Annotated in this window: 110 protein-coding genes, 3 tRNA genes and 1 riboswitch (2 of these 114 cut by a window edge); of the genes, 64 read left to right on the forward strand and 49 right to left on the reverse strand. The window is 61.1% G+C overall.

Going from position 1 to position 112576, the window contains the following annotated elements:
* Nucleotides 1-660, reverse strand: partial view of a signal peptide peptidase SppA gene (sppA, locus tag A6U87_RS00530; RefSeq protein ID WP_065689302.1) — the 5' portion only. It extends 291 nt beyond the left edge of the window; the window shows 660 of its 951 coding nt (coding positions 1-660); its start codon is at nucleotides 658-660; the stop codon falls past the left edge of the window.
* Nucleotides 661-872: 212 nt separating this feature from the next.
* Between sppA and lptC the strand changes: the two genes are divergently transcribed.
* The 6 genes from lptC to ptsN all read left to right on the forward strand — a co-directional run bounded on the left by lptC (nucleotide 873) and on the right by ptsN (nucleotide 6118).
* The gene (gene lptC, locus A6U87_RS00535) at nucleotides 873-1538 is read left to right on the forward strand and encodes an LPS export ABC transporter periplasmic protein LptC (RefSeq protein WP_065689303.1); all 666 of its coding nucleotides are present in this window, start codon (nucleotides 873-875) and stop codon (nucleotides 1536-1538) included.
* A 14-nt stretch (nucleotides 1539-1552) separates the two neighbouring features.
* Nucleotides 1553-2221 carry an LptA/OstA family protein gene (locus tag A6U87_RS00540; protein ID WP_065689304.1) on the forward strand — a complete coding sequence of 223 codons (669 nt, stop codon included), beginning with the start codon at nucleotides 1553-1555 and terminating at the stop codon, nucleotides 2219-2221.
* A 39-nt stretch (nucleotides 2222-2260) separates the two neighbouring features.
* Nucleotides 2261-3046 (forward strand): LPS export ABC transporter ATP-binding protein, encoded by a 786-nt coding sequence (gene lptB / locus A6U87_RS00545; RefSeq protein WP_065689305.1) that lies wholly within the window; start codon nucleotides 2261-2263, stop codon nucleotides 3044-3046.
* Between the two features lie 156 nt (nucleotides 3047-3202).
* The gene (rpoN, locus tag A6U87_RS00550; RefSeq protein WP_065689306.1) at nucleotides 3203-4765 is read left to right on the forward strand and encodes an RNA polymerase factor sigma-54; all 1563 of its coding nucleotides are present in this window, start codon (nucleotides 3203-3205) and stop codon (nucleotides 4763-4765) included.
* 249 nt (nucleotides 4766-5014) lie between these two features.
* Nucleotides 5015-5590, forward strand: coding sequence for a ribosome-associated translation inhibitor RaiA (gene raiA / locus A6U87_RS00555; protein ID WP_065689307.1), 576 nt, complete (start codon nucleotides 5015-5017; stop codon nucleotides 5588-5590).
* Between the two features lie 63 nt (nucleotides 5591-5653).
* Nucleotides 5654-6118, forward strand: a complete 465-nt coding sequence (gene ptsN / locus A6U87_RS00560) for a PTS IIA-like nitrogen regulatory protein PtsN (RefSeq protein WP_065689308.1) — start codon at nucleotides 5654-5656, stop codon at nucleotides 6116-6118.
* A 75-nt stretch (nucleotides 6119-6193) separates the two neighbouring features.
* On the opposite strand, the gene A6U87_RS00565 is transcribed toward ptsN, so the two are convergent.
* The 3 genes from A6U87_RS00565 to A6U87_RS00575 form a co-directional block, all read right to left on the reverse strand.
* Nucleotides 6194-8533 (reverse strand): methyl-accepting chemotaxis protein, encoded by a 2340-nt coding sequence (locus tag A6U87_RS00565; protein ID WP_065689309.1) that lies wholly within the window; start codon nucleotides 8531-8533, stop codon nucleotides 6194-6196.
* Nucleotides 8534-8753: 220 nt separating this feature from the next.
* Nucleotides 8754-9653: a ribokinase gene (locus A6U87_RS00570; RefSeq protein WP_065689310.1), complete on the reverse strand. Its 900-nt coding sequence runs from the start codon at nucleotides 9651-9653 to the stop codon at nucleotides 8754-8756.
* A 49-nt stretch (nucleotides 9654-9702) separates the two neighbouring features.
* Nucleotides 9703-10926, reverse strand: a complete 1224-nt coding sequence (locus A6U87_RS00575) for a DNA recombination protein RmuC (RefSeq protein ID WP_065689311.1) — start codon at nucleotides 10924-10926, stop codon at nucleotides 9703-9705.
* A 195-nt stretch (nucleotides 10927-11121) separates the two neighbouring features.
* On the opposite strand from A6U87_RS00575, the gene A6U87_RS00580 reads away from it, so the two are divergent.
* The 7 genes from A6U87_RS00580 (at nucleotide 11122) to arsC (ending at nucleotide 16177) form a co-directional block, all read left to right on the forward strand.
* Nucleotides 11122-12618: a globin-coupled sensor protein gene (locus tag A6U87_RS00580; protein ID WP_065689312.1), complete on the forward strand. Its 1497-nt coding sequence runs from the start codon at nucleotides 11122-11124 to the stop codon at nucleotides 12616-12618.
* Between the two features lie 98 nt (nucleotides 12619-12716).
* Nucleotides 12717-13235 (forward strand): peptide deformylase, encoded by a 519-nt coding sequence (def, locus tag A6U87_RS00585; RefSeq protein ID WP_065690186.1) that lies wholly within the window; start codon nucleotides 12717-12719, stop codon nucleotides 13233-13235.
* A gap of 65 nt (nucleotides 13236-13300) precedes the next feature.
* Nucleotides 13301-13597: a plasmid stabilization protein gene (locus tag A6U87_RS00590; RefSeq protein ID WP_065689313.1), complete on the forward strand. Its 297-nt coding sequence runs from the start codon at nucleotides 13301-13303 to the stop codon at nucleotides 13595-13597.
* Entirely contained in the window at nucleotides 13594-14013 is a 420-nt protein-coding gene (locus A6U87_RS00595; protein WP_065689314.1) for a type II toxin-antitoxin system VapC family toxin, read from the forward strand. Before A6U87_RS00590 ends, A6U87_RS00595 begins: the two co-directional genes overlap by 4 nt.
* Before the next feature lie 40 nt (nucleotides 14014-14053).
* Complete coding sequence (gene fmt, locus A6U87_RS00600; RefSeq protein WP_065689315.1) at nucleotides 14054-14989, forward strand: methionyl-tRNA formyltransferase; 936 nt, start codon at nucleotides 14054-14056, stop codon at nucleotides 14987-14989.
* Nucleotides 14989-15795 carry a tRNA pseudouridine(38-40) synthase TruA gene (truA, locus tag A6U87_RS00605; RefSeq protein ID WP_065689316.1) on the forward strand — a complete coding sequence of 269 codons (807 nt, stop codon included), beginning with the start codon at nucleotides 14989-14991 and terminating at the stop codon, nucleotides 15793-15795. The genes fmt and truA overlap by 1 nt, the downstream gene beginning before the upstream one ends.
* Nucleotides 15773-16177, forward strand: a complete 405-nt coding sequence (arsC, locus tag A6U87_RS00610) for an arsenate reductase (glutaredoxin) (protein ID WP_065689317.1) — start codon at nucleotides 15773-15775, stop codon at nucleotides 16175-16177. The genes truA and arsC overlap by 23 nt, the downstream gene beginning before the upstream one ends.
* An 11-nt stretch (nucleotides 16178-16188) precedes the next feature.
* Here arsC and A6U87_RS00615 read toward each other — a convergent pair whose 3' ends face one another.
* From A6U87_RS00615 to dapD, 3 genes are all read right to left on the reverse strand, one after another.
* A complete protein-coding gene (locus A6U87_RS00615; protein ID WP_065689318.1) occupies nucleotides 16189-16785 on the reverse strand; it encodes a hypothetical protein in 597 nt (198 codons plus the stop codon).
* On the reverse strand, nucleotides 16772-17965 hold the full coding sequence (gene dapE / locus A6U87_RS00620) for a succinyl-diaminopimelate desuccinylase (protein ID WP_065689319.1): 1194 nt from the start codon (nucleotides 17963-17965) through the stop codon (nucleotides 16772-16774). Before dapE ends, A6U87_RS00615 begins: the two co-directional genes overlap by 14 nt.
* A gap of 156 nt (nucleotides 17966-18121) precedes the next feature.
* Nucleotides 18122-18982: a 2,3,4,5-tetrahydropyridine-2,6-dicarboxylate N-succinyltransferase gene (gene dapD / locus A6U87_RS00625; RefSeq protein WP_065689320.1), complete on the reverse strand. Its 861-nt coding sequence runs from the start codon at nucleotides 18980-18982 to the stop codon at nucleotides 18122-18124.
* A 193-nt stretch (nucleotides 18983-19175) separates the two neighbouring features.
* Here dapD and A6U87_RS00630 point away from each other — a divergent pair, with 193 nt between their 5' ends.
* Nucleotides 19176-20042 (forward strand): LOG family protein, encoded by an 867-nt coding sequence (locus A6U87_RS00630; RefSeq protein ID WP_065689321.1) that lies wholly within the window; start codon nucleotides 19176-19178, stop codon nucleotides 20040-20042.
* Nucleotides 20043-20094: 52 nt separating this feature from the next.
* On the opposite strand, the gene A6U87_RS00635 is transcribed toward A6U87_RS00630, so the two are convergent.
* Both A6U87_RS00635 and A6U87_RS00640 read right to left on the reverse strand, forming a co-directional pair.
* Nucleotides 20095-20736 (reverse strand): EF-hand domain-containing protein, encoded by a 642-nt coding sequence (locus A6U87_RS00635; RefSeq protein WP_065689322.1) that lies wholly within the window; start codon nucleotides 20734-20736, stop codon nucleotides 20095-20097.
* A gap of 109 nt (nucleotides 20737-20845) precedes the next feature.
* Nucleotides 20846-21553, reverse strand: coding sequence for a pyrimidine 5'-nucleotidase (locus tag A6U87_RS00640; protein ID WP_065689323.1), 708 nt, complete (start codon nucleotides 21551-21553; stop codon nucleotides 20846-20848).
* 101 nt (nucleotides 21554-21654) lie between these two features.
* Between A6U87_RS00640 and A6U87_RS00645 the strand changes: the two genes are divergently transcribed.
* On the forward strand, nucleotides 21655-22734 hold the full coding sequence (locus A6U87_RS00645; protein WP_065690187.1) for a bifunctional transcriptional activator/DNA repair enzyme AdaA: 1080 nt from the start codon (nucleotides 21655-21657) through the stop codon (nucleotides 22732-22734).
* Entirely contained in the window at nucleotides 22731-23501 is a 771-nt protein-coding gene (locus A6U87_RS00650) for an isocitrate lyase/phosphoenolpyruvate mutase family protein (protein WP_065689324.1), read from the forward strand. Before A6U87_RS00645 ends, A6U87_RS00650 begins: the two co-directional genes overlap by 4 nt.
* Nucleotides 23502-23696: 195 nt before the next feature.
* On the opposite strand, the gene argB is transcribed toward A6U87_RS00650, so the two are convergent.
* Complete coding sequence (gene argB, locus A6U87_RS00655; RefSeq protein WP_056816975.1) at nucleotides 23697-24584, reverse strand: acetylglutamate kinase; 888 nt, start codon at nucleotides 24582-24584, stop codon at nucleotides 23697-23699.
* 159 nt (nucleotides 24585-24743) lie between these two features.
* Here argB and A6U87_RS00660 point away from each other — a divergent pair, with 159 nt between their 5' ends.
* From A6U87_RS00660 to A6U87_RS00670, 3 genes are all read left to right on the forward strand, one after another.
* Nucleotides 24744-25283: a sigma-70 family RNA polymerase sigma factor gene (locus tag A6U87_RS00660; protein WP_065689325.1), complete on the forward strand. Its 540-nt coding sequence runs from the start codon at nucleotides 24744-24746 to the stop codon at nucleotides 25281-25283.
* Nucleotides 25280-25999 (forward strand): anti-sigma factor, encoded by a 720-nt coding sequence (locus A6U87_RS00665; RefSeq protein WP_065689326.1) that lies wholly within the window; start codon nucleotides 25280-25282, stop codon nucleotides 25997-25999. Before A6U87_RS00660 ends, A6U87_RS00665 begins: the two co-directional genes overlap by 4 nt.
* Before the next feature lie 101 nt (nucleotides 26000-26100).
* A complete protein-coding gene (locus A6U87_RS00670; protein WP_065689327.1) occupies nucleotides 26101-26658 on the forward strand; it encodes a fasciclin domain-containing protein in 558 nt (185 codons plus the stop codon).
* Nucleotides 26659-26708: 50 nt separating this feature from the next.
* Here the strand turns inward: A6U87_RS00670 and yihA are convergent, their stop codons facing one another.
* The 4 genes from yihA to rpmH form a co-directional block, all read right to left on the reverse strand.
* Complete coding sequence (yihA, locus tag A6U87_RS00675; protein ID WP_065689328.1) at nucleotides 26709-27365, reverse strand: ribosome biogenesis GTP-binding protein YihA/YsxC; 657 nt, start codon at nucleotides 27363-27365, stop codon at nucleotides 26709-26711.
* A 153-nt stretch (nucleotides 27366-27518) separates the two neighbouring features.
* A complete protein-coding gene (gene yidC, locus A6U87_RS00680; RefSeq protein WP_065689329.1) occupies nucleotides 27519-29312 on the reverse strand; it encodes a membrane protein insertase YidC in 1794 nt (597 codons plus the stop codon).
* Nucleotides 29312-29713 (reverse strand): ribonuclease P protein component, encoded by a 402-nt coding sequence (rnpA, locus tag A6U87_RS00685; RefSeq protein ID WP_065689330.1) that lies wholly within the window; start codon nucleotides 29711-29713, stop codon nucleotides 29312-29314. Before rnpA ends, yidC begins: the two co-directional genes overlap by 1 nt.
* Nucleotides 29714-29735: 22 nt before the next feature.
* Nucleotides 29736-29870: a 50S ribosomal protein L34 gene (gene rpmH, locus A6U87_RS00690; protein ID WP_065689331.1), complete on the reverse strand. Its 135-nt coding sequence runs from the start codon at nucleotides 29868-29870 to the stop codon at nucleotides 29736-29738.
* 443 nt (nucleotides 29871-30313) lie between these two features.
* Between rpmH and A6U87_RS00695 the strand changes: the two genes are divergently transcribed.
* The 9 genes from A6U87_RS00695 (at nucleotide 30314) to A6U87_RS00735 (ending at nucleotide 42145) form a co-directional block, all read left to right on the forward strand.
* The gene (locus A6U87_RS00695; RefSeq protein WP_065689332.1) at nucleotides 30314-32314 is read left to right on the forward strand and encodes a methyl-accepting chemotaxis protein; all 2001 of its coding nucleotides are present in this window, start codon (nucleotides 30314-30316) and stop codon (nucleotides 32312-32314) included.
* Between the two features lie 161 nt (nucleotides 32315-32475).
* Entirely contained in the window at nucleotides 32476-33996 is a 1521-nt protein-coding gene (locus A6U87_RS00700) for a HAMP domain-containing sensor histidine kinase (RefSeq protein WP_065690188.1), read from the forward strand.
* Nucleotides 33997-34117: 121 nt separating this feature from the next.
* A tRNA-Arg gene (locus A6U87_RS00705) sits at nucleotides 34118-34194 on the forward strand.
* A 571-nt stretch (nucleotides 34195-34765) separates the two neighbouring features.
* Nucleotides 34766-36814 (forward strand): acyltransferase family protein, encoded by a 2049-nt coding sequence (locus A6U87_RS00710; protein ID WP_065689333.1) that lies wholly within the window; start codon nucleotides 34766-34768, stop codon nucleotides 36812-36814.
* A 97-nt stretch (nucleotides 36815-36911) separates the two neighbouring features.
* Nucleotides 36912-38135, forward strand: coding sequence for an exopolysaccharide biosynthesis GT4 family glycosyltransferase EpsE (epsE, locus tag A6U87_RS00715; RefSeq protein ID WP_065689334.1), 1224 nt, complete (start codon nucleotides 36912-36914; stop codon nucleotides 38133-38135).
* Nucleotides 38136-38342: 207 nt separating this feature from the next.
* Nucleotides 38343-38591 carry a hypothetical protein gene (locus A6U87_RS00720; protein ID WP_244499421.1) on the forward strand — a complete coding sequence of 83 codons (249 nt, stop codon included), beginning with the start codon at nucleotides 38343-38345 and terminating at the stop codon, nucleotides 38589-38591.
* Nucleotides 38592-38788: 197 nt separating this feature from the next.
* On the forward strand, nucleotides 38789-39160 hold the full coding sequence (locus tag A6U87_RS00725) for a surface protein (protein WP_065690190.1): 372 nt from the start codon (nucleotides 38789-38791) through the stop codon (nucleotides 39158-39160).
* 653 nt (nucleotides 39161-39813) lie between these two features.
* Complete coding sequence (locus tag A6U87_RS00730) at nucleotides 39814-41061, forward strand: FAD-binding oxidoreductase (protein ID WP_065690191.1); 1248 nt, start codon at nucleotides 39814-39816, stop codon at nucleotides 41059-41061.
* Nucleotides 41062-41107: 46 nt separating this feature from the next.
* Nucleotides 41108-42145, forward strand: a complete 1038-nt coding sequence (locus A6U87_RS00735; protein WP_065689335.1) for a 4-hydroxyproline epimerase — start codon at nucleotides 41108-41110, stop codon at nucleotides 42143-42145.
* Nucleotides 42146-42148: 3 nt separating this feature from the next.
* On the opposite strand, the gene A6U87_RS00740 is transcribed toward A6U87_RS00735, so the two are convergent.
* The gene (locus A6U87_RS00740; protein ID WP_065689336.1) at nucleotides 42149-42631 is read right to left on the reverse strand and encodes an RbsD/FucU family protein; all 483 of its coding nucleotides are present in this window, start codon (nucleotides 42629-42631) and stop codon (nucleotides 42149-42151) included.
* On the reverse strand, nucleotides 42615-43862 hold the full coding sequence (locus A6U87_RS00745) for an ROK family transcriptional regulator (protein WP_065689337.1): 1248 nt from the start codon (nucleotides 43860-43862) through the stop codon (nucleotides 42615-42617). Before A6U87_RS00745 ends, A6U87_RS00740 begins: the two co-directional genes overlap by 17 nt.
* A 234-nt stretch (nucleotides 43863-44096) precedes the next feature.
* On the opposite strand from A6U87_RS00745, the gene A6U87_RS00750 reads away from it, so the two are divergent.
* The 7 genes from A6U87_RS00750 to A6U87_RS00780 all read left to right on the forward strand — a co-directional run bounded on the left by A6U87_RS00750 (nucleotide 44097) and on the right by A6U87_RS00780 (nucleotide 50673).
* On the forward strand, nucleotides 44097-45122 hold the full coding sequence (locus A6U87_RS00750) for a sugar ABC transporter substrate-binding protein (RefSeq protein ID WP_065689338.1): 1026 nt from the start codon (nucleotides 44097-44099) through the stop codon (nucleotides 45120-45122).
* Nucleotides 45123-45277: 155 nt separating this feature from the next.
* On the forward strand, nucleotides 45278-46342 hold the full coding sequence (locus tag A6U87_RS00755) for an ABC transporter permease (RefSeq protein WP_065689339.1): 1065 nt from the start codon (nucleotides 45278-45280) through the stop codon (nucleotides 46340-46342).
* A 2-nt stretch (nucleotides 46343-46344) separates the two neighbouring features.
* The gene (locus A6U87_RS00760) at nucleotides 46345-47127 is read left to right on the forward strand and encodes an ATP-binding cassette domain-containing protein (protein ID WP_065689340.1); all 783 of its coding nucleotides are present in this window, start codon (nucleotides 46345-46347) and stop codon (nucleotides 47125-47127) included.
* Nucleotides 47124-47750, forward strand: coding sequence for a nucleoside triphosphate hydrolase (locus A6U87_RS00765; RefSeq protein ID WP_065689341.1), 627 nt, complete (start codon nucleotides 47124-47126; stop codon nucleotides 47748-47750). The genes A6U87_RS00760 and A6U87_RS00765 overlap by 4 nt, the downstream gene beginning before the upstream one ends.
* Nucleotides 47751-47834: 84 nt before the next feature.
* A complete protein-coding gene (locus A6U87_RS00770; protein ID WP_065689342.1) occupies nucleotides 47835-48182 on the forward strand; it encodes a DUF805 domain-containing protein in 348 nt (115 codons plus the stop codon).
* 91 nt (nucleotides 48183-48273) lie between these two features.
* Nucleotides 48274-49314, forward strand: coding sequence for a dihydroorotase (pyrC, locus tag A6U87_RS00775; protein WP_065689343.1), 1041 nt, complete (start codon nucleotides 48274-48276; stop codon nucleotides 49312-49314).
* Between the two features lie 180 nt (nucleotides 49315-49494).
* Entirely contained in the window at nucleotides 49495-50673 is a 1179-nt protein-coding gene (locus A6U87_RS00780) for a GGDEF domain-containing protein (RefSeq protein WP_065689344.1), read from the forward strand.
* Nucleotides 50674-50698: 25 nt separating this feature from the next.
* Here A6U87_RS00780 and A6U87_RS00785 read toward each other — a convergent pair whose 3' ends face one another.
* Nucleotides 50699-51181, reverse strand: coding sequence for a DUF1772 domain-containing protein (locus A6U87_RS00785; protein WP_065689345.1), 483 nt, complete (start codon nucleotides 51179-51181; stop codon nucleotides 50699-50701).
* A 102-nt stretch (nucleotides 51182-51283) separates the two neighbouring features.
* Between A6U87_RS00785 and A6U87_RS00790 the strand changes: the two genes are divergently transcribed.
* A complete protein-coding gene (locus tag A6U87_RS00790) occupies nucleotides 51284-51940 on the forward strand; it encodes a TetR/AcrR family transcriptional regulator (RefSeq protein WP_065689346.1) in 657 nt (218 codons plus the stop codon).
* Here the strand turns inward: A6U87_RS00790 and A6U87_RS00795 are convergent, their stop codons facing one another.
* Nucleotides 51941-52843 carry a GGDEF domain-containing protein gene (locus A6U87_RS00795; RefSeq protein ID WP_065689347.1) on the reverse strand — a complete coding sequence of 301 codons (903 nt, stop codon included), beginning with the start codon at nucleotides 52841-52843 and terminating at the stop codon, nucleotides 51941-51943.
* Nucleotides 52844-53142: 299 nt separating this feature from the next.
* Between A6U87_RS00795 and A6U87_RS00800 the strand changes: the two genes are divergently transcribed.
* Nucleotides 53143-54276: an NAD(P)/FAD-dependent oxidoreductase gene (locus tag A6U87_RS00800; RefSeq protein ID WP_065689348.1), complete on the forward strand. Its 1134-nt coding sequence runs from the start codon at nucleotides 53143-53145 to the stop codon at nucleotides 54274-54276.
* Here A6U87_RS00800 and A6U87_RS00805 read toward each other — a convergent pair.
* Complete coding sequence (locus tag A6U87_RS00805; RefSeq protein ID WP_065689349.1) at nucleotides 54263-55534, reverse strand: MgtC/SapB family protein; 1272 nt, start codon at nucleotides 55532-55534, stop codon at nucleotides 54263-54265. The two genes, A6U87_RS00800 and A6U87_RS00805, sit on opposite strands and share 14 nt — an antisense overlap.
* Before the next feature lie 229 nt (nucleotides 55535-55763).
* Here A6U87_RS00805 and A6U87_RS00810 point away from each other — a divergent pair, with 229 nt between their 5' ends.
* On the forward strand, nucleotides 55764-56453 hold the full coding sequence (locus tag A6U87_RS00810) for an orotate phosphoribosyltransferase (protein ID WP_065689350.1): 690 nt from the start codon (nucleotides 55764-55766) through the stop codon (nucleotides 56451-56453).
* Nucleotides 56454-56543: 90 nt separating this feature from the next.
* Nucleotides 56544-57470 carry a carbohydrate kinase gene (locus A6U87_RS00815; protein WP_065689351.1) on the forward strand — a complete coding sequence of 309 codons (927 nt, stop codon included), beginning with the start codon at nucleotides 56544-56546 and terminating at the stop codon, nucleotides 57468-57470.
* 3 nt (nucleotides 57471-57473) lie between these two features.
* Here the strand turns inward: A6U87_RS00815 and A6U87_RS00820 are convergent, their stop codons facing one another.
* On the reverse strand, nucleotides 57474-58274 hold the full coding sequence (locus A6U87_RS00820) for an alpha/beta fold hydrolase (protein WP_065689352.1): 801 nt from the start codon (nucleotides 58272-58274) through the stop codon (nucleotides 57474-57476).
* A 149-nt stretch (nucleotides 58275-58423) separates the two neighbouring features.
* Between A6U87_RS00820 and A6U87_RS00825 the strand changes: the two genes are divergently transcribed.
* The 6 genes from A6U87_RS00825 to A6U87_RS00850 all read left to right on the forward strand — a co-directional run bounded on the left by A6U87_RS00825 (nucleotide 58424) and on the right by A6U87_RS00850 (nucleotide 62747).
* Nucleotides 58424-58753 (forward strand): helix-turn-helix transcriptional regulator, encoded by a 330-nt coding sequence (locus A6U87_RS00825; RefSeq protein ID WP_065689353.1) that lies wholly within the window; start codon nucleotides 58424-58426, stop codon nucleotides 58751-58753.
* A complete protein-coding gene (locus A6U87_RS00830; protein ID WP_065689354.1) occupies nucleotides 58750-59208 on the forward strand; it encodes an SRPBCC domain-containing protein in 459 nt (152 codons plus the stop codon). Before A6U87_RS00825 ends, A6U87_RS00830 begins: the two co-directional genes overlap by 4 nt.
* Nucleotides 59209-59251: 43 nt before the next feature.
* Nucleotides 59252-59662, forward strand: a complete 411-nt coding sequence (locus A6U87_RS00835; protein ID WP_065689355.1) for a GFA family protein — start codon at nucleotides 59252-59254, stop codon at nucleotides 59660-59662.
* Between the two features lie 93 nt (nucleotides 59663-59755).
* The gene (locus A6U87_RS00840) at nucleotides 59756-60097 is read left to right on the forward strand and encodes a YciI family protein (RefSeq protein WP_065689356.1); all 342 of its coding nucleotides are present in this window, start codon (nucleotides 59756-59758) and stop codon (nucleotides 60095-60097) included.
* A 150-nt stretch (nucleotides 60098-60247) separates the two neighbouring features.
* Nucleotides 60248-61288: a DUF1254 domain-containing protein gene (locus A6U87_RS00845; protein ID WP_083199242.1), complete on the forward strand. Its 1041-nt coding sequence runs from the start codon at nucleotides 60248-60250 to the stop codon at nucleotides 61286-61288.
* Nucleotides 61289-61334: 46 nt separating this feature from the next.
* Complete coding sequence (locus A6U87_RS00850; RefSeq protein ID WP_065689357.1) at nucleotides 61335-62747, forward strand: DUF1254 domain-containing protein; 1413 nt, start codon at nucleotides 61335-61337, stop codon at nucleotides 62745-62747.
* Between the two features lie 67 nt (nucleotides 62748-62814).
* Here A6U87_RS00850 and A6U87_RS00855 read toward each other — a convergent pair whose 3' ends face one another.
* The 4 genes from A6U87_RS00855 to A6U87_RS00870 all read right to left on the reverse strand — a co-directional run bounded on the left by A6U87_RS00855 (nucleotide 62815) and on the right by A6U87_RS00870 (nucleotide 67305).
* Nucleotides 62815-63084, reverse strand: coding sequence for a hypothetical protein (locus tag A6U87_RS00855; RefSeq protein ID WP_065689358.1), 270 nt, complete (start codon nucleotides 63082-63084; stop codon nucleotides 62815-62817).
* 51 nt (nucleotides 63085-63135) lie between these two features.
* Complete coding sequence (locus A6U87_RS00860) at nucleotides 63136-63771, reverse strand: trans-aconitate 2-methyltransferase (RefSeq protein ID WP_065689359.1); 636 nt, start codon at nucleotides 63769-63771, stop codon at nucleotides 63136-63138.
* 69 nt (nucleotides 63772-63840) lie between these two features.
* Nucleotides 63841-65466: a glucose-6-phosphate isomerase gene (pgi, locus tag A6U87_RS00865; RefSeq protein ID WP_065689360.1), complete on the reverse strand. Its 1626-nt coding sequence runs from the start codon at nucleotides 65464-65466 to the stop codon at nucleotides 63841-63843.
* Between the two features lie 138 nt (nucleotides 65467-65604).
* Nucleotides 65605-67305, reverse strand: coding sequence for a long-chain fatty acid--CoA ligase (locus A6U87_RS00870; RefSeq protein ID WP_065689361.1), 1701 nt, complete (start codon nucleotides 67303-67305; stop codon nucleotides 65605-65607).
* A 252-nt stretch (nucleotides 67306-67557) separates the two neighbouring features.
* Between A6U87_RS00870 and A6U87_RS00875 the strand changes: the two genes are divergently transcribed.
* Complete coding sequence (locus tag A6U87_RS00875) at nucleotides 67558-67950, forward strand: PRC-barrel domain-containing protein (protein WP_065689362.1); 393 nt, start codon at nucleotides 67558-67560, stop codon at nucleotides 67948-67950.
* A 127-nt stretch (nucleotides 67951-68077) separates the two neighbouring features.
* Here the strand turns inward: A6U87_RS00875 and A6U87_RS00880 are convergent, their stop codons facing one another.
* The 7 genes from A6U87_RS00880 to A6U87_RS00910 all read right to left on the reverse strand — a co-directional run bounded on the left by A6U87_RS00880 (nucleotide 68078) and on the right by A6U87_RS00910 (nucleotide 75156).
* Nucleotides 68078-68299: a DUF4189 domain-containing protein gene (locus A6U87_RS00880; protein ID WP_083199243.1), complete on the reverse strand. Its 222-nt coding sequence runs from the start codon at nucleotides 68297-68299 to the stop codon at nucleotides 68078-68080.
* A gap of 126 nt (nucleotides 68300-68425) precedes the next feature.
* The gene (locus tag A6U87_RS00885) at nucleotides 68426-70876 is read right to left on the reverse strand and encodes a glycoside hydrolase family 2 protein (protein ID WP_065689364.1); all 2451 of its coding nucleotides are present in this window, start codon (nucleotides 70874-70876) and stop codon (nucleotides 68426-68428) included.
* Nucleotides 70877-70888: 12 nt separating this feature from the next.
* Nucleotides 70889-71284: a VOC family protein gene (locus tag A6U87_RS00890; RefSeq protein ID WP_065689365.1), complete on the reverse strand. Its 396-nt coding sequence runs from the start codon at nucleotides 71282-71284 to the stop codon at nucleotides 70889-70891.
* 47 nt (nucleotides 71285-71331) lie between these two features.
* Complete coding sequence (locus A6U87_RS00895; RefSeq protein ID WP_065689366.1) at nucleotides 71332-72081, reverse strand: ABC transporter permease; 750 nt, start codon at nucleotides 72079-72081, stop codon at nucleotides 71332-71334.
* Entirely contained in the window at nucleotides 72078-73022 is a 945-nt protein-coding gene (locus tag A6U87_RS00900) for an ABC transporter ATP-binding protein (protein ID WP_065689367.1), read from the reverse strand. The genes A6U87_RS00895 and A6U87_RS00900 overlap by 4 nt, the downstream gene beginning before the upstream one ends.
* Complete coding sequence (locus tag A6U87_RS00905; RefSeq protein WP_065689368.1) at nucleotides 73019-74185, reverse strand: ABC transporter permease; 1167 nt, start codon at nucleotides 74183-74185, stop codon at nucleotides 73019-73021. Before A6U87_RS00905 ends, A6U87_RS00900 begins: the two co-directional genes overlap by 4 nt.
* Before the next feature lie 62 nt (nucleotides 74186-74247).
* Nucleotides 74248-75156, reverse strand: coding sequence for an ABC transporter substrate-binding protein (locus tag A6U87_RS00910; protein WP_065689369.1), 909 nt, complete (start codon nucleotides 75154-75156; stop codon nucleotides 74248-74250).
* A gap of 420 nt (nucleotides 75157-75576) precedes the next feature.
* On the opposite strand from A6U87_RS00910, the gene A6U87_RS00915 reads away from it, so the two are divergent.
* On the forward strand, nucleotides 75577-76776 hold the full coding sequence (locus A6U87_RS00915; protein WP_065689370.1) for a LysR family transcriptional regulator: 1200 nt from the start codon (nucleotides 75577-75579) through the stop codon (nucleotides 76774-76776).
* A gap of 32 nt (nucleotides 76777-76808) precedes the next feature.
* On the forward strand, nucleotides 76809-77531 hold the full coding sequence (locus A6U87_RS00920) for a copper homeostasis protein CutC (protein ID WP_065689371.1): 723 nt from the start codon (nucleotides 76809-76811) through the stop codon (nucleotides 77529-77531).
* On the opposite strand, the gene A6U87_RS00925 is transcribed toward A6U87_RS00920, so the two are convergent.
* The 7 genes from A6U87_RS00925 to A6U87_RS00955 form a co-directional block, all read right to left on the reverse strand.
* A complete protein-coding gene (locus A6U87_RS00925) occupies nucleotides 77528-78544 on the reverse strand; it encodes a zinc-binding alcohol dehydrogenase family protein (protein WP_065689372.1) in 1017 nt (338 codons plus the stop codon). The two genes, A6U87_RS00920 and A6U87_RS00925, sit on opposite strands and share 4 nt — an antisense overlap.
* A gap of 61 nt (nucleotides 78545-78605) precedes the next feature.
* Nucleotides 78606-79580: an ABC transporter permease gene (locus A6U87_RS00930; protein ID WP_065689373.1), complete on the reverse strand. Its 975-nt coding sequence runs from the start codon at nucleotides 79578-79580 to the stop codon at nucleotides 78606-78608.
* 24 nt (nucleotides 79581-79604) lie between these two features.
* Complete coding sequence (locus tag A6U87_RS00935; protein ID WP_065689374.1) at nucleotides 79605-81155, reverse strand: sugar ABC transporter ATP-binding protein; 1551 nt, start codon at nucleotides 81153-81155, stop codon at nucleotides 79605-79607.
* Nucleotides 81156-81274: 119 nt separating this feature from the next.
* A complete protein-coding gene (locus A6U87_RS00940) occupies nucleotides 81275-82261 on the reverse strand; it encodes an ABC transporter substrate-binding protein (RefSeq protein ID WP_065689375.1) in 987 nt (328 codons plus the stop codon).
* 348 nt (nucleotides 82262-82609) lie between these two features.
* Nucleotides 82610-83056, reverse strand: a complete 447-nt coding sequence (locus tag A6U87_RS00945; RefSeq protein ID WP_065689376.1) for an RbsD/FucU family protein — start codon at nucleotides 83054-83056, stop codon at nucleotides 82610-82612.
* A gap of 11 nt (nucleotides 83057-83067) precedes the next feature.
* Nucleotides 83068-84087 (reverse strand): aldo/keto reductase, encoded by a 1020-nt coding sequence (locus A6U87_RS00950; protein WP_065689377.1) that lies wholly within the window; start codon nucleotides 84085-84087, stop codon nucleotides 83068-83070.
* Nucleotides 84088-84120: 33 nt separating this feature from the next.
* Nucleotides 84121-85623: a UxaA family hydrolase gene (locus A6U87_RS00955; protein ID WP_065689378.1), complete on the reverse strand. Its 1503-nt coding sequence runs from the start codon at nucleotides 85621-85623 to the stop codon at nucleotides 84121-84123.
* 240 nt (nucleotides 85624-85863) lie between these two features.
* Between A6U87_RS00955 and A6U87_RS00960 the strand changes: the two genes are divergently transcribed.
* Nucleotides 85864-86766, forward strand: a complete 903-nt coding sequence (locus A6U87_RS00960) for a GntR family transcriptional regulator (protein ID WP_065689379.1) — start codon at nucleotides 85864-85866, stop codon at nucleotides 86764-86766.
* A 6-nt stretch (nucleotides 86767-86772) separates the two neighbouring features.
* Here the strand turns inward: A6U87_RS00960 and A6U87_RS00965 are convergent, their stop codons facing one another.
* Both A6U87_RS00965 and A6U87_RS00970 read right to left on the reverse strand, forming a co-directional pair.
* A complete protein-coding gene (locus tag A6U87_RS00965; RefSeq protein WP_065689380.1) occupies nucleotides 86773-89913 on the reverse strand; it encodes an efflux RND transporter permease subunit in 3141 nt (1046 codons plus the stop codon).
* 3 nt (nucleotides 89914-89916) lie between these two features.
* The gene (locus A6U87_RS00970) at nucleotides 89917-91152 is read right to left on the reverse strand and encodes an efflux RND transporter periplasmic adaptor subunit (protein ID WP_198928646.1); all 1236 of its coding nucleotides are present in this window, start codon (nucleotides 91150-91152) and stop codon (nucleotides 89917-89919) included.
* A 233-nt stretch (nucleotides 91153-91385) separates the two neighbouring features.
* Between A6U87_RS00970 and A6U87_RS30020 the strand changes: the two genes are divergently transcribed.
* Entirely contained in the window at nucleotides 91386-91526 is a 141-nt protein-coding gene (locus A6U87_RS30020; protein ID WP_198928647.1) for a hypothetical protein, read from the forward strand.
* A gap of 88 nt (nucleotides 91527-91614) precedes the next feature.
* On the opposite strand, the gene A6U87_RS00975 is transcribed toward A6U87_RS30020, so the two are convergent.
* Nucleotides 91615-91690 (reverse strand) — tRNA-Thr (locus A6U87_RS00975).
* A 131-nt stretch (nucleotides 91691-91821) separates the two neighbouring features.
* Nucleotides 91822-92781: a nitronate monooxygenase family protein gene (locus tag A6U87_RS00980; RefSeq protein WP_065689382.1), complete on the reverse strand. Its 960-nt coding sequence runs from the start codon at nucleotides 92779-92781 to the stop codon at nucleotides 91822-91824.
* Between the two features lie 246 nt (nucleotides 92782-93027).
* On the opposite strand from A6U87_RS00980, the gene A6U87_RS00985 reads away from it, so the two are divergent.
* Complete coding sequence (locus A6U87_RS00985; protein WP_065689383.1) at nucleotides 93028-94215, forward strand: hypothetical protein; 1188 nt, start codon at nucleotides 93028-93030, stop codon at nucleotides 94213-94215.
* Between the two features lies 1 nt (nucleotide 94216).
* Here A6U87_RS00985 and ppk2 read toward each other — a convergent pair whose 3' ends face one another.
* On the reverse strand, nucleotides 94217-95098 hold the full coding sequence (gene ppk2 / locus A6U87_RS00990; protein ID WP_065689384.1) for a polyphosphate kinase 2: 882 nt from the start codon (nucleotides 95096-95098) through the stop codon (nucleotides 94217-94219).
* Nucleotides 95099-95331: 233 nt separating this feature from the next.
* On the opposite strand from ppk2, the gene phoR reads away from it, so the two are divergent.
* The 7 genes from phoR to phoB all read left to right on the forward strand — a co-directional run bounded on the left by phoR (nucleotide 95332) and on the right by phoB (nucleotide 103043).
* Nucleotides 95332-96555 (forward strand): phosphate regulon sensor histidine kinase PhoR, encoded by a 1224-nt coding sequence (phoR, locus tag A6U87_RS00995; RefSeq protein WP_065690193.1) that lies wholly within the window; start codon nucleotides 95332-95334, stop codon nucleotides 96553-96555.
* Nucleotides 96556-96755: 200 nt separating this feature from the next.
* A complete protein-coding gene (locus tag A6U87_RS01000; protein WP_065689385.1) occupies nucleotides 96756-97790 on the forward strand; it encodes a substrate-binding domain-containing protein in 1035 nt (344 codons plus the stop codon).
* Nucleotides 97791-97938: 148 nt separating this feature from the next.
* Nucleotides 97939-99420, forward strand: coding sequence for a phosphate ABC transporter permease subunit PstC (pstC, locus tag A6U87_RS01005; RefSeq protein ID WP_065689386.1), 1482 nt, complete (start codon nucleotides 97939-97941; stop codon nucleotides 99418-99420).
* Complete coding sequence (gene pstA, locus A6U87_RS01010) at nucleotides 99417-100736, forward strand: phosphate ABC transporter permease PstA (protein ID WP_065689387.1); 1320 nt, start codon at nucleotides 99417-99419, stop codon at nucleotides 100734-100736. The genes pstC and pstA overlap by 4 nt, the downstream gene beginning before the upstream one ends.
* A gap of 14 nt (nucleotides 100737-100750) precedes the next feature.
* Nucleotides 100751-101566, forward strand: a complete 816-nt coding sequence (pstB, locus tag A6U87_RS01015) for a phosphate ABC transporter ATP-binding protein PstB (protein WP_065689388.1) — start codon at nucleotides 100751-100753, stop codon at nucleotides 101564-101566.
* 43 nt (nucleotides 101567-101609) lie between these two features.
* Entirely contained in the window at nucleotides 101610-102323 is a 714-nt protein-coding gene (phoU, locus tag A6U87_RS01020; RefSeq protein WP_065689389.1) for a phosphate signaling complex protein PhoU, read from the forward strand.
* 36 nt (nucleotides 102324-102359) lie between these two features.
* Nucleotides 102360-103043, forward strand: a complete 684-nt coding sequence (gene phoB / locus A6U87_RS01025; RefSeq protein ID WP_065689390.1) for a phosphate regulon transcriptional regulator PhoB — start codon at nucleotides 102360-102362, stop codon at nucleotides 103041-103043.
* A 65-nt stretch (nucleotides 103044-103108) separates the two neighbouring features.
* On the opposite strand, the gene A6U87_RS01030 is transcribed toward phoB, so the two are convergent.
* Together A6U87_RS01030 and A6U87_RS01035 are read right to left on the reverse strand one after the other, a co-directional pair.
* On the reverse strand, nucleotides 103109-103759 hold the full coding sequence (locus tag A6U87_RS01030; protein ID WP_065689391.1) for an aspartate/glutamate racemase family protein: 651 nt from the start codon (nucleotides 103757-103759) through the stop codon (nucleotides 103109-103111).
* A gap of 147 nt (nucleotides 103760-103906) precedes the next feature.
* Nucleotides 103907-104443 carry a GcrA family cell cycle regulator gene (locus A6U87_RS01035; protein WP_065689392.1) on the reverse strand — a complete coding sequence of 179 codons (537 nt, stop codon included), beginning with the start codon at nucleotides 104441-104443 and terminating at the stop codon, nucleotides 103907-103909.
* A gap of 421 nt (nucleotides 104444-104864) precedes the next feature.
* Between A6U87_RS01035 and A6U87_RS01040 the strand changes: the two genes are divergently transcribed.
* From A6U87_RS01040 to A6U87_RS01050, 3 genes are all read left to right on the forward strand, one after another.
* A complete protein-coding gene (locus A6U87_RS01040; protein ID WP_065689393.1) occupies nucleotides 104865-106064 on the forward strand; it encodes an aspartate aminotransferase family protein in 1200 nt (399 codons plus the stop codon).
* Nucleotides 106065-106109: 45 nt separating this feature from the next.
* Nucleotides 106110-107027: an ornithine carbamoyltransferase gene (gene argF / locus A6U87_RS01045; protein ID WP_065689394.1), complete on the forward strand. Its 918-nt coding sequence runs from the start codon at nucleotides 106110-106112 to the stop codon at nucleotides 107025-107027.
* Between the two features lie 92 nt (nucleotides 107028-107119).
* A complete protein-coding gene (locus A6U87_RS01050; RefSeq protein WP_065689395.1) occupies nucleotides 107120-108115 on the forward strand; it encodes an Hsp33 family molecular chaperone in 996 nt (331 codons plus the stop codon).
* On the opposite strand, the gene apaG is transcribed toward A6U87_RS01050, so the two are convergent.
* Together apaG and A6U87_RS01060 are read right to left on the reverse strand one after the other, a co-directional pair.
* Complete coding sequence (gene apaG / locus A6U87_RS01055) at nucleotides 108116-108508, reverse strand: Co2+/Mg2+ efflux protein ApaG (RefSeq protein ID WP_065689396.1); 393 nt, start codon at nucleotides 108506-108508, stop codon at nucleotides 108116-108118.
* Nucleotides 108509-108727: 219 nt separating this feature from the next.
* Nucleotides 108728-109912, reverse strand: coding sequence for an O-succinylhomoserine sulfhydrylase (locus tag A6U87_RS01060; protein WP_065689397.1), 1185 nt, complete (start codon nucleotides 109910-109912; stop codon nucleotides 108728-108730).
* Nucleotides 109913-109956: 44 nt separating this feature from the next.
* Nucleotides 109957-110035, reverse strand: a riboswitch (SAM riboswitch).
* Nucleotides 110036-110108: 73 nt separating this feature from the next.
* Here A6U87_RS01060 and A6U87_RS01065 point away from each other — a divergent pair.
* Together A6U87_RS01065 and A6U87_RS01070 are read left to right on the forward strand one after the other, a co-directional pair.
* Nucleotides 110109-111203 (forward strand): 2'-deoxycytidine 5'-triphosphate deaminase, encoded by a 1095-nt coding sequence (locus tag A6U87_RS01065; RefSeq protein ID WP_065689398.1) that lies wholly within the window; start codon nucleotides 110109-110111, stop codon nucleotides 111201-111203.
* Between the two features lie 55 nt (nucleotides 111204-111258).
* A tRNA-Gly gene (locus A6U87_RS01070) sits at nucleotides 111259-111332 on the forward strand.
* 96 nt (nucleotides 111333-111428) lie between these two features.
* Here the strand turns inward: A6U87_RS01070 and A6U87_RS01075 are convergent.
* Nucleotides 111429-111842, reverse strand: a complete 414-nt coding sequence (locus A6U87_RS01075) for a hypothetical protein (RefSeq protein ID WP_065689399.1) — start codon at nucleotides 111840-111842, stop codon at nucleotides 111429-111431.
* A gap of 369 nt (nucleotides 111843-112211) precedes the next feature.
* Between A6U87_RS01075 and A6U87_RS01080 the strand changes: the two genes are divergently transcribed.
* Nucleotides 112212-112397, forward strand: coding sequence for a hypothetical protein (locus tag A6U87_RS01080; protein WP_065689400.1), 186 nt, complete (start codon nucleotides 112212-112214; stop codon nucleotides 112395-112397).
* Nucleotides 112398-112562: 165 nt separating this feature from the next.
* Here the strand turns inward: A6U87_RS01080 and A6U87_RS01085 are convergent, their stop codons facing one another.
* On the reverse strand, nucleotides 112563-112576 hold the end of the coding sequence (locus tag A6U87_RS01085) for a methyl-accepting chemotaxis protein (RefSeq protein WP_065689401.1). It continues 1996 nt past the right edge of the window; the window shows 14 of its 2010 coding nt (coding positions 1997-2010); its start codon lies off the right edge, out of view; it ends in the stop codon at nucleotides 112563-112565.

The raw sequence follows: 112576 nt of genomic DNA on the forward strand, positions 1-112576 counted from the left end.
GTCGGCCAGCTTCAGCACCTCGTCGCGCGGCAGTTTGCGACGGTCTGCGACGAGATCGACGAACCAGCCATAGCTGTCGATGATCATGGTGTTGATCATCGCCTTTGCTTCTTCGCTGGCGGGATGGAAGGGCGATGGTTCGGCCTTCAGCGGCGACGACTTGATCTCTTCCATCGATACGCCGAGCTTGTCGAGCAGCGGCTTGATCTGCGGATACTGGAAGATGACGCCGATCGAGCCGGTGATCGAGCTGTCCCCGGCAATGATCATGTCGCCCGCGGTGGCGATCATGTAGCCGGCGGACGCCGCAAGCGTGCGCACATCGGACACGACAGGCTTCTTGGCGGAGATCGCGCGGATGGCCTGGAAGATCCGCTCGCCGCCGTATGTCGTTCCACCCGGGGAGGAAATGGAGACGATGACCGCCTTGACTGCATCATCCTTCTCGATCTTGCCGAGGCGCTCGAGAAGTTCGTCGTCGTCGGTAATCAGCCCCGAGATTGTCACATGGGCCACATGCGGCCGGCGGGTTCCGGCGTCGCCGAGAAGGAAATAATAAGCCGCCAGCCCCAGCGCCACGATCAGCAAAACGGCGACGATGCGCCAGAAGCCGAGCTTGCGGCGCAGCCGGCGGCGATCCGCGATGATCGAACTATCCATTCATTCCTCCAGGGTCGGCAAGCTTCGTGCAACTGTTTCCATGTAGGATTTCAACGGCGCGCGGAAATGCTGCTAGGGGCCAGTTTGTACGTTTCTTGCTTGTTGCAGAAAAATTTCCATATTGGCAAGCTAGTGTAATAATGCGACATGAACTGTGATCGGGCGAGGCAGTGCCTATATACGCGTACCGATCATCGCTACGGACTTGATTTATGCTCAACACATTGAACGACGGTGGACAGGCTGCCTATGCACGGCATGCGCGGAGCGCCTACGGCGACGCGCAGCACCATTCCGTGCGCGTGCGCCGGCTGAAAGTGCTTCTGCCCGTCGCGGCTGTGGTTGTTTCGCTGATCTTCATTGGCGTGTCGGTGATACGAACCTACCTGCCTGAAAACATCAAGATCGCCGGCGCCAAGATTGAAAACGGCAAGGTCGTGATGGAAAAGCCCGCGATCTCCGGCCGCAATTCCGATGGCATCAACTACTCGATGCTTGCCGAACGCGCGTTGCAGGATATCAAGAATCCGAACCTCATCACGCTGGAAACCATCAAGGCGGCGGTTCCGATCAAGGACGATCTGATCGCCCGCGTGGACGCCACTTCCGCCGATTATGACCGCGCGACGGATAATCTGACGGTCAAGTCACCGTTCAATCTGCTCTTGAGCAATGGCATCACGGCCAAGTTCCAGAGCGCCAAGGTCGACATCAAGGGCGGCAAGCTCGTGACGGACGATCCGGTGACGATTGAAAAAGAAGGCGCTTCGGTTGTTGCGCGCTCGCTCAAGATGACGGATAAGGGGCGAACGATCACATTCGAGGGGAATGTTCGAATGAATGTTGATCCATCCGTTATTCGCAAACAGGGCACTTAACAAGCCGGGTTACTATGACAAACGATTGTCGCATTTCAGCCCGCAAGCCGGGCGCAGTATTTTTCAACGGTGCGCTGGCACTTCTGCTTCTGGCGGGAGGTGCGTTCGCGCAGGCGACGACCAGCCAGATGAGTGGTCTGAAGCTGAACAAGGACGAGCCGATCCAGATCGAAAGCGACAAGCTGGAAATCCACGATCAGGAGCATACGGCCGACTTCACCGGCAACGTCAAGGTAGTTCAGGGGACGACGACCCTGCAGGCCGGTCACATGACCGTCTACTACAAGCCAAAGGCTGGCGCCGCAGATGCTGCCGCGACACCGGCGGCGGACAAGCCAGCGACCGACAAACCAGCGACTGAAAAGCCGGCAACGGACAAGAAGGCGGCCGACGCCGGCTCTACCTCGTTCGGCTCCGGCAATGCCGATATTGATCACATCATCGTGACCGGCAAGGTGTTCCTGAGCTCCGGCACGCAGACAGCGACGGCCGACAACGGCTCCTTCGACATGGCGCAACAGCTGTTCATCCTCAAGGGTGACAAGGTTGTGCTGTCCGACGGACCGAACGTCTTCACCGGCTGCCAGCTGACTGTGCACATGGCAACGGGACAGGCGCAACTGGACAGCTGCGGGGGGCGCGTCCAGATCCAGCTCGATCCACAATCCCAGAAAAAGAACTGACCCCGGCCTGACCACGTGAAATTATTCTCGCTAACGACAATGTTCGGCAAGGCCGGGCCGCAGGCTGCGGCCGATGCTGGGGCCGTGGACAAGACCCGCTATCAGGGCACCCTGATCGCGCGCGGTCTGACCAAGACCTACAGCACCCGACGGGTGGTGAACGGTGTTTCGCTGGTCGTGCGGCGTGGCGAGGCTGTCGGCCTGCTCGGGCCGAACGGCGCCGGCAAGACGACCTGCTTTTATATGATCACGGGTCTCGTGCCGGTCGACGAAGGCACCATCGAGATCGACGGCAACGACGTGACGACGATGCCGATGTATCGCCGCTCGCGCCTGGGCGTTGGCTACCTCCCGCAGGAAGCGTCGATTTTCCGCGGCCTGACGGTCGAAGAGAATATCCGCGCTGTACTGGAAGTGCATGTGAAGGACAAAGCGGCGCGCGAGAAGAAGCTCGACGAGCTGCTTGACGAGTTCCACATCCGCAAGCTCCGCAAGAGTGCTGCGGTATCGCTGTCGGGTGGTGAACGCCGCCGCCTGGAAATCGCGCGCGCCCTAGCCACCGATCCGACCTTCATGCTTCTCGACGAGCCTTTCGCGGGTGTCGACCCTATTTCGGTCGCCGACATTCAGAACCTGGTGCATCACCTGACGGCACGCGGCATCGGTGTTCTGATCACCGATCACAATGTCCGCGAGACGCTCGGCCTGATCGACCGCGCCTATATCATCCATGCGGGCGAAGTGCTGACCCATGGTCGGGCGAATGACATCGTCAACAACCCCGAAGTGCGCAGGCTTTATCTCGGCGACAACTTCAGTCTCTGACGGGCAGCGGATCCGACGGAAATTCACCTTCCTGTCATCTACCGCTTGACCAAATTCAATAAAAAAGCAATTTTTGGGCCAACTTGGATTTCCGTGGCCTGAGCCCGTTATAGGATGCGGTTTCCTGGAGGAATTAACGGGAGTTTCGCGTCCATCATGGCACTGTCGGCCAATCTTTACCTGCGCCAGAGCCAATCACTGGTGATGACACCGCAACTGATGCAATCCATCCAGTTGCTGCAGATGACGCACTTCGAGCTCAATCAGTTCATCGCGCAGGAAGTCGAGAAGAACCCGCTGCTGGAATTTCCGTCAGGTGATGCCGAAACGGGCAGCGAGCGCGGCGCCGACGAGGACGATGGTTACGCGCGCCAGACGGAAGACGCGAAATCCGACGACGATTACGACAGCGGCACGGAAGTCATGTCCGGCGACTGGTCCGATCGCTCCGACGGCGCCGGCGCCAATCGCATGAACGATGAGCTGGACGCCAACTACGCCAACGTCTTTCCCGATGACGGCGTGCCGCCGCGGGCCGATGCGCCGGAGCTGATCAGCCAGTGGAAGTCGATGCCCGGAGGCGGCGAGGGGGCCGAGGCCTATGACCTTGATGATTTCGTTGCCGGGCAGGTGTCGCTTCGCGACTACCTCACGCAGCAGCTGCCTTTCGTCCTGCCCGACGTTGCCGATAGCCTGATCGCACAAAACCTTGTCGACCAACTCGACGAGGCTGGCTACCTGCACGCCGACCTTGGCGAGGTGGCGGAGCGCCTCGGCGCCGATCCGGCGGACATGGAGCGGGTGCTTTCGGCACTGCAGACCCTTGATCCGCCCGGCGTCTTTGCCCGCAATCTTGCGGAATGTCTTGCCATCCAGCTGCGCCAGAAGGATCGCTACGATCCGGCAATGCAGGCACTGGTCGGCAACCTGGAACTGCTTGCGCGGCGCGATTTCGCGACACTGAAGCGCCTTTGCGGTGTCGACGAGGAAGATCTTCTCGATATGCTCGGCGAGATCCGCCAGCTCAACCCGAAGCCCGGCAGCGGCTTCGAGGCGGGGATTTCGGAAGCGATCATGCCCGATGTGGTCGTCAGGGCCGCGTCCGATGGAAGCTGGCTTGTCGAACTCAATCCGGACACGCTGCCGCGCGTGCTCGTCAATCAGTCTTACTTCGCCAACGTGGCAAAGAATGGCGAGGATCACTCCTTCCTGTCGGAGTGCCTGCAGAATGCCAACTGGTTGACGCGCAGCCTCGATCAGCGCGCCAAGACGATCATGAAGGTGGCGACCGAGATCGTGCGCCAACAGGATGCATTTCTGATGCACGGCGTCGATCACCTGCGCCCGCTCAACCTGAAGACCGTGGCCGACGCCATCAAGATGCATGAATCCACCGTCAGCCGCGTCACCTCGAACAAGTACATGCTGACGCCGCGCGGGCTGTTCGAGCTCAAGTACTTCTTCACCGTCTCCATCGGCGCCGTGGAGGGTGGCGACAGCCATTCCGCGGAGGCGGTGCGTCACAAGATCCGGACTCTCATCATGCAGGAGAGCCCCGAGGCCGTGCTGTCGGATGACGATATCGTGGATATCCTCAAGAAGTCGGGCATCGAGCTTGCTCGTCGCACGGTTGCGAAGTATCGTGAGGCCATGAACATTGCTTCGTCCGTGCAGCGCCGGCGGGAGAAGCGGGCCTTGGCGAAAGTCGCCGGCTTTTGAGTTCGGTCACATGTGACCTGTGCGTGTATTCCCGCGTGAAATAGACTGCCTGTTGACTTTTTGGTAACTTCTGGCTAGAAGCCGCCGAAATCGGCGCTGTGGATAGCGTCGGAGGTTATCCCCATCATCCTCAGGGCGCACGCAGCCGAGAACTTCGGTCGATCTTGCTTGGGATCGCGCGAAGTGCTTGGATGCGGATGAGCCTTGGCGTAAACTGGTACTCGCAAACCACATAAGAAGGGAAACTCCATGAGTGTGCGTGTATCCGGTAAACATATGGAAATTGGTGACTCGTTCCGTCAGCGGATCGAGGACCAAATTGGTGTGGCCGTCACGAAATACTTCGACGGAGGGTATTCTAGTCAGGTCATCGTGCAGAAGGCCAACGCCCGCTTTTCCGCCGATTGCAAGGTTCATCTCGACAGCGGCGTGGTTTTGCACGCAGCCGGAGAAGCGATGGATCCGCAGTTGGCCTTCGATGCCGCTTCCGCACGTATTGAGAAGCGACTTCGCCGCTACAAGCGCAAGCTGAAGGATCATCACGCCGGGAATCATCTGAATGGTTTTGCCGAAGTCGCCTACACCGTCATGGACGGTATGCCGGATCACGACGATGAAATTCCCGACGATTTCGCGCCGGCCATCGTCGCAGAAAGTACCAAGCAGTTGAAGACCATGTCTGTTGCGACCGCCGTGATGGCGCTCGATATGACGGACGAACCGTTGCTGGTGTTCCGCAGCCCCGGCAAAGAACAATTGAACATCGTTTACCGTCGGCAAGACGGCAACATTGGCTGGATAGACGCAGCCAACATCAAAAGCTGAGATGAAAGCGAGGAGCGGCGGAACCCGCCGCTCCTCCGAGTCTTGGCGCAGAAGGAAGAAGAAATGGCATTGGCAGATTTGCTGCAGCAAAATGCGATCATTCCCGCCCTCAGGGTAAGTTCCAAGAAACAGCTCCTCCAGGAATTGGCGTCCAAGGCGTCCAAGGTCACCGGGCTGTCCGAGCGGGAAATTTTCGACGTCGTTCTGCAACGTGAGCGCCTTGGTTCCACCGGCGTAGGCAACGGCATCGCCATTCCCCACGGCAAGCTCGCAAGCATCCATTCCATTGTCGGCATCTTTGCGCGCCTCGACCAGCCGGTCGATTTCGAAGCGTTGGACGATCAGCCGGTCGATCTCGTGTTTCTGCTCCTGGCGCCTGAAGGGGCCGGTGCGGACCACCTCAAGGCTCTGTCGCGCATCGCGCGCGTGCTGCGTGATCACGATCTCGTCGCCAAGCTGCGCGCGACGGATTCGGCTTCGGCGATCTATGCATTCCTGAACGAAGAGCAGACCTCGAACGCGGCCTGATTTCGATAGAACTAATTAAAAAGAGGCGCCTGATTGCTCAGGCGCCTCTTTTTTCGTTTAGAGCCGTGCCTTGGCTCAGAACTCTTCCCAGCTGTCCTGGGCAAGGGCTGCCGAGCCACGCGACTGTGCGACGGCGCGGCGCGGCGCCGGTGCCGGCGCGACCGGGCGATATGCCGGCGCAGCCGGTGCGCGCATCTGCTGCGCGGTCGAACGCAGGGCTGCGGCATTGCTGGAGCCGCCGACGCGGAAGCGCGTGACGAGCTGCTGCAGCGTCTGGGCTTCGTCGTTCAGCGCCACGCTGGCGGCTGTCGTCTCTTCGACCATTGCCGCATTCTGCTGGGTCACCTGGTCCATCTGGTTCATGGCCTGGTTGACTTCCTTCAGGCCGATCGCCTGTTCGCTGGCCGATGCCGAAATCTCGCGGATCAGGTTGTTGATACCCATCACCTGTTCGGAGATCTTGTGCAGCGTATCGCCTGCGCGGCCGACGAGATCGACGCCTTCCTTGACCTGGACGGCCGAGGTGTTGATGAGCGTCTTGATCTCCTTGGCGGCGTTTGCGGAGCGCTGGGCCAGTTCGCGGACTTCCTGAGCGACGACGGCAAAGCCCTTGCCGGCTTCACCGGCGCGCGCGGCTTCGACGCCGGCGTTGAGCGCCAGCAGGTTCGTCTGGAAGGCGATCTCGTCGATCACGCCGATGATGCGCGACACTTCCGTCGACGACTGCTCGATACCATGCATCGAGGCGATCGCCTTGCGGACGACTTCGCCGGACTTTTCAGCGTCGGCGCAGGCGTGGTTGACGTTGTCGGCTGCCGTGCGGGCGTTCTCGGCGCTGGAGTTGACCTGTGCCGTGAGCTCGTTGAGCGCGGCGGCGGTTTCCTCCAGGCTGGCGGCCTGCTGTTCGGTGCGCTTGGCGAGATCGGAAGCGCTGCCGCTGATTTCGCTCGTACCGGAACCGATGTTCACGACACTCAGGTTCATCGTCTTGATGGTTTCTTCCAGGCTCTCGAGCGCGGCATTGAAGTCCTGCTTCAGCTTGCCGTACTCGCCCGGGAAGTCGTCGGTGATGCGGTGGCCGAGGTTGCCCTGGGACAGCTCCGACAGGCCCGCACCGACGATCGAGACGATATGGCGCTGCAACGTGACCGACTGCTGGCGTTCGGACTCCGAACGGCCGCGTTCGGCTTCGGCGGCATCACGCTGGCTGTTGGCCTCGGCTTCGAGGCGCTGGGTATCGGCCAGTGCGAAGCGGAAGCCTTCCAGCGCCTTGGCGACGGAACCGATTTCGTCGGCACGATCCTGGCCGGCGACGGCCTGTTCGTAGCTACCGTCGCTAAGCGCCTTCACGCTGGCGACAAGGCCGCTGAGCGGACGCTGTACGAACGAGCGAACCGCTGCATAGAGAGCGATCATGACGGCGATCAGGACGAGGATACCGGCGATGACCATCATCAGCGTCTGGTCCTGGACCGGTGCGTTGATGGCGCTGTGCGGAACGTCGACGAGGATCACCCAGCTGGTGTTTACGTCAGGCAGGGCGAACGGATAGACCACGCGGTCGAAGGGCTCGAAGCCGTCGAACGTCAGGTCCTTGACGACAGCAGGCTGCAGCGAGGTCAGCGCGCTCTTGACCGCATCGAGACCGACGCCGTCGTATGGCTTCATGGACAGCTCAGCCTTCGGCGCGACGATCCAATCGGCGCTCTGCGAAAGCAGCGTCACGCGACCGTTGCCGAAGGGGTGCAGGGACGAAAGCTTGTCCCGCAGCGACTTGAGCGAGATGTCGACGCCGCTGACGCCGATCAGCTTGCCACCCGACATGACCGGGTAGGCGATCGAGGTCATGGCCGTGTTTTCGCCGGTGGTGGTTTCGGCGTAAGGCGGCGACAGCGCGCCCTTCTTGCTTGCCGCAGCCAGCGCGTACCAGCCGGCCTTGTAGTCGGAATCGAAGGTAGAGAAGGTGAAGCCACCATCCTTCTTCTTCGTCCAGTAGGGGTTGAAGGTTCCATCCTTGGACGAGCCGAAATCGACCTTGCCTGCCATCGTGGGCGACTGGCCGTCGAAGGCGTTCGGCTCTTCGGCAAACCAGCTGCCGAATGCGAACTGGTTATGCTCGACGTTTGCCTTGAGCATATCGACGACCGATTTGCGGTCGAGATACTTGCCTTCTTGGCCACGGCTGATTGTGCCGGCCATCGAGCGGGCTGCGCCTGCGAGTTCGCCGACGGAGGAGGCAACTTCATTCGCGATCGACTTCGCCTCGAGGTTGGCCTGATCCATCGTGAGCGTCTGAACGCGGCTGCGCGTCTCACCGATCAGGAAAAAGTTCGAAACGAGGAGGACGAATGCGATGGAAATGCCGGTAATGAGGATAAGTTTGGCCGCAAGCGATTTCATGCGAAAGATAAACATGGGTTCCTCGGGGGAAGGATGTGTCGGATAATGCATTCATCGACACAGACACGAAGGCGTGGCCCCTTCATGGGGCAGCCATTACGAATGCCCGATCCTCGGAGGAAGGTCTGGCGATCAATCGGAAGATCGCCAGAAATCTCTTAAATTTGAATGAAATGCCGTCAAATTTCAGTGGCGACTGGCAGGCGGCATTCAAAATGTCGCAGGCTAGAAGCCGTTAGAGCGCTTTTGCGACATCGCCGCTAAGCGGGATCGACGGCTGAGCTCCCTGCTTCAGGCAGGCAAGCGAACCGGCAACCGCTGCCCGGCGAAGCGCAGCCTCGAATTCCAGTCCTTCGTCCAGGCTCGCGGCAAAGTAGCCGCAGAAGGTATCGCCGGCGCCGACGGTGTCGACCGGCTCGATTTTCAGGCCTTTGGCGCGTGACAGGTGGCCGTCGCGGATGGCGATGACGCCGTCCGCCCCGAGCGTGACGATCAGCGTCTGGCCAGTTTCGCCATTCAGGCGCTTCAGGGCCGCCTCTCTTTCGTCCGCGCTCATGTTCTCCTGGCCGGCCAGTCGTTCGAACTCCGTCTCGTTGGCGATGACGATATCCGCGAGCCGGCCGAGGCGCGCCGCGTCGTCGATCAGCGGCGCGAGGTTGAGAACCGATCGGACGCCTTTCGCCCTGGCCGCAGCGAGCGCCCGCTCGACCGCCGCAACCGGAACCTCCAGCTGCAGCATCAGGATATCGCCGTCGCTCATCGCGCCGACAGCTCTGTCGGCGTCGTCAGCCGTCACGGTGCCGTTCGCGCCCGGCACGACCGCGATCATGTTCTCGCCGTCGCCGCCGACGAGGATCAGGGCCGTCCCCGTGGGTTCATCGACTGTCTTGACGGTTTCAAGCTCAGTGCCTGCATCCTTCAACAGCGCGAGCGCCGGGACCGCGAAGCTGTCCTTGCCGACCGCGCCGGCCATGCGGACACCGCATCCCGCGCGGCGAGCGGCGAGCGCCTGGTTGGCGCCCTTGCCGCCTGCGGCCGTCGAGAAGCCATTTCCCGCGACCGTCTCGCCGGGCTTCGGCAGCCGTTCGGTGGTGGCAATGAGGTCCATGTTGATGGAGCCGAAAACTGTGATCATGAAGGTGTCCCGTCCGATGCTTCTTTGGCGGCGACACTGCCCGAAGGGCTCACTCGTCGTCAACTACCCTGAGCTTGAGGAGCCCGGTGCGGCTTTCGACGGATTTCGTCGCCGTGTCGCTGTCGCGATCGGGTTTGCCGCCGTCGCCGCCCTCGAATTCCAGCGCCTCGATCTTGGCGCCGCGCTTGTTGAGCTTGTCGGCCGAGGTGACGATCATGTCGACATCCTTCTGCGCCATGGCGAAATGGCCCTGCAGCTTGCGCACCCGCTCATCGAGCCTGCCCAGATCGTCCATCAGATTGGCGACTTCACCCTGGATCACGTGCGCCTGCGCCCGCATGCGCTGATCCTTCAGCACCGCCTGTATGACCTGGATCGACAGCATCAACAGCGATGGCGAGACGATGACGATCCGCGCACGGTGTGCCTTCTGCACGATCGCTTCGAAGTTTTCGTGAATTTCGGCGAAGATCGATTCCGACGGGACAAACATGAATGCCGTGTCCTGCGTCTCGCCCTGGATCAGGTATTTCTCCGAGATATCGCGGATATGCGTTTCCATGTCGCGGCGGAACTGCTGCGCGGCAACTTTCGTCAGGTCGGGACCGCCGGCGTCGCGAATGGCATTCCATGCCTCCAGGGGGAATTTCGCATCGATGACCAGAGGCGGCGCGCCATTCGGCATGCGAATGGTGCAGTCCGGGCGTGATCCATTGGAAAGCGTGTGCTGGAAGGTATAGGCCCCCATCGGCAGGCCGTCCGCGACGATCGTTTCCATGCGCGACTGGCCGAAGGCGCCGCGCGTCTGCTTGTTCGACAAGATGGCCTGCAGACCGACCACGTCCTTGGCCAGCGTCTGGATGTTGTTTTGCGCGGCATCGATAACCGCCAGCCGCTCCTGCAGCCGCTGCAGGTTCTCGTGTGTCGACCTCGTCTGTTCGGTGATCGTCGTGCTGACCCGCTGCGACATTCCGTCCAGGCGCTGGTTGATCGCCTGATTGAGTTCCGCCTGGCGAGAGCCGAACACCTCCGCCATCGTCGACATGCGGCCGTGCATCTCGGCCTGGATCTTTAGAAGCTCGGCCATGCGGGCATCGGCCTCCATGGCGCGCTGGCTCGCTTCGTCAGCCTGCTCCCGCCGCAACTGGCTGCTGCGCATGAGGAAAACGAGCATCAGCACGATCACGGCGGCAATTGCGCCGCCAGCCAGCGCCAGCATGACAGGATTGATCTCTGAGAGGATGGCTGAAAACGAGTCGGGGGTAGCGTTCATGGCGTCAGCATAGCAAACTCGCCAGACTTGGCTAGATCAAAACGTGAACATTGAGCTGGTCCGATGATGGAAATCGTGAACCGAAGCAATCCACTAGTCGAAAATTCGGATGCTTATTTAACGTTTGCGAAACTATATTCGGCAAAAGCTCTGCTCAAATTTCTCTTTCAGCACCAATCATAAAGCAGAGATATCATGAGCAGCCAGCCAGCCGACAACGCCCTCAAGCAACGCCTCGATTTCATCGAGCTGGATGATGGGGCCCGGGCGTCGCTGCGCGAAATGCGCCCGACGATCTCCGATCTGCTCAGCGGTGCCCTCGACAAGTTCTACGGCAAGCTGGCAAAGACGCCGGCCGTCGCCAGCTTCTTCGCTGACAAGGCGCATATGAACCACGCCAAGAAGCGCCAGGAAGATCACTGGGCCAATCTGGCCGGTGGCAATTTCGATGAAGCCTATGTCAAGGGCGTCATGGCCGTCGGCCGCACGCATGCGCGCATCGGCCTCGAGCCGCGCTGGTATATCGGCGGTTATGCCCTGCTGATGAGTGATCTCATCAAGGGTTTGATGGAAAAGCAGTGGCCGTCGATGTTCGCGCGCCAGCAGGGCAAGATCCTTGCGGAAAAGCTCTCCGCCGTGGTCAAGGCCGCCATGCTCGACATGGATTACTCCATCTCCGTCTACCTCGAAACGCTGGAAGAAAAGCGCCTGAAGCTCGAGGAAGAGCGTGCGAAGGCGGAAGCGGACCAGGCACTGGCGCTGACGCATCTTCGTCGCGGCCTCGAGGCTCTGTCGAACGGTGATCTGGAGGCAACGCTGCCGGATCTGCCGGGCAACTTCAAGGACATGGCCGACGACTATAACCGCGCCGTTGCCGCATTGCGCACGTCGTTTGCCTCGGTTCGGGCAACGTCCGGTGAAATCCTGCAGGGAACCGACGCAATCGCCAAGGGATCGGACGATCTCGCCCTGCGTACGGCGCAGCAGGCGGCTGGCGTCGAGCAAAGCTCGGCTGCCCTGCAGCAGCTCTCCGTCAGCGTCGGCCAGACGGCCGCCAATGCCGAGAAGGCATCCGGCGCCGTGCGCGAGACGCAGCAGAAGGCCAAGAACTCCGGCGAACTCGTGACCAGCGCCGTCTCCGCGATGGCCGGTATCGAAAAGTCCTCGACCGAGATCGCCAAGATCATTGGCGTGATCGATGAAATCGCCTTCCAGACGAACCTGCTTGCCCTGAATGCCGGCGTCGAAGCAGCGCGCGCCGGGGAAGCCGGCAAAGGCTTTGCCGTTGTCGCGCAGGAAGTCCGCCAGCTGGCGCAGCGCACCGCCGACGCAGCCAAGGAGATCAAGAACCTGATCTCGGAAAGCTCGACCCAGGTCAACGAGGGCGTTGATATCGTCAGCAGCACCGGCGAGGCGCTGAACGACATGATCACACGCATCGATATCATCAACAGCTTCGTGGCCGATATCGCTGCCGCCGCCCGCGATCAGGCAACCGGTGTCAACGAAGTCAGCGTTGCCATCCGCAACATGGACACCATCACCCAGCAGAACTCCGGCATGGTCGAGCGCACCTCCGCCGAAACCCGCCGCCTGAGAAGCGAGGTGGAAAGCCTTGTCGGTCTGCTGCAGCGTTTCCGCACCGGCGACAGCACTCGTATGGGATCGGCACCCGCTCGCCGGGCCGCCTGATATAAAATGCGGTGAAATTCGGGAGGCAGCGCAAAAAAGCGCCGCCTCCTGCTTCCGGATAATTCCATCGGGCAAAAAGATGGGTTATGGGGAACGCCATGACCATCAAGCCACTCATCATTCTTCCCGACCCGCTGCTCCGTCAGGTTTCCAAGCCGATCGAACGCGTCGACAGCGATCTCCAGCGTCTTGCCGACGACATGCTTGAGACGATGTACGATGCCCCAGGCATCGGCCTTGCCGCGATCCAGATCGGCGTACCGCGCCGCATGCTGGTTATCGATGTCGCGCGCGAAGGCGAAGAGAAGCAGCCGCTCGTTTTCATCAATCCCGAGATCGTCAATTCGTCCGACGAGCGCTCGGTCTACGAAGAGGGTTGCCTCTCGATCCCGGACTACTATGCCGAAGTCGAGCGCCCAGCGACGGTGACCGTCAACTATCTCGATCGCGACGGCAAGGAGCAGACGGTCGAAGCCGACAGCCTCCTCGCCACCTGCCTGCAGCACGAGATCGACCACCTGAACGGCGTGCTCTTCATTGACCACATCTCGCGGCTCAAGCGAGAGATGGTAATCAAGAAGTTCACCAAGGCGGCGAAGTCCACCAAGGCTCTCTGAGCGGCCGGTTGAAAACACCCCATCGGCCATTCTATGATATCAGTGATATCAAATAGGAGGTGCCAATGGGTGATCTTCTGATCCGCAACATCTCGGACGCGATGAAGCGCGATATCGCGCTGCGCGCCGAGAAAAACGGCAACAGCCTTTCCGACGAGGCGAAGAGCCTCTTGCAGAAAGCGATATTCGATACGCCAGGCGCGGACGCGCCGGCTCGGTCGGCATGGGACGCCATGCGCGAAATCCTTGCACCGAAGAACGAGGCGGAAGCACGCGAAGCCGAGGAATACGCGAAAATCATGGACGAGATCGAAGCGGAGCGAAAGAAGAATTTCGGACGCCCGTTCGAAGGTCTCGAATGATTGTTCTGGATACGAACGTCATATCCGAGACGACCAAACCAAAGCCAAGCCTCTTCGTCGAAGCTTGGTTCGCGGCGCAAAGCGTGTCGTATCTCTACCTGACCGACGTGACCATCATGGAGCAATCCTTCGGCGCCGAGCGCTTTTGGCTTCGGTCCGGGTCATTGCGATATAAGAACATGCTCGACGAGTTGTTGGCCGCCTACAGCGGACGTACCCTTGCGCTCGAGCGGCAGATGATAATTGAAATAGGCAAACTCCTCGCCCGCCGGGAATCCGTCGGGCGGCCGATATCGGTGCAGGACGCCATGATCGCCGCGATCTGCCTCGCGCATGGCGCCACGCTTGCCACGCGCAACACAAAAGACTTCGAAGGGCTTGATCTCAAGCTCGTAAACCCGTTTGAAGGCGGCTGATCTTCAAGGTTGGCCTCGAGCCAGGAATTGGCGGCATACAATGTCTCTTCGCATCATCTTCATGGGCACGCCCGAGTTCTCCGTTCCGACGCTGCGCATGCTCGCAGACGCCGGCCACACGATTCTGGCGGTCTATACCCAGCCACCGCGCCCGGGTGGGCGTCGGGGTCTCGATCTGCAGAAATCGCCGGTGCATCAGGCCGCCGAGCTTATGGGCATTCCTGTCTTCACCCCGGTCAACTTCAAGGATCCGGAAGAACGCGAGCGTTTTGCCGCGCACAAGGCCGATGTCGCCGTCGTCGTTGCCTACGGTCTACTCCTGCCCGAAACAGTCCTGAACGGTACCCGTTATGGCTGCTACAACGGTCATGCCTCGCTGCTGCCGCGTTGGCGCGGCGCCGCTCCCATCCAGCGGGCGATCATGGCGGGCGATGACAAGAGCGGCATCATGGTCATGAAGATGGACAAGGGGCTGGATACCGGCGCCGTCGCGCTGACTCGCGAAGTCGAGATCGCTCCGAACATGACGGGCGGCGAACTGCACGACAAGCTCATGCACACCGGCGCCAAGGCCATGGCCGAAGCGATGGTCGAGCTGGAAATGGGCACTCTCACGCTGACGCCCCAGCCGGACGAAGGCGCGCTCTACGCAGCCAAGATCGACAAGGGCGAGACGCGTATCGATTTTTCCAGGGATGCGGCCGCGGTTCACAATCATATCCGCGCACTAGCCCCATTCCCCGGCGCCTGGTTCGAGGTGGCCATCGGTGGCAAGCCGGAGCGCGTGAAGGTGCTCGGCTCCGAGCGGGCGGAAGGGACCGGTGTATCCGGTGAATTGCTGACGGATGATCTCGTGGTCGCCTGCGGCTCAGGCGCCGTTCGGCTGACGAAGCTGCAGAAGGCCGGCGGCAAGCCGTTGCCGGCAGCTGATTTCCTGCGTGGCACGCCGCTGCCGGCAGGCACGAGGCTGTCCTGATGCATCGCTATCGCATGATCGTCGAGTATGACGGCGGGCCCTATGTCGGTTGGCAGCGTCAGGACAATGGCGCCTCTGTCCAGGGGGCGATCGAGAAGGCCATCCTTGCGGCGAGCGGTGAAACCGTCTCGATCCGTGGCGCCGGACGAACCGATTCCGGCGTGCATGCGATGGGGCAGGTGATCCACGCCGACCTCGCCAAATCATGGGCGCCCTTCAAGCTGCAGAATGCGCTGAACGCGCATCTGAGGATGGCGCATGAGCGCGTATCGATCATCGATGTCGAGAGCGTCAGCGAGTTCTTCGATGCGCGCTTTTCCGCGCAGCGTCGCCACTATCTCTATCGGATCATCAGCCGCCGCGCGCCGCTGGCGCTGGAGGCCGGCAAGGCATGGTGGGTTCCAAAGCCCCTGGATCATGAGGCGATGCACGCCGCCGCGCAGACGCTGGTCGGCAATCATGACTTTACGACGTTCCGCTCCGCTCATTGCCAAGCCAACAGCCCCGTGCGCACGCTCGACCGGCTGGACGTCAGCCGCAGCGGCGAACTCATCGAAATCCGTGCCACGGCGCAGAGCTTCCTGCACAACCAGATCCGCTCGTTTGCCGGGACGCTGAAGCTCGCAGGCGAGGGCAAGTGGACGCCCGCTGATGTGCGCGCCGCGCTGGAAGCTCGCGACCGAAAGGCGTGCGGCCCTGTCGCGCCGCCCGACGGGCTCTATTTCATGCAGGTCGATTATCCCGAGGTGATCACCGATCGCCGCAGGGACGCGGAGGCACGCAATGACGACGACGATCTATCATAACCCCGCCTGTGGCACCTCGCGCAACACGCTTGCCATGATCCGCCAATCCGGCGAGGAGCCCGAGGTCATCGAGTACCTGAAGACCCCGCCGACACGCGAACGCTTGGTCGAGCTGGTCGCGGCGATGAATATCCCGGTCCGCGCGCTGCTCCGCCAGAAGGGTACGCCTTATGAGGAGCTCGGACTGGGCGATCCATCGCTCAGCGACGACGAACTGCTGGACGCGATGATCGCGCACCCGATCCTTATCAATCGCCCGATCGTCGTCACGGAAAAGGGCGTCCGGCTTTGCCGGCCATCGGAGGCGGTGCTGGATATCCTGCCGAATGCCACCATCGGCATCTTCACCAAGGAAGACGGCGAAATCGTCCACGGCAAATAGCTGGCAGAGGCTCAGACCGGATAGATGCCGAGGAAGCGCTGAAGATATTCCGAAAGCATCAGCGACGGCACCAGCAGCACCAGCGTCAGGGCGCCGACCATCAGGCCGTTGCCGAAGAAGATCATCCGCAGGATGCGGGCGATCGCAAAGACCTGGGCGAGCATGAAGGCAAGCAGCAGCAGCGAGACGAGGCCGACGAGGCCGGGCAGGAAGAACACCAGCGCCAGCAGCAGCCCGTTGATATAGGCGAGTGGTACACCGAGCCAGTTGACGCTGACGATGACCGGCGCGAAGCGCTCCCCCTTCTTGAAGGCAAGCAGCAGTAATCCCGCAAGGATCAGCGGCACGACCCAGTTGACACCCTCGACAAGCCCAAGGCGGAAGTAGAAGAGCAGACCGACGTCGGTATTCGGCGGCATGGTCTGCAGGAAGGCCTGGCGCCACCAGAGCCACGAGATCCCCATCGGCGGCAGGCACCAGAAGATCGCCCAGAAGGAGCGATTGGCGCCGCGCTCGGACATGTCGAGAAAGCGGAAACCGCGCGGATCCATGCGGATCAGCAGCCAGATCCCGGCCAGATAATATTGTACTTCCCTAAAGCCCGGCATTCGCAAACCAGCGCTCGATGAACGTTTCGTAGATCACCGTCAGCCGCTCGAGATCGGATACGGCGACACGTTCGTCCACCATGTGCATGGTCTGGCCGACAAGGCCGAATTCCACGACGGGGCAGTAGTCCTTGATGAAACGCGCGTCGGAGGTCCCGCCCGTGGTGGAAAGCTTCGGCGACTGGCCCGTCACGCCCTCGATTGCCGAAGAGAGCGAAGCGATCAGCGCATTGTTGCGCGTCAGGAAGACATGGCTTGGACGCTCGGCCCAGACCATGTCGTATTTGAGCGGCGCGCGACCGGGTCTCAGCGCGCCGTCGGCGGCTGCGGCATCGAGGCGGCGCAGGATCTCCTGCTGCACGCTGTCGGCCGTCCAGGTGTCGTTGAATCGGATGTTGAAGCTCGCCATCGCCTTCGCGGGTACGACGTTCGTCGCCGGATTGCCGACGTCGATGGTCGTCACTTCGAGATTGGACGGCTGGAAATTGTCGGTGCCGGTGTCGAATGGCGGGTCCATCAACGCCTGGGTCAGTTGCAGGATGCCGCGCACGGCATTGTCGGCGAGATGCGGATAGGCGGCATGTCCCTGCACACCGTGCACGGTGATCTTGCCAGACACCGAGCCGCGACGGCCGATCTTGATCATGTCGCCGAGCTTGTCGGGATTGGTCGGCTCGCCAACGAGGCAGGCATCCCAGCGCTCGCCGCGCTCGGCGGCCCACTTGAGCAGCTTGATGGTGCCGTTGACTGCAGGACCTTCCTCGTCACCGGTGATCAGGAACGAAATGGAGCCTTTGGGCGCGCCGTGCTTTTCGATGTGGCGCGCGACCGCCGCAACAAAGCAGGCAACGCCACCCTTCATGTCGACAGCACCGCGGCCGAACAGTTCGCCACCAGCGATCTCGGCGGCAAAGGGAGGATGGGTCCAGGCGGCTTCGTCGCCAACCGGAACCACGTCCGTATGCCCGGCAAACATCAGGTGCGGTCCGTCATTGCCGAGCCGGGCGTAAAGGTTTTCGATATCGGGGGTTCCCGCCTCCGTTTCCGTCACCTTGTCGACCTTAAAGCCGAGCGGCGACAGCATCGCGTCGAGCGCCGAAAGCGCGCCGCCTTCGGCTGGCGTGACGGACGGGCAGCGAATCAGGGTCTGCAGATTGGCGACGGGATCGGTAGCGGTCATGGCAGTGGAATTATCCGGCGGTAGTGGCAAAGAAAAGGCAAGGCGGCGCGGCCGCCCTGTTGGAATGTGCCGTCGATTTTGCCGGCACGTCGTCCGGCTGTCAGCGACCGGCGACGCACATCTGTTGATGCGTCATCGCCGACCGTTCAAGCAGTATCAGTCACGCAGCAGTTCGTTGATGCCGGTCTTCGAGCGGGTCTTCTCATCGACCGTCTTGACGATTACGGCGCAGTAGAGATGCGGCGCGGCAAGACCGTTCGGCATGGTGGCATTGCCCGACGGCATGGAGCCGGCGACGACGACCGAGTAAGGCGGTACTTCGCCGTAGAAGACTTCGCCGGTGGCGCGGTTGACGATCTTGGTCGACTTGCCGATGTAGACGCCCATGCCAAGGACCGAGCCCTCGCGGATGATGCAGCCTTCCACGACTTCCGAGCGAGCACCGATAAAGCAGTTGTCTTCGATGATCGTCGGGCCGGCCTGCATCGGCTCAAGCACGCCGCCGATGCCGACGCCGCCCGAAAGATGCACATGCTTGCCGATCTGCGCGCAGGAGCCGACCGTCGCCCAGGTATCGACCATCGTGCCCTCGTCGACGAAGGCGCCGAGGTTGACGAAGGACGGCATCAGCACGACATTCTTGGCGATGTAGGCGGAGCGGCGGACGACGCAGTTCGGCACGGCACGGAAGCCGGCGGCGCGATACTCGCTCTCGCCCCAGTTCTCGAACTTTGACGGCACCTTGTCCCACCAGGTCGAGTTGCCCGAACCGCCCTTGACGACTTCCATGTCGTTCAGGCGGAAGGACAGGAGAACGGCCTTCTTCAGCCACTGATTGACCTTCCATGCGCCGTCGCTGCCGCGCTCGGCAACGCGCGCCTTGCCACCGTCGAGAAGTTCGAGCGCTGCTTCAACGGCATCGCGAACTTCGCCCTTGGTGGAGATGTTCACGTTGTCGCGGTTGTCGAAGGCGGCTTCGATGGTCTTTTCGAGGGAGGTAAGGTCGGTGGCGCTCATGGGAATTCCTTAAACTTCGATCTTTATCGTGGAGACCGAAGCCTCCGGGAATTGTGATAGGCGGGGTGCGATCTGCTCTATCGCATGCACGGGTAAAATGGAATGATTTTTCGGGACAGGATCACTCTCCCGATCAACGGCATGAAACGACATACCGGCAAATGCTGCCGGCGGTACTGAAAGGCATTTCGACATGGCAAAGGGAAGAAACGGCAGGCTGAGGCGCAAGGATGGCGTCTGGGATCCGTTGAAGACGAGCGAAACCGACAGGCAGCGCGCCGAGGCGGTGCCGAAGACGCCGCAGACGCTGTCGCCGGCCTATCGCCTTGCATATGCCGACGAAGATTTCCTCTGCCGGGAGGAGCTGCGCCCGATCCGCCTGCAGCTTGAATTGATGAAGACCGAAATGATGCTGACGGAACGCGGCATCAAATCAACAGTCGTCATGTTCGGCGGTGCCCGCATCCCGGCGCCCGGCCAGAGCGCCTGGGCCGCGCGCAACGAGACGCAGCGCGCCAATCTGGAGGCCGCATCGGTCTATTACGACGAGGCGCGCAAGTTTGCGCGGCTCTGCTCGAAATACTCGGCCGGCTTCGATTTCCATGAATATGTCGTCGTCACCGGCGGCGGCCCGGGCGTCATGGAGGCGGGCAACCGCGGCGCCGCTGACGAGGGCGCGCCCTCGATCGGTCTCAACATCGTGCTGCCGCACGAGCAGGCGCCGAACGTCTATGTGACGCCGGAGCTCAGCTTCAATTTCCACTACTTCGCCATCCGCAAGATGCACTTCATGGTGCGCGCCAAGGCGATTGCCGTCTTTCCCGGTGGCTTCGGCACGCTCGACGAGTTCTTCGAGTGCCTGACGCTGATCCAGACGGGCCGCATGGAGAAGATGCCGCTCATTCTCTTCGGGGAAAAATTCTGGCGCAGCATCATCAATTTCGAGGCGCTGGCCGAGTTCGGCACGATCGCGCCCGATGATGTCAATCTCATCAGCTTCGTCGATACGGCCGATGCAGCCTGGAAGATCATCCAGGACTTCTACGAGCATCACGAATAAGAAAAGCCCGCCGCGCTGGTCGCGGCGGGCTCCGTTTTCGGTAAGCGATTGCTTACGGGAACGGGCGATCGGGCATGTCGGCGATCGAAATCACGCCGTCCTTGTTGCGATCCATCCACGTAAAGAACTTCTCGAAGGCGGCTTCGACTTCCTGCTTGGAAATCTGGCCGTTTTCGTCGGTATCGATGCGCTGCATCATCATCATTTCGCGCATCATGCCACCGCCGCGCATGCCGTGGCGGCCGGGGCCACCATCAGGTCCACCCGGAGGCGGGGCAGGCTGGGCAGTGTCGGCGTCGGCCGGCGGCGGCGCGGGTGCTCCGTCATCCGACGTCATGTCATCGTCCGGCGCCTTGGCCTTGGCCATCTGCGCTTCACGATACTTGCGGATTTCGCCGGGGGTCAGTGACCCGTCATTGTTGGTGTCGATCGCGGCAAAGATTGCTTCCATGCCGGTCTTTGCTTCGTCCTTGGTAATCTGGCCGTCCTTGTTCGTGTCGAACTGCTGAAGCATGCGGACGAACACGACTTCACGGATCATGGGCATGGACGGTCCGCCGCCCATCATTCTCATGTGATGCGGCTTCGGCGGATGCTTGTGCTTGTCGCCGGCCGCGGCAAAACTGCTGCCGGCTGCAGCACCGACAATCAAGACGGAGGAAAGTGCGGCCAGTATCAGCTTGTTCCGAGACATCTGAGTTCCTTTCAGTGTGCAATCTCGTTGGGATCACAGACGAAAAGGTAGGGCCGATATCTTATTTTGCCCAATTAAAGATCGGTAAGCTGGGTGAACTTTCTGTAACTTAGCCGATAATCTTTCCAAGGAAATCAGCGAGATCGTCGGTGACGTAGTCGACATGGTCGTCTTCGCCACTGGTCTTCTCCCACCATTCGACAACGGTTTCTTCGAGGTTGTTCGGCACCAGCAGAACCGTCTGCATGCCGAGCGCCTTCGGAACCTTGAGGTTGCGTGGCAGGTCCTCGAACATCGCCGCCTTGCCCGTTTCGACGCGCTTCAAGGCTGCGAACTTGTCATAGGTCGCCTGTGCCGGCTTCGGCACGAAATCGGCGGCAACGATATCGAAGATGTCGTCGAAGTGGTCGAGAATGCCAAGCGCACCGGCCGTCATTTCAGCATGCTTGACGCTGCCGTTGGTGAAGATGAACTTGCGGCCGGGAAGGGCCTTGATCGCAGCACCGAGTTCCGGCTGAGCCGTCAGGCTCGAATAGTCGATCGCATGGGCCTTCTCGAGGAAGTCGTTGGGGTCGATGCCGTGATGGATCATCAGCCCCTGCAGCGTCGTTCCATGGTCGAGGTAATACTGCTTCTGCAGCTTGCGCGCCTCGTCTCGCTCCATCCGCAACAGCGTCGAGACATAGCTCGTCATGTTCTTGTCGATCTGCGCGAACAGATTGACGTGATGCGGGTAGAGCGTGTTGTCGAGATCGAAAACCCACTCGGTCACGTGCGAGAAATCTGTCTTGGATGGGGTGCGCTCAATCTTTGTCATGGCCGCGTTATGCCACGGCTTGCCACGCAAGGAAATCGGCAAGAAAAAATAGACGCCCGATTTGCGGCGGACGCAGTCGGGAAGGGATGGTAGAACGCTTCATGCTCTTCGATCTGCCCAATGACGACGCGCTCTACGATGCGCTGATTGCCCGCAGCGCGGCCTATGAGGGTCGCGCCTATGTCTGCGTCAAGACAACAGGCATCTTCTGCCGGCTGACCAGCCCGGCCCGCAAGCCGAAGCGTGAGAATACGCTGTTCTACGATTCCATCTCTACCTGCATGCAGTCGGGATTTCGGCCCTGCCAACGGTGCCGGCCATTGGAAGAGGCGGGCAGGGAGCCGATCGTCGACCAGCTGCTCTCGGCGCTTGACGGCGATCCAGCGGCGCGATGGACGGAAGATGATCTGATCGCGCAGGGCTACGATCCCTCGACCGTGCGACGGGCTTTCAAGCGATCCCTTGGCATGACCTTTCTCGATATCGCCCGCTATCGGCGTCTCGGCGAGGCGGCCAAGCAACTGGCGAACGGCGCGCGCGTCATCGACGCGCAGATCGAGGCGGGCTACGAATCGGGCAGTGGCTTTCGGGCCGCGTTCCAGCGGTCGATCGGCAAGGCCCCTGCCATGTCCCAGAATCGCAATCTTCTGTTCGCCGATTGGTTCGAAACGCCGCTTGGCCCGATGGTCGCCGTGGCCGATCAGACGCATCTGCATCTTCTTGAATTTCACGACCGCAAGGCGCTGCCTGCGGAACTGGAGAAGCTGCAGCGCAAGACGCGCTCCTCGGTCGCAGCCGGCCGCACGCCGGCGATCGATCAGATCGAAGCCGAGTTGACGGCCTATTTCGCGGGCAAATCGGCGATCTTCGGGACACCGCTTGCGCTCGGTTTCGGCACGTCGTTCGAACGCGAGGTCTGGTCCAAGCTGGTGGACATACCGGTTGGTGAGACGCGAGCCTATGGCGACATTGCACGCGGCATGAACAACCCGCAGACGGTGCGCGCCGTCGGTCGCGCCAATGGTGCAAACCAGATGGCGATCATCATCCCTTGTCACCGGCTGATAGGCGCCGACGGGTCGGTGACCGGCTACGGTGGCGGCCTCTGGCGCAAGCAATGGCTTCTGCGACACGAAAATGAGATGAAAACCAGAGCATTGTCTATGGAGGAGATCCAATGAATCAGGCTGAAAAGGCGAGTGCGTTCGGCGCGCTGCACCAGAAGGGCAATCCTGTCGTTCTTTACAATGTGTGGGACGCCGGAACGGCAAAGGCCGTGACGGAGGCCGGTGCTAAAGCTCTGGCGACGGGAAGCTGGTCGGTCGCCGCGGCGCAGGGCTATGGCGATGGTGAGAAGATCCCGATGGCGGCGTTGGTCGCCACGACCTGCCAGATCACCGCGGTCAACGATCTGCCGCTCTCCGTCGATTTCGAAGGCGCCTATTCCACCGATCCGGCGGGCGCTGCCGCCAATGTCGAAAAGCTGATCGACGCCGGCGCTATCGGTATCAATTTCGAAGATCAGGTGGTTGGCGGCGAAGGCCTGCATCCGGTTGAGAAGCAGGTCGCCCGCATCCGCGCCATCCGCGAGATGGCCGACCGTCGCGGCGTGGCATTCTTCATCAACGCACGCACCGACCTGTTCTTGCGTGAAGGCGATCTTTCGAAGCACGCCGGTCTGGTTGAGGAAGCGATCGAGCGTGGCAAGGCCTACGCTGCCGCCGGCGCCAACGGCTTCTTTGTGCCCTGGCTGATCGATGAGGGGCTGATCGAGAAGGTCTGCGCCGCGTCGCCGCTGCCGGTCAACATCATGATGCGGCCGGGCGCGCCTGACGTGAAGACGCTGGCGAAGCTCGGCGTTGCCCGTGTCAGCTACGGACCGGGACCATATCGGGCGATGATGAAAAAGCTGAAAGAGGCAGCCGCGGCGGTTTACGGGACGCTATGAAATAGTCCCCTCCCCAACCCCTCCCCACAAGGGGGAGGGGCTTGCTGGGGGCACCCTCTCCACCAAGCCGAAGTCTCTCAACGGACTTTAGTGACGGGACTTTACGCAGACGTTGCCACGAATTAGCCCCTCCCCCTTGTGGGGAGGGGTTGGGGAGGGGAATTCATCCCGCCCGAAAAAGGGAAAAGACCGCCGTTACGGAACGATCAGCGTTCCCGCGCCGTGCTCGGTAAAGATCTCGAGCAGGACCGAATGGGCGGTCTTGCCGTTCAGGATGACGACGCCCTGGACGCCGGCCTTGATCGCATCGATGCAGGTCTCGACCTTCGGGATCATGCCGCCGGAAATCGTGCCGTCGGCGATCAGCGCATGTGCCTGCGCGACGGAGAGTTCCTTGATCAGGTTGCCCTGCTTGTCGAGGACACCGGGAACGTCGGTCAGGAAGAGCAGGCGGGTGGCGTTTAGCGCACCGGCAATCGCGCCGGCAAAGGTGTCGGCGTTGATGTTGTAGGTCGCGCCGTCGCGGCCGGGAGCAACCGGGGCGATGACGGGGATCATCTCTGAACGGGCGAGCAGATCGAGCAGCGTGCGGTCGACTTCAACCACTTCGCCGACGAAGCCGAGATCGAGCACGCGCTCGATGTTGGAATCGGGGTCCTTGATCTTCTTCTGCGCCTTTTCGGCGAAGACCATGTTGCCGTCCTTGCCGCAGAGGCCGATCGCCCATTCGCCCGTCTGGTTGATGAGGGCGACGATCTCCTTGTTGATCGAGCCGGCGAGCACCATCTCAACGATCTCAACCGTCTTGGCGTCGGTAACGCGCAATCCGCCTTCGAACTTCGATTCGATGCCCATCTTCGTCAGCATCGCGCCGATCTGCGGCCCGCCGCCGTGAACGACGATCGGATTGACGCCGGATTGCTTGAGAAGCGCGATATCACTGGCGAAAGCCTTGCCGAGTTCGGGGTTGCCCATGGCATGGCCGCCGTACTTCACGACGATGGTCTTGTTTTCGTAACGCTGCATGAAAGGCAGAGCCTGCGCAAGCAGACGTGCCTGGGTTTCGCTTTCGGACTGGTTCATGGGATACCCCGTGGAATTGTTCGCGGCCTTTTATCCCAAGTTTTTGACAGATGGAATAATCCACACTGCATTAGTTGCCGTATCTGGTCGCATTCGGGTGCGTTGCCGAGCACGACGAATCTCCTTTGGGTTGGTCGCATGGCAGGGAAGAGGCGCTGCATGGGGAGCGAGGACATTGCAGGGATGATCGGCCGCGTTGCACTCGGCGATCGAAAAGCCTTCGCCTCGCTCTATCGCGACACCAGCCCGAAACTTTTTTCCATATGTCTGCGTATCCTGAAAGACCGCGTGGAGGCGGAGGAGGCGTTGCAGGAAGTCTATATCAAGATCTGGCAGCGCGCTTCAGTCTTTGCGGCTGATACCGGCGCCCCGTCGTCATGGCTGGCGACAATTGCGCGCAATCAGGCAATTGACACGCTACGCGGTCGAAAGCCGGTGGCGGACGAATTGGACACGGCGTACGATCTTGCGGATGGCGATCTTGATCCCGAAGCGCAGACTGTGCTGCGCGATGAAGGAAGGCGGATTGACACCTGCATGGAAGAGTTGGAAGCTGAACGTGCGACGGCGGTCCGACAGGCCTATGTCGAAGGGCTGAGCTATCAGGAGCTCGCCGATCAGTTTGGCGTACCCTTGAATACGATGCGCACGTGGCTGCGACGCAGCCTCTTGAAGCTGAGAGAGTGCATGGAACGATGACATCATCGGATCAAAGCAAGGGAGGCCGCTCGCGCGACGAAGTACTCGCAGGCGAGTATGTGCTTGGTGTTCTCTCCTTCAAGGATCGGCGGGTAGTCGAAGAGCGAATGCGCCGCGACCGACAGTTTGCCGCCATCGTCAGTCGCTGGGAAACAAATCTCTCAAGCTTCAATGAAGACTACGACGTCGTGTCTCCCACCCAGGAAACCTTCAAGCAGGTCGAAGCACGCCTGTTCGGCGTGCCGGAAGCGAGCGGCGCGCCTGCGTTGGGCCTCTGGAATTCGGTCGTGTTCTGGCGGTCGCTGACTGCCGCGTCGCTTCTGGTGGCGGCTGCGTCCCTGGTTCTTGCATTCGCGACGGTCTCCCCACCCAAACCGGGGGCGCCGCTCATCGCTGAACTCTCGGCGCCGAACAGCCAGATCAACCTGATGGCGTCATACGAGACCGCAAGCGGCCGGATGAAGATCATCCCGGTTGCTGCGGGCAAACCGGAAGAGAAGTCGCTCGAGCTCTGGATGGTGCCCACCGATGGGGCGCCCAAATCGCTCGGCATATTCCCGCCGGGACAGGCCGGGGAACTTGTCATACCGGCCGATATGCGTGCGACCCTCGGGGAGGGCACCACGCTTGCGGTCAGCCTCGAACCGTTCGGCGGATCACGCACAGGCGCGCCGACCGGCCCGGTGGTTGCCAGCGGCGCTGCGCACAGGCCGTAATTATTTCTGAAACTCTTTTTGCGGGCGCTCCGTAGATCCTCAAGTCCTCGCGGCATTCAGGCATTGGGCTTGGCCGACGTGGACGCAAGAGGAGAACAATTATGCTCAAGTCCGCATTGCGCATCGTCGCGCTTTCCACCGCCGTTTCCACGCTCGCCTTCGCCGCACAGGCAAAGAACCCGATGGTAGGCGGTGCCGCAATGTATCCGACGAAGAACATTGTCGAGAATGCCGTGAACTCCAAGGATCACACAACGCTGGTTGCTGCCGTCAAGGAAGCCGGGCTTGTCTCGACGCTCGAAGGCAAGGGCCCGCTCACAGTCTTTGCGCCGACCAACGAAGCCTTCGCGGCTTTGCCTGCCGGTACGGTCGATACGCTGCTGAAGCCTGAGAACAAGGCCAAGCTGACAAAGATCCTGACCTGCCATGTCGTTGCCGCTGATGCGATGGCCAAGACCGTCGCGAAGATGATCAAGGCAGATGGCGGCGAGCACGATATCAAGACCGTTGGCGGCTGCGTGCTGAAGGCCAGGGAGAGCATGGGCAAGATCACGCTCACTGACGAAAACGGTGACGTTGCCCATGTGACCATCGCGGACGTCAAACAGTCGAATGGCGTCATTCACGTGGTCGACAAGGTTCTGCTGCCGAAGATGTAAGCAAGTTCAGGCAGTCCCGAGAGGCGCCCTATTCCACCCCGGGGCGCCTTTCACTTCCAGTTGGCGACCCCGACCGTCTGGGCGATGGCAGCACGCAAATCGTCCAGCCCTTCGCTCTTTTCCGACGACGTTGCGATGATTTCAGGATAGGCCGCGGGGCGCTTCTTGATCTTCTCCGCTGTCTCGGCAAGCAGCTTCACGACAGCTGGCGGCTTGATCTTGTCCGTCTTGGTCAGGACGACCTGATAGGAAACGGCCGCCTTGTCGAGAAGGTCGAGGACCTCGTCGTCGTTCTTCTTGATACCGTGGCGGCTGTCGATCAGCACGTAGACGCGCTTCAGCGTCGCGCGGCCGCGCAGATAGTCGAAGACCAGTTTGGTCCAGGCGTCCACGTGTTCCTTCGGCGCCTGCGCATAACCGTAGCCCGGCATGTCGACGAGCGCCATTGGCGGCAGGTCGCCGCCTTCGCCGGAATACCCGTCCGGAACGAAGTAGTTGAGTTCCTGCGTGCGCCCCGGTGTGTTCGATGTCCGCGCCAAGCCCTTGTGGCTGACAAGCGCATTGATCAGCGACGACTTGCCAACATTCGAGCGGCCGGCAAAAGCCACTTCCGCTGGTCCTTCCGGAGGTAGGAATTTCAGGGAGGGCACGCCGCGGATGAAGATCCACGTGCGGCCGAAGAGCGGCTTGTCGTTGTTCTCGGTCATTCGGCCTTTTCCAGCACGTCCAAATCCAGTGAGCCTATGGCATTCAGGTTTCGGGTCATTTTGTCAACCGGCCGCGCGAACACTGTCACCCAAGGGAGCACCTAGCGGTCGCGCAGCCATAAAAGAAAAGCCCCGCCGAAGCGGGGCTTTCCATCATTTCTCGGTGGGCGCCGGCTTTCGTTTGAAGAGCCCCTTCAGGTTGCTGAAGAGCTCGATCTTCACGCCATGGCGCTTCATGATCACCGACTGCTGGATCACCGAAAGCGTGTTGTTCCAGGCCCAGTAGATGACCAGACCGGCCGGGAAGCTTGCCAGCATGAAGGTGAAGACCAGCGGCATCCAATTGAAGATCATCGCCTGCGTCGGATCCGGCGGTGTCGGGTTCATGCGCATCTGCAGGAACATCGTGACGCCCATGATCAGCGGCCAGACGCCGAGATGCAGGAAGGTCGGAGCGGCGAACGGCAGCAGGCCGAACAGGTTGATGAACGAGGTCGGATCGGGCGCCGAAAGGTCCTGGATCCAACCGAAGAACGGCGCGTGGCGCATCTCGATGGTGATGTAGATCACCTTGTAGAGCGAGAAGAAGATCGGGATCTGCAGCGCGATCGGCCAGCAACCGGCGATCGGGTTGATCTTCTCTTCCTTGTAAAGCGCCATGGTCGCCTGCTGCAGGCCCATGCGGTCGTCGCCGAACTTGGCCTTCAGCTCTTCCATCTTCGGCTGCACGCGCTTCATGTTCGCCATCGAAGCGTACTGCTTGCTGGCGAGCGGGAAGAACAGCGCCTTGACGACGATGGTCGTCAGCAGGATCGCCACGCCGAAGTTGCCGAAGTAGCGGAAGAAGAAGTCCATCAGCTTGAACATCGGCTTCGTCAGGAAGTAGAACCAGCCCCAGTCGATCAGGCGATCGAAGCGCGGGATCTGGTAGCTATCCTTGTAGCCGTCGATGACGGGAACTTCCTTGGCGCCGGCGAACACGAGGTTCTTCAGCTCGAGCGACTGGCCAGGAGCGACGGTAACGGCGTTCTGCTTGTAGTCTGCCTGGAAACGCGGCTGACCATCCGTGAAGTGCGTGAAGCGTGCATCATACGGGGTCTGCTGCGGCGGAACGATCGTTGCCGCCCAGTATTTGTCGGTGATGCCGAGCCAGCCGCCGGTTGCCGTTGCCGGCGTCACGGCTTCCTTCTCGACAGCAGCGTACTTGCTCTCGAGCAGGCTGTCGCCAATCACACCGATGAAGCCTTCGTGCAGCACGTAGGTCGATGCGACTGCAGGCTTGTTGTAGCGGGTAACGCGGCCATAGGAGGACAATGCCGCCGGAGCCTGGCCCGCATTGGTGACCTTGTCGGTGACCGTGAACATGTAGTGCTGATCGACCGAGATCGTGCGGGCGAAGGTGATGCCCTTGTCATTGGTATAGGTGAGCGTAACCGGCGTCGTTTCGGTCAGCTTGGCGCCTTCCGGCGCGGTCCACACGGTCGAGGGACCCGGAACGTTGCCGGTGGCAGCGTCGCCGATGTAGCCGAGTTCGGCGAAGTAGCCGTCCTTCGTCTCCGACGGGCTGAAGAGCGTGATGATCGGGCTCGAGTCATCCACGGTCTCGTGGTAGCCCTTGAGCTTCAGGTCATCGAGGCGGGCGCCGACGAGGTTGATCGAGCCGGCAAGAGCGGCGGTATCGATCGTAACGCGCGGGTTCTTGGCAAGCGCGTCTGCGAGCGATGTCGTCGCGGCAGCCTGGCCGGAAGGAGCGGCACCGTTCGTCTGGGCCGTGCCCGCGCCGCCCGCGGCAGGCGTCTGCACCTGCTCGGTCTGCTGCTGGGCCTTCTGAGCCAGTTCGGCCTTCCGCTGCGCTTCGATGCGCGGATTCATATAAAGGAATTGCCAGCCGAGAACGATCAGCACCGAGAGGGCGATCGCAATGAAGTAGTTGCGGTTGTTTTGCATCATACGTTCCTGGAGCGTCCGTCTCCGGACCGCTTGTGTTTCGGCTTGGTCTCGACGCGAGCCTTGAGCTCTGCGGCTAATTCTTTGAAGGATGCCTGAAGCACGTCCCTTCGCGCGACAACCACATAGTCGTGTCCGGGCTGCATTGCAAACCCCGCATGAAGTCGCACTGCCTCTTTCAGGCGTCGCCTCATCCGGTTTCGTTCGACCGCATTGCCGTGTTTTTTGGTAACGGTGAAGCCGACGCGGGCTTCGGTCTCGGGTTCTTTCCGGTTGAGCACCTCAAGCAGGAAGAAACCACCCTTGCGTTTTTCGCCCTGGCGAACAGCAAGAAACTGCGGGCGGCTTTTAAGCCGCCCGGCAGTCATTTTTTCATTCTTGGTCGTCAATTCGCCCGCCATCACTTATCGGGCAATTCCGGCCTTAGGCCGAAAGACGCTTGCGGCCGCGACCGCGGCGAGCAACGATGACCTTACGGCCGCCCTTGGTAGCCATACGTGCACGGAAACCGTGGCGACGCTTGCGGACAAGCTTGGATGGTTGGTAGGTACGCTTCATTTATTTAAACACCGCGGAGTGCGGCCCTTCTTGAATTTGCATATTGCAAGGAGCGTTATTTTTCGAACGGGCGGGGCCAAAAGCCACTATGACCGGACGTGCGGCGGCTTATACGGATGAAGATCCAATAAGTCAATTATCGCAGGCCGAATCCGCCGGTTTCGCCTCTAGGGTGCTAAATCTCGCGCAACCCGTTAAGGTTTGTGACGGTGCCTAAACCTTTGGCAGTCACAATTTTTTTCTCATGCTGCAATCGTTCCGCGCGGATATCGCGCGATCTGCTCGTATCTGCTGCAAAAATATACGCAGCAACCACTAAGCACGGGTAATTTATTATAGTTATCTCGCCAACCATCCGAAATCTAACGTTAATTTATTTGAGCCAAATTTAGCTATCAGCCGGAGGAGTGCTTTTCGGCGCGTTGTGCTAGTGGGGGTTTTCAGTGAAGATTAGTGGCAAGATCAATTTGCTCGTTTCGGCAATGTGCGGCGTTGCACTGCTGATCGGAGCGACGGCGCTTTATGCAGTTCATGAATATAACGACAACCTGTCGGCCTATGAAGATGCCGCCGCGCGCGCCTACTCCGGTGAGCGGTTGAACCGTTTCGTGACTGCGACCGTCATGGAAGCCCGCGGGATCTATGGCGCGCCGACGACGAAGGATGCCGGCGCATTCGCCAAGGGCCTGCTGGCGGACCTCGATCAGATCGACCAGGTCATAGCCTCCTGGCAGCCGCTCATTCCGGAAAGCCAGAAAGAGTCTTTCGGCAAGCTGATGGATCGCGCCAAGGAATTCCGCTCGTTCCGCGCCGAGACCGCACGGCTTGGCACCGAGGTCGACCCGAAGGCTGCCAACGAGCAGGGCAACAACGACGCCAACCGTGCGAACCGCAAGGCTTTCCAGGCTGAGATCGATGCGATCGTGGCGACCGACAAGGCGACGCTCGAAGCCGTCAACCAGCAGATCGAGAGCTTCCGCTCGTCGATCCTCTGGCTGGTGCTTGGCATCACGGGTATCGGCATCGCGGTCGGCGTGGGCCTTGGTCTTTATATTGGCAGCGTGCAGCTCAGCCGCCCGATCAAGAAGGTCACGGATGCGATCAAGAACGTTGCCGATGGCAATTTTGATGCCGAAGTTCCGTTCGCCGGACGCCAGGATGAAATCGGCGAAATGGCAGCAGCCGTCGCCGTCTTCAAGGAAAACGGTCTGGCCGTTCGCCGCATGAACGCGCAGGAAGCCGCCATGCGCGCCAAGAGCGACGACCTGCAGTCAAGCATGTCGGTCGTGGTCGCAGCCGCTGCCGCCGGTGATTTCAGCCGCCGCATCGAAAAGGATTATGGCGACGAGAACCTCAACCAGTTCGCCGGCAACATCAACAACCTGCTGTCGGGCGTCGATGGCGGTGTCGGCGAAACCCGCCGCGTGATCGCCAGCCTTGCGGATGGTGACCTGACGCAGACCATGCATGGTAATTTCCAGGGTGCCTTTGCCGAGCTGCAGAAGAACGTCAACAGCACCTTTGCGACGCTGCAGACGACGATGCGCGAAGTTCGCGAAACTGCCGAAGCCTTCAACGGCAACACCAACGAACTGCGTTCGGCAAGCGACGATCTCTCCAAGCGCACCGAACAGCAGGCCGCTGCTCTCGAGGAAACCTCGGCAGCGCTCGACGAGATCACCGCCGTCGTCAACAACTCGACGGAACGAGCTCAGGAGGCCAGCGTCATGGTCACCGAAGCCAAGGATGATGCCGGCAAGTCGGGTGTGGTCGTGCGCAATGCCGTCGAGGCCATGGGCCGCATCGAGCAGGCATCCCGCGAGATCAGCCAGATCATCAACGTGATTGACGAAATCGCCTTCCAGACCAACCTGCTCGCACTGAACGCCGGTGTCGAAGCTGCGCGCGCTGGTGAAGCCGGCAAGGGCTTTGCAGTTGTTGCACAGGAAGTCCGAGAGCTGGCACAGCGCTCGGCGACGGCGGCCAAGGACATCAAGGGCCTGATTACCAAGTCGGGTGACGAGGTTCAGGTCGGCGTCAAGCTCGTCCAAGCGACCGGCGAGGCACTCTCGCAGATCGAGCGCCGTGTCAACGCGATCAACGATCATATCCATTCGATCGCAACGGCTGCCAAGGAGCAGTCGACAGGTCTCAAGGAAGTCAACACCGCGGTCAACCAGATGGACCAGGTCACGCAGCAGAACGCCGCGATGGTGGAAGAAACCTCGGCTGCGACCCACAAGCTTTCGGCCGAAGCCGATGGCCTTGTACGCCTGATCTCGCGCTTCAAGGTCTCGAGCGGACATGCGGCAGCACCCGTGGCGGTCGCGCGTTATGAAGAGCACCGCCCCGTCGCATCGCCTGCACGCCGCGCCATGAACAGCGTCGCCCGTGCATTCAACGGCAATGCCGCCGTCGCCGAGCAGAACTGGGAAGAATTCTGATCTCCGACACGTTTGACTGAATAGGGAACGCCGCCTCCGGGCGGCGTTCGTGTTTTTGCTGTCAGGATCGTGCCACTTGCTCGCAAACATTTGAAAACGCGTCTCCATAGTTTATTATAGAAGACTGATCTGTGGCGCTGGACGCCGAGTGGACAAATGCGATGCCGGCCTCTGACCAAGCAGACAAACTTTCCGCAAGCACGACCGCCTCCGACGGCGGCAGCGATGCGCGCCGCCCCTTGGGCCTGTTCGGTGGTCTTTCCGGCAAGCTCCTCTGGCTGATCGTCGTCTGCATCATGCTGGCTGAAGTGCTGATCTTCTTCCCGTCGGTCAGCGCCATGCGCCTGCGCTGGCTAGACGAGCGGCTGAGTGCTGCTGCCGCAGCCGCCATCGTTATCGATGGCCTGCAGCCGGTGGAGCTCACGCGCGCCCTGCAGAAGGAAACGCTCGACGCGACTGGGACGAAGGCGATCGTCCTGCGAAAGGACGGCACCTCGCGCCTCCTGGCGACTTCGGATATGCCGACCTCCGTCGATGAGCAGTATGACCTGACCAATGTGCCGGCGCTGACGGCCATCGGCGACGCGCTCGATACGCTGATCTTCGGTGGTGACAGGATGATCCGCGTCTATGGCCCGGTCCAGGACACCAACACTGGCGTTGAAGTGGTGATGAAGGACAAGCATCTGCGCAATGCGATGCTGCTCTATTCCCGCAACGTCTTCCTGCTGTCGATCCTGATTTCGCTGTTTACCGCGACGCTGATCTTCTTCGCGCTCAACCGCATCCTGATTCATCCGATCCGCCGCCTGACCGGGAGCATGCAGGAATTCTCCTCCGATCCCGAGAAGCCGGAGCATGTTTTCGCGAGCGATGGCGGCCGCGACGAGCTCTCCGTTGCCGGCCGGCATCTGAGCGCCATGCAGCTGGAATTGCAAAAGACGCTGAAGCAGCAGAAAAATCTTGCCGCCCTCGGGCTGGCCGTCTCCAAGATCAATCACGACATGCGCAATATCCTCGCCTCGGCGCAGCTCATGTCCGACCGCCTCGTCGATGTCGACGATCCCATGGTGAAGCGTTTCGCGCCGAAGCTGCTGCGTACGATCGACCGCGCCGTCGGCTATACGACGGAGGTGCTCTCTTATGGTCAGGCAACCGAATCGGCCCCACGGCGACGCGCGGTCAGGCTCTCGGTGCTGATCGAGGATGTGAAGGACATGCTGGCGATCGACGTGCAGAGTGGCGTCGAGTTTGTCGAGCAGGTGGGCTTGGACCTTGAGGTGGACGCCGACAACGAGCAGCTCTTCCGCGTCATCCACAATCTCTGCCGCAACGCGCTGCAGGCGCTGACGGCCATGGGCGACGCCGGCAATGCCGAGGTGGTCAAACGCATCACCGTTTCGGCGCAGCGCGTCGGCAGTGTCGTCAGCATCATCGTCGACGACACAGGCCCCGGCATGCCGCCAAAGGCCCGCCAGAACCTCTTTGCCGCGTTCCGTGGCTCGGCCCGTTCGGGCGGCACGGGACTGGGGCTGGCCATCGCGCGCGAGCTCGTGCTGGCGCATGGGGGAACAATCGCGCTTGTGGAAAAACCATCGGTCGGAACCCAGTTCCGTATCGAGATTCCGGATCGCCCGGTTTCGCTGGAGGATTACCGCAGCCGCACCCTGCATGAAAAGTAATGCGATTTCCGCATTCCAGTCTTGTGTGACAAGAACTGTTATTTTTTGAAAAAGCCTATTGCAATCGCTCAAAGGACCCTTTAGAGAACCGCTCACGCCAGCGGGACACACCGCTGCAGACGCACCCGTAGCTCAGCTGGATAGAGCACCAGACTACGAATCTGGGGGTCAGGAGTTCGAATCTCTTCGGGTGCGCCATTCCTTCCAATCTCTTCTGTAGAAGCCTTAGAACGCCTGGATTGATCCGGTTCGCTTTCGCTCGAATCTAATGGCCTACGCCAGTTCTGGCATTCCCGCTTTACCCATTTCCTTCGACGATAAGGCGCACACTGGCCTTACGCCGTACATTCGGCAGCGAGCGCCATCGGCGGCGATTTGTCATTGCTGTAGTCGAACCTGCGGCCAATCGATTCCTCTGCACGACTAGGCTGCAGTCAGCCTGGTCAAAGGGGCGTGGCATAAGCTTGTATTGGTCATCTGCTCGGTCGTCGAGACTGTCGGCGCAGCAAACCCAACAGCAGCTGGCGATCCAGTCCTTGTCGATCGCCAACTCCGCGCCGACGAAGATCCTGAGCCTGTTCCAGTAGCAGCTGCGCGGTTAAACGCGCCGGCGCTTGCGCCTTGAATAGGCATCCCTGGATTGCGTGATTTTATCGCAATTCTACTTTTGCGGAAATTCTTGATTAACTCTTCCCCGAGGATTCTCGGCGCTTGGAAGATGTTTCTTGTAGTAGCTGTCGCCAGTTAGCTGAAAGCCGGGGAAATCTGCATGTTGATGAAGACCAATACGTCAGGTGTTCTTGGCGATCGACAGGATTTGTATCGTCCGGAAGTGGATGGTCTCCGGGCCGTTGCTGTTCTCCCGGTGATCCTCTTTCACGCGGGCGTTCCGTTCTTCAGTGGCGGCTTCATCGGCGTGGATATATTCTTCGTCATCAGTGGATTCCTCATCACCTCGATCATTGCCCGCGATATCGACAACAACCGGTTTTCGATCATCGATTTTTACGAGCGGCGTGCCCGGCGTATTCTGCCCGCGCTGTTCGTGGTCATCCTCGCATGTCTGCCATTTGCATGGCTGTGGATGCTGCCCATGGCCTACAAGGATTTCTCGCAAAGCCTGATGGCCACGGTCAGCTATGCGTCGAACATCCTCTTCTACATCGAGACCGGCTACTTCGACGTGACGTCGGCACAAAAGCCGTTGTTGCATACCTGGAGCTTGTCGGTCGAAGAGCAGTTCTACGTCGTCTTTCCGCTGCTGCTGCTCGCCATCCTCACATTCGGCCGGCGGCTGACCCTTCCGCTGCTGGCGGGCCTGACGCTTGCGAGCATCCTATGTTCGCAATGGCTGCAATCGATCGATCCCGAGGCCGGGTTTTACATGATCGTTTCGCGTGCCTGGGAGCTTCTTGCCGGGGCGATCGGCGCGCTCGCGCTGCGCAATCGCTCCGCCGAGGCGCTCTCCAGGCATGGTGACTGGTTGTCGCTCGCGGGCCTCGTCCTGATCGTCGGATCGCTGGCATTCTTCCCCGCCGGCGGGCAGACGCCGAGCCTGCTTGTCCTGCCCTGCGTTATCGGTACGGTGCTGGTGCTGATGTTCGCACGCTCGGGCTCGCTTGCCGGCCGTCTGCTCAGCCTCAAGCCGCTGGTATGGGTCGGCCTGATCAGCTACAGCGCCTATCTCTGGCACCAGCCTCTGCTCGCATTCCTGCGGCTCAGAATGTTGAACGAGCCGCCGGTTTGGCTAAGCCTTGCCGTCGCGCTGATGTCCTTGTCGATCGCATGGGCGAGCTGGCGCTATGTCGAGCGCCCCTTCCGGGATCGCAGCAGGGTGAGCCGCAGGACGATCTTTGCCGGCGCGGTTGCCGCAAGCACGGTGATTTTCGTGGTCGGCGCGGCAGGTCAGCTCAAGCAGGGCTTCCCTGGACGGCTTTCGGACGAGGCGCTGAATACCGCGGCGATCTTCAAGGAAGAGAGTGCGATGTTCCAGCCATGCCTGAGCACGGAAAGGAACTATATCGAACCGCAGGATACCTGCCGGCACAACAAGACGCTGCCGGAAACCGTGATGATCTACGGCGATAGCCATGGCGCGGCGATTTCGCTGGAGATGGCCAAGGTCTTCGCTGCGCGAGGCACGGGCGTCCGGCAGTTCACCCATGCCGGCTGCATGCCGGTTCCGGGGCTCGAAAGCTCGATCCCGGGCGAAAGCTGCCTGCGCTTCAACACCGACGCGATGAGCTACCTCGACAGCCACCCGGCGATCGACACCGTCGTGTTGGCTTCACGCTGGACGGCGCATCTCGGCGGCTATCTGTTTAACAACGAAGAGGGTGGCAACGAGGGCACGATCGTTCGCTACATGCAGCTGGTCGCGGGAGAAGCGCCGCGCGACGATTCTGCCGCCCGCATCCGATCGGTTTCCGATCTCGTGCAGCAGCATATCAAGGACCTGCTTGCGCGCGGCAAGAAGGTTGTGCTGGTCTATCAGATCCCCGAAGCTGGCTGGGACGTGCCGGCCTACCTGTCCAAGGAAATGTATTTCGGCCTGAAGCACGACGTCGATCTTTCCACGGCTTCGGCAGTCAACAAGAGGCGCAACGCCGGCTCCGATGCCATGCTCGACGGCATCGGCACTCACCCCAATCTGCTCCGGATCAAGCCAAGGGAGCTGTTCTGCGACACGCTGCAGCAAGGCCGTTGCCTGCTTCAGATGGAAGGCCGCGCGCTTTATATCGATGACGATCACGTAAGCCAGCTGGGCGCCAGCATCATCGCGGGCCGCCTATCCACTGTCGTTGCGTCAAGGCTGTAGCCGCAATCGCTGACAAGTACCCTCCGGAAGTGCAGGTGTGCGACTTGGCAGTCTTGATTTACAAAGCTCTTTGCAAATCGGTAGAGAGACGGACTTGATGGGTGAAAATCCGAAAATTGCATATCTCGTTCCACAATTTCCTGGGCAGACTCACATCTTCTTCTGGCGTGAAATCAACGAGCTGAGGAAACGCGGTGTCGATCTCAGTGTGCTGAGCACGCGTCCGCCTCCGTCCGGTTTGATTTCGCACAGCTGGTCCGCCGAGGCGATGGCGAACACCAAATATCTGGGCCAGCCCGCGCCGATCGCAACCCTGCAGGCACTCTTCTCGCTGCCGTTGCGTAGCCTGATGACCGAGATCAGAAGCGAAGGCGCGGCCGTGGTTCAGGATGCCGTGCTGTGCCTTTCCTCGGCACGGCGGCTCGCCAGACATTGTGCCGCCAACGGTATCGACCACGTGCATGTTCATTCGTGCGGGCGAGCCGCCCTGATAGCGGCGCTCGCCAATCGCATGACTGGTCTTTCCTATAGCCTGACGTTGCATGGACCGATTGCCGATTATGGCGCGGGGCAGGGCTTCAAATGGCGTCGTGCCGCCTTTGCTTCTGTGATCACCAAGACCCTGCTTGACCAGGCACGCCAGGCGCTAGGGCGCGATATGCCTGCCGAGGTGGTAGTGCAGTCCATGGGTGTCGATACCGATAGCTTTGCCCGCAAATCGGCCTACCGGTCGGCTGCGCCCGGCGAGCGGGTGATGATCTTCTCCTGTGGGCGCCTGAATGCCGCCAAGGGTCATCAGGATTTGCTTCAGGCCATTCGCCAGCTGGTCAATGAAGGCATGGATGTCGGGCTGGAGATCGCCGGCGAGGACGACGTGGGCGGGCAGGGATTCCGCGCAGTTATAGAGGCAACCATCCGCGATCTTCAGCTCACCGATCGTGTGAAGCTGCTTGGCGCCGTGAACGAGGCAGAGGTGCGGCGCAGGTTGATGGAGGCGCACATCTTTGCGCTTGCAAGCTGGCAGGAGCCGCTTGGGGTTGCCTATATGGAGGCAATGAGCTGCGAAGTGCCGACAATCGGCACCGACGCCGGCGGTGTCCGCGAGCTTATTACTGACGGTGAAGACGGCATTCTCGTCCCGCCAAGGGATCCTGTGGCACTCGCCGGCGCCATCCGCACCCTTGTCGAGCAGCCTGAACTGGCGAAAAAAATCAGCCTGGCCGGACGAGAGCGAGTTGTCGCCGCCTTCCGCTCCAGCCTTGGCGCTGAAACCCTGATTACCGAGATCGAACGATTGCGTTCGCGCGGACGCGTTCGCTAGCGACAATTCTACCTGCCATCGTAGCATCTTGGAGCTCGCCGCTAGGCTGGCGCAATGTTGTTGCGCGATTGTCGCCTCGCGCTGCCCCGTGGGGCGGTGCGCTATCGTGTGAAATGGTGCAAGGCCGGAGGGAATATCGTGGGTAAGTTTGCTCGGGCGCTTGTTCTTGGCGGATCGGTCGCCGTGCTTGCGAGTTGCGTCGACAATATGCCTGTCCTGACGCCGGTCAACACGCTTGATCCGCCGCTCAATCTGCCCGGCGTCGCACACGCCATCTGCACTGCCGACGGTAATTTCATGTACGAGGAAGCGCGCAGGCAGTACGAGTTGCGGGCGCATATGGCAAACCGCCCGATCGACGCCGCCAATGAGGAGGCGCAAACAAGAGCCGCCGCGCGCCGCCAGTATGTCGCTTGCCTCTCGAGCCAGGGTTATCGCATCGTATATGATCGCTGAGGGGCCGATCTCGCCCTGAAAGGCTCCCTTCGACATGCTGCCCGAACAGCGTGGTGGCATCGCGATCCGCAGGCGCTTGCCGGCTGTAATCACGGCCAGTCGCCGCCGATCACAAGTGCTGGAGGTCGCGTGTGATCGCGGAACTTTACAAGGAAAGAACGCATTTTCTTCATGTAAATCCGAAAGGAGGGTTTATCATGAAAATGCTCAGTTCTGCTTCTCTTGCCCTGCCGCTTGGCGCACTTCTCGCGCTGTCCTTTGCGCCTGCGCAGGCTGCTCCCCTCCAGCAACTTCCGCTACCGAGCACCACAAACGTCGAGTTGGTGCAGTACAACCCGCATGCTGTCTACTGGCACGGCTATCGTGGTTCGCGTGTGGAAAAACCCGGAATGCGGCGCCATTCTGACGGCTATTGGTACCCGCTGGCCGCCTTTGGCGTGGATACCGGCACCACAGGGTCTATCGGTGTTCGGGCCCCCGCTCCAGTGGCACCGCGGCACACCTACTGCCAGAGCACCTTCGGCGGCACAAATGGTGACGGCAGCATGCCTTGCGGCGACGAATGGTGACCGCTGAATGCCTTACGGCAATGGTTGCCAAACGACGGCTTACGAGAGAAAGGGCGGCGGTGTGCCGCCCTTTCTCTGGATCATCCTCAAAACCTTCCTGGATGATTCTTTTGTCGGGACAACGCGCGGGTCTCGGTGGGAGGGAAGCGGAAAAATCTACGTGATGTCGACACGTAGAAGCTGATTTTTGCCCATGGAATTGACCGATTGATCAAAAATGCTGCAAAAATGAGCGGGCGTGGAAAAATAGCGACCATAGCCTTGCGCTCAGTGCATTGCTGCATTGCGGTAATCTCCCTATTCCTGATCGAAACGATGGGCTATCTATGTTCTCGAAGGCAGCGCACTCCTCCTCCCAGCGCTCCTTCATCGGACTGGCAACACTCCTCCTCCCAGTTGTCAGTCAGGATCAAGAGCCCGGTGCACCTCCTCCCGCACCGGGCTCTTTTCTATTCAGCGCACATCTTCCCAGCGGCTGTTTACCAAACCCCACGGTCGTTGCGACCGCGAAATTCTGTCGCTCCGGTTTCGGGTCCGTGGCTTCTTGCGCGTGCAACATCGTCTCCACAAAATTCCGATAGGCAATCGCCGCCATTCTGATATATCAGCTATGAGGGTGACGACGGTTTTGTTGCTGAGCGATGGGCGAAGACATGGTGGATGAACAGAAACGGACGGTCGCGGTTGTCGGCGCTGGCGTGATAGGCGCCGCGATCGCCTTCGAACTGCAGCGGCGCGGCTTTCAGGTGACCCTGATCGACAAGGGGGAACCGGGGCGCGGGACCTCTTATGGGAACATGGCCAGCATCGCGCTCGATTTTGCCGCCGGTTCCGGCCCGACCACCTGGCGCAAGATCCCCGGCTGGCTGCTTGATCCGGAAGGGCCGGTCTGGCTGCGTCCTTCCTATGCGCCGAAGATGTTTCCCTGGTTCCTGCGCTTCATCGCCGCGGGAAGGCCATCCCGTCTGCGCCAGATCGAAGACGCCGGGATGAGCCTGTCGCGGCGTGCGCTGGCTGATTTCCGAGAAATGCTCTCTGCGATCGGCGCGCCGGACCTGATGACCGAAGAAGGTTGCCTGGCGATCTATGAGACGGAAGCCGAATTCGCCGGTGATCGCGGCCATATCGAGATGATGCGCCGCTATGGCTTTGATTTCGAGGTGCTGTCAGGCGCCGCCATCCGCGACCTGGAGCCGACGCTGTCGCCATCGATCGCCAAGGCGGTCCTGCTGCCTGACAACAAGTCGATCCGCAATCCTTATGACCTTGTGGTCAAGCTCGCCGATGCGGCATTCGCACTTGGCGCAGGCTTTCTCTCGGGCGCGGTGCGCAATGTCGAGAAGAGCGACGCCGGAACGGTCGTGCTCCTTGATAACGGTCAGCGCCTGACCGTGGATTCCGTCGTCTTTGCGGCGGGTGTCCAGACCCGCGTCCTGGCGCAAAAGCTCGGCGAGCCGATTCCGCTCGAAACGGAGCGAGGTTATCATACGCAGATCATGAAGCCCGGCGTCTCGATGCGCTACTCGGTGATCTGGCCGCATCGTGCCTTCATGATCACCCCGACAGCGGGCGGCATTCGCGTCGGCGGCAATGTCGAGCTCGCGGGCCTTGATGCGCCGCCCGATTTTCGTCGTCCGCGCGTCCTTGTTCGTCACGCGCAGCGTGCCGTACCGGGGCTGCAGGTCGAGGAAACGACCGAATGGATGGGCCATCGCCCGGCGCTGCCGGACACGATCCCGATCATCTCCGCATCGTCGAAGATGCCCGGCATCTGGTACGCCACCGGCCATGGCCATCTTGGCCTCACCTATTGCGCGACGACGGCGCAGCTGGTTGCGGACATGATGACTGGCGCCAAGCCCGGCGTCGACATGGTGCCGTTCCGTATCGACCGCTATTGAGATCGTCGGCGAAGCGCCGTACGGCAATTTTTATGGGAGTTGACCGATGAGATGGAAACGCACGATCCAGCTACTGGATGTCCACGCGGAAGGTGAAATCGGCAAGGTCGCCATCGGCGGCGTTCCGAAGATTCCGGGTGAGACGGTTGCCGAGCAGCTTCGTTGGCTGAACACGGACCCGAAGGGGCAGGAGTTGCGGCGGTTTCTATGCCTCGAGCCGCGTGGCGCCCCGATCGGCTCTGTCAACCTGTTGCTGCCACCCAAGCATCCGGATGCTGACGCCGCCTTCATCATCCTCCAGCCGGATCAGGCCCATGCGAGCTCCGGTTCGAACTCGATCTGCGTGACGACCGCGCTGCTGGAATCCGGCATCGTGGAAATGCACGAGCCGGAAACCGTCGTCACGCTTGAGACGGCCGCCGGCCTCGTCAAGGCAACGGCGACGTGCCGCGACGGGCGATGTGAAAAGGTGAAGCTCACGATGGTCCCGTCCTTCGTTCACGAGTTGGACGTCGAGATCGATACGCCGCAGTGGGGCAAGATCCAGGCAGACCTTTGCTATGGCGGTATCTTCTACGCGCTTGTCGATGTCGGCCAGATCAATCTCACGATCGAGAAGTCGAATGCCGCAGCGCTGGTTCAGGCGGGCATGGTCCTCAAGGATCTGATCAACCGCAGCGTCTCGGTCGTTCACCCGGAGATCCCGGCGATTTCGGGCGTCGCCTATGTCATGTTCCGCGATATCGAAGCAGATGGCACGGTGCGCACCTGCACGACGATGTGGCCCGGTCGCGCCGATCGCTCGCCCTGCGGCACCGGCAACTCGGCCAATCTCGCGACGCTGCACGCGCGTGGCAGGGCCAAGGTCGGCGACGTCTTCAAGTCGCGTTCGATCATCGATTCCGAGTTCGAGGTTGGTCTCCTGGCGGAAACGACGGTAGCAGGGCGCCCGGCAATCATCCCGACGATCTCGGGTCGCGGCTTCACCTTTGGCCTGTCGCAGGTCGCGCTTGATCCATTCGATCCGCATCCGGGCGGTTTTGCCCTGACGGACGTCTGGGGTCCGTCGGCCGGCGAGATCTGACGGTCAGTAGCCGAACGGGTCGATCTCATCCTTTCCGAGGGAATGGTCGCCCGTCGCCTTTGGATAGATAACGCCCTTGCGCAGAATGATATTGGCGTAGAGCCGAGGCTCGCTTGTCTGGACAAGGGCGTGCGCGGCGCGGACGCGCCCGTAGAACTCCTGCCCGACGAGCGGCACCACCTGGCGATGCGGCTCATAATGGGCGCAGCAGTCGATCATTTCCTCATGCACAGGATCGAGCTTGTCACGGTCCGCCTTCACGGTGGAGCGGAAGATCGCTTCCTGCACGAAGTCGTCGATCGGAAGGACGCTCAGGATCGCATCGAGAACGGGAATGATGCGGTGGCCGTCAAGGCGGATCAGCCGCCGTGCGTCCTCGACGCCGGGATAGTTGCCGTCGACAATCGCGATTTCGTCGCCATGCCCCATGCTGCGCAGCGTCGATAGCAATTCCGGGCTCAGCAGGGGGTTAAGTCCCTTCAGCATTGTCGACCTCCTTGAAGAGTACGTTCTGGTCCGTGAGATAGCGCGCAAAGATCGGCAGGCTGGCGCCACCGATGGCGCGCGCTTGCGCGCCGACCGCCCCCTCGATGATGTCGGGCATCACGACGCCCTGCAGGTCCAGCTTGTCGGCTTCGGCAATCGTCGCCCGCACGATGCGCTCGCGCACCCAGGCGGGAAAGCCGCCGTCGATGACCGCGGCGCTGAAGTCGATGATGGAAGCTGCCGCGACGATCCCCTGTGCCAGCGCCTTCGCAGCATCCTGGATCCACTCTTCCAGTGGCTCGCCGAAATCGACCCAGTCGTCGGCCGAATACCACAGCGGCTGCGGATCGATCCCGCGCTCGCGAAGCATGTTTTCGAGCACGAAGATGGAGGCGACCTCGAGAAGCTGCAGCGTTTCGCCGTTCTTGCCGCGAACGGGCAGGGGGCCGATGGCGCCTGCCGTGCCGGTGCGGCCTGAAAAGATCGCCGAGTTGAGAACGATGCCGCCGCCGATGAACGAGCCGATGAAGAAATAGACGAAGTCGGGGTAAGAGGGGCCGACGCCGAACACCAGCTCCGCGCCGCAGGCGCTGGTCGCGTCGTTCTGCAGGAAGACCGGATGGGCAATGCGCGATGCGACCTCGGTCTGCAGGTCGACGTCGCGCCAGACGTCCATCGCGCCCTTGGGTGAGCCGACCTCTTCTTCCCAGTTCCAGAGTTCGAAGGGGGCCGCGATGCCCACCCCGGCAATGCGGCTGCGCTGGCCTTCGTCGAGGCGGGCCTCCAGCTCCTGAATCCCCGTGGTGATGAAGTTCAGAAACTCCTCGGGCAGCGGATAGGAATAGGTCTGGCGCTTTTGCATCCTTATGCGGCCGACGAAGTCCATCAGCACGAGATCGGCGCTGCGGCGTCCCATCTTCACGCCGAAGGAGTAGACGGCATCGGGATTGAGCCGCATCGGAATCGACGGCTGCCCGACACGGCCGCGCACCGGCTCACCGCGCGACAGCAGCCCTTCCTTCTCCAGCGCCCGCATGATCACCGATACGGTCTGCGCGGAAAGACCCGTACGACGTGCGATATCCGCCTTCGACTGGGAGCCGTAAAGGCGCACCAGCGACAGCACAAGCCGTTCGTTGTAGGCGCGCACCCTGATCTGGTTCGCGCCGCCGGCCGGACTGAGAATCGGCAGCTGGGCCGGTGTCTGAACCGGAGCCCCTATGGACGACATTGGCCACTCCTCCCGTTTATTGGCCTATGCGCTATTTTCGACGAGCATGCCACAGCGAATTAATAATTCAATTGGATTTATTTATTGACAAGCCAAATTCTTTTGCCCTTAATTAGCCCTGTCAACGGCGCGGACCGGGTCAGGAGAGGCCACCGGCGAAGTCCGAATACCAGGTTCGCGCTCGTGAAATTGCGGTTTGCCATGGGGCGGCCGATATAACTCTGGGAGGAGTCAATGAAGAAATCAGTGCTTTCCGCAGCGCTCGGCGCGCTGGCCCTCGGTGTCGCATTCTCGGCACCGGCAATGGCGGCCGATGTTTCCGCCTGCCTGATCACCAAGACTGATACCAACCCCTTCTTCGTCAAGATGAAGGAAGGCGCGACGGCCAAGGCCAAGGAGCTGGGCGTTAACCTCAAGGCCTACGCCGGCAAGATCGATGGCGATAGCGAAAGCCAGGTTGCCGCGATCGAAAGCTGCATCGCCGATGGCGCGAAAGGTATTCTGATCACCGCGTCCGACACCAAGGGTATCGTCCCGACCGTCAAGAAGGCACGCGACGCGGGTCTCCTCGTAATCGCCCTCGACACGCCCCTTGATCCGGCGGACGCCGCCGATGCGACCTTCGCCACCGACAACCTGCTCGCCGGCAAGCTGATTGGCCAGTGGGCCAAGGAAACCATGGGCGACAAGGCCAAGGATGCCAAGGTCGGCTTCCTCGATCTGACGCCATCGCAGCCGACCGTCGACGTTCTGCGCGACCAGGGCTTCATGATCGGCTTCGGCATCGACCCCAAGGATCCGAACAAGATCGGTGACGAAGACGATCCGCGTATCGTCGGTCACGACGTAACCAACGGCAACGAAGAAGGCGGCCGCAAGGCCATGGAAAACCTTCTCCAGAAGGATCCGAGCATCAACGTCATCCACACGATCAACGAGCCAGCCGCGGTTGGTGCCTATCAGGCGCTGAAGGCCGTCGGCATGGAAAAGAACGTGCTGATCGTCTCGGTTGACGGCGGCTGCCCGGGCGTCAAGTCCGTCGCTGATGGCGTCATCGGCGCGACCTCGCAGCAATATCCGCTGATGATGGCCGCTCTCGGCGTCGAAGCGATCAAGAAGTTCGCCGACAGCGGCGAAAAGCCGAAGCCGACGGAAGGCAAGTCCTTCTTCGACACCGGCGTATCCCTCGTCACCGACAAGCCGGTTTCCGGCGTCAAGTCGATCGACGTCAAGGAAGGCACTGCGAAGTGCTGGGGCTAAGCCCCGCGATCTAGCATCACTGCCGGCCGGGGCTTGACCCCGGCCGTTCTCGACCCGACCATCAGCTGTTGTCTCAAGAACCGGCGTAGCAAGACCGGAATGGAAGAGCGCACCAGCTTCCGCGCGCGGTTCGGCGCGAAAGCGGAGGAGGAAAAATGACCGGAGCACAAGAATTCGAGCGGGTTCTCGACGGCAGCGACAAGAACGTCGCGTCGTTCGATCATCAGGACGTCTCACTTTTAAAGCGCGCCCAGCACTTCCTGCATTCGACCCCGGCGGCGGTGCCGTTGATCGTGCTGGTGCTATCAATCATCATCTTCGGCATCGCGATCGGCGGGCGGTTCTTCTCGTCCTATACGCTGACGCTTATCCTGCAGCAGATCGCCATCGTCGGTATTCTCGGCGCGGCCCAGACACTGGTTATTCTGACGGCGGGCATCGACCTGTCGATCGGCGTCATCATGGTGATCTCAGCCGTCATCATGGGCAACTGTGCCATCACCTACGGCATTCCCACGCCGATTGCCGTGCTCCTCGGGATGGTCGTCGGCGGCCTGTGCGGCCTGCTCAACGGCTTCCTCGTCGCCTACATGCGATTGCCGCCCTTCATCGTGACGCTCGGCACCTGGAATATCGTCATGGCGACGAACTTCATCTATTCGGCCAATGAGACGATACGCGATACCGACGTCGACGCGCAGGCGCCGATGCTCCACCTTTTCGCGATCAGCTTCCGGGTTGGCAGCGCGGTTCTGACACTCGGCGTCATCGCCATGGTGCTGCTGGTTCTCGGTCTCTGGTACATCCTCAATCACACGGCCTGGGGACGGCATGTCTATGCCGTGGGCGATGATCCGGAAGCCGCGAAGCTGTCCGGTATCCAGACCAAGACCGTGTTGCTGACGGTCTATACGATTTCGGGCGTCATCGCTGCCTTCGCCGCCTGGGTCTCGATCGGCCGCAACGGTTCGATTTCGCCGTCATCCGCCGTCACCGACTATAATCTCCAGGCAATCACCGCGACCGTGATCGGCGGCATCTCGCTCTTCGGTGGCCGCGGCTCCATCTTGGGTACTCTCTTCGGCGCCATGATCGTCGGCGTTGTCTCCATGGGTCTCAACATGCTGGGCGCGGATCCGCAGTGGAAGGTGCTGCTGACCGGCGTGCTTATCATCGCCGCAGTCGCGATCGACCAGTGGATCAGAAAGGTGTCGGTGTAATCATGGCAAACGAACCCATCCTTTACGCACGCGGACTGGTCAAGCGTTACGGCCGCGTCACGGCGCTCGACAATGCCGACTTCGATCTCTACCCGGGCGAAATCCTGGCGGTGATCGGCGACAACGGCGCCGGCAAGTCATCGTTGATCAAGGCGATTTCGGGCGCGATCACGCCTGATGATGGCGAGATCAGGCTTCAGGGCAAGCAGGTGCAATTCAAGTCTCCGATGGAAGCCCGCGAGGCCGGCATCGAGACTGTGTACCAGAACCTTGCCCTGTCTCCGGCTCTGTCGATCGCGGACAACATGTTCCTCGGTCGCGAGATCCGTAAACCCGGCGTGCTCGGCAGCGTCTTCCGTATGCTCGATCGCCCCGAGATGGAAAAACGCGCCCGAACGAAGCTGTCGGAATTGGGCCTGATGACCATCCAGAACATCAATCAGGCGGTCGAAACGCTCTCTGGTGGCCAGCGCCAGGGTGTCGCCGTAGCGCGTGCCGCTGCGTTCGGTTCCAAGGTCATCATCCTCGACGAGCCGACGGCGGCTCTCGGGGTGAAGGAGAGCCGCAAGGTTCTCGAGCTGATCCTCGATGTCCGTTCCCGCGGCATTCCGATCGTGCTGATCTCGCACAACATGCCGCATGTCTTCGAAGTGGCGGACCGCATCCACATCCACCGGCTCGGCCGTCGCTTGACGGTCATCGACCCCAAGGAATACACCATGTCGGACGCCGTCGCGTTCATGACCGGCGCCAAGTCTGTTCCAACGGAGCCGGTTGCTGCATGAGCGACAACATCAAGGATATCGCCGGCGAGGTTGTGACCCGCGCCGGCGACGCGAAGCGTTTTCTCGTCGCCATTGCCGGTCCGCCCGGCGCCGGTAAATCCACCATGGCTGACAATCTCGCCGACGCGCTGCGCGCCATCGGCCAGAGCGCGGAAGTCCTGCCCATGGATGGCTTCCACATGGACAATGCGATCCTGATCGAGCGTGGCATGCTGGCGCGCAAGGGCGTGCCCGAAAGCTTCGATGTCAGGGGTTTTCTGGATATCATTCGCGCCGTGCAGCGAGCCGATCAGGAAGTGCTGGTACCGGTTTTCGATCGGTCACGCGAGCTTGCCATTGCCTCGGCCCGTGCCGTTTCGCCCGAGCACCGCTTTATCATCGTCGAGGGCAACTACCTGCTCTTCAGCCAGGGAAAATGGGCGGAACTGGAAGGTGTGTTCGGGTACTCGATCATGCTCGCGCCGCCGATCGAGGTTCTCGAAGAGCGCCTGTGGGCGCGCTGGCGAGGCTACAAGCTCAGCGAGGAAGAGGCGAGCGCCAAGGTTTATGGCAACGATCTTCCGAACGGGCGCCTGATCCTCGGCAATCGCCGCCCTGCGGATGTAACGCTCGAAATCGCCTGACGTCCCACAACATTGCAAGCGTCAGCGAATCGTTGCAAGCTTAACCAGCTGCAACTTTGAATTTTGTTGCCTTGGGGGAAGCTGATGGATTTCACGGAAGCCGTTACGTCCGTTTTCTCGAACTATGCGGTGTTCAAAGGCCGCGCCCGCCGCTCCGAATTCTGGTGGTTCACACTTTTCAGCGTCCTCGCCTCCTTCGTTCTGGCGTTTGTCGACTACCTTCTGTTCGGTCACGAGATCCTCAGCACCCTGTTCGCACTCGGAACACTGCTGCCGATGCTGGCGGTCACCGTTCGACGTCTCCATGATGTCGATCGGTCCGGCTGGTGGATCTTCATTGGCCTGATCCCGCTCATCGGCGCCATCATACTTCTCTACTGGTACATCAGCGAAGGCACCCCCGGCGCGAACCAGTTCGGGCCCCCGGCCTGACTTTTTGCTGGCAAACTGTTTGCCAGAAGAGGTGGCGGAGTGATAATGCCGCGGGCGAGCCTTACAGGTCAGCCTTGCCGGAGTTACAGCCATGCAATCGATCACCATCCGCCGCCCTGATGACTGGCACCTTCACCTGCGCGATGGCGCGATGCTCGAAGGCGTGATCGGCGACACAAGCCGCGATTTCGCCCGCGCGATCATCATGCCGAACCTGGTTCCGCCTGTCGTCACCACCGCGGACGCGGAAGCCTATCGCAGCCGCATCATGGCGGCGCTGTCGGAGGGCGATCGTTTCCAGCCTTTGATGACGCTTTACCTCACCGAACACACCAACCCCGACGACGTCGAGGCGGGCAAGACGAGTGGATTGATCACCGCAGTCAAGCTCTACCCGGCCGGCGCAACCACGAACTCGCATGGCGGCGTGCGCGATATCGAAAAGGCAATGCCGGTTCTGGAGCGTATGGCGAAGATCGGTCTTCCGCTCTGTGTCCACGGGGAAGTGACCACGCCGGAGGTCGATATCTTCGATCGCGAGGCGGTCTTCATCGACACGGTGCTCGATCCGCTGCGCAAGCGGTTGCCGGAACTCAAGGTGACAATGGAACACGTCACGACGGCCGATGGCATCGACTACATCAAGTCGGCAAAGGCCAATCTCGCCGGTTCGATCACCACGCATCACCTGATCATCAACCGCAACGCCATCCTGGTTGGCGGCATCCGCCCGCATTACTACTGCCTGCCTGTCGCCAAGCGGGAAAATCATCGCCTGGCTCTTCGCGCCGCAGCCGTCAGCGGCGATAGCCGCTTCTTCCTCGGAACCGATTCCGCGCCGCATGTCGATCCGCTGAAGGAATGCGGTTGCGGTTGTGCTGGCATCTATACGTCGATCAATACGATGAGCTGCCTTGCGCATGTCTTCGAACAGGACAATGCGCTCGACAAGCTTGAGGCTTTCGCATCGCTGAACGGCCCTGCCTGGTATGGCCTGCCGGCCAACGAAGAACGGATCACGCTCGTCAAGCATGCCGAGCCTCTGGTACTTCCCACGAAGAGAGAAACGGGCGCCGGTCCCGTGACTGTTTTCGATCCGATGTTCCCGCTGCACTGGGATATCGAACGTTAGTATATATTTATACTCGACGATTTTGACCGTGTTATTCATCCATTGCAGCAAGGAAAACTTCTTGCTGCAAAACTTATGCTTTAAATACATGATTTCTTAACGGAATTCGTAAGACATTCGTTTTGGGGGCGTAAACTGTTTCCAATAACGAGGGCGCGGCAGAAGCCGCGGGTTTAAAGCATGACGCTTGATTACAATTCCCTGCTGATCGCGCTGGCAGTATCGGCGGCATGTCTCGCAGTAACTTTGCTCGGAAGCTGGTTCGCGCGACGCACCGAAACATTCCTGCTCACCTGCACAATCGGCCTCGTTTTGATTGTCAGCGGCATATTTGCCTATGGGCTCTACGTCGGCACGCCCACGAAGCTGTTGGGCATCACGGCATTCGTCTTCTTCTTTCCCGGTTTTGCTGCCGCCGTGGGTGCCGGCTACCAGTTCCGGACGGGGCGCCTGTCCTGCCGCATGATGGTCGTGGCCGCGCTTGCCGGATATGCCGTCACCATTCCTCCGATGGCAACCGGTTACGACGGGTTTGCCTTCATTGCCGAGAATACGGTCATCGCCTCACTGCTCTTCGTAACCGCCTATCAGTATTGGCTGGCGCGGGCGGAAGCGCCGGTGCCGCTGACAGGCATTACGGCGCTCTACATCCTGACGGCCATATCCTTCGTGCTCTGCGCCAGCGTTCTGCTGGCGGACGGCAAGATGGTCCTTGGCGCCGCACCGAGCAACTGGGCCGAGGATCTGAGCCTGGCGATCTGCATCGCCAGCATGACCGGCATTGGCGCGCTATCGCTTGCGCTGCATCAGTGGCGCCTGGCGGCCCGCCACCGCATTGAAGCGACCACCGATTCCCTGACAGGTCTCCTCAATCGGCGAGCGCTCTTCGACCAGTATGGCAGCGGCGAGATGGGCTCGACCTCCGCGGTCGTCGTTTTCGACATTGATCATTTCAAGTCGATCAACGACACGTTCGGCCATGCCGGCGGCGACCGGATGCTGAGACTGTTCGCCGATGAACTGCGGGCCAACTGCAGGGTGGGCGACGTCGCGGCCCGGCTCGGCGGCGAGGAGTTCGCAATGGTCCTGCGGGATGTCACGCCCGGCCAGACGGAACTCGTGGCCGAACGCATTCGCAGGGCGTTCGAGCAACGCCAGATCATATTCGACGGCGCGATCGCGACATGCACCGTGAGCGCCGGCGTTGCGCCCGGCCGCCCCACGCCGGTGCCGTTCGACGCGTTGCTGCGGGCGGCCGACAAGGCGCTCTATGCCGCCAAACGCGCCGGCCGAAACCGCGTGGAGCTCGCCAGCCACCTGCACGCCGTTCCCATGGAAACGGTGCGCACCGGCTCCTGAGCGGAGCCACTCTGCTTCAGCCTTGTTAGAGGACCATCAGCGCCCTGACGAAGCTTGCCGAGGCAAGCAGGCAGGCCACTGTCCTGACGTGGTTCCACCATGTCCAATCCTTCAGATATGTCGCCCAAAGCGCGGTCGCGTCAGGGCCGCTGCCGCTGACCTTCGCGAGCGCGTCGTTCAGCGGCACGTTGAAGGCGACGGTCGAGATGAAGGATGCGACGACGTAGAGCGCCCCACCAGCCAGCATCCACATGGCCGGCGGTGTGCGCCAGTTCAGGAATGCGAATACCGCAATCACGACACAGAGGATCGTGGTGGGAACGAAGAGCATCATGAACGGGGATCGGACGATGGTGACGTTGATCGCGTTCATCGCCGCAATTCCCTGCTCTGTCGGAAGGCGCGCGAATGCGGCCATCACAAACGTCGAAAAGGCAAAGAAGACCCCGGCAATTAGCCCGCTGCCGACAGCCGCAGCCACAAGCGCGATAGCAAGAAAGACCGTCATGCTCATCCCTCCATTGCTTGACATAAAACAGAGAAGCTCTCTCATTTGTAAAATGAGATAAACTCTCTTATTTCTGTCGTCAACGATAAATCGGAGCGTCTCATGCCGGGCATGCCAAATGGCGGATCAGGAAATTCACCGGAACAGACTGGCCAGTTGCGACGGGTGCCGGTCCAGCAGCGCGGGCGCGAGCGATTTGAAAAGATCCTGGCAGTCGCGACCGAGCTGATCGAAGCTCGTGGCAGCGACGCGCTGAAAATGAGCGAGATCGTCGAACGGGCAGGACTGTCCTTTGGCGCGCTCTACCAGTATTTCCCAGACAAGAGCGCCATCATCCGCACCCTTGCTGAACGCTTCAACGAGCAGGGGAGGCGTTGCGTCGAGGCAGAGTTGGCTGGGGTCGCTAACCCGGTCGCTCTTCGACAGGCGCTGTGCACCATTGCCGACGAGTATTACGCCTTCTTCCGCAGCGAGCCCGTCATGCGCGACATATGGTTTGCAGCGCAGGCCGATCGGCTGCTGCAACAGATCGATGCCGACGATATGGAGTTTCACGCCCAGGCGCTGTTGTCGGTTCTCGCAAGACTGTGGCCCGCGCAGCCGCCCGGCCAGCTATTGGCAATCGCGAGGCTCACAATGCAGCTTCTCGCGGCTGCTGTCCGATATGCCGCCTCGCTCGAGGATGATGAAGGGCGGGCTGCGATCGCGCTCTACAAGAAGATGCTCCCCACCGATTTCAGCCAACTCGTGCAGGGATGACTAGGCCCTGACCGCTCCCTGCTCGGCCGACCGCGCGACCGCCCAGTGCACCGCATTGCGTCCACCATTCTTGGCGGAATAGAGCTTTCTGTCGGCCGCCGTCATCATCGTCTTCAAGCTTTCCTCGGTCGGATCGCCGCAATAGACGCCAAAGCTCGCCGTCACGCGGCCGACGGGCAGGGGGCCGACAGCTTTCGCCTCGAGCTGCCTGCGCAACCGGTCCGCAATCGTGACAGCTGCGTCGACGCCGGTGCGCGGCAGGATCAGGCAGAACTCCTCGCCGCCGATCCTGGCGGCAATGTCATACGGGCGAAGGCTGTGCTGGATGGTGGCGCCTGCCATCATCAGCACCTGATCGCCGACATCATGGCCGAACTGGTCGTTGATCGACTTGAAGTGATCGAGATCGAAGACGACGACCGAGATAGGCGCCCGATCGCGGGCGGCGCGGGAGATCTCCATGGAGCCGATCTCTTTCAACCAGCGGCGATTGCCGAGCCCGGTCAGCACGTCCGTTGTCGCCTGCCGCCGCAGCTGGGACAGCGTTGCATCGAGTTCAGTGATCAGCGCGGAAATGCCGTTGGCGACCACTCCCACCTCGTCCTTGCGCTGGCTGCGAATGGATTTGACAGCGCCGGTCGAACGATAGGTCTCGATCACGGCTGCAACATCCCGCAATGGGCGGATCAATACCCACAGGGAAGCAAGGCAGAAGACGGTACCGCCAAGCGTGGCCGCAAGCACGGTCGCCAATACGGGAAGAGCGGCACTCTGGAAGCCGGCCGCGAGATATACACACAACGTCACCAGGGGCACGTGTGTTGCAAGAAAGCAGACGGCGAAGATCTTGAATGTAAGCGAGGTGCTGAAGGTTTTACGAACAGTGGACATCGACAGGCGCATTCCGGACTCCCTCATGGCGTCTTTTGCGGCCGCGAAAATGGAGTCCTGTCCCTCACTTCAATCCTAACGGAAACGTTAAAATTCGATGCTTTCTGTCTCTGGAAGAGCCGTAAGCGCCGGGAAGGTCCTGAAAATCAGTGCTTGTGAGTGCGATCTAAAACAGTAATGCGGCTGTGGAAAAATGCCTTTGTCTCCGGGTTTTGCACCCGCCATAGGCGGTGTCTGCACCCCGGACCGTACTCGTTGCGGGGCACAATTCGTGTTATCGTCTTACGGAATTCTGGCCACAGGGGGCCTCCGTGACAGCTTGCGAGACAATCATCGTCGGCGCGGGGCCTGCAGGACTGGCATGCGCTGCGGCCCTTCGTGCGCGCGGACGCGCGGCGTTGGTGCTGGAGCGGGAGGATTGCGTCGCCGCCTCCTGGCACAGGCACTACGACAGGCTACATCTGCATACGCACAAGATGCATTCGGGCCTGCCCGGAATGCCCATGCCCCGCCGCTTTCCGAAATACCCGTCGCGGCTTGAGGTCATCGAGTATCTCGACGAGTACGCCCGTTTCAACGACATCGACATACGCTTCGGCGCACGCGTCACGGCGATACGAAAAGCAGATCGCTGGGCGGTGGAGACATCAGGCGGCATATTCCACGCCAGCAATGTGATCGTCGCAACCGGCCGTTCAAATGCGCCCGCGATCCGGCGTTGGGAGGGCCAGGAAAGGTTCACGGGCAAGCTCCTTCACTCGTCCGAATTCCGGAATGCAGCTGACCTTGGCGCCGAGCGCGTCCTTGTCGTCGGCTTCGGAAACTCTGCCGGCGAAATTGCACTCGAATGCGCCGAAGCCGGGCTCCATGTCGGCTTGTCGGTGCGCGGCCCGGTGAACGTCATTCCGCTTGAACTCTTCGGATTGCCTGCCGTCAGCATTGCCATTGCCCAGCAATACCTCCCCACCCGCCTGGCCGACCTCATCAACACCCCTTTCCTGCGCCTGCGTTTCGGGGATCTCGGAAGGTTCGGTCTCCAACGGGCGCGCGAGGGGCCGTTGACGACGATCAGGGAAAGGGGCCGCACGCCGTTGATCAACATCGGTACCATCGAGCGGATCCGATCGGGCGATATCAGGGTTTTCGGTGGTATTTCAGCCTCCGAGGGGAGGGACGTGCAATTCGCCGACGGGCGACGCGACCAGTTCGATGCCATCATCCTGGCGACTGGTTACAAGCCGGCGCTCGACGGGCTGCTGCCGGATTTCGCGCAAAGGTTCGGCGGTGCCAACGGCCCGGCGCGGGGCGAGCTTCAGCCGGCGGGCGATGGCTTGTACTTTTGCGGTTTTACGGTCGTCGCAACCGGTCTGCTTCGCGAGATCGGCATCGAGGCGCAGCAGATCGCCGCGTCCATCGCCGCAAGGCCGTCGGTCACGCCGGCATGAAGGTGCGGAAGGCCAGATAAACAATGGCGCCGAGCACGATCGCCGCCGCGGTCGCCTGTGCCAGCGCCACGCCGTATTCCTTCCGGCCTGCCCCTAGGGCCAGAATGACCTTGGTCACCATGTTGACCCCGACAGCGATGAGGATGACGTCTGCGGCCGTCTGCACGTTGATGGTCGTGCCGGCGAGTCGGGCGGTCGACAGAGTGATCGCATCCACGTCCACGATGCCGGAGATGGCGGCGACGATGAAGAGGGCCGATGCTCCGATATAGACGATCGCCATCTTCGAAATCAGGCTGATGATGCCAAGGAGAGCGGCGAAGGAGACGACTGTCTGAATTTCGAACGGGTTTTGCAGTTCGACCTGTGGCACGTCGGCCGAGGCGCTCGACAGCGACACCCAGGCGAAGGCAGCGCCGACGAATACGATGATCGCCGGCAGCAGGCCGGCCGCAAGCGGTGCTACAATGCCGGGATAGAGTGCACCCGCGATGACAAGGACGCGCCCGAATGACAGCGCGCCGGCAATCGCCGCTCCTGCCGCCAGATAGCGCGATCCTTGAGGCGCTTCCTTGGAATAGCGCGCGAATGAGAGCGTCAGCGCCGTCGAGGAGACCAGGCCGCCGGCGGCGCCGGCCAGCAATATTCCCCGGCTCGTACCCATGAGCCGGATCGCGACGTAGCCTGCAAAAGACAGCGCAGCGATGGTGATGGTCAGCAGCCACAGCGAGAAGGGATTGAGCGCTCCCCACGGATCCAGCGTCTTGTCGGGCAGCAGCGGCAACACGATCGCGGTCATGGCAAGCAGCATCAATGCCGAACGCAATTCGACCCAGGTCAGTTGCTGGAGAAAGCCGTGCAGGCTGGTGCGCGATGCCAGCACCACCGTCATCACGACGGCACCGGCCCCTGCGGTGACGACGTCGCCAACGGCTGCAAGAGCACCAAGCGCAAAGACCAGAAGCGCGGCGACCAGCGAGGTAACGCTGTAATCCTTGTCTTCGTCGGCTTCGCGCCATTTGGCAGCGATGTAGGCAATGCCGAGGATGACTGCGATTGTCGAGGGCAGAAATGGGCCGGTCAGCGGCAGCAGTGTTCCCACCACGCCGCCGAGAAAGCCGGTCAGGCCGAAGGTCCGGATACCGGCCGTCCTGCCACCCGGCCGGATATCACGCTCCTGCCAGCCGCGCTCGACGCCAACGAGCAGGCCTATGGCAAGTGCGATACCGAGGCGGTGGAAGACATCATAGTGATCCATGGCCGGACGATATCTCGCTATTGCCGCCGCGCAAGTCCAACGCGTTGAAAAAATGAGGGATTACCGGACGCGCTGTCGCTGGAGCGGTGGGCGTCCTGAAGAGTCTGCTGATCACGCCGCTGGGTGGGATGCATTTTCGTCCGCATTCTCGACGCGGAAACCGCCGCTGTTCTGGAAACTTGTCGCGCTTGCTGCTATTGGCCGATAAATTTGACCAAAGGAGAGAGCGATGATCCAGGCAACATTCACCGACCGCGCAGTCATGGCCGAACTGGTCGCGAAGATGCTCTGGGAGATCAAGGCGGTGCACTTCAATGCCGCCCAGCCCTACAAGTTTGCGTCCGGCATGGCGAGCCCGGTCTATATCGACTGCCGCAAGCTGCTCTCGTTCCCCCGCGTGCGCTCGACGGTCATGGATTTCGCCGCCAGCGTTGTCCTGCGCGAGGCCGGCTTTGAGAAGTTCGATTGCATTGGCGGTGGCGAGACCGCGGGCATCCCCTTTGCAGCCCTGCTTGCCGATCGCCTCAGCCTGCCGATGATCTATGTCCGCAAGCAGCCGAAGGGCCACGGCCGCAACGCGCAGATCGAAGGCAACATGCCGGAAGGCTCGCGCGTCCTCGTCATCGAAGACCTGACGACCGCAGGCGGCAGCATGTTCAAATTCATCGATGCCGTCCGCGCGGCTGGCGGTGTGGTCGATCACGGCATCGCCCTGTTCTACTATGGCATTTTCGACGAAGGCGCGCTGCGTTTTGCCGATGGCAAGGTGAAGCTGCATTACATCGCGACCTGGCGCGATGTGCTCGCCGTAGCCAAGGCACAGAAGCTGTTCGACGAGACGACCTTGAACGAGGTCGAAGCCTTCCTCGATGCGCCGCTCGCCTGGTCTGGGCGCAATGGCGGTATTTCATCACTTTGAATGAAGAATTGCGTCGCGGCGCTTTGCTTTTGCCATGAAATTATCTAATCGATTTGAATATCGATGGATTGCAATGCTTGGGAGGCCGGAATGATTTTGTGCTGTGGCGAAGCGCTGATTGACATGCTGCCGCGGGAGACGACCCTTGGCGAGAAGGGCTTTGCCCCATACGCCGGGGGAGCGATCTTCAACACCGCGATCGCGCTCGGGCGTCTCGGCGTTCCAACGGCCTTCTTCACCGGCCTCGCCGACGACATGATGGGCGAGATCCTGCGCGATACGCTGAAGGCGAGCAACGTCGATTTCAGCCTCTGCGCGATCGCGCCGCGCCCGTCCACGGTCGCTTTCGTCAAGCTCGTCAATGGCCACGCGACCTACGCCTTCTATGACGAGGGCACGGCCGGACGCATGATCACAACGGACGATCTTCCAGCTCTTGGCGACGATTGCGAAGCGCTGCACTTTGGCGCCATCAGCCTCATCCCCAGCCCCTGTGGCGAGACCTACGAGGCGCTGCTCCATCGTGAAGCCGACAAGCGGGTGATCTCGCTCGATCCGAACATCCGCCCGGGCTTCATCAAGGACAAGCAGGCCCACATCGCCCGCATCAGCCGTATGGCCGCCAAGTCCGACATTCTCAAATTCTCCGACGAGGATCTGGAGTATTTCGGCCTCGAAGGCAGCCATGACGATCTGGCCGCCTACTGGCTGAAGCATGGCGCCAAGCTCGTCGTCATCACAAAGGGTGCCGAAGGCGCATCGGGCTATACAGCCGAGCGCAAGGTCACCGTGCCGAGCGAACGTGTCACCGTGGTCGATACGGTCGGCGCCGGCGATACCTTTGATGCCGGCGTTCTGGCGTCCCTGAAGATGGACAATCTGCTGACCAAGGCACAGGTCGCGTCCCTCGACGAGAAGGCGCTTCAGAACGCCCTGTCGCTGGGCGCGAAGGCTGCCGCCGTCACCGTGTCGCGCGCCGGCGCGAACCCGCCATGGGCACACGAAATCGGTCTCTGAGACCTAGATCCGGTCAAGAAATCCGAGCACTTCGCGATTGAACTGCTCGGGTCTCTGTAGCGGCGCAAAGTGGCTGACGCCTTGCATGGTGATTGGCTGCGCCGCTGGCAGCGTGCGCGCGAGATAGGCCATGTGCTCCGGTTTGATGAACTCGTCCCGGTCGCCGAGCACGGTCGCGACCGGCACGGTGATGCCGGCAAGATCCTCGGCGGAATAATTGGGTTCGGTCGCCATCATCCGGCTCACGTCTTCCACAAAGCTATCGAATTGATCGGGCGTCGCCGATAGCGCGGCATAGTCCTTTCTGTGGCGGCTGAAGCACCGGTCGATCACTGGCGTTGCTACGAAGGGCTTGGCGCCGCTCGGGTCCATGCAGCAGGCGAAGAAGAAGACGCCGGAGACACGCTCGGGTTTCCGGTTGGCAAGGATGAGGGCCGTACAGGCGCCGTCGCTCCAGCCGACGAATGCCGCCTTGTCGATCCGCAGTCGGTCCATCACGGCAAGAACGTCCGAGGCCATCAGTTGATATTTGAAGGGCCGCTGGTCGCGCGTGCTCCGGCCATGCCCGCGGCTGTCTATGACCACGACTTGCCGGCCGGCTGCCACCAGCGCCGGGACCTGATAGCCCCAGTTGCCGCTGTTGCCGAGGCCGCCATGGAGCAGGATGACGGAGGGGCCCGTGCCATAGGCCGCATACCAGATCCGCGCACCATCATGATCGACGAAGCCAGTGTTTGCGGTGGCGGGCAAAGGCGCCGCGCCATGCGTATCGAATTTCAAAAGCTCATCGTCCGTCTCGTTCATCCGACATCTCCCTGGAGTGATCGATAAAATGACGATCAGCGAGGCCCAGTTTCGACACCAACATATAAAAATGCGGTCCGGCGGCAACCGTCTTGCGAATAGATGCATTAGTATTGACTATTTGATTAGTGTGCACTAATTGTTTTACCATGATCGAAACCAGTGAAATTTCTTCTGTGATGCGTGCTCTCGCCGATCCGACAAGGCGTGCGGTCTACGAGCGCATCGTCGGTGCCCGGGAAATTACCGTCGTCGAGCTGACGCGCGGTAGTGGCGTCACCCAAGGCGCTATTTCTCAACACCTAAAGTCGCTGAAGCATGCGCGTCTCGTCGTCGAGCGGCCCGAGGGGCGAAACGTCTACTACCGAGCGGAACCGAAAGGGCTTGCGCCGCTTTTCGACTGGATGAGCCACTACGGCCTCTTCTGGCAGGAACGCTTCGATAGCCTACGAACCCTATTGAAAGAGGTCGATCCATGACGAAGGCAATGCTGCAACAGGGCGCCCAGGATATCGTTGTCGACGAAGTCTTTCCGCATGCGCCAGAGACGATCTGGCGAACATTGACGTCGGGCGACATGATCGCGCGGTTTCTGATGAAGCCGAACGGCTTCGAACCCGTCGTCGGCAACCGCTTCACCTTTCAAACAACCCCCGCCGGCGAATGGGATGGAGTCATTCACTGTGAAGTGGTCGATGTCGAGCCGAACAGGCATTTCGCCTACTCCTGGAAAGGGGGACATGCGACGAATGTGGGCTACGGCTCGCTTCTGGACACCGTGGTCAGCTGGTCGCTTAGCGCCGTCGACGGCGGCACGCGGCTGCGCCTTGTCCATTCCGGCTTTGTCACGCCGAGGAACGATACCGCCTTCAGGAACATGAGCGAGGGCTGGAAGAAGGTTGTCCCGCGCATAGGTCCCATCATCGGCGAATAAATTCGCACCATCGATCATCAGTGTCGTCCCAGAGGAGGAAAACATGAGTGAGCCATATACCGGCGGCTGTGCATGTGGCGCGATCCGCTACAAGGTCTCAGCCGAACCGATCGTGATGCTTGATTGCCAATGCCGCCAATGCCAGCGCGAGAGCGGCACGGGCCACGCATCGCACCTCACCTTCGAATGTGAACCGGTCGTCGAAGGCAAAGCGACGCATTGGGACGCGGTTGGAGACGGTGGCGTTGTCAAACGGCGCGCCTTCTGCCCCACCTGCGGCGCCCCCGTCTACATGACCTTTCCTGACATTCCCGGCTATTTCGTTGTTCGCGCCGCAAGCCTGGATGATCCGACGCGCTACAAGCCACAGCTGATCTGCTGGACAGCCAGCGGCCAGCCATGGGATCAAGTTGATCCACACCTGCCAAAGTTCGAAAAGATGCCGCCGCGCTGAACCGTCAGATGACGTGTCGAACTTCGGTCCAGCCGTTCGTCTTGATGGTGAGGGCAGGACACTCGCCCCGCCGAAACCTACGGAGGAAAAGCCATGACGCAGTACCTGGTCGCCATTCACCATCCAGACGACTACGACCCCACCGTTGCCGAAGACGATGCGATGGACCGCGATATCGACGTGCTCAATGACGAAATGGTGGCGGCCGGCGTCAGGGTCTTCGTCGGCGGCCTGCAATCGGCAAGCCGCGCCAAGTCGGTGCGGGTGCAACCCGGTGGCAAGATCTCCGTCACCGACGGGCCATACCTCGAGACTAAGGAGCACATTGGCGGCTTCTGGGTGCTGGAAGCCGCCGATATGGAAGAGGCGCTGGCGTGGGGGCGCAAGGCGGCCGTGGCCTGTCGGGCGCCGGTCGAAGTTCGTCCGTTTCACTAGGGAGGGCGACGCTGCGCGAGAGCTTTGCATCGAAGTATCGCACTACCCGGACACTGCGAATCCGGATCATTTACGGCATTGTTACCGTTACGTACTTCTCGTTGTGACAATGTTGCGCGACCTTTCACCTCCATTCATTGGAGGAATGTCATGCCAAGCAAGCTGTCGATTTCGTGCAGACCGTTTATTCACGCCACTGCAGTCGGACTTGCGGTGTTGACAGGCCCTCTTGCGGCATATGCTGCAGAGTCGGTGACGGTGGACAATTTCATCCGTGCAGAGAGCGATCTCTATTTCAGCAACTTCGCCAAGGACGGCGGCTTCGGCAAATTCAACCATCGCCGAGAGCCGGCAACAATCGACAACCAGACGGTCATACGACTGAACCGTGACACTCTCTACTCGGCGGCAGTCTTCGATCTGGATGCCGGACCGGTTACTGTCACGCTGCCTGACGCCGGCAAGCGATTCATGTCCCTGATGGCGATCAACGAAGACCACTACATACCGACAGTGTCGTATGGCGGTGCAAGTACCTTCACCAAGGATCAAGTGGGTACCCGGTACATGGCCATTGGTATCCGAACATTTGTCGATCCAACCGATCCGAAGGATGTCGAACAGGTTCACGCATTGCAGGACGCGATCAAGGTCGAGCAGGCGGGCGGACCCGGCAAGTTCGAAATCCCGCATTGGGATCCGGGCAGCCAGAAGAAGGTGCGTGATGCGCTTCTCGTCTTGGCGACGACAATGCCCGACTTCAACAAGGCATTTGGTTCCAAGGATGCGGTCGATCCCGTTCGTCATCTGGTCGCAAGCGCCGCGGCATGGGGCGGAAACCCCGACAAGGATGCGACCTATCTTAACATCACGCCCGCCAAGAACGACGGCAAGACGGCGTACAAGTTGACGGTAAAGGACGTTCCCGTTGATGGCTTCTGGTCCATCAGTCTCTATAACGCCAAAGGCTATTTCCAGAAAAACAAGTATAATGCCTATTCGCTCAATAACGTGACGGCGAAAAAGGGTGACGACGGTTCGATAGAGGTCCAGTTCGGTGGCTGCGACGGCAAGATCGCGAACTGCCTGCCCATCGTGCCTGGCTGGAACTATACAGTTCGGCTCTACCGCCCGCGTGAGGCAATCCTCGACGGATCGTGGAAATTTCCCGAGCCGCAGCCGCTGAAATGATCGCAATCGACAGCATTGGCGTTCGAAGCAATCCGGGAGAAGACGTATGCAGCTGACAAAACGCGAGTTCACCAAGGGGCTGGTGGTGGCGGCGGGCCTGGCGAGCCTCAATGCGGGGAGAGCTACCGCCGCCGAGCTTGGCGCGGCCGAAGTGCGCGCCATCGCCAAGGAGGCTTATATCTACGGCTTCCCGATCATCGACAATTATCGCATCCAGTACGCCTATTTCGTCGATGCAAAAGACCCCGAGTACAAGGGGCCGTGGAATCAGCTGGTGAACATTCCACGCGTCTATACGCCAGCCGACACCGCGATCCAGACGCCGAATTCGGATACGCCGTACTCGATGCTGGGCTTGGATCTGCGCGCCGAGCCTATCGTCTTGACGGTCCCACCGATCGAGAAGGATCGATATTTCAGCATCCAGCTGATTGACGCCTACACATTCAATTTCGACTACATCGGCAGTCGTGCAACCGGTAACGGAGGCGGAAGCTTCCTGATCGCGGGGCCGAATTGGAAGGGCGAGGCGCCGAAGGGTATCGCCAAGGTCATACGCTCGGAAACCGAGTTGGTGCTCGCCATCTACCGAACGCAACTCTTCAATCCGGAGGACCTTGAGAACGTCAAGAAGATCCAATCGGCATACCGAGCAGAGCCGCTCTCCAAATTCATTGCGCAACACGCGCCGACAGCCGCAGCCGCGATTGATTTCATTACGCCGCTAACGGCAAGTGAGGAGAAGACGTCGCTTGAGTGTTTCAATATTCTCAACTTTGTCCTGCATTTCTGCCCCACCGATCCATCGGAGACCGAACTGATGCAGCGTTTCGCCAAGATCGGTATTGGGGCTGGCAAGACGTTCGACCCGACCAAGATTTCGCCAGAGGCGAAGGACGCCATGCAGCAGGGCATAGGCGATGCCTGGGCTGACCTGGAAGCGCTGAAAAAACGTTTCGATAGCGGTGAGGTCACATCCGGCGAGATGTTCGGCACCCGCGAATATCTGAAGAACAACTATCTTTATCGGATGACCGCCGCTGTCCTCGGCATCTACGGAAATTCCAAGCAGGAGGCGATATATCCCGCCTATGCCATCGATTCAGAGGGCAAGCATCTCGACGGCGCAAACCGGTATACGATCCGCTTCGCAGCCGACAAGCTGCCACCGGTCAACGCATTCTGGTCGTTGACGATGTACGAACTGCCTCAGAGCCTTCTCGTCGCCAATCCAATCCATCGGTATTTGCTGAACTCGCCGATGTTGCCGACGTTCGTCAGGGATGCCGACGGTGGCCTGACGTTCTATGTTCAAAACGAATCCCCGGGGACGGACAAGGAACCCAACTGGCTACCGGCGCCGAAGGGACCGTTTGTTGTTGCGATGCGTCTCTATTGGCCCAAACCGGAAGCACTGGACGGCACATGGACAAAGCCAGCGATGGTCAAGACTACATGAGGCTGCTCGGCAACCAGAATCCCGGTGGCCGATCCGTAGGTTAATCAGCTCGGATCGATGCTGGCGATCACTTGCCCTGCTGGCCGCATTGGCTCGGCTTTAACTTGTCGATGCGGCTATAGCGGCCGTTCGAGACGTGAACCTTTGCACAGGTCCCGCTTGCGGCGTTCCACCACGTATTGTTGCCGCCGACATCCTCGTAACCGCGCGCCTGCATCTCCGATTCCGCACCGGCCGCACGAGCGCCCACCAGATCGGATATGTCGGACGGTGGCGCGGCGTGTGCTGTCGCCGCCGAGAGGACAATCGCTGCTGCTACGATGACTGAAGCTTTCATGTGAACCTCACGCGTTGGATGGATGGGTGCGTTTAGGCGTTGCCCGTATTGCTAGGCCGGTTGTCCCGTAGGGACCTTTTCGAAGGTGCTGAACTGGAAATGCTGCACGGTGTTCCAGGGAGTGGTGTGCTCGTGCTGGCGGGTCGCGATGAGCTTGAATTGCGCGCCAAGGACCGCCTGAAGGCTTGCGGCATCGTGGCGCATGACGGGCAGGCCGCTGCACGTCTCGGGTCCGTTCAAGGCGAAGGTGCCGATCACCGCTTTCCCGCCGTCCTTGAGGGTCTGCGCGAGCACGCGAACATAGGCTTGCTGATCGGTCCTCGCCGTCAGGAAATGAAACGCTGCGCGGTCATGCCAAAGGTCATACTGCCGGTCGGGCGTCCATGATGTGATATCGGAGACAAACGCTTCCACCGGCGCGGCGCTGCCAAGCCGGGACTTCGCCGTCTCAAGCGCTGCCGCTGAGAGGTCGAGGATGCCGACATAGGCGGCCCCATAGGCCACCAGCGCGTCCACCAGATGCGACGCACCGCTTCCGATATCGATGACTGACATACCCGGCCGCAGCCCTGCATCTCGAAGCAGTGCCATCGAGAGTTCAGGAACATCCTCATACCAACTGACGTCGGTTTCCGCCTTGCTGGTGTAAACGCCTTGCCAGTGGTCGCGTCGGTCGGCTTCGGCCATCAGACATCCTTCCTCAGACTGGCCGTCACGCTCCCGCGATTGCGGAAGCGTGACATGGTGCGTTGTGGCTTACTTGGCGAGCATCGCCAGTGCCGCGACGAGTCCCTGTGTCGAGGAGTCGTGGCCAGCCGCGCTCTCCTTGCCCTCGATGACAGGCAGCAGGCCGGTGGCCAGTTCCTTGCCGAGCTCGACGCCCCACTGGTCGAAGGAATTGATGCGGAAGAGCACGCCTTCGACGAACACGCGGTGTTCGTAGAGCGCGATCAGGCGCCCCAGCGCATAGGGCGTCAGCCTGTCGTAAACGAAGGTGATCGACGGACGGTTGCCGGTGAATACACGGTGCGGCGCGATGAAGTCGGCCTGCTTGTCGTCCATGCCCTTGTCGGTCAGCTGCTTCTTGGCCTCCGCGAAAGTGCGGCCTTTCATCAGTGCCTCCGACTGGGCAATGACGTTAGCCATCAGCAGCTGGTGCTGGTGGCGAAGCTCCGGTTCGAAGGCATTGGCTGCGATCATGAATTCCGCCGGGATCACGCTCGTGCCCTGGTGGATCAGCTGATAGAAGGCGTGCTGGCCATTGGTGCCGGGCTCACCCCAGACAACGGGGCCGGAATTGCCCTCGACCGGCGTGCCGTCGACGGTGACGCCCTTACCGTTGGATTCCATGTCGAGCTGCTGCAGATAGGCCGGGAAGCGCGACAGGCGCTGGTCGTAGGGCAGGATCGCGCGCGTGGCATAACCCAGGACGTTGCGGTGGTAGTAGCCGATCAGGCCGAGCAGCATCGGCAGGTTCTTGGTAATTGGCGCCTGACGGAAGTGATTGTCGACGGCATGCGCCCCATCGAGGAACTTGCCGAAGTTCTCGGGCCCGACGGCGATCATCAGCGGCAGGCCGATCGCAGACCAGATCGAATAGCGCCCGCCGACCCAATCCCAGAAACCGAAGACGCGCGCGCTGTCGATGCCGAAGGTCGCGACCTTGTCGAGCGCGGTGGAAACTGCTGCGAAGTGATGCTGGACCGCTGCCTCGCCCAGCGCATCGGCAATGAATTTACGCGCGGTCTGCGCGTTCGTCATCGTCTCGATCGTCGTGAAGGTCTTTGAGGCGACGATGAACAGCGTGGTCTCGGGCTTCACCAGCTTGAGGATGTCGGCGATATGCGCGCCGTCGATGTTGGAAACGAAATGCGCACGCGGACCGTCGTGGAAGGGCGCAAGCGCAAGCGTCGCCATCACCGGGCCGAGATCGGAGCCGCCGATGCCGATGTTGATGACGTCTGTGATCGCCTTGCCGGTCGCGCCCTTCAGCGCGCCGGAGCGAATGCCGTCGGCGAACTTGCCCATTGCGGCCAGCACGGCGTTGACGTCTGGCATCACGTCCTTGCCGTCCACGAGGACCGGCGTGTTTGCGCGGTTGCGCAGGGCGGTATGCAGAACGGCGCGGTTTTCCGTGAAGTTGATTGCCTTGCCGGAGAACATTTCGTCACGCTTGGCTTCGACGCCGCCGGTTTCGGCGAGCTTCACCAGCAGAGCCAGAATCTCGTCGTTTACGGCGGTCTTGGAATAGTCCATCAGAAGGTCGTCGAGGGACGCGGTGAAGCGCGCAAAGCGCTGCGGATCGGCGGCGAAGGCAGCGCGGATATCGGTGGCCTTGGTGGCGGCCGCGGTGCTCTTCAGTTGTTCGACGATGGCATTCATGGGAGGCTCCTTTGCAGGGCGAGAGGGTCGCGGAAACTATTCGCTTTGTAGGGCGCAAATCAAGTTCGGCGACCTGTCGAAACGCAAAAAAGCCACCCGGCGGCGCGGATGGCTTTCAAATTCACGGAACTGTCAAAATCAGCCGCGCAGATCCTTCCGGAGGATCTTGCCCACCGGCGACTTCGGCAATTCGGTGCGGAACTCGACGAAGCGCGGACGCTTGTAGTTGGTGAGATTCGCGGCGCAGTGGGCCTTCACGTCGGCTTCCGTCAGCGCCTGATCCTTCCTGACCACGAACAGCTTAACCGCTTCGCCGGAATGCCCGTCAGCGACGCCGACTGCTGCCGCCTCCATGATGCCGGGGTGCATCGCGGCCACTTCCTCTATCTCGTTCGGATAGACGTTGAACCCTGAAACCAGGATCATGTCCTTCTTCCGGTCGACGATCTTGGTGTAGCCGCGGGCATCCATGAAGCCCATGTCGCCGGAGCGGAAATAGCCGTCGGGCGTCATCGCGCGGGCCGTCTCCTCGGGCTTGTTCCAGTAGCCGGCCATCACCTGCGGGCCGCGAATGCAGATTTCCCCAACCTCGCCGAGCGGCAGCGAAGTTCCGTCCTCGGCGCGGATGTCGAGTTCGGTCGAGGGGATCGGCAACCCGATGGAGCCGGTGAACTCCGCCGAATCGAAACGATTGGCGGTCGCAACCGGCGAGGTTTCCGATAGCCCATAGCCTTCGGTGATATGCGCGCCCGTCACTTTCAGCCAGCGCTCGGCAACCGGCCGCTGCACCGCCATGCCGCCGCCGAGCGAAATCACCAGCGAGGAGAAGTCGATCCTGGCAAAATCGGCATTGTTCATCAGCGCATTGAAGAGCGTGTTGAGCCCCGGAAAGACATGCACGTTCGACTTCGAAAATTCCTTTACCAGCGCAGGAATGTCGCGTGGGTTGGCAACCAGGATATTGTGCGCCCCAAGCGACATGCCCATCAGCGAATTCACCGTGAGCGCGAAGATGTGATAGAGCGGCAGCGCGCAGAGAAAGTTCAACACCTCTGGCCGCTGTCTCTTCTCGAAGGCGGATTTCAGCCAAAGCTCCAGCTGCAGCTTGTTGGAGAGCAGGTTCTTGTGCGTGAGGACAGCGCCTTTGGCGACGCCGGTCGTACCGCCGGTATATTGTAGGAAGGCAATATCGTTGACGCTCAGTCCCGCGGGATTGTAGGCCTTGCCGGCGCCCTCGCTGAGCACCTGCCGGAAAGTTTTGTGCTGCGGGATCGACCAGGAAGGGACGAGCTTTTTCACCTTTCGGACCAAGAGGTTGACGATCAGCCCCTTGGCGCCCAGCATTTCGCCGAGCGAGCTCACGACCACGTGCCGCACATCGGTCCTTGCCAGCACCTGCTCGACCGTGCGCGCAAAGTTCTCCAGCACGAAAATCGCCTTGGCGCCGGAATCGCGCAGCTGGTGTTCCAGTTCGCGCGGCGTATAGAGCGGGTTGACGTTCACGACGACCATGCCGGCGCGCAGAATGCCGTAAACTGCAACGGGATTCTGCAGCACATTGGGCATCATCACCGCAACGCGATCGCCTTTCTTAAGGCCGCTGTTCTGCAGCCATGCCGCAACCTTGCGCGTCTGGCTCTCCAGTTCGCGGTAGCTCAGCCTTTTGCCCATGCTGGAGAAAGCGATTCGGTCGGCATAACGCGCGCAGGATTTTTCCAGCAGTTCCGCCAGCGATGCATATTCCAGCGGCGGAAGCTCCGCGGGAACAATCGTGGGATAGGCGGCAAGCCAAGGCTTTTCGGGTTTGGCGCCGTCCGGATAGACGGAAATGCTGTTCATCGTGTCTCTCTCCCTTTCGCTGCCGGCCGGTGTCCCGGCAAGCCGATTGGATGATCCTCCATCTTCCAATGCAGCAGCTTATGTCATTGCCTGAACGGTTCAAGCCGAGATTGAAGCTATACTAACCTTAACGTAAACGTCAATATTTCAGGAGGTAGGCACTCTCGGCGAGAAATTCGGAACCTTGAGCAATGGGGGGCGTTTTCAAAGCGCAGACCAAAGACGAGGCAACACGAAAAAAGGAGGTGCACAATGCTGCATCAGGACGCTGACAAGAACCGCCGTGACCCGAACGTCAAGGATACGCCGACGCTGATTGCCAGCGACCGCGTCGAAGGCACCCGCGTTTATGGTGCCGACGGCAAGCACATCGGGTCGATCGAGCGCCTCATTCTCGGCAAGCAGGATGGCCGTGTGGCCTATGCGGTGCTGAGTTTCGGCGGCTTCATGGGAATTGGCCACGATCACTATCCGCTGCCGTGGGAAAAACTCACCTACGACACGCAGCTGGATGGATATCGGATCGATCTGACGAAGGAACAGATCGAAGGTGCGCCGAGCTATTCGGACGACGACGACAGCTGGTACAACGACAATGGCCGCCGGGTCTACGACTACTATGGCGTGCCGCCCTACTGGATGTAGCGTCTTTCGCGAGGCGAAAACGGACAGGCCCCGTCTCGGCGGGCCACCGTCAAGCCTTAGCCACTAAAACCTCCGGCGGAAACCGGAGGTTTCGTGATTCAAGGCTGACCTGGCAGGCGGGTGGTGACTATTTGTCCTCGTCGCAGTCCTGTATTTCGCAGATTTCGTCGGTGCGTGCGGTGCACTCGTTCAGTGCGCGATCTTCCGCATCGCCTCTCCGGTCGAAATCATAGCTGTAGCCATAGGCGCTGCCGCTGTCGGAGATGGCGATGCATCCCCACGCAAAGGCACTGGAGACGGGAGCAGCCACGCAAAGCGCGCAGGCAGCGGCGAGTAGCGTCATTCTCATTTGCGGTCCTCTGGAGCATTTATATCAGGCCCCAGTAGCAGCTTCAGTCTTAAGCCATCAGCAACAGGATCGACCCTGATCAACCCATTTTTGGGGTCAATCGGGCTTCAGAGGAAGGACTTGCCCTCAGCCTTTCGTGACGAGGTCGTTGGCACACCGCAGTGTGGTTCCAGGCGTGATGTCCGCGGCCGAGAGGCTCCTTGCCGTAGTGACCCGGAACACATGGCTTTCGCCCGGCAGCAACGTGACCAGCATCGAATCCACGACGGCATCAGGATCGAGACGGTCCGCCATCAGGCAGAGGTCCTTGAGGAAGGACACTGCCGTTACGGCAATATCGCAACCCTCATGAGTTTTGGTCACGGAAACCGTAAACTCGGGCTTCGGCAGCTTGAGATCGATATCCTCGACGAAGTAATGGAACGCGCGCCGGTCAAGCATCTGCACCACGACAACCTCGTCGCGGCCGTTGTCCGGCGTGGCGATATCGCTTGGGAGCGGGAACGCCTTTGCCTCGAAGCGGTCGCAGAGAAGCCGCCAGAACTCGAACTCCGCAAGGACTGTGCCATCGAGTTTCAGCCGCTGGCCACTGATCTTGGAACGCCAGAACAGCGTCCGTTCGTTCACTGCCACGGCAGAAAGGCCGTTGTCGCGGGGCTGGATCGTCAGGAGCCGCGGGTCGAATGCCTGTTGCATGGCATACCACAGCGGCTTTCGCCGACCGGCTGAATCAAGCGCCGCCCAGGACGTCACCGGCCAGCAATCGTTGAACTGCCAGACGATCGCACCCTTGCACACCGCCCGATGCGAGCGCATGTGCTCGATGGCAAAGCGGATCGCCCGCGCCTGGTTGAGCTGCGTGGCGAAATGCCAGTCGTCCATGGTCGCTGGTTCGGCCAGATGTCCGCCCAGCCCACGGATCAGCTTGTCGTTGCCCTGCGTGGCCTTCTGGTGGTGGAACACGCCGTTCGAAACAGGCGTCAGCGGCGCATCGTGAACGCTCTCCTCGAGCGTTGCCCAGTTCGGCGGCGCCTGCCAGCCGAATTCCGAGCAGAAGCGTGGGATATAGTTGCGATAGACCTCGTAGCCGACGTCGTTCCAAACATCCCAGATATGCTTGCACCCATGCTCATCGGCATTGGGCGCGATCTCCATGGTCCCGGAATAGGGGCTGCCGGGATAGTAGGGGCGCGCCGGGTCGAGGTCCGCGCAGAGTTTCGGCAGCAGATCGAGGTAATAGCAGAGACCCCAGCTCTCGCCATCCTTGATGATCGGCCGCCAGCCCCACTCGTCGAAGCCCCAGATGTTCTCGTTGTTGCCGTTCCAGACGATGAGCGACGGATGCGGCATCAGCCGCACGACGTTGTCGCGCACCTCCGCCTCGACCTCGCCGCGCAGCGGCTCCTCTTCGGGATAGGCCGCGCAGGCAAACAGGAAGTCCTGCCAGACCAGCATGCCGGCGCGATCGCACTCTTCGTAGAATTCGTCACGTTCGAAGATCCCGCCGCCCCAGACGCGCAGCAGGTTGATATTGGCAGCCTTTGCCTCCTCGATGCGAGACGCATAGCGCTCTGCGGTCACGCGGGACGGGAAGCAGTCATCGGGAATCCAGTTGGCGCCGCAGAGGAACAGCGGTACATCGTTGATGACGAAGGTAAAGGCCGAGCCGTGCTCATCCGGGGCGGTGTCGAGGCGGACCGAGCGAAAGCCGATCTCTTTCGAATAGCGATCAAGTAAGTCGTTGCTTACTGCATCCCGCAGCTCGATATCCAGCGTGTAGAGCGGTTGCGCGCCGAGATGGTGCGGCCACCAGATCTGCGGCGAGGGCACGCGCAGCTCGAAGCTGATCTCGTCCGTCGGGGCGATTTCGATGGTTTGGCTGATCCCGGCGATACCGGCCGTGATCCGGCTTCCGGCAGTCGCATCCTGCCGCGTAATCTTTGCGTGAACGGTAACCACGCCGTCGCCGCCGGCAAGCGTGGCCGAAACACGCGTTTCCGCCAGCCGGGTTCGCGCCCAGCTTTCCAGCCGCACCGGTTTCCAGATGCCCGCCGTTACCAGCGTCGGGCCCCAGTCCCAGCCGAAGTTGCACGCCATCTTGCGCATCAGATTTCCGGGGCCGGGGTAGTTGTTGGGCCGATAACCGTAGTGCTCCTCCATCTCGGCGCCATAGGCATAGGCCGAGCGGAAGGTGACGCAGAGCTCGTTCGCGCCGGCCTTCAGCCGGTTCGACACGTCGAACCGATAGCTGCGGTGCATGTTGTAGGTGCGACCGATCTCCTCGCCATTGAGCGAGATGGTTGCGATGGTATCAAGCCCGTCGAAAACCAGTTCTTGTATCCGGTCGGGATCGGGCGACGCTTCGAAACTGCAGCGATAGGTCCAGTCTTCACGCCCGACCCAGTCGTTAGTGATCTCGTTGACGTCGATATAGGGATCGGGGATCAGGCGGTGTGCGAGAAGGTCGAGGTGCACGCAGCCGGGAACGGCCGCGGCAATGCTAGAGGGAAGATCAGGCCTTCCTGCAACGTTACAGATAAGGGTCCAGCCGCTGTTCAGGTCAGTATTTTCGATCATCGTGTAAGCTCTTTAGAGGTAGCGGCCGTGGCGCTGCAGGACTTCGATCTTGTAACCATCAGGATCGGTGATGAAGAAGAACAGCGCGAGCAATTTGCCGTCGCGGTTGAGTTCGACCAGTTTGCCTGGATTGAGGCCCGCCTCGGTCAGCCGCTGATGCTCGACGGCGACTTCCTCAACCGATACCGCCAGGTGGCCATAGCCGTCCCCAAGGACGTAGGGCTCGACCCGGCCTTTGTTGACCGTCAGCTCCAGCTCGAACCCGGTCTCGCGGTTGCTGAGATAGATCAGCGTGAAGGTCTCGAAGTCGATGCGGTCGGCGATCTCCAGACCGAAAACCTTGCCGTAGAACTCGACCGAACGCGCCTCGTCGAGAACGCGGATCATGGAGTGGATCATCTTGGCCAAGGTTGCCTCCCATTGCCGATATCACGGCAGCCTTGGTAGCCGCAGGCTCACGCCGCGCGCAAGCCCATTCTTCGCGTAATCGTGCTTTCGATCAGACCCATCGCGTCATAGATCAGCACCGCCATCAGGCCGACGATCAGGCCTCCCTGCAGGATGAAGGCGGTATTGTCGGAAATCAGTCCGGCGATGATCACCTCGCCGAGACCTTTGGCCGCAACGGTCGAGCCGATCGTCGCCGTGCCGATGTTGATGACCGTTGCAACCTTCAGCCCCTCCAGAATCAGAGGTAATGCCAAAGGCAGCTCGACGCGAAACAGCCGCTGCGTCGCATTCATGCCCATGCCATCGGCGGCATCGAGCACCGATGGCGAAACCTGCCGCAGGCCCGAAACGGTATTCTCGAAGATTGGCAGCAGGCCATAGAGAAACAGCGCAATCAGCGTGGGCCCGGCGCCGAAGCCCGTGGCGGGAACGGCAAGCGCGAGGACCGCGACCGGCGGAAAGGTCTGGCCGGCATTGGCTATCGCGCGCGATAGCGGCAGGAAGTCCTCGCCGCTTTTCCTGGTCACGAAGATGCCGCCGAGAATGGCGAGCACGGCGCTGCCTGCGATGGAGATCGCGACGAGATAGAGATGCGCCGCGGCAAGCGCCGGCAGGCTGTTCTGCGCGTAGACCGCGGGCGCGTTGTTGCTGGTCAGCGGCACAAGCAGGAATGAAAGCCACTCTGTCCTGAAAAGCAGGATCAAGAGCACCACAAGCGCCGTCACACGGAAGAGATTGGCGACGATCAGCTTCATGCCTTGCGGCCCAGTTCCAGCAGCCGCGCCATCGAGATCGAACCGACGGGCGTCTTCTCCGCATTCTGGACGGCGGCTTCGTCTACGCCTTGCCAGATCATTTCCGCCAACGCATCGCGCAGGCTGAGCGATTGCTGGAGCGCATAGGGCAGGCCGCTCTTCGCCGGTTCCATGCTGTCCTTCAGCGACAGCAGCGACATCAGTTTCAGCGCTCGATCCGAAGTGCCGGTCAGCTGCTGCACGAAGGGATCGGCCGGCTCGGTGAGGATTTTCTCCGGCGTCGAACATTGCAGGAGCTTGCCCGCGCTCATCACCGCAATCTGGTTGCCGAGATGGAATGCCTCGTCCATGTCGTGGGTCACGAGAATGACGGTGGTGCCGAACTGTTTCTGGATGGCCAGAAGATCATCCTGCGCCTTGCCGCGAATGACGGGATCGAGCGCGCCGAATGGTTCGTCCATCAAGAGCAGTTCCGGTTCCGCCGCCAGCGCGCGTGCCACGCCGACACGCTGCTGCTGGCCGCCGGAGAGCTGATGCGGGTATTTGTCGGCGAAGGTCGCGGGGTCGAGGTTGAACAGCCCCAGCAATTCGGTGACCCGGTTGTTGATCTTTGTCGTATCCCAGCCGAGAAGCTGCGGCACGGTTGCGATGTTCTGCGCCACGGTCCGGTGTGGAAAAAGACCGTGACCCTGGATGGCATAGCCGATCTTGCGGCGCAGCTCCGTCACCGGCACGTCCATGACGTTCTGATCGTTGACGAAAATCTGGCCCTCGGTGATCGGCACCAGCCTGTTGATCATCCGCATCAGCGTGGATTTGCCTGAACCGGAGGTGCCGACGATGACGGTGATCGAGCCCTTCTCGACGCTCATCGAGACGTTGTCGACGACGGTTGCCTCGCCGTAGCGCTTGGTGACGTTGCGGATCTCGATCATGCTCATGCGGCGGTTCCCCGTATGCTGTCGATGACCGCATCTAGGATGACGGCCGAGGAAAAGGCGAAGAAGACTGTCGGCACGGCGCCGAGCAATACAAGGTCCATGGCCGTCTGGCCGAGGCCCTGGAAGATGAAGATACCGAAGCCGCCGCCACCGATCAGCGCCGCGACCGTGACAAGGCCGATCGCCTGCACGAGCACGATGCGGATGCCGGTCAGGATGACAGGGAAGGCAAGCGGCAGGTCGATCCGGGTCAGCACCTGTCGGCGCGTCAGACCCATGCCGGCCGCGGCATCGCGCACCGACGGATCGACGCCTTGCAGACCGACGACGGTATTGGCAACGATCGGCAGCAGCGAGTAGAGCACCAGGGCGATCAGCGCGGGCGCCGCGCCGATACCGCGGATGCCGATCGAGGCTGCGGCAGGCACATGCGTCGCGAGGTAGCCGAGCGGCAGCATCAGGATGCCGAAGAGCGCAAGGCTTGGGATCGTCTGGATCAGGCTCAAGCCCTGCAACACCGCGGCGCGCAGCTTCGGAACCCAAAAGCAGAAGATGCCAAGAGGAAGTCCGATGACGATCGCGATGGCAAGCGAACCGAACGCCAGCAGCGGATGCGACAAGGCCTCCGTCCAGAACTGATCGGATCGCGTCGCAAACTCCTTCATGATCGAAAGGCTGTCGAGCAGGCCGGATGAGAGGAAGAGCCAGAGAAGGGCGGTATAGGCCGCCAACGCCGCGATCCGCATCCATGGCGTGAGTTTGATCTTCACCAGCGCGTCGGAGACGATGAGGCCGATTACGGCGAAAAGGACCCAGAAGCCGCCGCCGGGCGTCATGCGTGCGGCGTTGCTGCCGGGTGGCGTAAACGCAGTGGCGGCCAAGCCCATCGCCGCAAGCAAGGCGGTAAGGCACAGCGTTGCTGTGACAAGCCGGATGTATGCATTTTGCAGGAAGAGGGCCGCAAACGCCGTTGCAAGAAGCAGCAGGGTCAGGATGATGACGGATGGCTGATTGAGAAGCTGCGGCAGCAGCATCGCCTTGCCGGCCGCAATCCGGTTTGCCTTGACGTATATGAAGGGCAGAAGCGCCGTCGCAATGACGCCAACAACAACGAGAACCACGCCGAGCCGGTCCAGTTTGCGGACCGCTAAGGTTTCTTCCATCGATCCATCCCTGTACGGAAAGAAAGGCTGCTCCGCCCCTCGCGAGGCGGAGCGTCCGTCTGTTACTTCAGGAAGCCTTTTTCCTTCAGGTAGCCTTCGGCAACCGACTTTGCCGGCTCGCCGTCAACCTGGATCTTGCCGTTCAGCTTGCGCAGCTCGTCGGCGGTCAGGCTTTTGAAGATCGGGGCAAGCACTTCCTCGATCTTCGGGTTGGCCTTCAGCACGTCTTCGCGGATGATCGGCGTCGGTGCGTAAACCTGCTGGACGCTCTTGTCGTCTTCGAGAACCGTGAGTTCAGCAGCCTGGATCGCACCGTCGGTGCCGTAGACCATGGCGGTGTTGGCGCCGTTGGTCTGGTCTGCTGCAGCCTTGATCGTAGCGGCCGTGTCACCACCCGAAAGCACGATTTCCTGCTCCGGCTTGAGCGCGAAGCCATAGGTCGTCTGGAACGCAGGCAGAGCGCCGGCGGAGTTGACGAATTCAGCAGAGGCCACGAGCTTGGCAGCGCCGCCACCGGCAACCCATTTGCCGAAATCGGACATGGTCTTCAGGTTGTTCGGGCCGGCGACGTCGTTACGCACGGCAATGGCCCATGTGTTGTTGGCAGGCGATGGCGCCAGCCAGACGATCTTGTTGGCATCGTAGTCGAGCTTCTTGGCCAGCTCATAGCCCTGGTCGATGTTCTTCCACGCGGCATCATCGGCCTTGTTGAAGAAGAAGCCGGCATTGCCGGTGTATTCGGGATAGATGTCGATCTCGCCGGCAGTGATCGCCTTGCGCAGAACCGGCGTCGTGCCGAGCGCGACGCGATCCTGCGTCTTGATGCCGTTTGCATTGAGCGCGAGCACGATGACGTTGCCGAGCAGCGTGCCTTCGGTATCGATCTTCGACGAAACGACGACGTCTGCGGCATGAGCCGCGCCAACCGCGAAGGCGGAGAGCGAGGCGGCAAGTGCGAATGTCTTCAGCATGGAATGTCCCCTTGATTTACACCGTTAAATCTCGCGGGAAACCCTGGCGGGGAGCCTCCCACGTATAAAATCGCCAGCGAGGGCAGCAAGCTGCAATCGCCCGGAAATACGTGCGTCATGGAAATAGCGTGCGCGCTCGAAAAATCGATGCAAGCCCCTCCAGTTTTGCGGTCGCGGCGAGATTATGGCTTCGAATGCAATCGCTTGCGCGCAATCGCATTCCGTTTTCCATCGCCGCCGCGATTTGTTTTTGTTCCCTTGCGTGTTTCCACGGTTGTCGGATGCTCTTTCGCGGCCGGCGTGCCGCTGTCCCGATCTATTCTTGACAAGAACGATAGCCTTCTCATCTGGCGGCAGGGATATCTTTTTTCGCGAACACACCATATCGTTCGGTTTTTCAGTCCGTTACGGGAGAATTGATTGCAGCTCGGCACCTTGTTCATCGCCAGCCACGTGTTGTCCTCCGGCTCGGTGCGCGAAACCGCGCGTCAGCTTTCGATGGCGGCGTCGACGGTGTCGGCGGCGATCCGCGGTCTGGAAACGGAGCTGGCTATCAAGCTCACCGAGCGCGGTTCCGGCGAGCTCGTCGTATTGCTCGCCAGTGGGAAGGTGCGGGACGGCTTGCAGCCGATCGTCCGTTCGGTCGAGCAGCTTTCGGAGTGGATCGGAAACGCTGACAGTAGCCCTGCCCGCATCGCCGTCAAGATCGCGACGATGGAGCGTTTTCTCGAGGTGGCGGACCAGGGGAGCATAAACCGCGCGGCACGGCGGCTGAAACTCGGCCAGCCCCAGCTGTCGCTGCAGATTGCGACGCTCGAGAAATTGATCGGACATCAGCTGTTTGCCCGTCAGGCTCAGGGCTCGACGCTGACCGACGAGGGACAGCGCGTCTACGCGATGTTCTCTACCGTCGTTCAGGCGTGGAACGACCTCAAGTCGCAAGCGGATGAACGGTATCAGCGCAGCGCACGCGCCCTCAGGATCGGTTCGATCATTCCAACCGGTTCCGAAAGCTGGGTCGCCCGTTGCCTCGGGGCTCTCGTATCGCAATGGAACGCCAGTCGCAGCAAGAACGCGATCTCGCTGGTGCTGATGACGGCCGATGATCTGCGTGAAGCGCTGAAGTCCGGCCGCATCGATGTCGCCATTCTCGATTCCGTTTTCGGCCTGGAGCGCTTTCAGCACCGGGAACTCCTGCAAACCGACATGGTAATGATCGCTCCGCAGGCGAGCCGCGACACGACCGTTCGTGCTCTGGTCGAGAACCACCCCATCTGCACCCCAAGTTCGCGCACCGGTCTCGGGCACGCCGTCATGGCGTTGAGCCACGAGCGCGCCGTCAATCGCCGGTTCCGCAATCAGGACATAACGGCCGCCGATTCCCTGCCTGTCATCGTCGATCTCGTCGCCAATCACGGCTACATCTCGTTCCTCGGCCGCGTCAGCGCGCTGCCTATCGCGGACAAGGTTCGCCTCGTCGAACTCGATACCCATGTACCGATGCCCTATTACGTCGCCTTCAATCATCGCAAGGCGGCGGCGGATGCCAGCGCCATGATCATCGAGGCCGTTGCGGCAATCGTTGGTGTGCCTGTCGCGCCGGCCGAGATGTTGGCTTAATAGAGAGCAGGGACGATAGGGGAGATTCGGACGTGACAATCTTGCTGGAAGTGTGTGTGGACAGCCCGCGGGGCCTCGCCGCCGCAATCGAGGGCGGTGCTGATCGCATCGAGCTTTGCTCGGCGCTCGAAGTCGGCGGCCTCACGCCACTGGCCGGCCTGATGAAAGCGGCAGCCGCGGCGCCCATCCCCGTCTACGCGATGATCCGCCCACATGCCGGCCCGTTCATCTTCGATGCGGCGGACAAGGTGGCGATGATGGCGGATATCGACGCCGTCAGGGCGTTCGGCCTTGCCGGCGTCGTCATCGGCGCCAATCGGCCGGATGGGACGCTCGATATGCCGATGATCCATCGGCTGAAAGCCCACGCGGCCGGGCTCGGCTCGACCCTTCACCGGGCGTTCGATCTGGTGCCCGACCCGGACGCGGCACTGGAACAGGCCATCGAACTCGGCTGCGAACGCGTCCTGACGTCGGGCTGCATCCCCAAGGCGATTGATGGATTGGAAACGCTGGCCCGCCTTTCGAAAAAGGCGGCAGGCCGCATTTCGATCATGCCGGGCAGCGGCGTGCGACCGACGAACGCAGCCCAGATATTGCGTGCGACGGGCGCGCGGGAAATCCACGGCTCCTGCAGCTCTCCTGTTGCAAGCGTGGATCCGCGCGCGGTCGCCTTCGGCTTCGAGGCGCCATCTGCTATCAGGACGGACGCCGCCATCGTTCGGCAGATGCGCCAGACGATCGACGCGCTCTAGGCGACCTTGATGACAGCCTTGATCAACCCGCTCTTCTCGTGCGCCCAGCGCGCGAGATCGCGCGGTGCGTCAGCGAGCGTCGTGCGGTGCGTGATCAGCTGATCGACCGGCACGAGGCCGCCCGCGATCGACGCCGCGACATGCTCGAAATCGACGCGCGTCGCATTGCGGCTGCCCACCACCATCATTTCCCGCTTGTGGAACTCGGGGTCGGAAAAGCGAATATCGTCCTTGACGACGCTGACCAGAACCAGCGCCCCGCCATGCGCGACGAAGCTGAAGGCCTTTTCCATCGACGGGCCATAGCCGGTGGCATCGAAGACCACGTCGAAACCGTCACCGTCCGTCTTTGCCTTCACGGCATCGGCAGTGCCATCGTTTGCGACGATGCCTGAGGTCAAGCCGAAGCGCTCAGCAGCCATGTCGAGGCGCTCGGCGCTGGTATCGAGCAAGGTAACTTCGTGCCCAGCGATCCGCGAGAAGATCGCAGCGCCGAGACCGATCGGGCCGGCGCCGATCACCAGCGCGCGCGAGCCTGCGGGCGCCATCGAACGGCGAACGGCATGGGCGCCGATGGCCAGGAACTCGACGGTGGCTGCAGCCTCGAGGCTCAGCCCTTTTGCGGCATAAAGATTGCCGGCCGGAACTGTAATTTCCTCGCAGAAGGCGCCGTCTGTGTGCACACCCAGAACCTTGATGTTGGTGCAGCAGTTCGGCTTGCCCTGGCGGCAGGCGACGCAGGTTCCGCACGACAGGTAGGGATTGACGATGACGGGCGTGCCGACGGCCATGGCGACGCCTTCACCCGCCTCGACGACCGTTGCCGAGATCTCGTGCCCCATCACCCGAGGATATTCGAGGAACGGATGCTTGCCCTCGAAGATATGGTAGTCAGTGCCGCAGATACCGACATGGCTCACCGCAAGGCGTACCCAGCCGGCTTCAGGCGTGCCGGGGGAGGGGCGCTCGACCACTTCGAGGACGCCTGGTTGTTGGCAGAGCACGGCTTTCATGATGGTCTCGCATTCCTGAAATGCGGAAGCCGGTTCATGGACCGGCTTCCAAGGTAAGTGCTTACGAACCGCGGCGACGGCGCAGCTGGTCGAAGTAGACGATGACGATGATCAGCAGGCCGGTGATGATGCGCTGCCAGAACGAGTTGACGTTGAGCAGGTTCGCACCGTTGTTGATGGTCGCCAGAATGAAGGCGCCGATCAGCGGGCCATGGACGGAGCCCACAGCGCCGAAGAGGCTGGTGCCGCCGATAACCGATGAAGCGATCGCCTGCAATTCCCAACCGTCCGCCTGCGTCGCATTACCGATCGCGATGCGCGAGGCAAGCAGCACGCCGACGAACGCAGCGAAGGTCGCTGACAGGATGTAGGCCATGTAGATGATGGCATTGATCCGCACGCCGGAGAGGCGGGCCGCTTCGCTGTTGGAGCCGACGGCGAAGAGATAGCGACCCCAGCGGCTGAGATGCAGCAGCACATAGGATGGTATCGCCACGAGGATCACCATCCAGAAAAGGCTAGGTACTCCAAGGAAATCGGCGCGCGAGAAGTTGGAGAAGGCTTCGTTGGTGATGTTGATCGACGAGCCGTTGGTAATGAGGAGACCGAAACCGCGCAGCGCCGTCAATGTCGCCAGCGTGATGATGAACGGCGGCAGGCCCATGTGCACGATGCCGAAGCCATGGAATGCGCCGATTGCCACGCCGAAGGCGAGCGTGAGGAGGATCGCGGCCCAGACGGGAACACCTGCCTGCAACAGCCAGGCTATGATGACGCCTGCAAAGCCGACGATCGCGCCGACGGAGAGGTCGATGCCGGCAGTGATGATGACAAAGGTTTCACCAAGGGCGAGGATCGCTGTCATGGAGCCCTGGCGCAGCAGGTTGCTGATGTTCAGCGGCGTCCAGAAGCTGTTGGTCACGAGCCCGAGCGCGACCCAGAGTGCCACCAGCAGGCCGATCAGCGTGAGGCCGAAGAGAATGTTTACTTTCCGGCGTTGCGTCGGCGCGGCGACTTCGGTGGGGGTTACGGTCATGGTCTCTCTCCCTCTTGTTATTTCTCAGACGCCGATCGCTTCGCTGAGGACTTGTTCATGTGACGCTGCATGGAACTTGTGACTTGCGACAAGTTTGCCGGTCCGGAAGACATGCAGGTCGTCTGCCAGTTCGTAGACTTCGGGCAGGTAGGAGGAGATCAGGATGATGCCCGCCCCCTGTTTCAGAAGCCGTGCGAACAGCCTGTAGATTTCAGCCTTGGTGCCGACGTCGACGCCAACGGTCGGCTCGTCGAAGATGAAGAGCCGTGCGCCATGGCTCAGCCACTTGCCGATGACGACCTTCTGCTGGTTGCCGCCCGACATGGCCGATACCAGCACGCGGCGGCTCGGCGTCTTGATCGACAGATCGCGGATCTGCTGATCTGCGTTCTTCGCCTCCTCGGCCAGGCTGATGACCGGCCCCTTGCTCAGTCGCTTGAACACCGGCAGGTTGATGTTGAGGCCGATCGGCAGATTGAGGCAAAGGCCCTGGTCGCGACGGCTTTCCGGCGCAAGCGCGATGCCCAGTTCCATCGCCGTGCGCTCGTTCTTGATATCGACCTTCTTGCCCATCCAGTGGATTTCGCCCGCCGTCGTCTTTTCGCGGCCGTAGAGGCCCAGCGCGAACTCGCTGCGCCCAGCGCCGATGAGCCCGTAGAGCCCAACGATCTGGCCAGCCTTCACCGACAACGAAATATCCTCGAAGCCCGGGCCGGAAAGCCCGCGGACGTCGACGATCGTTTCGCCGATGGCGATGTCTTCCTTGTGGTAGATCTGTTCGATCGTGCGGTTGATCATTAGCGCGATCAGCTCGGCTTCGTTCGTTTCGCCGATCGGGCGGGTGCCCACATGCGTCCCGTCTCGCAGCACCGAAACCCGGTCGGCAAGCTCGAAGACTTCTTCCATGCGGTGGCTGATGTAGACGATCGTGACGCCTTCGCTCTGCAGTCGGCGGATCAGCTTGAAGAGCTGCGCCGATTCCTGGCGGGTCAGGTAGGCCGTCGGCTCGTCGAAAATCAGGAACTGCGTGCCGCGCATCGCCGCGCGAGCGGTTGCGACGAGCTGCTGCTGACCGATCGTGAGCTCGCTCAGCAGTGCGGCGGCCGGCAGGCCGAAGCCGAGATCATCGAGCACGGCCTGGGCCATGCTCACCATCTGTTTCTTGCGCATCAGGCCGAACTGCTTGACTTCATCGCCCAGGAACATGTTGGCGGCGACGGTCAGATGCGGGCAGAGCACGACTTCCTGGTGGACGGCGTTGATACCGCGCGCAATCGCCTCGTTCGGCGTGCCCAGCGCGACCGGCTGGCCACACCACAGAATCTCGCCCGCCGTGCGGTTGATGACACCCGTCAGCAATTTGATGAGCGTCGATTTCCCGGCGCCGTTCTCTCCGACGATCGCGTGGATCTCGCCAGCAAGGAAGGTGATCGTCGCCGGCTTGAGCGCCTGGACGAAGCCGTAATTCTTCTGTAATCCCTTGAGTTCGAGGATGGGCGAGCCCGCCGGAACGCGGTTTGCCTCTTTCAGCGTGGGGCTGTCATCATGGCGATGACTGATCTCTTCCAGGCTCATGGATATGTTCTCCTCCTCGAAAATTCCTGTCTCTGCCAGTCGTCCGCTCTCCCCGGCAGACGATACCACAGGCAAAGAAAAGGCCGCGCGGGATTCCTCGCGCGCGGCCCTGTCGAAGATTACTTGATCTTCGGGTTCAGCAGCGCGTCGATCTTCGGCTCGGCCATGTTGGCCTTGGTCACCAGGTTGGCGCCCGTATCGACGTTCTGTTCGACCTTCTCGCCCTTGGATACGGCAAGCGCGGTCTTCACGCCGTCGTAACCCATGCGGTAAGGATCCTGAACGACGAGGCCGGCCAGCGCGCCGTCCTTGAGGAAGCCGATCGTCTTGTCGTCGCTGTCGAAGCCGATGACCTTGACCTTGTCGCCGAGCTTGTTTTCAGCGATCGCTTGGCCAACGCCCTGCGCCATGATCAGGTTGGAGGCGAAGACGCCGACGAGATCAGGGTTGGCGGTGATAAGGTCGGTCATCATGTTCAGGCCGGTCGTTGCCTGGCCGTCTGCATACTTGTCGGCGATGACAGTCAGACCCGGATACTTGGTCTTGACCTGATCGAGGAAGCCTTCGCGGCGCTGTTCGAGCGAGCCTGCGCCCGGAAGAGCGGTGATGATGGCAACCTTGCCTTCGTCCTTGCCGGTTGCTGCCTTGACAGCGGCTGCGAGGCCGTCTGCTGCGATACGGCCGCCCTGAACGTTATCGGTGGTCAGGAACGACTTGAAGGCCTTGGAATCCGCACCCGAGTCGATGCCGATGATCGGAACGGACTTGGCGGCTTCGTCGATCGGCTTGCCGAGTGCCTTGAACTCGGTCGGCGAGATCACGATGGCAGCCGGCTTGCCGGCAACGGCGTTTTCAAGAATGCTGATCTGGCCGTTGACGTCGGTTTCGGCCTGCGCGCCGAGTTCCGGCACGTTAACGCCGAGATCCTTGCCAGCGGCGCGGGCGCCGGCCAGAACGATCTGCCAGTAGAAGGATGTCGTGTCCTTGACGATGATCGGGATCGTGACGTCAGCCGCAAAAGACGGCATCGGCATCGCGGTCGCGATCACCGCAGCGCCCGCAAGAGCGGTAAAGGCTCGGCGGGACAGGATGGATTTCATGCGCATGTGGGTTCTCCTCTCAGGTGCGTTCTCCTCCAGGAAATCTCTCGCGAACGCGGACGAGAGATTTTTATCGATAAAAAACATTTTCAAATTGGAAGCTAGCCGAGCCTTGGCCCAATTGCAAGTCTATGCGCTTAAGCCGTTTGGCGCGGTTTCAGTCATGCTTGGGAGTGCAACAGCAGCGACCGAGGCGCCGAACGCCACGATCAGACCTCCCTTATTTTGCCCTCTCTCGAACCGTCTCCTCCACGTTCGATCACAAGGCAGCTTTACGCCAGTGAATGAAATAGCGGTTCCGTGTTAATGTCAATACGGAATGTATATTCCATTTCATCTCTCCGAGTTCTGAGGTTACCCCCAGAACACCTCGCCCGGATGCACCACGCCCTTTTTCAGGATCAGGTTGCCGTACAGACGAAACTCGGTGGTCGCAACGATATAGGCCGCGGTCCGAGCCCGGTCGTAGAAAGCAAAGCGCTCGAGCGATGCGACGGCGAAATTGCCGGCGCGCGCCGAAACGATCGCCTGGAATTCGCTGCAGACCTCCGGCGTCGCCTCGGGATCGCCGACCACCTGCATGCGCCAGGCCGTTTCCGACACGAAGGTATCGAGCGGCATGTGGGTCAGGATGGCTTCGGCCATGGCCGTTGCACTGACACCATCGGCGCGGATCACTTCAGGCCCCATCGTGCTGGATGGGAAATTGGCATCGGCGATCACGATTTCGTCGCCGTGACCCATGCGCGCAATGGCACGGAGCAGATCGGGGTTCAGGACGGGGTGGATTCCCTTGAGCATTCCTCAGTTCCTCATACGCGAACGGCTTCTGCGCCAAGTGGCGGGGCGACAAGCGTAAAGCTGTCGAATTCGGGGAAGATCGTCTCCGCCAGCGGCGGATCGAAGAGTTCCATGTTGCGCTGCAGGCTGGATGCTTTCGCCGTGCCGATCAGAACGGACGCGACAAGCGGGTCACGCAGCGCGAACTGCAGTGCCGGTGCGGCCAGCGGGACACCGTGCTTCTTCGCAACCGCCTCCATGCCGGAAACCTTCGCGAGCACCTCCTCCGTCGCCGGCATGTAGTCGAAGTTCGAGCCGGGCACGGCCCCCGTCGCCAGTATGCCGGAATTGAAGACCCCTCCAACCACAAGCGAGGTTCCCTTTGCCCGGCAGAGTGGCAGAAGGTCTGCGACGGCCGAACGATCGAGCAGCGTGTAGCGCCCTGCCATCAGGATGCAGTCGATATCGGCGTTGTGCATGACGTCGAGGCAGACCGGGACCTCGTTGACGCCAAGCCCGAAGGCCTTGATCGCTCCCGAAGACTTCAGCTCCTCGAGCGCCTTGATACCGCTATCCAGAAACTGTCTGAGGTAAACGGCATTCTTGGCGGCGCCATGGGTATAGCCGCCGATATCGTGCACATACAGCATATCGATGCGGTTCAGGCCCAGCCGGGCATAGCTGAACTCTACCGAGCGCATGATGCCGTCATAGGAATAGTCGTAGTCCGCATCGAAGGAGAGCGGGTCCACGTAGCTGTAATCCGGCACGGTGCCGGTCGGCACGGGCCGCAGCAGGCGGCCGACCTTGGTCGACAGCACCCATTCCGCTTCCGGTTTGCTTCTCAGGAAATCGCCGACATAGCGCTCGGCCAGGCCGAGCCCGTACCACGGCGCCACATCGAAGTAACGAATGCCGGCGTCCCACGCCGCATTGAGCGTCTCCATCGCCTGCTCACGTGGGCAGGCGCGATACAGGCCGCCGAGCGCGGCGGCGCCGAAGCTCACTTCGGTCACCTCCAGCCCGGTCTTGCCGATCCTCCTCGTCTTCATCATTCCTCCTCAGAAGACACGAATTAGCTTGATCTAGAGCGTTGCTCCGAGATGCCACGGCACGAATTCGTTATCGCCGTAGCCGAACTCTTCGCTCTTGGTTTTCTTGCCGGAAGCCGTGTCGATGATCAGGTCGAAGATCTCACGGCCCTTGGCGCTGATCGTGGCATCGCCGGTGGCGATGGTGCCGCAATCGATGTCCATGTCCTCCTCCATCGACGCGTAGAGTGCCGAGTTGCTCGACAGCTTGATCGACGGCGCCGGGCGACAGCCGAAGCAGCTGCCACGGCCGGTAGTGAAGGCGATCATGTTGGCGCCGCCTGCGACCTGGCCGGTTGCCGAAACCGGATCGTAGCCGGGCGTGTCCATGAAAACGAGCCCCGGAGCGGTCACACGTTCGGCGTAGCCGTAAACAGCCGTCAGCGGCGAGCGTCCGCCCTTGGCGACCGCGCCGAGCGACTTTTCCAGGATGGTCGTGAGGCCGCCGCGCTTGTTGCCGGGGGAGGGATTGTTGTCCAGCGAAGCGCCGTGCAGCGCCACATATTTCTCCCACCATGCGATCTTGTCGTCGAGCTTTCTGGCAACCTCGTCGCTGACAGCCCGGCTGCGCAACAGGTGCTCGGCGCCGTAGATCTCGGAGGTTTCCGACAGGATGGCTGTACCGCCGGCCGCGGCCAGCAGGTCGGCCGCAACGCCGAGCGCCGGATTGGCGGTGATGCCGGAAAAGCCATCCGAGCCGCCGCATTGCAGGCCGATGATGATCTCGCTGATCGGCAGCGCCACGCGCCGCTCCTTGCCGACGTCGTCTGCGATTTCCTTGAGCATGCCCATCGCGCGCTCGACGGCGCGCCGCGAGCCGCCAGCATCCTGGATGTTGAAATGGCGCTTGGAGTTTCCGGCGCCGCTCTGGCCGTAGAGAGTCAGCTGGTTGACCTCGCAGCCGAGGCCGATCATCAGCACGCCACCGAAGTTGACATGCCTTGTGTAGCCGGCCAGCGTCCGGTGCAGCACGGCCATGCCGTCGCCGGTGGAACTCATGCCGCAGCCCTGGTCGTGCACGATCGGCACGAAGCCGTCGATCCCTTCATAGTGCGGCAGGATCGTACGGTTCGCCTGGTCTGCGATCGCGCGACAGACCGTGGTGGAACAGTTCACGCTCGCGATGATGCCGATATAGTTGCGCGTCGCCGCGCGGCCGTCGGCGCGGCGATACCCCATGAAGGTCCGCGCGCGGTCGGCAGCACTTGCTTCCTCAGGGGCCGAATTCGCCGTCGCGGCAAGGCGGTCGTTCTCGAAGTGCAGGTTGTGGCTATGAATGTGATCGCCAGCCTTGACGTTGGCGGTCGTGCGGCCGATCGCCTGGCCGTATTTGACCACGGGTTCGCCAAGCGCGATATCGGTCAGCGCGATCTTGTGGCCGGGGTCGATCTTCTCGCGGGTCTGGATGCCTGCGACTGTTTCACCGGCCGCGATCGCAGCCGTTGCGACAGCAACATTGTCGCCTGCAGACAGGATGATCCAGGGGTCTTTTTTCAACAAACTTCTCCCTAAGGAAACACTCGCTGCATCGGCGAATGCGCATTGATTTTGTTTTTTATCTACAATAAACATTTTCAAGTCAACGGGATTATTGATCCTGTGGACGAGGGAGGCGAACAGCCGCACGCGATCCAAAATAAGATAAGGATCGCTGATAGATAAGCTTCTGCCATGCACCGAAGTCCGTTGGTCGCGGGGCCTTCGGGCCATGTCGCAGCAGAACAAGGCAGGGTGCGCATGGCTAGGCAAAATACGGTCTTCAAGGAGGCGTACAATCGTTATGCCGCGGCGTTGCGTGCAGACGAAGCCTTGCCGTCGGAGCCGGAAATAGCCGCCCAGCTAGGTATCAGCCGCAGCACAGCACGCGCGATCCTCACCCGACTCAGCGAGGAGGGGATCATCCGCTGGAACAAGCGGCAGAAAGTCGTTCTGCGTGCCCCGAGCGACGCCGATTTCTTTCCGTCGGAGGAAACGGATTCGCTCCACGACATCATCGAACGCAGCTTCATGCAGCGCATCCTGTCGGACGATGCGGCACCTGGGATGCAGATCAACGAGCTCGAGCTCGCCCGCGAGATCGGCACCGGCACCACAAGCGTGCGCGAGTTTCTCATCCGCTTTTCCCGTTTCGGGCTGATTGAAAAGCGTCCGAACAGCCACTGGATATTGAAGGGGTTCACTCGCGATTTCGCGCTTGAGCTCGCCGATGTGCGCGAGATGTTCGAGCTGCATTCGGCAGCCGAGTTCGGCAAGCTTCCCGCCGAGCACGATGCGTGGCGGGCGCTGGCCGAGATCAAGGCCGAGCATCAGGAAATATTGAAGGACCTCGACACGCGCTACAAGGAGTTCTCGGCCCTCGACGAGCGCTTCCACCTGCTGATCCATGGCGCGGCCAAGAACCGATTCATCGCCGATTTCTACGACGCGATCGCCATCATCTTTCACTATCACTACCAGTGGAACAAGGCCTTCGCCCGGCAGCGAAACGAGCGGGCCATTCACGAGCATCTCGACTACATCGCTGCGCTGGAATCGCGCGACCCTGTCGCCATCGACTTCTCATGCCGGCTGCATCTGCGGTCGGCGCGGCAGACCTTGCTCCAGTCGCTTCCGCAGGCAGGAGAGGGCGCGGCGGAGTGAGGCCGGCTATTCCGTGACGGGAGGCTTGGCCGGGCGTCCGATGCTTTTTACTCTCTCACGGGACCATTGGAAGATCACGTAGAGCACCGGGATCAGGAAGATCCCGACCATCGCCGCGCCCAGCATCCCGCCGAACACGGCGGTGCCGACGCCGCGGCGGCTGAGCATGCCCGCGCCCTCGGCGATCACCAGGGGAACGAGGCCGGCTATGAAGGCGAAACTGGTCATCATCACCGCTCTGAACCGTTCCTTTGCGCCTTCGACGGCCGCCTCGGAAATGCCCAGACCATGCTTGCGCCGCTCCATGGCAAACTCGACGATCAGGATGCCGTTCTTGGCAGCCAGCGCAATCAGCACCACGAGGCCGATCTGGGCGTAGAGGTTGTTGTCGAGGCCGGCGATCTTCAGCGCGAGCATTGCTCCCGCAATCCCTGCCGTGACCGACAGCAGCACGGCGACGGGAATGCTCCAGCTCTCGTAGAGCCCGACCAGGAACAGGTAGGCGAAGAGTACCGCAAGGCCAAGGATGATGGTCGTCTTGCCGCTCGCCTCGATTTCCTGCAGCGCGGTTCCGGTCCATTCGTAGCTGTAGCCGGGTGGAAGCGTCTTGGCTGATACGGCATCCATCGCGGCAATCGCTTCACCCGAACTGCGGCCCGGTGCCGGACCGCCGTTGATCGTGGCGCTGGCATAGTTGTTGTAGCGAACGATCAGCTGCGGTCCGAGGATCAGGCGCGCCTGCGCAAACGCCCTGACCGGCACCATCTCGCCGCTGCTGTTGCGGACATTGATGCGATAGATGTCGTCGATACGGGCGCGGGCCGATGCCTCGCCCTGGACGGTGACCTGCCAGGTGCGGCCGAACAGGTTGAAGTCGTTGACATAGGTGCTGCCGAGAACCGACTGGAGCGCATTGAACACGTCCGCGACCTGGACGCCGAGCGTCTGCACCTTTTCGCGATCGATATCGAGATAGAGCTGCGGCGTGTTGGCGCTGAAGGTCGTGTAGACGCGGTTCAGCACCGGGTCCTGGTTGGCTGCGAAAACGAGGCCACGGGCCGCCTGGGCAACTTCCGTAGCACTTCCGCCGCTGAGACTGAGCAGCTGGTATTCGAAGCCGCTGCCCGTTCCCAGTCCGATGATCGGCGGCAGGTTGTAGACGATGACATTGGCGCCTTGGATCGATTGCAACTGATTAGTGAGCTTGTTGATGAGGCCGTTGACCGACAGCGCCGGCGTTGTTCGCTCCGCGAAGGGCTTCAGCGTCATCACCAGCAGGGCCGAGTTCGATTTCACCTGGCCATCGAGCAGGCTGTAGCCGACGACCGACATGACGCCCTGGATGCCTTCGGTCTTGCGAAGAATGTCTTCCACGCCCTTAGCAGCCGCATCCGTGCGGTTGACGGATGCGCCCTCCGGCAGAATGATTTCACCGAAGATGGCGCCCTGATCCTCTGACGGAAGAAAGCCGGTCGGCGTTGTCTTGAACAGCCAGCCTGTCGCAGCGGCGAGCCCGACCAAAAGGACCAGACCGAGCACGGCGAACCGCACGAGACGCTTGACGATGGACGCATAGCCATCGCGCGCGTGGTCTATGCCTCTCAATATGTAGCCCATCGGGCCGCGGCGCGGACCGTGATGCGCCTTCAGGAACACCGCGCACAGCGCCGGCGAGAGCGAGAGCGCGTTGATCGCGGAAATCACCATCGACACCGAGACCGCCACGGCGAACTGACGGAAGAGTTCGCCGGAAATCCCGGGAATGAACGCCACCGGCACGAAGACCGATAGCAGAACCAGGGTGATGGCAACGATCGGCGCGGTAATCTCGGCCATGGCGCGCCGTGCCGCCTCGGCTGCCGAGATCGTTGGATCCTTCTCGAGATGGGCCTCGACCGCTTCGACGACGACGATCGCGTCATCGACCACGATGCCGATCGCCAGCACCAGCGCCAGCAGCGACACCGTGTTTGCAGAGAAGCCGAGGGCCATCATCACTGCGAAGGTACCGATCAGCGAAACAGGCACGGCGATGAGGGGGATCAGCGTCGCGCGAACGCTGCCGAGGAAGATGAAGACGACGATGACGACGAGAACAAAGGCTTCCAGCAACGTCTTGACGACTTCGTGGATGCTTTCTTCGACGAATTTCGTGGTGTCGTAGGTGATCTTGTAGCTCACGCCATCGGGGAACGACGGCTTGAGTTTTTCAAGCAGCTGGCCGATCGCCGCAGCCGTCGCGATGGCGTTGCCGCCGGGCGACTGGTAGATGCCGAGCACCGCCGCCGGCGTTCCGTCTTGGCGACCGATCTGCTCTGCTCCCTTCGGGGCAAGTTCGACACGGGCCACATCGCGGACCCGCACGAAGGAGCCGTCAGGCTCGGCGCGCAGCACCACAGCTCCGAATTCGTCGGTGGTGGTGAGCCGGCCCTTGGTCTGGATCGTCAGCTGGAATTGCTGGTCGGGCAGGGCCGGTTGCGAGCCGATGCGTCCGATCGCGGCCTGTATGTTCTGACCCTTCAGGGCGGTGACGATATCATTCGGCGTCATGCCGTATTTGGTCAGGCGCTCCGGGGTGATCCAGATCCGCATGCTGTAGTCCCAGGGGGTCAGCAGCGAGACGTCGCCCACACCCTTGATCCGCTTCAGGCCGTCGATGATGTTGATCGTCGCGTAGTTCGAGAGGAACAGCTGGTCGTGCTCGCCCTTCTCCGAGGTCAGCGCGATCAGCTGCATCAGGGCCGAGGACTTTTTCTTGACGCTGATGCCCTGCGAGCGCGCCTCCTGCGGCAGTTGCGCCTCGGCTAGGTTCACGCGGTTCTGCACGTTGACGGTATTGATGTCGGGATCGGTGCCCACGGCGAAGCTGACGGTCAGCGTGTAGCTGCCGTCATTGCCGCTGGTCGACTTCATGTAGATCATGTTGTCGACGCCGACGACGCGAGACTCGATCGGCTGCGCGATTGATTGCTGAACCACCTCCGCGCTAGCGCCCGGATAGGTGACCGTCACCGATACCTGCGGCGGTACGATGTCGGGGAACTGGGCAATGGGAATAAGCGTGAGGGCCACAAGGCCGGCGATGGTGATGACAAGCGAAATGACGACCGCAAGCCGTGGCCGATCGATGAAAATTCCCGAGAGCATGAGCTACGACCCCGATTTGGCTTCGGTCGGCGCGACGACCTGTCCCGGACGAACCTTCTGTATCCCTTCAGTGACGACCAGATCGCCGACCGCCAGCCCCTTGGTGACGGTGGCGTCGGATCCTTCCATCCGCCCCGGCACGATGTAGCGCACCTCGATCTTGTTTTCCTTGTTCACGACCAGCGTGAAAGGACCGCCCTGGTCGATCTGGATGGCCGATTGCGGCACTACCAGCGCGGATTCCGGCTTGTCGCCCTGAACGATGACGTTGACGAGCTGGCCGTCGATGAGGATGCGGTCGGGATTGGCAAACGTCGCCCGGACGGGAACCGCGTCGGTGCCCTGGTTGACGGTCACATCGACGAAATCGATCTTCCCCGGTTGCGAATAGCGGCTGCCATCGGCGAGCTGGACCAGAACCACGGCCGCATGGATCATGTCTCCGAGTTTGCCCGTACTGCCGAGTTTCTCCCGAATACCGAGAATTTCACGCTGCGATACGGAGAATGAGACATAGATCGGATCTTGGCTGACGACCGTCGCCAGCACGTTGCTGGATGGGCCAATGAAATTGCCGACGGAGTATTGGGAGCGACCGATGCGCCCGGCAATGGGTGAGCGGATATCCGTGTAGCTGAGGTTCAGCTCGGCCTGGGTAAGCGCCGCCTTGAGCTGGTCAAGCTGTCCCACCGCCTGTTGTTGCTTTGCCCGCGCCAGATCCAGTTGGGACTGTGGTGCAGCACTCCGGCTTACCAGTTCGGTCTGTCGTTTGACCTCCACCTCGGCCAGCGTCAGCAGCGCCTGTGACGCTTCTATGTTCCCCTTGGCTTGGGCAACGGCCGCTTCATACTGGCCTTTTTCCATGACGAAGAGCAGGTCTCCGGCCTTCACGTCCTGCCCCTCGGTAAACAGCTTCTTTTCGAGGAACCCATCGACGCGGGCGCGCAGATCCACCTTGTCTATCGCTTCGACGCGGCCGGTGAAGGAAACGGAGGGGCGAATGTCCTTCTCCGTCACTTTCATCACTGTCACGTTGGGTGGTGGGGGCGCAGCCGTCCCGGCGTCCTGGCCGACCGCCCCTCTGGCGGTTGCAATCATGGCAAGGGCAAAAATAGCCAGAGCAAAGGTTCGAGCGACGCCATTCCCCATTGCTTCCTCCAAAATCAAGAGTTTAGCCAAGACTGTATTAGCTTGGTCTGTCTCGCGGCGACTGTCAATCGCTAGCTTTTCTCGCCTCATGGTCGCATCAAGGCGATCGTTCCGGCAGGATATGCGCGCCGATGGTGTTGTCGGGCGATGCAATCACTCGCCTTGGAAGATTTCGCAAAGGACCCGCCCGATGCCTTCGCCGGTGCCACTGCGAACTTCGCGCCCGTTGCTCAAAAAACCGCTTGCATTTGGATTCGTTTGGGCGGCCCCATAGGCTGCCGCCACCATCGTCGATGTGGCCCAACCAGGGAGGAGTCTTCAAAATGGCAAAGGGTCAAATCAGAGGAAATCGCGAAGTACGCAAACCCAAGAAGGACAAGGCGTCGGCAAAAACCGCGCCTCATCTCGGCGCACAGGTTCGCCACGCCGCCGGCTTCGCGCCAGCGGGAAAAGTCGCCAAGTAAGTGCTGGGTCCTACGCCCGCTGCGCACAGTGGCGGGCTGGCCCATGGCGCGCAACGATCAACCAGCGTTTTGATTTTGAAGTGGAGAATGGTGCCGCTTGCAGGACTCGAACCTGCGACCCCATCATTACGAATGATGTGCTCTACCACCTGAGCTAAAGCGGCAATCCCAAGGTGCCGAACGATGCGGCCCGCGATTTGCATGGCGCTGATACAAGCATTGGCTGGAGATTTCAAGCGCCCTGTTACGTGTTTGGCAAAAAAGAAGGACGCTGTGGAAATTCGTGCCGGTTTCGTCAGAGGGCCAGTCTGGCGCGGGCGGCCAGATACTGCTGCTCCAACCGGTCGACGAGCGTGCCGACCGACTCGATCGCCTTGATGGCGCCGATGCCTTGGCCGCTGCCCCAGATGTCCTTCCAAGCCTTGGCGCCGCCGACCGCCTGCTCGAAATCCATCTTCGAAGGATCTGCCTCAGGCAGGTTGTCCGGGTCCAGTCCCACAGCCTTGATGGAGGGCTTCAGATAGTTGCCATGCACGCCGGTAAAATAGTTCGAATAGACGATGTCGTTTGCAACGCCCTCGACGATCGCCTGCTTGTAGGCGTTGGAGGCGCGGGCCTCTTGCGTCGCGATGAACGGCGAGCCGATATAGGCCATGTCAGCGCCCATCGCTTGCGCCGCGAGAATGGCCCCGCCATTGGCAATCGCACCGGCCAAAAGCAGCGGCCCGTCGAACCACTCGCGAATTTCCTGCACCAGCGCGAAGGGGGAAAGCGTTCCGGCATGCCCGCCTGCGCCGGCGGCCACCGCGATCAGCCCGTCGGCACCCTTGCGGATGGCGGAGTTGGCATGACGGTTGTTGATCACATCGTGCAGCACGATGCCGCCATAGGAATGCACCGCCGCGTTGACCTCCGGCACCGCGCCGAGCGAGGAGATGACGATCGGCACCTTGTATTTGACGCAAAGGCCGAGATCGTGCTCCAGCCGCTTGTTCGACATGTGAACGATCTGGTTGACCGCGAAGGGAGCGGCAGGCCGCTCCGGGTGCGCCGCGTCGTGGGCCGCCAGCTCTTCGGTAATCATCGCCAGCCAATCGTCCAGCTGGCTTGCCGGGCGCGCGTTGAGCGCCGGAAAGGCGCCGACGATCCCCGCCTTGCATTGGGCAAGCGTCAGCTCTGGGTGTGATATGATGAATAATGGCGATGCAACGACCGGCAGTCTGAGATTTTGCGTCAGGATCGGGGGCAGGGCCATGGGTCACCGTAGAAATTGACGTTTACGAAAACGTCAATTGAATAGCAGAGAGTTTCGCCGAGGAAAAGGCTGCTCTATCCGTTCGTCAAATATCGGCTATTGTTGTGTCCGGCGGTGCCGTCCTGCCGTTATCCCCTGCCTGCGCGTGGTTGAATGCGGTGCAAGGCTTGCGGTTTGTTGCGCTAGCGGTTACCGGATTTACCTATTGTTAAGGACTATGCCCAGTCTCAGAGTAAAGGACCGGACGTGAGCGGATTAGAAACGGCAATCAGAACGGCACTCAACAGCGCCGATCGCAACAATCCCGAAGTCCGAGCCAAGATCTATCAATCGGCGCGCCAAGCGCTGGAAGCGGGGCTGCGAAAGCAGGATATTACCGACGCGCAGGCGATAACGCACCATCGCCACCGTCTCGAGGCCACGATCCATATGATCGAGGCCGAGGAGCGGGAGCGCATTCATCCCCGCCAGGGCCCGCCTGAAGTTCCGGTGCCGCCGGTGGTGGACGTGCCGCCGCCGGTCGCCCATCGTCCGCGCCCTGATGCCGACAGCGTCTCGATATCGGGTGAGACCCGGGAATTTGCCAGCACCGATCCGCGTTTCGAAGACGAAGCCAGCCTTGCCGGCGTCCATGCAGAAGATGCCGACCATCTGGCGGCTGCTCCCGCCCGTGATAAGATTTTTGCCGCCGCGCCGAAGCCGGCTGCAGGCATGGATTTCCGTCCGGAGCGCGCGGCTGGTCGCCGCAAGCCGCGAAAGTTTTTCTCAAGGCTCCTCGTGTGGTGCGTGCTGCTTGCCTTTGTCGGCATGGGCGCGTGGTGGGCGCATACCTCAGGTCTGCTGATGAGTGCGGCCGAACGCGATACCAGCGTGGCCAATCCGCCTGCGACAACGCAGCCCGAGGACTTCGACGGCTCCGACAGCGAAGCCGCCAACTCTGGCGGCAACGCGACGCCGGTCACAATCGATCCGCAGAATTCCTTCTCTGCCGATTGGATCGAGATCTTCAAGCCGTCGGATGCGGACAAGATCACCAAGGGCGCAAAGTCGCGCACGGAGAACGTTGCGGAAAACGACGGCCCGGCCATGCGCCTGACGTCGCAGAGCGGCGACGCGGACGGCAATATTGCTATCAGCGTTCCGGCCGACGTGCTGCAGCAGTTGGCGGGAAAATCCTCGACCATTGCCATCACGCTGCAATCGACCTCGGACGAGCCGACGCAGATCACCGTCGAATGCGATTTCCAGTCGCTTGGCGACTGCGCACGCCATCGCTTCACCGTGAACCGCGAGAAGTCGGACGTGCTGCTGCAGGTCAAGTTCGATCGCTCGCTGGCGCCGAGTTCCGCAGGCAGTCTGCTGATCAACAGCGATCTCGACGGGAAGGCGCGCGGCATCAACCTCTACGCCGTTCGCATCCTTCCCGGCCAATAGGTTATTTCAGGAAACCCGGTCCCGAGCCGATGATCTTGTCGTCGAGCTTGCCGATGGCTTCCTTGTCCTTGCCGTCGTAGTCGATCGTCTTCAGCATGTGCCGGATGAGGTTCAGCCGTGCGCGGCGCTTGTCGTTGCCATGGATGACCGTCCAGGGCGCGAAATCCGTGTGCGTTTCCTTCAGCATGCGGTCGCGCTTCTCGCTGTAGTCGCCCCACTTGGTCAGGGCGGCGATATCCATCGATGACAGCTTCCAGACTTTCAGCGGATCATGCCGCCGGTCGTGGAAGCGCTTCAGCTGCATTTCCCGGCCGATATCGAGATAGAATTTGAAGAAGAAGATGCCTTCGTGCGCGATGGCCTTCTCGACTTGCGGTGCCTGCACGAGGAAGTCTTCGTATTGTTTCGGCGTGCAGAACCCCATGACAGGCTCGACACCGGCGCGGTTATACCAGGAGCGGTCGAAGAGGACGAATTCGCCCGACGTCGGAAACTGGGTGACATAGCGCTGGAAATACCATTGCCCGGCTTCCCGCTCGGTCGGTTTCGTCAAGGCGACGGCGCGCGCAAGGCGGGGGTTCATGTGCGCCGAGGAGGCGGAGATCGCGCCACCCTTGCCAGCGGCATCGCGGCCTTCAAAGAGAGCCATCACGCGCTTGCCAGTAGCTTGCAGCCAGAATTGCACCTTGATCAATTCGATCTGCAGTTTCCGGAGGTCCTCCAGATACTCCTCTTCCTTCAGTTTCTTGTTGTAGGGAAAGCCTCCAGATTTGAGCGATTCTTCGTCCACCCAGTCCGGCAGGACAGGATCGTCGACATCGAAAATGCGTGCCTTGCCGCGAATATCCAGTTCGACTGCTCTGCTTTCGACATCATCGGCCATGACGATCCTCCTGGGCTATGTTGCCGTAGGCGAACATATTTTCCGTTGAAAATCAAATAACTTGGCGTCCGGAACAGAATTCTGTGTGTTGTTTGCCGATCAATGTCGATCGCTGGCCCGGGTCGAAAATATCTGTCACGAATCGCAGCTATCAGGCAAAGTTTCAGGTCAGCGAAAAGCGCGTCGGCGTTTGCGAGGGGCAGTTGGAATACGAAAGACCATGGATACGAGGCTTGCTTGAACGCGTCCGTCGCGGGCGGCTCGCCTTGCTGGTGGCGCTGGTGATTGCGTTTGTTGCGTTGGTCGCCGGCATCAATGCGTGGGCCGTGCTTGGTCTGCTGCTGCTCCTGCTGATCGCGATCCTGTCACCCGCCAAGGCTGCTCCCAGGACGCCGCTCCCAGCGCCGACCGCAGAGATCGAGGCGCCGGTTGGTCGCAGCCTGCTGCCGGAGGTCTCAGCGACACTCTCGGCACTCGATGTTCCGGTCATGGTCCTGTCGGGTGACGCATCGGTCCTCTTTCAGAACCGTGCGGCTGAAAAGGCGTTCGGCGAAGTGGCGCTCGGCGCGCACATTTCTGCAAGCCTGCGTTCCCCCGGCATACTGGACATGGTGCGTGAGACGATCGCCACCAATGCGCCGAACCAGATCGAGCATTCGGAGCGTCTGCCGTCCGAGCGCGTCTATATTGTCCGAAGCTCGCCGGTCGAGCTTGACGAGAGCGCGGGCGAGCGTCTGTTCGTACTGTCGTTCCGCGACATCTCCGAGGTCCGGCGCATCGATCGCATGCGTTCGGATTTCGTCGCCAACGCCAGCCACGAGCTTCGCACGCCGCTCGCCTCCCTGCGCGGGTTCATCGAAACCATTCAAGGGCCTGCAAAGAGCGACTTCAAGGCACAGGAGCGGTTTCTAGGCATCATGTTCGACCAGACGACGCGCATGAGCCGTCTGGTGGACGATCTGCTCTCCCTGTCGCGGTTGGAGCTTAAGTCCCACATTGCGCCGGACCAGAAGGTCGACCTTGTGCCGCTGCTCGGCCACGTCAAGGACGCGCTTTTGCCGCTGGCGAAGGATGTGGGCGTTGAGATCGCCTTGCATCTTCCCGAAGGCAAAGCGGAAGTCATGGGCGATCGTGACGAGCTCGTCCAGGTCTTTGAAAATCTGATCGAGAACGCCTGCAAATACGGTCAGGAAGGAAAGTCCGTCGATGTCTTCCTGAAAAGCCAGCAGGGCGAGCCGGTGGAAGTGACTGTTATGGACAAGGGTCCCGGAATTCCGGCCGAACATGTGCCGCGCCTGACCGAGCGTTTCTATCGCGTCAACATCGAGGATAGCCGCTCGAAAAAGGGTACGGGGCTTGGGCTTGCCATCGTCAAGCACATCCTCACGCGCCATCGTGCGCGCCTGATCGTGAAGTCCGAAGTGGGCAAGGGAACGAGCTTTACCGTGCGGTTTTGACATAAAACCGCAATGCGGCTGCAGCGGCAGATATTTTTATCAAGTAAAAACAGTGACATAGGCTGTCACAAATGTTTCACCAAACTGACATAAAAGCTCTATGCATCGGGGGCTAAAGAGAGCGGGCCGCTGAAAAAGACGGCGCCGCCCAGGGGCCGTTCCAGGCCACACCCATACCGCTATATGCCCGGGAGATTGATATGAACGCTTTTAAACTTACGGTCGCCGCACTGGCTGCTTCCGCCGCTTTCGCAGGCGCGGCTGTTGCTCGCGACCAGGTCCAGGTCAGTGGTTCTTCCACCGTTCTGCCTTACGCAAAGATCGTTGCCGAAACCTTCGGCGAAACCTTCAAGGACTTCAAAACGCCGGTCGTTGAATCTGGCGGCACGGGCGCTGGCCTCAAGGAATTCTGCAAGGGCGTAGGCCCTGACACGATCGACGTTGCCAACGCTTCGCGTCCGATCAACGCCAAGGAACTGGAAGCCTGCAAGGCAGCTGGCGTAACCGACATCCAGGAAGTCAAGATCGGCTACGACGGCATCGTCTTCGCAACCGACGCTTCGAACCCTGACGTTGCCTACGTTCCGGCCGACATCTACAAGGCTCTGGCTGCTCAGGTCGTTGTTGATGGCAAGCTCGTCGAAAACCCTTACAAGAAGTGGTCGGAAGTAAACCCGGCTCTCCCGGCTGTTGATATCGCGGCCTACATCCCGGGCGAAAAGCACGGCACCCGCGAAGTCTTCGAACAGAACGTTCTGGCTGCTGGCTGCAAGGCTTCCGGCGCTCTCGACGTCATCAAGGCTTCGATCTCTGACGCTGCTGCCCAGACCAAGGCTTGCGTTGCAGTTCGCAAGGACGGCGCTGCTGTCGACATCGACGGCGACTATCCGGAAACGCTGGCACGCATCGCCGCCAACAAGACCGGCGTTGGCGTCTTCGGCCTGTCCTTCTACGAAAACAACGCCGACAAGCTGAAGGTTGCGACCGTCAACGGTATCGTTCCGTCGACCGAAACCATCTCCAACGGCACGTACCCGGTTTCCCGCCCGCTGTTCTTCTACGTCAAGAAGGCACACCTCGGCGTCATCCCGGGCCTGAAGGAATACGTCAACTTCTTCGTTTCCGAGCAGATGATCGGCCCTGACAGCCCGCTCGTCGAATACGGCCTCGTTGCCGCTCCGGACGCTGAGCGCGATCAGATCCGCAAGTCTGTTGAAGACGGCAAGACCATGTAATTGACTTTGCCGGCGCGACCTAGGTCGCGCCGGCATTGCCTTGTCGGCGCCTCGGCTCGGTAAGGCTGAAATTCTCCATCGTTGGAAGCCGGATCGGCCCGCCCGCCGTTCTGGTTTTTTGGGGCCAAGGGCCTGGGGACCTTATCGAATGAGTACATCCGTCATACTCTTGTGCCTCGTGGTGCTGGGCGCCGTTGCCTTCGTGGCAGCACGCAGCCGCGCAACGGCACTCGCCGGAGGCAAGTCCTCGGCATTGCATTCCAGACCCGGTTACTATGGCGCCTATGCCGCCATCTGGGCGATCCTGCCGGCGTTGATCGTCCTGTGCGCCTGGCTCGCCATCAGCCCATCCATCATCGAATCGTCCGTCCGCGGCGGGTTCCCGGATGACATCAAGGCTCAGCCTGCGGCCCAGCAGAACCTGAACTACGGCATGGTCAGCGCGATTGCGCGCGGTCTGCCGGCGTTGACACAGGAAGAAATCGGCGCGGGTGCCAGCGATCCGGCAGGCCTCCAGGCGAAGCTCGCCGCAAAGGGCGTTCCGCTCGCCGGCGAACCGCAGCCTTACATGATCGAAGCCGCCCAGAAGCTGAATGCGGAAAGTGGCGCTAGCCGCGCCGTGATGACCGCGATCGTTCTGGTCCTGGCTGTTGCGGGCGGTTTCTACGCCCTGCGCGAGGTCGCACCTCGCTTCCGTGCTCGCAACCGTGTCGAGCGCGTCATGCTCTGGGGCCTGCTGCTGGCATCGTCCATCGCGATCCTCACGACCATCGGCATCGTTCTTTCCATGCTGTCCGAGGCCGCCCACTTCTTCGCCGCCGTTCCGGCTGCCGACTTCTTCTTTGGCACTGTCTGGGATCCGCGCTTTGCCGGCGCCGGCAGCTCGTCCTTCGGTCAGTTCGGGCTGATCCCGCTGCTGCTCGGCACGCTCTACATCGGCTTCGTCGCCATGCTGGTCGCGGTTCCGGTCGGCCTGTTTGCCGCGATCTACATGGCGGAATATGCGGCTCCCAAGGTTCGCTCGCTGGCCAAGCCGCTTCTCGAAGTGCTGGCCGGTATCCCGACCATCGTCTACGGCTTCTTCGCCCTCGTCACCGTTGGTCCCTTCCTGCGCGACCTCTCCTCGCAGGTGAACGGCCTTCTGACCGGTAACTATACCAATTTCATCCAGGCGCAGAGCGTTCTGACCGCCGGTATCGTCATGGGCATCATGCTGATCCCGTACGTTTCCTCGCTGTCCGACGACATCATCACCGCCGTGCCGCGCGCTCTGCGTGACGGTTCTCTCGGCCTCGGCGCCACGCGTTCGGAAACGATCAAGAAGGTCGTCCTCCCGGCGGCGCTCCCGGGCATCGTCGGCGCGCTGCTGATGACCGCCTCGCGCGCCATCGGCGAGACCATGATCGTCGTGCTTGCCGCTGGTGTCGCCGCACGCATCCAGATCAACCCGTTCGAACCGATGACGACAGTGACGGTCAAGATCGTCAACCAGCTGACAGGCGACCTTGAGTTCACCTCTCCGCAGACGCTGGTTGCCTTCGCGCTCGGCATCACGCTGTTCTTCATCACGCTTTGCCTCAACATCTACGCGCTCTACATCGTGCGCAAATACCGGGAGCAGTACGAATGACGGATATTGTTTCCCCCGCAGGCGCAATCGTCTCCAAGGCACCGGCTCGCCGCGATATCGGCATCAAGCGCCGCTACGCCGCCGAGCGTCGGTTCCAGGCCTACGGCATCGCCGCCATCTCCTTCGGCCTGATCTTCCTCGCGATCCTGCTGACCACCGTAATCAGCAAGGGCTACACGTCCTTCCTGCAGACGGCGATCACGCTGCCGATCGAGTTCAGCGAAAAGACGCTGGACCCGAACAACAAGCGCGCCACCGATCCGTCGGTGCTGGTCGCAGCGAACTATCCCGTCCTGATCCGCGATGCGATGATCAAGACGCTCGGGATCAATGCCTCCAGCCGCCCTGACGTGCGCGACGCTTCGGCAATGATCTCCAAGGGCGCTCCGATCGTTCTCCGCGACATGGTGATGGCTGATCCGTCGCTGATCGGCAAGACGGTCAATGTCACGCTGCTCGCCGACGCCAACGTCGACTCTGCCAACAAGGGCCAGATCGATCTCAAGGTCGACGAGAAGAACCGCAAGGTGAACGACAAGCAGGTTGGCTGGATGCAGCAGCTCACGGCGAGCGGCACCCTGCACAAGCAGTTCAACACCGGCCTCTTCGTCAACGGCAACTCGAGCCGTCCTGAGGCAGCCGGCCTCGGCGTTGCTCTGATCGGCTCGCTCTATCTGATGCTCATCGTGCTCGTTCTCGCTCTGCCCATCGGCGTCGCCGCTTCGATCTACCTCGAAGAGTTTGCGCCGAAGAACAAGCTGACAGACCTGATCGAGGTCAACATCAACAACCTCGCGGCCGTTCCGTCGATCGTCTACGGTCTGCTCGGTCTCGCCGTCTTCATCAACTTCGCAGGCCTGCCGCGCTCCGCGTCGCTGGTCGGTGGTCTGGTGCTGACGCTGATGACGCTGCCGACCATCATCATCGCAACCCGCGCAGCGCTGCGCGCCGTGCCGCCGTCGATCCGCGCGGCAGCCCTGGGTCTCGGTGCCTCGAAGATGCAGATGGTGTTCCATCACGTCCTGCCGCTCGCGATGCCCGGCATCCTGACCGGCACCATCATCGGCCTGGCGCATGCGCTCGGCGAAACGGCACCACTGCTTTTGATCGGCATGGTTGCCTTCGTCGCCAATGCACCGGCCACCCCCATGGATCCTTCCACGGCACTGCCCGTGCAGGTCTACATGTGGGCCAACGAAGCCGAGCGCGCTTTTGTCGAGCGCACCTCCGGCGCCATCATCGTCCTGCTCCTGTTCCTGATCGTCATGAACCTCGGAGCTATCCTTCTGCGTCGTCGCTTTGAGCGCCGCTGGTAAACGGAGTAAACATCATGAACATGTTGACGGAAGCAGCAGTCGAGAAAGCGCTGGACCAGAAGATGAATACCATTCCGTATAAAATGATTGGCCAGGACGTATCGGTTTACTACGGCGAGAAGCGCGCGCTCTTCGACGTCAAGCTGAACATCCGCGAAAATACCGTGACGGCGCTCATCGGCCCGTCCGGTTGCGGCAAGTCCACGTTCCTGCGCAGCCTGAACCGCATGAACGACACGATCGACAATTGCCGCGTCACCGGCAAGATCACGCTCGACGGCGATGATATCTACGATCCGGATATCGACGTGGTCGAACTGCGCGCCCGTGTCGGCATGGTGTTCCAGAAGCCGAACCCGTTCCCGAAGACGATCTACGAGAACGTCGCTTACGGCCCGCGTATCCACGGCCTCGCAAAGAGCAAGGCTGACATGGACCAGATCGTCGAATACAGCCTGCAGCGTGCCGGCCTGTGGAACGAAGTGAAGGATCGCGTTCACGAGTCCGGCACCGGCCTCTCCGGCGGTCAGCAGCAGCGCCTTTGCATTGCTCGCGCCGTTGCGGTCAGCCCTGAAGTCATCCTGATGGACGAGCCGTGCTCCGCGCTTGACCCGATCGCCACCGCCAAGGTCGAGGAGCTCATCCACGAACTGCGCGAAAGCTACACCATCGTCATCGTCACACACTCGATGCAGCAGGCGGCTCGCGTTTCGCAGCGTACCGCCATGTTCCACCTCGGCAACCTCGTCGAGGAAAACGACACAGACAAGATGTTCACCAACCCGGATGACCCGCGCACCCAGGACTACATCATGGGCCGCTTCGGTTGATCTCCGGCAACGGTAACCCTCAGGACATTCAAGGATAAGCCCCATGGCATCGACACATATCTATTCCGCCTACGACGACGACCTGAAGTTCCTGTCCCGCCGTATTTCGGAAATGGGCGGTCTTGCAGAACAGATGGTTTCAGACGCTGTCCGCGCCCTGGTGAACGGCGACACGGCGCTCGCCCAGAAGGTCATTTCCGACGACGTGATCCTCGACCACGCCGAGCGCGAGATCGGCGACAAGGCGATCATCACCATTGCACGTCGTCAGCCCATGGCCGCCGACCTTCGCGAAATCATGGGTTCGATCCGCATCGCGGCCGACCTCGAGCGCGTTGGCGATCTTGGCAAGAACACTGCAAAGCGCGTCATCGCCGTGCAGAGCAGCGGCGTTCCCCGCAAGCTCGCTCGCGGCCTCGAGCACCTCTCGGAGCTGGCGCTTGTCCAGCTCAAGGAAGTTCTCGACGTTTACACGAGCCGTGCTGCGGACCGCGCCAAGTCGATCCGTGAGCGCGACGAGGAAATCGACGCGATGTACACCTCGCTGTTTCGCGAGCTGCTCACCTACATGATGGAAGATCCGCGCAACATCACCAGCTGCACGCATCTTCTCTTCTGCGCCAAGAACATCGAGCGCATCGGCGACCATGCGACCAACATTGCCGAAACCATCTACTACATGGCCACCGGTGCCCAGCCGGAAGGCGAACGTCCGAAGGACGATACCGCCAACACCGTCGGCGCAGTCACTGAATAATCGTTCCGCGACCGCGCCCCCAGGAGACCGAAACGAATGATACCTAAAGTAGCTGTCGTTGAAGACGAAGAGGCCCTGAGCGTGCTTCTTCGCTATAACCTCGAGGCCGAAGGCTTCGAGGTCGACACCATCCTGCGCGGCGACGAGGCCGAGATCCGGCTGCAGGAGCGCACGCCCGACCTTCTGATCCTCGATTGGATGCTGCCTGGCGTGTCCGGCATCGAGCTCTGCCGTCGCCTGCGCATGCGGCCGGAAACCGAACGTCTGCCGATCATCATGTTGACGGCCCGTGGCGAGGAGAGCGAACGCGTTCGCGGCCTGTCCACCGGCGCCGACGACTACGTGGTCAAGCCGTTCTCGACACCCGAGCTGGTTGCCCGCGTCAAGGCGATGCTACGCCGCGCCAAGCCGGAAGTTCTCTCGTCGCTCCTCAAGTGCGGCGATATCGAACTCGATCGCGAAACCCACCGCGTTCATCGCAAGAGCCGTGAAGTCCGCCTGGGGCCGACGGAATTCCGCCTGCTGGAATTCCTCATGGCGTCGCCAGGCCGCGTCTTCTCGCGTTCGCAGCTTCTGGACGGCGTCTGGGGCCACGACATCTATGTCGACGAACGCACCGTCGACGTCCATGTCGGGCGTCTGCGCAAGGCGCTGAACTTCTCCAATATGCAGGATGTGATCCGCACCGTTCGTGGCGCCGGATACTCGATGGAAGCATAGGCTTCCATCGATCCGCCAGCAGAGCGGGCCGCTGGGGGCTCGTCTTGTGGGAACGAGCCGCCGGCTCAGGCGTCTCGCGAAACGCTCGTCACAGCGGCGGCAAGGCCCGCCGCTGGACTGCTGAGGGGTCTGGGACCATCTTTGACCAGATCGGCTGCGCCCACCATCGACGCCTGGGCGAGAGCAACGGTCGCTGCACCCTCGCGATAAGCGGCATCTGCCGCCTCGGCAATGACCGCCAGATATCCATCACGATTGCCGGCCTTGAACAGATCCCATGCCCCGGGCACGAGGCGCACTTCGAACGCCGTTTGCGTTGCCTCGGCTGCCGTGGCGAAGAGTTGCGCCGTTGGTTCCACGGTGGTTTGAACCGCGCAGAGGAAGACGATCCGGCCTCCCGCCTGAACTGCCTGTTCCGCCAAGGCAGCGTCGACGCGAAGGGTGGGAACGGACACCGTGCCGTCCAATGCGTCCACCGACGGCCCAAGGGTCGAGCATGTGAGGATAACGGCATCAGCCGTCAGGCCGAGCGATCGCAGCAGCGAAGCGGTTTCATGAGCAATGTCGCGGGTGAGCCCACCCGACCGTTCGGCGTCTGCGAGCAGGTCGGGCCGGACCGCATGGACAAGCGTTCCCTCGGCGAGGCCGATCTCTCGTGCCGCGGCCTCGAATACAGCAACGTTGCTGTCGGCCGTATGTAGGCAGGCTATTTTCACCGCATACTCCAGTGCGCGCGACCGCCGAGCGGCAAGCACCCTATAGATACGCACCGTGCCTGGTACGGCATGCGAGCTTCCGCGTCTCGCAGTCAACAAAAAACGGGCCGCGAAGGCCCGTTTTGTATTCCTTATCCGGCTTCCGGATCAAGCGACCCGGTTTGCAGCCTTCCGGCGTTCGTTCACCGGCTGGTACGCCATGCGCTGGTGATAGGTGCAGTAAGGTGAGGAATCCGGGGATTCACAGCCGCAGAAGTGAAAGTCGTCCTTCAGCGGATCGCCGACCGGCCACTTGCAGGTGCGTTCCGTGAGCTCCGTCAGGCCAAGGCGGCGCGAGATCGGTACGACCACGTTGGCAGCAGGACGGTAGCTGACTTCTTCGATCGCATCGATGTCGATCTCTTCCTTCAGCATCGTCGCACCCTGCTGGCGGGTGACGGTGCGGGTGGCGGTGATCCGGGATGCATAATTCGGAGCGCGTGGCGCGGACGTGGCGCGCTTCGGCGTTCTTGTCGCCGTCGACGTGCCGCCGGCCTTGGCCCGGCCCGGCAGGCTCAAGCGGTGAACTTTGCCAATGACAGCATTGCGGCTTACACCGCCAAGTTGTGCCGCGATCTGGCTGGCGCTCAGGCCTTCGGACCACAGCTTCTTCAGTTTTTCAACGCGCTCGTCTGTCCAGTTCATGCCCCTGTCTCCGCCTTATTAGCGTTGGTGTAGGCAGAATCCTTCACCGTTGCCCCGGACGTATCCGAGGCAAGAAACGCTTGCTCGATTTTGGTGACTAGTTCCGCCGCATGCAGTCTAGTAATTGAGTTTTAACCTAGTGTGAGGCTGACTCCGTGACAAGAGTCGGTTGAATCGCGGGGAATCGAATTTCAAGTTTTCCCCAACTTGCTGGCGCGAAGAGTCATTTATGCAACATTAATTGTTGATAGATTTAGGCGCCCTGATTGCCAGCTTGACGCATGCACTAAAACCTCAGTTTTGTTGACATTGCAGTGCGAAAAGTAAATAGTGCTGCTCGCCGCCGAAAGGCGGCATTTTTAATTTTCTGGACCCGCTTTTTAGCCGGAGTCCGATGTAGCCAATGACAGGAGATCGCGCCATGGCTGAAGCCGCGCCGCTTTATGATACCTACTCTCGTGCCCCTTTGCGGTTCGAGCGAGGAGAGGGCGTGTGGCTAATCACCGAAACTGGCGAGCGATATCTTGATTTTGGTGCCGGCGTTGCCGTGACGTCGGTTGGTCATGGGCATCCTCATGTCGTCGGCGCGCTGAAAGCGCAGGCCGACAAGGTCTGGCACCTGTCCAACATCTATGAAATCCCGGGCCAGGAAACATTCGCAAAGCGCCTGACGCAGGCGACCTTCGCGGACAAGGTGTTCTTCACCAATTCCGGCGCCGAGGCACTCGAGTGCGCGATCAAGACGGCGCGCCGCTACCAGTTCTCCAAGGGTCACCCCGAGCGTTTCCATATCATCACGTTCGAAGGTGCATTCCACGGCCGGACGCTGGCGACCATCGCCGCTGGCGGGCAGGAAAAGTACCTGGAAGGCTTTGGTCCCAAGGCACCGGGCTTCGACCAGGTGACGTTCGGCGATGTCGAAGCGGTGAAGGCTGCGATCACAGCGGAAACGGCAGCCATCCTGATCGAGCCCGTTCAGGGCGAGGGCGGCATTCGTCCCGCGACTACCGAATTCATGAAGGCGCTGCGCCAGATCTGCGATGACAATGGCCTGCTGCTGATCCTCGACGAGGTTCAGAGCGGTGTCGGACGCACGGGCAAGCTTTTTGCGCATGAGTGGTCGGGTGTGACACCTGACATCATGGCTGTTGCCAAGGGTATCGGTGGCGGCTTCCCGCTCGGCGCCTGCCTGGCGACCGCTGAAGCGGCGTCGGGCATGAAGGCCGGTACTCACGGCTCGACCTATGGCGGCAATCCGCTCGCCATGGCGGTCGGCAATGCCGTGCTGGACGTTATTCTCGAAGACGGCTTCCTCCAGCATGTGCGTGACGTCTCGCTGGTGTTCCGCCAGGGGCTCGCCTCGCTCAAGGATCGCTATCCCGACGTCATCGAGGATGTTCGTGGCGAAGGGCTGATGCTCGGCGTCAAGGCCGCCGTGCCGTCGTCTGAATTGCTGCAGGCGATCCGCGCAGCGCAACTGCTGGCTATCCCTGCTGGCGATAATGTCATTCGTCTTCTCCCGCCGCTGGTGGTCACCGCCGATGAAGCCCGAGAAGGCCTTGCCCGACTGGAGCGTGCCGCCGAAAGCGTTCGCGCTTCCAAGATCAAGAAGACGGCTTGAACGGATAGGTGCCCGGCCTGACGGCGGGCGTAATAGGTAACGACAATGGCTTCCCCCAAACACTTCCTCGATCTCTCCGCGGTATCGTCCTCCGACCTGCGGGTGATCATGAACGACGCTATTTCCCGCAAGCAGGCATTCAAGGCAGGCCAGGGCGACAAGCCGCTGGCAGGCAAGATGCTGGCAATGATCTTCGAAAAGCCCTCGACCCGTACGCGCGTCTCCTTCGACGTCGGCATGCGCCAGCTCGGCGGCGAAACGCTGTTCCTCTCCGGCACCGAAATGCAGCTCGGCCGCGCTGAAACCATCGGCGATACGGCCAAGGTTCTGTCGCGCTACGTCGATGCGATCATGATCCGCACGACGGAGCATTCCCGGCTGCTGGAGCTTGCCGAACATGCGACCGTTCCCGTGATCAATGCGCTGACGGACGACACGCATCCCTGCCAGATCATGGCCGATATCATGACCTTCGAGGAGCACCGTGGCCCGATCAAGGGCAAGACCGTTGCCTGGACCGGCGACGGCAACAACGTGCTGCATTCGCTGATCGAAGGGGCTGCCCGGTTCGGCTATCGCATGAACATGGCCGTACCCCTTGGTTCCGAGCCGAAGGATCACTATCTGAACTGGGCCCGCAATGAGGGCGCCGAAATCATGCTTGGTCACGATGCTGACCGCGCGGTTGCCGGCGTCGATTGTGTGGTGACCGATACCTGGGTCTCCATGAATCAGGAACATCGGGCCCGGGGTCACAACGTCTTCCAGCCTTATCAGGTCAATTCGGCTTTGATGGCGCAGGCCGGCAAGGATGCATTGTTCATGCATTGCCTGCCCGCCCATCGTGGTGAGGAAGTCACGGACGAGGTGATCGACGGTCCGCAATCCGTGGTCTTCGATGAAGCGGAAAACCGCCTTCATGCGCAGAAGTCGATTCTTGCTTGGTGCCTGGGCGCGATCTGAACCATACTGGATGCCACATTCGGCCGAAAAGGCCTGTGGCCGCGCGAGCGGATGGGCACCTTTGCCCGCCGCTCACAGACTAGGAGAAGACCATGGCAGAACCTGCAGCCACGCTCGGCGAGTTCGATTTCGCCGGCGATGATCATGTCGTTCCCTTTCAGGTCGAAGGCCTGGATGTGCGCGGTCGCGCCGTCCAGCTCGGCCCGATGCTCGATGCCATTCTTGAGCGCCACAATTATCCGGCGCCGGTCGCCCGGCTGCTGGCCGAAGTCATCGCGCTGACGGTGCTGCTCGGAACGTCGTTGAAGTTCGAAGGCAAATTCACGGTCCAGACCAAGAGCGACGGTCCGGTCGATCTGCTCGTCGCCGACTTCTCGACGCCGGAGAACGTGCGCGCCTATGCCCGCTTCGATCAGGGCCTTCTCGACGCCGCCATCGCGGCCGGCGAGACCGAGCCTGAGCAGCTGCTTGGTAAGGGCATGCTGGCCTTCACCATCGATCAGGGCAAGTTCAGCCAGCCATACCAGGGCATCGTCGCGCTCGACGGCGCCACGCTGGAGGATATCGCTGGCACCTATTTCCGTCAGTCCGAGCAGATCCCGACGCGCGTTCGCCTTGCGGCGGCCGAATTGTTTGATCGCGACGAGAAGGGCAAGGCGCGCCACCGCTGGCGGGCAGGAGGGCTCGTCGCCCAGTTCTTGCCCGAAGCGCCGGAGCGCATGCGCCAGTCCGATCTGCACGGCGGCGATGGCGACACCGGCACCGGCCTGCACCGGGAAGACGACGCCTGGGCAGAGGCTCGCTCGCTCGTCGAGACGATCCATGCCGACGAGCTGACGGATCCGCAGGTCGGAACCGAGCGGCTGCTCTTTCGCCTGTTCCACGAACGCGGCGTGCGCGTCTACGAACCGCGCGCGGTTTTCGACCGCTGCTCCTGTTCGCGCGAAAAGATCAAGGGCGTACTGAAGGGCTTCTCGGCGGATGAAATCGAAGCCAGCCAGGAAGACGGCCAGATCGCGGTTACCTGCGAATTCTGCTCCACGACCTATCGCTATGAGGTCGAGGAAGTGACCGAGGCTGCCGAGTGATCAGTTCAGGACTCTGAGCAGTCCTGGAGAATCCAGGGAGAAGGCGGGGATCTCGACGTCGAAGAGCTCGCCTTTTTCCGTCTCCATCTGGTAATGGCCGAACATCAGGCCCGACGGCGTATCGAGCGGGCAGCCCGACGAATACTCGTAGGTATCGCCCGGTTCCAGGCGCGGCTGTTCGCCCACCACGCCCGCTCCGGTCACCTCATCGACGATGCCGTTCTGGTCGGTAATGTTCCAATAGCGGTTGACGAGGCGAACGGTCAGATCGGAATTGTTGCTGATGACGATCCGGTAGCCCCAGACATAGCGATCGTCGTCCGGGTCGGATTGCTCCTCCAGATAAAAGGGCTCCACCACCACTTCAATGTCTCGTGTCAGCGCGCGGTACATGCCTTACACCTTAGCCGCAATACGTTACTGGTATCTTATAAGAGCCCTGATACGTCAATAAACGGTACTTCGAACATCCCTTAAATGCGTCTAAACGCTCGGAATCGCGACTTTTTCGTGTGTTAAGACTAATATCTTGCCCGCCTGGCGCGAGCGACGGCAGGGTTGCCATGCCGGAGATGGCCGGATCGAAGGCGACCCGGCCACCGGATTTGTGGATCAGGCCTTCACTTTGGCGAGCGCCTGGGCGAAATCCTCGATCAGGTCGTCGCCATCCTCGATGCCTGCCGACAGGCGGAGCGTACCCGGCGAGATGCCGAGTTCGGCGCGTGCCTCATCCGTCAGGTTCTTGTGCGTCGTCGTCGCCGGATGCGTGATCAGGCTCTTGGCGTCGCCGAGGTTGTTGGAGATCTTCACAATCTCAAGCGCATTCTGCAGCGCGAATGCGGCTTCCTTGCCGCCCTTCAGTTCGAGCGCGACCAGTGTCGAGCCGCCCTTCATCTGCTTGGCGACGATATCGGCCTGCGGATGGTCCTTGCGGCCGGGATAGATGATCTTGGCGATCTGCTTCTGCTCTGCCAGGAAATCGGCGATCTTCGCCGCATTCTCGGTCTGCTGCTTGACGCGCAGCGGCAGCGTCTCCAACCCCTTCAGCAAGGTCCACGCGGTAAAGGGCGACATCGCCGGGCCGGTGTGGCGGTAGTAGTCCTGCAGGTGCTCGGTAACCCATTCCTTGTCGGAAAGGATCACGCCGCCGAGGCTGCGGCCCTGGCCGTCGATATGCTTGGTGGCCGAGTAGACGACAACGTGGGCGCCGAGCTCTAGAGGCTTCTGGAAGAGCGGCGTCGCAAAGACGTTGTCGACGACCACCTTTGCGCCGATCTGGTTTGCAAGCTTGGCGACGCCGGCAATATCGACCACCTCGAGCGTCGGATTGGTCGGGCTCTCCAGGAAGAAGACCTTGGTATTCGGGCGGATCGCCTTTTCCCAGTTCTCGAGATAGCGTCCGTCGACCAGCGTGCACTCGATTCCGTACTTCGGCGCAAGCGTCTCGACAACCCAGCGGCAGGAGCCGAACAGGGCGCGGGCGGCAACGATATGATCGCCTGCCTTGACCTGGCAGAGAATGGCGGCAGCGACGGCGGCCATGCCCGACGCAGTCGCGCGGGCTTCCTCGGCGCCTTCCATCGCGCACATGCGCTTTTCGAACATGTCGTTGGTCGGGCTGCCGTAGCGGGCGTAAATATAGCCCTCCGTCTCACCCTTGAAACGCGCTTCGGCGGCTTCCGCCGTTTCGTAGACGAAGCCCTGCGTGAGGTAGATCGCTTCGGACGTCTCGCCATATTGCGAGCGGAGCGCTCCGCCGTGGACGAGTTGGGTTGCCGGGCGCCAAGTCTTGCTCATGCCATCACCACTTTCAAACACAAAAAAACCGGCCGCAAATGCAGACCGGTTTCAACCCGGTCTATTTAGCCACTTGTTTAACGTGGCTGCAAGCCGACCGGCCAAATCACCACGGGATAAAGCTGCAATACTGCCGTTGCGTGCTTGCGTCAATTCCTCGATTTTGGTTTTGTCTGCGGCAAATTATGGATGGGGCATGATGGCTCGCGAAACAGGTATTTTGGCGGATCGCGCGATAGCGGCGCTGTTCGAAGCAGGGCGGCTCATTTCCGAGCGCGATCTGGATCATGATCAGATCCAGCCGGCGAGCCTCGATCTTCGGTTGGGTGCGAAGGCGTTCCGCGTCCGCGCGAGCTTCATGCCGGGCCCGTCGCATCTCGTTTCAGACAAGCTGGACCGTCTCAGCCTCCATGTCGTCGATCTCAGCGAAGGCGCTGTGCTCGAAACCGGCTGCGTCTATATCGTGCCGTTGATGGAGCGCCTCGACCTGCCGGTCGACATGTCGGCCTCGGCCAATCCGAAAAGCTCGACCGGCCGTCTCGACATCTTCACCCGCGTCATCACCGACTACGCGCAGGAATTCGACAAGATCCCGGCAGGCTACTCCGGTCCGCTCTATCTCGAGATCAGCCCGCGCACCTTCCCGATCGTCGTTCGCCGCGGTTCGCGTCTGTCGCAGATCCGTTTTCGCGTCGGCCAGGCCCTGCTCGGCGAGCCGGAGTTGCTGGCGCTGCACGATGCCGAGACGCTGGTCGCCAGCAAGCAGCCGAACGTATCGGGCGGTGGTATCGCACTGTCGATCGACCTTGCCGGCGACAAGGAAGGCCTGATCGGCTATCGCGGTAAGCACCACACCGCCGTCGTCGACGTCGACAAGAAGGCACAGCACGACATCTTCGATTTCTGGGAGCCGCTCTACAGCCGCGGCCGCAACGAACTCATTCTTGATCCGGATGAATTCTATATCCTGGTGTCGCGCGAGGCGGTCCACGTGCCGCCGAACTACGCAGCCGAAATGACGCCCTTCGATCCGCTCGTCGGCGAATTCCGCGTGCACTACGCGGGCTTCTTCGACCCCGGTTTCGGCCACGCGCCCGCTGGCGGCCGTGGCAGCCGCGCGGTGCTCGAGGTGCGCAGCCACGAGGTCCCCTTCATCCTCGAAGACGGCCAGATCGTCGGTCGCCTCGTCTATGAACACATGCAGGAACAGCCATCCAGCCTCTACGGATCCGGCCTCGGTTCCAACTACCAGGCGCAGGGCCTGAAGCTCTCCAAGCACTTCCGCCTGTGACCTCTCCACGCCCCGCTTGACAGAAACCACCTTCTGTTGGAAAGGTCGCGATAACGCGGGTGTAGCTCAATGGTAGAGCAGCAGCTTCCCAAGCTGAATACGAGGGTTCGATTCCCTTCACCCGCTCCAGCTATCACCCACCATCCGGCTTTGTGCATCACCCACCGCTCCTGGGTTTGCAAGGATGAATCCGGCGGCTGGCGCACACTCGGGGGCGTCAGACGCTCAAGAGGCAGCGCGTGGTTTTTTGCCGGGTTTTGCCGGAGGCGGTGTGATCTTGGTCACTGGAGGCACGCCGTCGGCAAAGCAGTAGCCCGCGACCCATCCACCGGAGGCGAAGAGGCCCCAGCCGCCTTCGGCATGCCATTGGCATGTGAGGAAGGTCGGTCCCCATTCTGTGACGCTGACGTCGTAGACGCCCTTGCCGGCATAGCTTGCGCTCGGATTGCCCGCCAGCGTCCAGCCGGGCGGCGTTTCCACTCGCCAGGAAATGCGCTCACCCTTCCATCGGTCTTCGCGCAGTCCCCATTGCGGCGTTCGGCATTTGTTGGTCACGCTGTCGCAGGTCATTTTAACGGCTGAAACCTTGGTCGGGGCATCCTGCACCACTGTTGCGCACCCCACCAGACCAATCGCCATGGCTATTCCAGTCATCCCCCCACGAGACAGCATAGTTCGACCTCCCTCGGCACTTTGCTGTTTGCGATAGTACTACGGTTCCGCGCCCCCCGCGCTTCACCGTTAGGCTGAACATGACGCCACCGGATGTGGATCGGGCAGGGGTTCGTTCGCTGATCCGGCCGAGGACCAATCATTCCGATGATCCGAAATGATGATAGGCAGACGCACGGGCCGCCCTTCGTCGATTTTTTGGCAAAGATGGCTTCGATCCGCTGCTACTTATTGACGATCCTCTAATGTTTATAGTTAATTTTTAACTATTCTCCGCTAGGACGGAACCGAGACGCTATCGACGTCGTTGTCTGCACGATCAGGAGGAGTAGCTGAATGCTTTTGAAAATCTTCACGGCCAAACGCGAAACCCCGGACTATGGCGATACCGGAACCTATGCAGACGGCTATCTGGCGCCGGAAACGGAAGGTGCCGCCAAGCGCGAGGATAAGCGCTCCTCCTACGAGCGTGATTATGGCCGTGGCCGCACGCTGGAGAACATACCGCTCGGCTTTGCTTGAGCGTAACGCGGATCAACGAAAACGGGCCCGGCACGATAATGCCGGGCCCGTTTTCGTTCTGGCGAGGTGGAAGACCTTCAAGGACTCTACGTCGCACGCATCAGAGCGATAAAAAAAGGGCGGCTTGTCGGCCGCCCTTTTTCATTTCTATTGGCTGATACCCGATCAGAACTCTGTCC

The sequence above is a fragment of the Rhizobium sp. AC44/96 genome (genome assembly GCF_001692185.1).
Classification (GTDB): domain Bacteria; phylum Pseudomonadota; class Alphaproteobacteria; order Rhizobiales; family Rhizobiaceae; genus Rhizobium.

Coding starts and splice junctions, on each gene's coding strand:
- lptC (WP_065689303.1), top strand. CDS start 873: ATGCTCAACACATTGAACGACGGTGGACAGGCTGCCTATGCACGGCAT.
- A6U87_RS00540 (WP_065689304.1), top strand. CDS start 1,553: ATGACAAACGATTGTCGCATTTCAGCCCGCAAGCCGGGCGCAGTATTT.
- lptB (WP_065689305.1), top strand. CDS start 2,261: ATGTTCGGCAAGGCCGGGCCGCAGGCTGCGGCCGATGCTGGGGCCGTG.
- rpoN (WP_065689306.1), top strand. CDS start 3,203: ATGGCACTGTCGGCCAATCTTTACCTGCGCCAGAGCCAATCACTGGTG.
- raiA (WP_065689307.1), top strand. CDS start 5,015: ATGAGTGTGCGTGTATCCGGTAAACATATGGAAATTGGTGACTCGTTC.
- ptsN (WP_065689308.1), top strand. CDS start 5,654: ATGGCATTGGCAGATTTGCTGCAGCAAAATGCGATCATTCCCGCCCTC.
- A6U87_RS00565 (WP_065689309.1), bottom strand. CDS start 8,533: ATGTTTATCTTTCGCATGAAATCGCTTGCGGCCAAACTTATCCTCATT.
- A6U87_RS00570 (WP_065689310.1), bottom strand. CDS start 9,653: ATGATCACAGTTTTCGGCTCCATCAACATGGACCTCATTGCCACCACC.
- A6U87_RS00575 (WP_065689311.1), bottom strand. CDS start 10,926: ATGAACGCTACCCCCGACTCGTTTTCAGCCATCCTCTCAGAGATCAAT.
- A6U87_RS00580 (WP_065689312.1), top strand. CDS start 11,122: ATGAGCAGCCAGCCAGCCGACAACGCCCTCAAGCAACGCCTCGATTTC.
- def (WP_065690186.1), top strand. CDS start 12,717: ATGACCATCAAGCCACTCATCATTCTTCCCGACCCGCTGCTCCGTCAG.
- A6U87_RS00590 (WP_065689313.1), top strand. CDS start 13,301: ATGGGTGATCTTCTGATCCGCAACATCTCGGACGCGATGAAGCGCGAT.
- A6U87_RS00595 (WP_065689314.1), top strand. CDS start 13,594: ATGATTGTTCTGGATACGAACGTCATATCCGAGACGACCAAACCAAAG.
- fmt (WP_065689315.1), top strand. CDS start 14,054: ATGTCTCTTCGCATCATCTTCATGGGCACGCCCGAGTTCTCCGTTCCG.
- truA (WP_065689316.1), top strand. CDS start 14,989: ATGCATCGCTATCGCATGATCGTCGAGTATGACGGCGGGCCCTATGTC.
- arsC (WP_065689317.1), top strand. CDS start 15,773: ATGACGACGACGATCTATCATAACCCCGCCTGTGGCACCTCGCGCAAC.
- A6U87_RS00615 (WP_065689318.1), bottom strand. CDS start 16,785: ATGCCGGGCTTTAGGGAAGTACAATATTATCTGGCCGGGATCTGGCTG.
- dapE (WP_065689319.1), bottom strand. CDS start 17,965: ATGACCGCTACCGATCCCGTCGCCAATCTGCAGACCCTGATTCGCTGC.
- dapD (WP_065689320.1), bottom strand. CDS start 18,982: ATGAGCGCCACCGACCTTACCTCCCTCGAAAAGACCATCGAAGCCGCC.
- A6U87_RS00630 (WP_065689321.1), top strand. CDS start 19,176: ATGGCAAAGGGAAGAAACGGCAGGCTGAGGCGCAAGGATGGCGTCTGG.
- A6U87_RS00635 (WP_065689322.1), bottom strand. CDS start 20,736: ATGTCTCGGAACAAGCTGATACTGGCCGCACTTTCCTCCGTCTTGATT.
- A6U87_RS00640 (WP_065689323.1), bottom strand. CDS start 21,553: ATGACAAAGATTGAGCGCACCCCATCCAAGACAGATTTCTCGCACGTG.
- A6U87_RS00645 (WP_065690187.1), top strand. CDS start 21,655: ATGCTCTTCGATCTGCCCAATGACGACGCGCTCTACGATGCGCTGATT.
- A6U87_RS00650 (WP_065689324.1), top strand. CDS start 22,731: ATGAATCAGGCTGAAAAGGCGAGTGCGTTCGGCGCGCTGCACCAGAAG.
- argB (WP_056816975.1), bottom strand. CDS start 24,584: ATGAACCAGTCCGAAAGCGAAACCCAGGCACGTCTGCTTGCGCAGGCT.
- A6U87_RS00660 (WP_065689325.1), top strand. CDS start 24,744: ATGGGGAGCGAGGACATTGCAGGGATGATCGGCCGCGTTGCACTCGGC.
- A6U87_RS00665 (WP_065689326.1), top strand. CDS start 25,280: ATGACATCATCGGATCAAAGCAAGGGAGGCCGCTCGCGCGACGAAGTA.
- A6U87_RS00670 (WP_065689327.1), top strand. CDS start 26,101: ATGCTCAAGTCCGCATTGCGCATCGTCGCGCTTTCCACCGCCGTTTCC.
- yihA (WP_065689328.1), bottom strand. CDS start 27,365: ATGACCGAGAACAACGACAAGCCGCTCTTCGGCCGCACGTGGATCTTC.
- yidC (WP_065689329.1), bottom strand. CDS start 29,312: ATGCAAAACAACCGCAACTACTTCATTGCGATCGCCCTCTCGGTGCTG.
- rnpA (WP_065689330.1), bottom strand. CDS start 29,713: ATGGCGGGCGAATTGACGACCAAGAATGAAAAAATGACTGCCGGGCGG.
- rpmH (WP_065689331.1), bottom strand. CDS start 29,870: ATGAAGCGTACCTACCAACCATCCAAGCTTGTCCGCAAGCGTCGCCAC.
- A6U87_RS00700 (WP_065690188.1), top strand. CDS start 32,476: ATGCCGGCCTCTGACCAAGCAGACAAACTTTCCGCAAGCACGACCGCC.
- A6U87_RS00710 (WP_065689333.1), top strand. CDS start 34,766: ATGTTGATGAAGACCAATACGTCAGGTGTTCTTGGCGATCGACAGGAT.
- epsE (WP_065689334.1), top strand. CDS start 36,912: ATGGGTGAAAATCCGAAAATTGCATATCTCGTTCCACAATTTCCTGGG.
- A6U87_RS00720 (WP_244499421.1), top strand. CDS start 38,343: ATGCCTGTCCTGACGCCGGTCAACACGCTTGATCCGCCGCTCAATCTG.
- A6U87_RS00725 (WP_065690190.1), top strand. CDS start 38,789: ATGAAAATGCTCAGTTCTGCTTCTCTTGCCCTGCCGCTTGGCGCACTT.
- A6U87_RS00730 (WP_065690191.1), top strand. CDS start 39,814: ATGGTGGATGAACAGAAACGGACGGTCGCGGTTGTCGGCGCTGGCGTG.
- A6U87_RS00735 (WP_065689335.1), top strand. CDS start 41,108: ATGAGATGGAAACGCACGATCCAGCTACTGGATGTCCACGCGGAAGGT.
- A6U87_RS00740 (WP_065689336.1), bottom strand. CDS start 42,631: ATGCTGAAGGGACTTAACCCCCTGCTGAGCCCGGAATTGCTATCGACG.
- A6U87_RS00745 (WP_065689337.1), bottom strand. CDS start 43,862: ATGTCGTCCATAGGGGCTCCGGTTCAGACACCGGCCCAGCTGCCGATT.
- A6U87_RS00750 (WP_065689338.1), top strand. CDS start 44,097: ATGAAGAAATCAGTGCTTTCCGCAGCGCTCGGCGCGCTGGCCCTCGGT.
- A6U87_RS00755 (WP_065689339.1), top strand. CDS start 45,278: ATGACCGGAGCACAAGAATTCGAGCGGGTTCTCGACGGCAGCGACAAG.
- A6U87_RS00760 (WP_065689340.1), top strand. CDS start 46,345: ATGGCAAACGAACCCATCCTTTACGCACGCGGACTGGTCAAGCGTTAC.
- A6U87_RS00765 (WP_065689341.1), top strand. CDS start 47,124: ATGAGCGACAACATCAAGGATATCGCCGGCGAGGTTGTGACCCGCGCC.
- A6U87_RS00770 (WP_065689342.1), top strand. CDS start 47,835: ATGGATTTCACGGAAGCCGTTACGTCCGTTTTCTCGAACTATGCGGTG.
- pyrC (WP_065689343.1), top strand. CDS start 48,274: ATGCAATCGATCACCATCCGCCGCCCTGATGACTGGCACCTTCACCTG.
- A6U87_RS00780 (WP_065689344.1), top strand. CDS start 49,495: ATGACGCTTGATTACAATTCCCTGCTGATCGCGCTGGCAGTATCGGCG.
- A6U87_RS00785 (WP_065689345.1), bottom strand. CDS start 51,181: ATGACGGTCTTTCTTGCTATCGCGCTTGTGGCTGCGGCTGTCGGCAGC.
- A6U87_RS00790 (WP_065689346.1), top strand. CDS start 51,284: ATGCCGGGCATGCCAAATGGCGGATCAGGAAATTCACCGGAACAGACT.
- A6U87_RS00795 (WP_065689347.1), bottom strand. CDS start 52,843: ATGCGCCTGTCGATGTCCACTGTTCGTAAAACCTTCAGCACCTCGCTT.
- A6U87_RS00805 (WP_065689349.1), bottom strand. CDS start 55,534: ATGGATCACTATGATGTCTTCCACCGCCTCGGTATCGCACTTGCCATA.
- A6U87_RS00810 (WP_065689350.1), top strand. CDS start 55,764: ATGATCCAGGCAACATTCACCGACCGCGCAGTCATGGCCGAACTGGTC.
- A6U87_RS00815 (WP_065689351.1), top strand. CDS start 56,544: ATGATTTTGTGCTGTGGCGAAGCGCTGATTGACATGCTGCCGCGGGAG.
- A6U87_RS00820 (WP_065689352.1), bottom strand. CDS start 58,274: ATGAACGAGACGGACGATGAGCTTTTGAAATTCGATACGCATGGCGCG.
- A6U87_RS00825 (WP_065689353.1), top strand. CDS start 58,424: ATGATCGAAACCAGTGAAATTTCTTCTGTGATGCGTGCTCTCGCCGAT.
- A6U87_RS00830 (WP_065689354.1), top strand. CDS start 58,750: ATGACGAAGGCAATGCTGCAACAGGGCGCCCAGGATATCGTTGTCGAC.
- A6U87_RS00835 (WP_065689355.1), top strand. CDS start 59,252: ATGAGTGAGCCATATACCGGCGGCTGTGCATGTGGCGCGATCCGCTAC.
- A6U87_RS00840 (WP_065689356.1), top strand. CDS start 59,756: ATGACGCAGTACCTGGTCGCCATTCACCATCCAGACGACTACGACCCC.
- A6U87_RS00845 (WP_083199242.1), top strand. CDS start 60,248: ATGCCAAGCAAGCTGTCGATTTCGTGCAGACCGTTTATTCACGCCACT.
- A6U87_RS00850 (WP_065689357.1), top strand. CDS start 61,335: ATGCAGCTGACAAAACGCGAGTTCACCAAGGGGCTGGTGGTGGCGGCG.
- A6U87_RS00855 (WP_065689358.1), bottom strand. CDS start 63,084: ATGAAAGCTTCAGTCATCGTAGCAGCAGCGATTGTCCTCTCGGCGGCG.
- A6U87_RS00860 (WP_065689359.1), bottom strand. CDS start 63,771: ATGGCCGAAGCCGACCGACGCGACCACTGGCAAGGCGTTTACACCAGC.
- pgi (WP_065689360.1), bottom strand. CDS start 65,466: ATGAATGCCATCGTCGAACAACTGAAGAGCACCGCGGCCGCCACCAAG.
- A6U87_RS00870 (WP_065689361.1), bottom strand. CDS start 67,305: ATGAACAGCATTTCCGTCTATCCGGACGGCGCCAAACCCGAAAAGCCT.
- A6U87_RS00875 (WP_065689362.1), top strand. CDS start 67,558: ATGCTGCATCAGGACGCTGACAAGAACCGCCGTGACCCGAACGTCAAG.
- A6U87_RS00880 (WP_083199243.1), bottom strand. CDS start 68,299: ATGAGAATGACGCTACTCGCCGCTGCCTGCGCGCTTTGCGTGGCTGCT.
- A6U87_RS00885 (WP_065689364.1), bottom strand. CDS start 70,876: ATGATCGAAAATACTGACCTGAACAGCGGCTGGACCCTTATCTGTAAC.
- A6U87_RS00895 (WP_065689366.1), bottom strand. CDS start 72,081: ATGAAGCTGATCGTCGCCAATCTCTTCCGTGTGACGGCGCTTGTGGTG.
- A6U87_RS00900 (WP_065689367.1), bottom strand. CDS start 73,022: ATGAGCATGATCGAGATCCGCAACGTCACCAAGCGCTACGGCGAGGCA.
- A6U87_RS00905 (WP_065689368.1), bottom strand. CDS start 74,185: ATGGAAGAAACCTTAGCGGTCCGCAAACTGGACCGGCTCGGCGTGGTT.
- A6U87_RS00910 (WP_065689369.1), bottom strand. CDS start 75,156: ATGCTGAAGACATTCGCACTTGCCGCCTCGCTCTCCGCCTTCGCGGTT.
- A6U87_RS00925 (WP_065689372.1), bottom strand. CDS start 78,544: ATGAAAGCCGTGCTCTGCCAACAACCAGGCGTCCTCGAAGTGGTCGAG.
- A6U87_RS00930 (WP_065689373.1), bottom strand. CDS start 79,580: ATGACCGTAACCCCCACCGAAGTCGCCGCGCCGACGCAACGCCGGAAA.
- A6U87_RS00935 (WP_065689374.1), bottom strand. CDS start 81,155: ATGAGCCTGGAAGAGATCAGTCATCGCCATGATGACAGCCCCACGCTG.
- A6U87_RS00940 (WP_065689375.1), bottom strand. CDS start 82,261: ATGCGCATGAAATCCATCCTGTCCCGCCGAGCCTTTACCGCTCTTGCG.
- A6U87_RS00945 (WP_065689376.1), bottom strand. CDS start 83,056: ATGCTCAAGGGAATCCACCCCGTCCTGAACCCCGATCTGCTCCGTGCC.
- A6U87_RS00950 (WP_065689377.1), bottom strand. CDS start 84,087: ATGAAGACGAGGAGGATCGGCAAGACCGGGCTGGAGGTGACCGAAGTG.
- A6U87_RS00960 (WP_065689379.1), top strand. CDS start 85,864: ATGGCTAGGCAAAATACGGTCTTCAAGGAGGCGTACAATCGTTATGCC.
- A6U87_RS00965 (WP_065689380.1), bottom strand. CDS start 89,913: ATGCTCTCGGGAATTTTCATCGATCGGCCACGGCTTGCGGTCGTCATT.
- A6U87_RS00970 (WP_198928646.1), bottom strand. CDS start 91,152: ATGAGGCGAGAAAAGCTAGCGATTGACAGTCGCCGCGAGACAGACCAA.
- A6U87_RS30020 (WP_198928647.1), top strand. CDS start 91,386: ATGGCAAAGGGTCAAATCAGAGGAAATCGCGAAGTACGCAAACCCAAG.
- A6U87_RS00980 (WP_065689382.1), bottom strand. CDS start 92,781: ATGGCCCTGCCCCCGATCCTGACGCAAAATCTCAGACTGCCGGTCGTT.
- ppk2 (WP_065689384.1), bottom strand. CDS start 95,098: ATGGCCGATGATGTCGAAAGCAGAGCAGTCGAACTGGATATTCGCGGC.
- A6U87_RS01000 (WP_065689385.1), top strand. CDS start 96,756: ATGAACGCTTTTAAACTTACGGTCGCCGCACTGGCTGCTTCCGCCGCT.
- pstC (WP_065689386.1), top strand. CDS start 97,939: ATGAGTACATCCGTCATACTCTTGTGCCTCGTGGTGCTGGGCGCCGTT.
- pstA (WP_065689387.1), top strand. CDS start 99,417: ATGACGGATATTGTTTCCCCCGCAGGCGCAATCGTCTCCAAGGCACCG.
- pstB (WP_065689388.1), top strand. CDS start 100,751: ATGAACATGTTGACGGAAGCAGCAGTCGAGAAAGCGCTGGACCAGAAG.
- phoU (WP_065689389.1), top strand. CDS start 101,610: ATGGCATCGACACATATCTATTCCGCCTACGACGACGACCTGAAGTTC.
- phoB (WP_065689390.1), top strand. CDS start 102,360: ATGATACCTAAAGTAGCTGTCGTTGAAGACGAAGAGGCCCTGAGCGTG.
- A6U87_RS01035 (WP_065689392.1), bottom strand. CDS start 104,443: ATGAACTGGACAGACGAGCGCGTTGAAAAACTGAAGAAGCTGTGGTCC.
- A6U87_RS01040 (WP_065689393.1), top strand. CDS start 104,865: ATGGCTGAAGCCGCGCCGCTTTATGATACCTACTCTCGTGCCCCTTTG.
- argF (WP_065689394.1), top strand. CDS start 106,110: ATGGCTTCCCCCAAACACTTCCTCGATCTCTCCGCGGTATCGTCCTCC.
- A6U87_RS01050 (WP_065689395.1), top strand. CDS start 107,120: ATGGCAGAACCTGCAGCCACGCTCGGCGAGTTCGATTTCGCCGGCGAT.
- apaG (WP_065689396.1), bottom strand. CDS start 108,508: ATGTACCGCGCGCTGACACGAGACATTGAAGTGGTGGTGGAGCCCTTT.
- A6U87_RS01060 (WP_065689397.1), bottom strand. CDS start 109,912: ATGAGCAAGACTTGGCGCCCGGCAACCCAACTCGTCCACGGCGGAGCG.
- A6U87_RS01065 (WP_065689398.1), top strand. CDS start 110,109: ATGATGGCTCGCGAAACAGGTATTTTGGCGGATCGCGCGATAGCGGCG.
- A6U87_RS01075 (WP_065689399.1), bottom strand. CDS start 111,842: ATGGCGATTGGTCTGGTGGGGTGCGCAACAGTGGTGCAGGATGCCCCG.
- A6U87_RS01080 (WP_065689400.1), top strand. CDS start 112,212: ATGCTTTTGAAAATCTTCACGGCCAAACGCGAAACCCCGGACTATGGC.